The 115,343-nt window shown below is 34.4% G+C and carries 102 protein-coding genes, 6 pseudogenes and 1 riboswitch (2 of these 109 cut by a window edge); of the genes and pseudogenes, 86 read left to right on the forward strand and 22 right to left on the reverse strand.

From position 1 onward, the window contains the following. The 41 genes and pseudogenes from ribF to mutL form a co-directional block, all read left to right on the forward strand. On the forward strand, positions 1-564 hold the 3' portion of the coding sequence (gene ribF, locus ACK1U5_RS20590) for a bifunctional riboflavin kinase/FAD synthetase (RefSeq protein ID WP_000766704.1). The gene continues 408 nt to the left of window position 1, outside the view; 564 of the gene's 972 nt are visible here — the last part of the coding sequence; the start codon falls outside the window, past its left edge; the stop codon is at positions 562-564. Positions 565-664: 100 nt separating this feature from the next. Next, positions 665-934, forward strand: coding sequence for a 30S ribosomal protein S15 (gene rpsO / locus ACK1U5_RS20595; protein ID WP_001229392.1), 270 nt, complete (start codon positions 665-667; stop codon positions 932-934). A 160-nt stretch (positions 935-1,094) separates the two neighbouring features. Beyond that, positions 1,095-3,233, forward strand: coding sequence for a polyribonucleotide nucleotidyltransferase (gene pnp / locus ACK1U5_RS20600; protein WP_000076737.1), 2,139 nt, complete (start codon positions 1,095-1,097; stop codon positions 3,231-3,233). Between the two features lie 154 nt (positions 3,234-3,387). After that, positions 3,388-4,287, forward strand: a complete 900-nt coding sequence (locus ACK1U5_RS20605) for a polysaccharide deacetylase family protein (RefSeq protein ID WP_000868232.1) — start codon at positions 3,388-3,390, stop codon at positions 4,285-4,287. Positions 4,288-4,373: 86 nt separating this feature from the next. After that, positions 4,374-5,615 (forward strand): M16 family metallopeptidase, encoded by a 1,242-nt coding sequence (locus tag ACK1U5_RS20610; RefSeq protein ID WP_000592989.1) that lies wholly within the window; start codon positions 4,374-4,376, stop codon positions 5,613-5,615. A gap of 134 nt (positions 5,616-5,749) precedes the next feature. Beyond that, complete coding sequence (locus ACK1U5_RS20615; RefSeq protein ID WP_001239756.1) at positions 5,750-6,001, forward strand: YlmC/YmxH family sporulation protein; 252 nt, start codon at positions 5,750-5,752, stop codon at positions 5,999-6,001. A 170-nt stretch (positions 6,002-6,171) separates the two neighbouring features. Then, entirely contained in the window at positions 6,172-7,074 is a 903-nt protein-coding gene (dpaA, locus tag ACK1U5_RS20620; protein WP_000954735.1) for a dipicolinic acid synthetase subunit A, read from the forward strand. After that, positions 7,071-7,670, forward strand: a complete 600-nt coding sequence (dpaB, locus tag ACK1U5_RS20625) for a dipicolinate synthase subunit B (protein ID WP_000053596.1) — start codon at positions 7,071-7,073, stop codon at positions 7,668-7,670. The genes dpaA and dpaB overlap by 4 nt, the downstream gene beginning before the upstream one ends. A 150-nt stretch (positions 7,671-7,820) precedes the next feature. Further along, positions 7,821-8,867 (forward strand): aspartate-semialdehyde dehydrogenase, encoded by a 1,047-nt coding sequence (gene asd / locus ACK1U5_RS20630; RefSeq protein WP_016080543.1) that lies wholly within the window; start codon positions 7,821-7,823, stop codon positions 8,865-8,867. A 23-nt stretch (positions 8,868-8,890) separates the two neighbouring features. Then, positions 8,891-10,123, forward strand: a complete 1,233-nt coding sequence (dapG, locus tag ACK1U5_RS20635; RefSeq protein WP_000692453.1) for an aspartate kinase — start codon at positions 8,891-8,893, stop codon at positions 10,121-10,123. 11 nt (positions 10,124-10,134) lie between these two features. Beyond that, on the forward strand, positions 10,135-11,013 hold the full coding sequence (gene dapA, locus ACK1U5_RS20640) for a 4-hydroxy-tetrahydrodipicolinate synthase (RefSeq protein WP_000564764.1): 879 nt from the start codon (positions 10,135-10,137) through the stop codon (positions 11,011-11,013). A gap of 736 nt (positions 11,014-11,749) precedes the next feature. Beyond that, positions 11,750-13,420 carry a ribonuclease J gene (locus ACK1U5_RS20645; RefSeq protein WP_000823096.1) on the forward strand — a complete coding sequence of 557 codons (1,671 nt, stop codon included), beginning with the start codon at positions 11,750-11,752 and terminating at the stop codon, positions 13,418-13,420. Between the two features lie 102 nt (positions 13,421-13,522). Continuing rightward, the gene (gene tepA / locus ACK1U5_RS20650; RefSeq protein WP_000139806.1) at positions 13,523-14,272 is read left to right on the forward strand and encodes a translocation-enhancing protein TepA; all 750 of its coding nucleotides are present in this window, start codon (positions 13,523-13,525) and stop codon (positions 14,270-14,272) included. After that, positions 14,269-14,472 carry a YlzJ-like family protein gene (locus ACK1U5_RS20655; protein ID WP_000605020.1) on the forward strand — a complete coding sequence of 68 codons (204 nt, stop codon included), beginning with the start codon at positions 14,269-14,271 and terminating at the stop codon, positions 14,470-14,472. Before tepA ends, ACK1U5_RS20655 begins: the two co-directional genes overlap by 4 nt. 212 nt (positions 14,473-14,684) lie before the next feature. Next, positions 14,685-17,066 (forward strand): DNA translocase FtsK, encoded by a 2,382-nt coding sequence (locus tag ACK1U5_RS20660; RefSeq protein ID WP_001118776.1) that lies wholly within the window; start codon positions 14,685-14,687, stop codon positions 17,064-17,066. A gap of 203 nt (positions 17,067-17,269) precedes the next feature. Continuing rightward, a riboswitch (purine riboswitch) is annotated at positions 17,270-17,371 on the forward strand. A 232-nt stretch (positions 17,372-17,603) separates the two neighbouring features. After that, positions 17,604-18,329: a GntR family transcriptional regulator gene (locus ACK1U5_RS20665; RefSeq protein WP_000114182.1), complete on the forward strand. Its 726-nt coding sequence runs from the start codon at positions 17,604-17,606 to the stop codon at positions 18,327-18,329. Positions 18,330-18,421: 92 nt separating this feature from the next. Further along, positions 18,422-19,507 (forward strand): BMP family lipoprotein, encoded by a 1,086-nt coding sequence (locus ACK1U5_RS20670; RefSeq protein WP_000725771.1) that lies wholly within the window; start codon positions 18,422-18,424, stop codon positions 19,505-19,507. A gap of 117 nt (positions 19,508-19,624) precedes the next feature. Further along, entirely contained in the window at positions 19,625-21,157 is a 1,533-nt protein-coding gene (locus ACK1U5_RS20675) for an ABC transporter ATP-binding protein (protein ID WP_000456909.1), read from the forward strand. Continuing rightward, positions 21,150-22,208, forward strand: coding sequence for an ABC transporter permease (locus tag ACK1U5_RS20680; protein WP_001085254.1), 1,059 nt, complete (start codon positions 21,150-21,152; stop codon positions 22,206-22,208). Before ACK1U5_RS20675 ends, ACK1U5_RS20680 begins: the two co-directional genes overlap by 8 nt. Further along, positions 22,209-23,168: an ABC transporter permease gene (locus ACK1U5_RS20685; RefSeq protein WP_000008857.1), complete on the forward strand. Its 960-nt coding sequence runs from the start codon at positions 22,209-22,211 to the stop codon at positions 23,166-23,168. A gap of 209 nt (positions 23,169-23,377) precedes the next feature. Further along, positions 23,378-24,652 (forward strand): EF-P 5-aminopentanol modification-associated protein YfmF, encoded by a 1,275-nt coding sequence (gene yfmF, locus ACK1U5_RS20690; protein WP_000772405.1) that lies wholly within the window; start codon positions 23,378-23,380, stop codon positions 24,650-24,652. Then, positions 24,653-25,939: an EF-P 5-aminopentanol modification-associated protein YfmH gene (gene yfmH / locus ACK1U5_RS20695; protein ID WP_048567509.1), complete on the forward strand. Its 1,287-nt coding sequence runs from the start codon at positions 24,653-24,655 to the stop codon at positions 25,937-25,939. Between the two features lie 100 nt (positions 25,940-26,039). Then, positions 26,040-26,753 (forward strand): elongation factor P 5-aminopentanone reductase, encoded by a 714-nt coding sequence (ymfI, locus tag ACK1U5_RS20700; RefSeq protein ID WP_048567510.1) that lies wholly within the window; start codon positions 26,040-26,042, stop codon positions 26,751-26,753. A 75-nt stretch (positions 26,754-26,828) separates the two neighbouring features. Further along, a complete protein-coding gene (locus tag ACK1U5_RS20705; RefSeq protein ID WP_000114450.1) occupies positions 26,829-27,077 on the forward strand; it encodes a DUF3243 domain-containing protein in 249 nt (82 codons plus the stop codon). Positions 27,078-27,214: 137 nt separating this feature from the next. Next, complete coding sequence (locus tag ACK1U5_RS20710) at positions 27,215-28,000, forward strand: DUF3388 domain-containing protein (RefSeq protein WP_000574107.1); 786 nt, start codon at positions 27,215-27,217, stop codon at positions 27,998-28,000. 21 nt (positions 28,001-28,021) lie between these two features. Beyond that, complete coding sequence (locus ACK1U5_RS20715) at positions 28,022-28,933, forward strand: helix-turn-helix domain-containing protein (protein WP_048567511.1); 912 nt, start codon at positions 28,022-28,024, stop codon at positions 28,931-28,933. A gap of 64 nt (positions 28,934-28,997) precedes the next feature. Further along, on the forward strand, positions 28,998-29,576 hold the full coding sequence (gene pgsA, locus ACK1U5_RS20720; protein ID WP_001052967.1) for a CDP-diacylglycerol--glycerol-3-phosphate 3-phosphatidyltransferase: 579 nt from the start codon (positions 28,998-29,000) through the stop codon (positions 29,574-29,576). 20 nt (positions 29,577-29,596) lie between these two features. Then, complete coding sequence (locus ACK1U5_RS20725; RefSeq protein WP_048567512.1) at positions 29,597-30,835, forward strand: competence/damage-inducible protein A; 1,239 nt, start codon at positions 29,597-29,599, stop codon at positions 30,833-30,835. 144 nt (positions 30,836-30,979) lie between these two features. Next, positions 30,980-31,588 (forward strand): annotated as a pseudogene (gene recA, locus ACK1U5_RS20730) (recombinase RecA); the annotation flags it as partial. A 327-nt stretch (positions 31,589-31,915) separates the two neighbouring features. Further along, positions 31,916-32,338, forward strand: a pseudogene (locus tag ACK1U5_RS20735) (recombinase RecA); the annotation flags it as partial. A gap of 480 nt (positions 32,339-32,818) precedes the next feature. Beyond that, entirely contained in the window at positions 32,819-34,384 is a 1,566-nt protein-coding gene (rny, locus tag ACK1U5_RS20740) for a ribonuclease Y (protein WP_048567513.1), read from the forward strand. Positions 34,385-34,546: 162 nt separating this feature from the next. Continuing rightward, a complete protein-coding gene (locus ACK1U5_RS20745) occupies positions 34,547-35,341 on the forward strand; it encodes a TIGR00282 family metallophosphoesterase (RefSeq protein WP_001221095.1) in 795 nt (264 codons plus the stop codon). Positions 35,342-35,490: 149 nt separating this feature from the next. Then, a complete protein-coding gene (gene spoVS / locus ACK1U5_RS20750) occupies positions 35,491-35,751 on the forward strand; it encodes a stage V sporulation protein SpoVS (RefSeq protein WP_000404341.1) in 261 nt (86 codons plus the stop codon). A 58-nt stretch (positions 35,752-35,809) separates the two neighbouring features. After that, positions 35,810-36,733, forward strand: coding sequence for a dipeptidase (locus tag ACK1U5_RS20755; protein WP_048567514.1), 924 nt, complete (start codon positions 35,810-35,812; stop codon positions 36,731-36,733). A 217-nt stretch (positions 36,734-36,950) separates the two neighbouring features. Beyond that, positions 36,951-38,708 carry a 2-oxoacid:acceptor oxidoreductase subunit alpha gene (locus ACK1U5_RS20760; RefSeq protein WP_000625417.1) on the forward strand — a complete coding sequence of 586 codons (1,758 nt, stop codon included), beginning with the start codon at positions 36,951-36,953 and terminating at the stop codon, positions 38,706-38,708. Continuing rightward, positions 38,695-39,561, forward strand: a complete 867-nt coding sequence (locus tag ACK1U5_RS20765; RefSeq protein ID WP_000190155.1) for a 2-oxoacid:ferredoxin oxidoreductase subunit beta — start codon at positions 38,695-38,697, stop codon at positions 39,559-39,561. The genes ACK1U5_RS20760 and ACK1U5_RS20765 overlap by 14 nt, the downstream gene beginning before the upstream one ends. A gap of 429 nt (positions 39,562-39,990) precedes the next feature. Next, positions 39,991-41,520, forward strand: a complete 1,530-nt coding sequence (gene miaB, locus ACK1U5_RS20770) for a tRNA (N6-isopentenyl adenosine(37)-C2)-methylthiotransferase MiaB (RefSeq protein WP_001005375.1) — start codon at positions 39,991-39,993, stop codon at positions 41,518-41,520. 3 nt (positions 41,521-41,523) lie between these two features. Further along, the gene (locus ACK1U5_RS20775) at positions 41,524-41,955 is read left to right on the forward strand and encodes a RicAFT regulatory complex protein RicA family protein (protein WP_000870461.1); all 432 of its coding nucleotides are present in this window, start codon (positions 41,524-41,526) and stop codon (positions 41,953-41,955) included. Positions 41,956-42,081: 126 nt separating this feature from the next. Continuing rightward, on the forward strand, positions 42,082-42,624 hold the full coding sequence (gene cotE, locus ACK1U5_RS20780) for an outer spore coat protein CotE (RefSeq protein ID WP_001288799.1): 543 nt from the start codon (positions 42,082-42,084) through the stop codon (positions 42,622-42,624). A 180-nt stretch (positions 42,625-42,804) separates the two neighbouring features. Continuing rightward, positions 42,805-45,477, forward strand: a complete 2,673-nt coding sequence (mutS, locus tag ACK1U5_RS20785) for a DNA mismatch repair protein MutS (protein WP_000196029.1) — start codon at positions 42,805-42,807, stop codon at positions 45,475-45,477. A gap of 8 nt (positions 45,478-45,485) precedes the next feature. Continuing rightward, positions 45,486-47,429, forward strand: coding sequence for a DNA mismatch repair endonuclease MutL (mutL, locus tag ACK1U5_RS20790; protein WP_000516463.1), 1,944 nt, complete (start codon positions 45,486-45,488; stop codon positions 47,427-47,429). Positions 47,430-47,691: 262 nt separating this feature from the next. Here mutL and ACK1U5_RS20795 read toward each other — a convergent pair whose 3' ends face one another. After that, positions 47,692-47,877, reverse strand: coding sequence for a hypothetical protein (locus ACK1U5_RS20795; protein WP_000461138.1), 186 nt, complete (start codon positions 47,875-47,877; stop codon positions 47,692-47,694). A 504-nt stretch (positions 47,878-48,381) separates the two neighbouring features. On the opposite strand from ACK1U5_RS20795, the gene ACK1U5_RS20800 reads away from it, so the two are divergent. Further along, a complete protein-coding gene (locus ACK1U5_RS20800; protein ID WP_048567517.1) occupies positions 48,382-51,165 on the forward strand; it encodes a dynamin family protein in 2,784 nt (927 codons plus the stop codon). A gap of 46 nt (positions 51,166-51,211) precedes the next feature. Here ACK1U5_RS20800 and ACK1U5_RS20805 read toward each other — a convergent pair whose 3' ends face one another. The 3 genes from ACK1U5_RS20805 to ACK1U5_RS20815 all read right to left on the reverse strand — a co-directional run bounded on the left by ACK1U5_RS20805 (position 51,212) and on the right by ACK1U5_RS20815 (position 56,035). After that, positions 51,212-53,131, reverse strand: a complete 1,920-nt coding sequence (locus tag ACK1U5_RS20805) for an LTA synthase family protein (protein ID WP_000791028.1) — start codon at positions 53,129-53,131, stop codon at positions 51,212-51,214. Between the two features lie 503 nt (positions 53,132-53,634). Further along, on the reverse strand, positions 53,635-54,972 hold the full coding sequence (locus tag ACK1U5_RS20810; protein WP_113710625.1) for an NAD(P)/FAD-dependent oxidoreductase: 1,338 nt from the start codon (positions 54,970-54,972) through the stop codon (positions 53,635-53,637). A 265-nt stretch (positions 54,973-55,237) separates the two neighbouring features. Beyond that, positions 55,238-56,035, reverse strand: a complete 798-nt coding sequence (locus ACK1U5_RS20815) for a cell wall hydrolase (RefSeq protein WP_000771177.1) — start codon at positions 56,033-56,035, stop codon at positions 55,238-55,240. A 291-nt stretch (positions 56,036-56,326) separates the two neighbouring features. Here ACK1U5_RS20815 and ACK1U5_RS20820 point away from each other — a divergent pair, with 291 nt between their 5' ends. The 7 genes from ACK1U5_RS20820 to ACK1U5_RS20850 all read left to right on the forward strand — a co-directional run bounded on the left by ACK1U5_RS20820 (position 56,327) and on the right by ACK1U5_RS20850 (position 62,891). Then, a complete protein-coding gene (locus ACK1U5_RS20820; protein ID WP_000689191.1) occupies positions 56,327-58,168 on the forward strand; it encodes a S8 family peptidase in 1,842 nt (613 codons plus the stop codon). 179 nt (positions 58,169-58,347) lie between these two features. Beyond that, positions 58,348-59,337 (forward strand): phosphatidylinositol diacylglycerol-lyase, encoded by a 990-nt coding sequence (plcA, locus tag ACK1U5_RS20825; RefSeq protein ID WP_000066292.1) that lies wholly within the window; start codon positions 58,348-58,350, stop codon positions 59,335-59,337. A 211-nt stretch (positions 59,338-59,548) separates the two neighbouring features. Beyond that, a complete protein-coding gene (locus ACK1U5_RS20830) occupies positions 59,549-59,740 on the forward strand; it encodes a hypothetical protein (RefSeq protein WP_000006458.1) in 192 nt (63 codons plus the stop codon). Positions 59,741-59,926: 186 nt separating this feature from the next. Next, positions 59,927-61,360: a MocR-like pyridoxine biosynthesis transcription factor PdxR gene (gene pdxR / locus ACK1U5_RS20835; RefSeq protein ID WP_113710626.1), complete on the forward strand. Its 1,434-nt coding sequence runs from the start codon at positions 59,927-59,929 to the stop codon at positions 61,358-61,360. A gap of 33 nt (positions 61,361-61,393) precedes the next feature. After that, positions 61,394-61,750 (forward strand): CidA/LrgA family holin-like protein, encoded by a 357-nt coding sequence (locus ACK1U5_RS20840; RefSeq protein ID WP_000878485.1) that lies wholly within the window; start codon positions 61,394-61,396, stop codon positions 61,748-61,750. 23 nt (positions 61,751-61,773) lie between these two features. After that, positions 61,774-62,445, forward strand: coding sequence for an LrgB family protein (locus ACK1U5_RS20845; protein WP_000242946.1), 672 nt, complete (start codon positions 61,774-61,776; stop codon positions 62,443-62,445). Positions 62,446-62,465: 20 nt separating this feature from the next. Continuing rightward, positions 62,466-62,891 (forward strand): YfmQ family protein, encoded by a 426-nt coding sequence (locus tag ACK1U5_RS20850; protein WP_000214645.1) that lies wholly within the window; start codon positions 62,466-62,468, stop codon positions 62,889-62,891. Between the two features lie 22 nt (positions 62,892-62,913). On the opposite strand, the gene ACK1U5_RS20855 is transcribed toward ACK1U5_RS20850, so the two are convergent. Together ACK1U5_RS20855 and ACK1U5_RS20860 are read right to left on the reverse strand one after the other, a co-directional pair. Further along, a complete protein-coding gene (locus ACK1U5_RS20855; protein ID WP_033667178.1) occupies positions 62,914-63,315 on the reverse strand; it encodes a CBO0543 family protein in 402 nt (133 codons plus the stop codon). Then, positions 63,290-64,468: a DUF2515 domain-containing protein gene (locus ACK1U5_RS20860; RefSeq protein ID WP_048567521.1), complete on the reverse strand. Its 1,179-nt coding sequence runs from the start codon at positions 64,466-64,468 to the stop codon at positions 63,290-63,292. The genes ACK1U5_RS20855 and ACK1U5_RS20860 overlap by 26 nt, the downstream gene beginning before the upstream one ends. Positions 64,469-64,770: 302 nt before the next feature. Here ACK1U5_RS20860 and ACK1U5_RS20865 point away from each other — a divergent pair, with 302 nt between their 5' ends. From ACK1U5_RS20865 to ACK1U5_RS20880, 4 genes are read left to right on the forward strand one after another with little or no spacing between them, the layout of a single operon-like run. Beyond that, entirely contained in the window at positions 64,771-65,757 is a 987-nt protein-coding gene (locus ACK1U5_RS20865; RefSeq protein WP_000932591.1) for a UDP-N-acetylglucosamine 4,6-dehydratase family protein, read from the forward strand. Then, positions 65,754-66,665, forward strand: coding sequence for an NAD-dependent epimerase/dehydratase family protein (locus ACK1U5_RS20870; RefSeq protein ID WP_000739083.1), 912 nt, complete (start codon positions 65,754-65,756; stop codon positions 66,663-66,665). Before ACK1U5_RS20865 ends, ACK1U5_RS20870 begins: the two co-directional genes overlap by 4 nt. Continuing rightward, the gene (locus tag ACK1U5_RS20875) at positions 66,662-67,012 is read left to right on the forward strand and encodes a DUF6572 domain-containing protein (protein ID WP_002101267.1); all 351 of its coding nucleotides are present in this window, start codon (positions 66,662-66,664) and stop codon (positions 67,010-67,012) included. The genes ACK1U5_RS20870 and ACK1U5_RS20875 overlap by 4 nt, the downstream gene beginning before the upstream one ends. 48 nt (positions 67,013-67,060) lie before the next feature. Continuing rightward, positions 67,061-68,125, forward strand: coding sequence for an undecaprenyldiphospho-muramoylpentapeptide beta-N-acetylglucosaminyltransferase (locus ACK1U5_RS20880; RefSeq protein ID WP_016111208.1), 1,065 nt, complete (start codon positions 67,061-67,063; stop codon positions 68,123-68,125). A gap of 99 nt (positions 68,126-68,224) precedes the next feature. On the opposite strand, the gene ACK1U5_RS20885 is transcribed toward ACK1U5_RS20880, so the two are convergent. After that, positions 68,225-70,945 (reverse strand): putative bifunctional diguanylate cyclase/phosphodiesterase, encoded by a 2,721-nt coding sequence (locus ACK1U5_RS20885; protein ID WP_069605184.1) that lies wholly within the window; start codon positions 70,943-70,945, stop codon positions 68,225-68,227. 406 nt (positions 70,946-71,351) lie between these two features. Here ACK1U5_RS20885 and ACK1U5_RS20890 point away from each other — a divergent pair, with 406 nt between their 5' ends. The 4 genes from ACK1U5_RS20890 (at position 71,352) to pepT (ending at position 75,063) form a co-directional block, all read left to right on the forward strand. Further along, positions 71,352-72,167 carry an alpha/beta fold hydrolase gene (locus tag ACK1U5_RS20890; protein ID WP_069605185.1) on the forward strand — a complete coding sequence of 272 codons (816 nt, stop codon included), beginning with the start codon at positions 71,352-71,354 and terminating at the stop codon, positions 72,165-72,167. A 204-nt stretch (positions 72,168-72,371) separates the two neighbouring features. After that, positions 72,372-72,947 carry a histidine phosphatase family protein gene (locus ACK1U5_RS20895; protein ID WP_069605186.1) on the forward strand — a complete coding sequence of 192 codons (576 nt, stop codon included), beginning with the start codon at positions 72,372-72,374 and terminating at the stop codon, positions 72,945-72,947. A gap of 320 nt (positions 72,948-73,267) precedes the next feature. After that, the gene (locus ACK1U5_RS20900; RefSeq protein WP_113710627.1) at positions 73,268-73,585 is read left to right on the forward strand and encodes a hypothetical protein; all 318 of its coding nucleotides are present in this window, start codon (positions 73,268-73,270) and stop codon (positions 73,583-73,585) included. Between the two features lie 245 nt (positions 73,586-73,830). Then, positions 73,831-75,063 (forward strand): peptidase T, encoded by a 1,233-nt coding sequence (pepT, locus tag ACK1U5_RS20905; RefSeq protein ID WP_000807014.1) that lies wholly within the window; start codon positions 73,831-73,833, stop codon positions 75,061-75,063. Positions 75,064-75,101: 38 nt separating this feature from the next. Here the strand turns inward: pepT and ACK1U5_RS20910 are convergent, their stop codons facing one another. Genes ACK1U5_RS20910 through ACK1U5_RS20920 form a run of 3 tightly spaced genes read right to left on the reverse strand, consistent with a single transcriptional unit; the run spans position 75,102 to position 77,117 of the window. Next, entirely contained in the window at positions 75,102-76,013 is a 912-nt protein-coding gene (locus tag ACK1U5_RS20910) for a DNA-3-methyladenine glycosylase 2 (RefSeq protein ID WP_000123500.1), read from the reverse strand. Then, complete coding sequence (locus tag ACK1U5_RS20915; RefSeq protein WP_001089845.1) at positions 76,010-76,540, reverse strand: methylated-DNA--[protein]-cysteine S-methyltransferase; 531 nt, start codon at positions 76,538-76,540, stop codon at positions 76,010-76,012. The genes ACK1U5_RS20910 and ACK1U5_RS20915 overlap by 4 nt, the downstream gene beginning before the upstream one ends. Then, on the reverse strand, positions 76,521-77,117 hold the full coding sequence (locus ACK1U5_RS20920; RefSeq protein ID WP_000551301.1) for a bifunctional transcriptional activator/DNA repair enzyme AdaA: 597 nt from the start codon (positions 77,115-77,117) through the stop codon (positions 76,521-76,523). The genes ACK1U5_RS20915 and ACK1U5_RS20920 overlap by 20 nt, the downstream gene beginning before the upstream one ends. A 77-nt stretch (positions 77,118-77,194) precedes the next feature. Between ACK1U5_RS20920 and ACK1U5_RS20925 the strand changes: the two are divergent. From ACK1U5_RS20925 to ACK1U5_RS20975, 11 genes and pseudogenes are all read left to right on the forward strand, one after another. Then, a pseudogene (locus ACK1U5_RS20925) lies at positions 77,195-77,332 on the forward strand (exodeoxyribonuclease III); the annotation flags it as partial. A 301-nt stretch (positions 77,333-77,633) separates the two neighbouring features. Next, positions 77,634-78,599 carry an iron-hydroxamate ABC transporter substrate-binding protein gene (locus ACK1U5_RS20930; protein WP_001035506.1) on the forward strand — a complete coding sequence of 322 codons (966 nt, stop codon included), beginning with the start codon at positions 77,634-77,636 and terminating at the stop codon, positions 78,597-78,599. A gap of 27 nt (positions 78,600-78,626) precedes the next feature. After that, on the forward strand, positions 78,627-79,634 hold the full coding sequence (locus ACK1U5_RS20935) for a FecCD family ABC transporter permease (protein WP_001173058.1): 1,008 nt from the start codon (positions 78,627-78,629) through the stop codon (positions 79,632-79,634). After that, the gene (locus ACK1U5_RS20940) at positions 79,627-80,649 is read left to right on the forward strand and encodes a FecCD family ABC transporter permease (protein ID WP_000920436.1); all 1,023 of its coding nucleotides are present in this window, start codon (positions 79,627-79,629) and stop codon (positions 80,647-80,649) included. Before ACK1U5_RS20935 ends, ACK1U5_RS20940 begins: the two co-directional genes overlap by 8 nt. Before the next feature lie 14 nt (positions 80,650-80,663). Next, entirely contained in the window at positions 80,664-81,485 is an 822-nt protein-coding gene (locus tag ACK1U5_RS20945) for an ABC transporter ATP-binding protein (protein WP_000025773.1), read from the forward strand. Between the two features lie 15 nt (positions 81,486-81,500). Then, positions 81,501-82,319: an alpha/beta hydrolase gene (locus ACK1U5_RS20950; protein WP_001098697.1), complete on the forward strand. Its 819-nt coding sequence runs from the start codon at positions 81,501-81,503 to the stop codon at positions 82,317-82,319. A 248-nt stretch (positions 82,320-82,567) separates the two neighbouring features. Further along, the gene (locus ACK1U5_RS20955) at positions 82,568-82,795 is read left to right on the forward strand and encodes a hypothetical protein (RefSeq protein ID WP_000849103.1); all 228 of its coding nucleotides are present in this window, start codon (positions 82,568-82,570) and stop codon (positions 82,793-82,795) included. Between the two features lie 327 nt (positions 82,796-83,122). Beyond that, a complete protein-coding gene (locus ACK1U5_RS20960; RefSeq protein WP_000509876.1) occupies positions 83,123-83,425 on the forward strand; it encodes a metal-sensing transcriptional repressor in 303 nt (100 codons plus the stop codon). Positions 83,426-83,631: 206 nt separating this feature from the next. Continuing rightward, the gene (copZ, locus tag ACK1U5_RS20965) at positions 83,632-83,838 is read left to right on the forward strand and encodes a copper chaperone CopZ (protein WP_000436973.1); all 207 of its coding nucleotides are present in this window, start codon (positions 83,632-83,634) and stop codon (positions 83,836-83,838) included. Positions 83,839-83,933: 95 nt separating this feature from the next. Continuing rightward, positions 83,934-86,354 carry a heavy metal translocating P-type ATPase gene (locus ACK1U5_RS20970; RefSeq protein WP_069605131.1) on the forward strand — a complete coding sequence of 807 codons (2,421 nt, stop codon included), beginning with the start codon at positions 83,934-83,936 and terminating at the stop codon, positions 86,352-86,354. Between the two features lie 157 nt (positions 86,355-86,511). Next, positions 86,512-86,991, forward strand: a complete 480-nt coding sequence (locus ACK1U5_RS20975; RefSeq protein WP_048567528.1) for a GNAT family N-acetyltransferase — start codon at positions 86,512-86,514, stop codon at positions 86,989-86,991. A 19-nt stretch (positions 86,992-87,010) separates the two neighbouring features. Here ACK1U5_RS20975 and ACK1U5_RS20980 read toward each other — a convergent pair whose 3' ends face one another. Both ACK1U5_RS20980 and ACK1U5_RS20985 read right to left on the reverse strand, forming a co-directional pair. Further along, entirely contained in the window at positions 87,011-87,283 is a 273-nt protein-coding gene (locus tag ACK1U5_RS20980; RefSeq protein WP_001043904.1) for an HU family DNA-binding protein, read from the reverse strand. Positions 87,284-87,423: 140 nt separating this feature from the next. Further along, positions 87,424-88,239: a formate/nitrite transporter family protein gene (locus ACK1U5_RS20985; protein WP_000110530.1), complete on the reverse strand. Its 816-nt coding sequence runs from the start codon at positions 88,237-88,239 to the stop codon at positions 87,424-87,426. A 193-nt stretch (positions 88,240-88,432) separates the two neighbouring features. Here ACK1U5_RS20985 and ACK1U5_RS20990 point away from each other — a divergent pair, with 193 nt between their 5' ends. Further along, entirely contained in the window at positions 88,433-89,326 is an 894-nt protein-coding gene (locus ACK1U5_RS20990; protein ID WP_001095345.1) for a metallophosphoesterase, read from the forward strand. A gap of 199 nt (positions 89,327-89,525) precedes the next feature. On the opposite strand, the gene ACK1U5_RS20995 is transcribed toward ACK1U5_RS20990, so the two are convergent. Continuing rightward, positions 89,526-90,608: a chitinase gene (locus tag ACK1U5_RS20995; protein ID WP_069605130.1), complete on the reverse strand. Its 1,083-nt coding sequence runs from the start codon at positions 90,606-90,608 to the stop codon at positions 89,526-89,528. A 270-nt stretch (positions 90,609-90,878) separates the two neighbouring features. Here ACK1U5_RS20995 and gabP point away from each other — a divergent pair, with 270 nt between their 5' ends. The 8 genes from gabP to entD all read left to right on the forward strand — a co-directional run bounded on the left by gabP (position 90,879) and on the right by entD (position 99,874). Then, positions 90,879-92,273: a GABA permease gene (gene gabP / locus ACK1U5_RS21000; protein WP_048567529.1), complete on the forward strand. Its 1,395-nt coding sequence runs from the start codon at positions 90,879-90,881 to the stop codon at positions 92,271-92,273. A gap of 134 nt (positions 92,274-92,407) precedes the next feature. Then, the gene (locus ACK1U5_RS21005) at positions 92,408-92,746 is read left to right on the forward strand and encodes a hypothetical protein (RefSeq protein WP_002005644.1); all 339 of its coding nucleotides are present in this window, start codon (positions 92,408-92,410) and stop codon (positions 92,744-92,746) included. 317 nt (positions 92,747-93,063) lie between these two features. Continuing rightward, complete coding sequence (locus ACK1U5_RS21010; RefSeq protein WP_000228314.1) at positions 93,064-93,606, forward strand: DUF420 domain-containing protein; 543 nt, start codon at positions 93,064-93,066, stop codon at positions 93,604-93,606. Between the two features lie 116 nt (positions 93,607-93,722). Further along, on the forward strand, positions 93,723-94,886 hold the full coding sequence (locus tag ACK1U5_RS21015; protein ID WP_001179092.1) for an iron-containing alcohol dehydrogenase: 1,164 nt from the start codon (positions 93,723-93,725) through the stop codon (positions 94,884-94,886). 157 nt (positions 94,887-95,043) lie between these two features. Further along, positions 95,044-95,796, forward strand: coding sequence for a DeoR/GlpR family DNA-binding transcription regulator (locus ACK1U5_RS21020; protein WP_000957286.1), 753 nt, complete (start codon positions 95,044-95,046; stop codon positions 95,794-95,796). After that, the gene (gene pfkB, locus ACK1U5_RS21025) at positions 95,793-96,704 is read left to right on the forward strand and encodes a 1-phosphofructokinase (protein WP_000640830.1); all 912 of its coding nucleotides are present in this window, start codon (positions 95,793-95,795) and stop codon (positions 96,702-96,704) included. Before ACK1U5_RS21020 ends, pfkB begins: the two co-directional genes overlap by 4 nt. Positions 96,705-96,717: 13 nt before the next feature. Then, positions 96,718-98,574: a PTS fructose transporter subunit IIABC gene (locus ACK1U5_RS21030; RefSeq protein ID WP_000704599.1), complete on the forward strand. Its 1,857-nt coding sequence runs from the start codon at positions 96,718-96,720 to the stop codon at positions 98,572-98,574. 349 nt (positions 98,575-98,923) lie between these two features. Beyond that, positions 98,924-99,874 carry a cell wall-binding protein EntD gene (gene entD / locus ACK1U5_RS21035; protein WP_000734613.1) on the forward strand — a complete coding sequence of 317 codons (951 nt, stop codon included), beginning with the start codon at positions 98,924-98,926 and terminating at the stop codon, positions 99,872-99,874. A 62-nt stretch (positions 99,875-99,936) separates the two neighbouring features. Here entD and ACK1U5_RS21040 read toward each other — a convergent pair whose 3' ends face one another. Continuing rightward, entirely contained in the window at positions 99,937-100,182 is a 246-nt protein-coding gene (locus tag ACK1U5_RS21040) for a hypothetical protein (protein WP_000814426.1), read from the reverse strand. A gap of 180 nt (positions 100,183-100,362) precedes the next feature. On the opposite strand from ACK1U5_RS21040, the gene miaA reads away from it, so the two are divergent. Further along, positions 100,363-101,316 (forward strand): tRNA (adenosine(37)-N6)-dimethylallyltransferase MiaA, encoded by a 954-nt coding sequence (gene miaA / locus ACK1U5_RS21045; RefSeq protein ID WP_000504957.1) that lies wholly within the window; start codon positions 100,363-100,365, stop codon positions 101,314-101,316. A gap of 21 nt (positions 101,317-101,337) precedes the next feature. Next, positions 101,338-101,562 (forward strand): RNA chaperone Hfq, encoded by a 225-nt coding sequence (gene hfq / locus ACK1U5_RS21050; RefSeq protein ID WP_000813896.1) that lies wholly within the window; start codon positions 101,338-101,340, stop codon positions 101,560-101,562. 73 nt (positions 101,563-101,635) lie between these two features. Here the strand turns inward: hfq and ACK1U5_RS21055 are convergent. Beyond that, positions 101,636-102,990, reverse strand: a protein-coding gene (locus ACK1U5_RS21055; protein ID WP_113710628.1) for an IS3 family transposase whose coding sequence is annotated in 2 segments (ribosomal slippage) — positions 101,636-102,537 and positions 102,537-102,990 — 1,356 coding nt in all. Because the reading frame shifts where the segments join, the coding sequence is not laid out codon by codon here. Positions 102,991-103,039: 49 nt separating this feature from the next. Here ACK1U5_RS21055 and ACK1U5_RS21060 point away from each other — a divergent pair. After that, positions 103,040-103,708, forward strand: a pseudogene (locus ACK1U5_RS21060) (NlpC/P60 family protein); the annotation flags it as partial. 16 nt (positions 103,709-103,724) lie between these two features. After that, a pseudogene (locus tag ACK1U5_RS21065) lies at positions 103,725-104,301 on the forward strand (hypothetical protein). 333 nt (positions 104,302-104,634) lie between these two features. Here ACK1U5_RS21065 and ACK1U5_RS21070 read toward each other — a convergent pair. Then, on the reverse strand, positions 104,635-105,243 hold the full coding sequence (locus tag ACK1U5_RS21070; RefSeq protein ID WP_048568733.1) for a DUF998 domain-containing protein: 609 nt from the start codon (positions 105,241-105,243) through the stop codon (positions 104,635-104,637). A 212-nt stretch (positions 105,244-105,455) separates the two neighbouring features. Here ACK1U5_RS21070 and ACK1U5_RS21075 point away from each other — a divergent pair, with 212 nt between their 5' ends. Next, entirely contained in the window at positions 105,456-106,139 is a 684-nt protein-coding gene (locus ACK1U5_RS21075; protein ID WP_113710629.1) for a CPBP family intramembrane glutamic endopeptidase, read from the forward strand. Positions 106,140-106,191: 52 nt separating this feature from the next. On the opposite strand, the gene ACK1U5_RS21080 is transcribed toward ACK1U5_RS21075, so the two are convergent. The 5 genes and pseudogenes from ACK1U5_RS21080 to ACK1U5_RS21100 all read right to left on the reverse strand — a co-directional run. Then, the gene (locus tag ACK1U5_RS21080) at positions 106,192-106,320 is read right to left on the reverse strand and encodes a hypothetical protein (protein ID WP_255448474.1); all 129 of its coding nucleotides are present in this window, start codon (positions 106,318-106,320) and stop codon (positions 106,192-106,194) included. 89 nt (positions 106,321-106,409) lie between these two features. Beyond that, positions 106,410-106,604, reverse strand: coding sequence for a hypothetical protein (locus ACK1U5_RS21085; RefSeq protein WP_048568735.1), 195 nt, complete (start codon positions 106,602-106,604; stop codon positions 106,410-106,412). Between the two features lie 315 nt (positions 106,605-106,919). After that, positions 106,920-108,065: a DUF418 domain-containing protein gene (locus ACK1U5_RS21090; protein WP_048568736.1), complete on the reverse strand. Its 1,146-nt coding sequence runs from the start codon at positions 108,063-108,065 to the stop codon at positions 106,920-106,922. Positions 108,066-108,104: 39 nt separating this feature from the next. Beyond that, positions 108,105-108,587, reverse strand: a complete 483-nt coding sequence (locus ACK1U5_RS21095) for a thioredoxin family protein (RefSeq protein WP_069604779.1) — start codon at positions 108,585-108,587, stop codon at positions 108,105-108,107. Positions 108,588-108,947: 360 nt separating this feature from the next. Then, positions 108,948-109,478 (reverse strand): annotated as a pseudogene (locus ACK1U5_RS21100) (IS4 family transposase); the annotation flags it as partial. A gap of 962 nt (positions 109,479-110,440) precedes the next feature. Here ACK1U5_RS21100 and ACK1U5_RS21105 point away from each other — a divergent pair. Next, complete coding sequence (locus ACK1U5_RS21105) at positions 110,441-111,250, forward strand: 4'-phosphopantetheinyl transferase family protein (RefSeq protein ID WP_048568738.1); 810 nt, start codon at positions 110,441-110,443, stop codon at positions 111,248-111,250. Positions 111,251-111,421: 171 nt separating this feature from the next. On the opposite strand, the gene ACK1U5_RS21110 is transcribed toward ACK1U5_RS21105, so the two are convergent. Further along, entirely contained in the window at positions 111,422-112,027 is a 606-nt protein-coding gene (locus ACK1U5_RS21110) for an NUDIX hydrolase (RefSeq protein ID WP_048568739.1), read from the reverse strand. 576 nt (positions 112,028-112,603) lie between these two features. Between ACK1U5_RS21110 and ACK1U5_RS21115 the strand changes: the two genes are divergently transcribed. The 3 genes from ACK1U5_RS21115 to ACK1U5_RS21125 all read left to right on the forward strand — a co-directional run. After that, positions 112,604-114,442: an aminotransferase class V-fold PLP-dependent enzyme gene (locus ACK1U5_RS21115; RefSeq protein ID WP_048568740.1), complete on the forward strand. Its 1,839-nt coding sequence runs from the start codon at positions 112,604-112,606 to the stop codon at positions 114,440-114,442. Positions 114,443-114,444: 2 nt separating this feature from the next. Continuing rightward, on the forward strand, positions 114,445-115,191 hold the full coding sequence (locus ACK1U5_RS21120; RefSeq protein ID WP_048568741.1) for a phosphocholine cytidylyltransferase family protein: 747 nt from the start codon (positions 114,445-114,447) through the stop codon (positions 115,189-115,191). A 116-nt stretch (positions 115,192-115,307) separates the two neighbouring features. Further along, positions 115,308-115,343, forward strand: the 5' end (the start) of a protein-coding gene (locus ACK1U5_RS21125) for a non-ribosomal peptide synthetase (RefSeq protein WP_053078844.1). The gene runs 4,023 nt beyond the window's last position; only the first 36 of its 4,059 coding nucleotides appear in the window; the start codon lies at positions 115,308-115,310; its stop codon lies beyond the right edge, outside the window.

Consider the following 115,343-nt stretch of genomic DNA (forward strand, 5'->3'; position numbering starts at 1 on the left):
GGAAAGATGGAGACTTTACCATTTCATGCAAGAGGGGAGTTTACACAGACTGTGATTGAAAAAGTTGAATTTCAAGAAGAGAAAGTAAGTTCTACAGCATTACGAAAGTTAATTCGAAATGGCGAAATGGAGCAAATTCCATCTATTTTAGGTAGAGCCTATACTGTAGCGGGAACAGTTATACACGGCGACAAACGTGGACGTCAAATTGGTTTTCCAACAGCTAATGTAGGTTTAAGTGATGAGTATTTATTGCCACCTGTAGGTGTTTATGCAGTGAGATTAAAAGTTCACGGTGAATGGTACGATGGTGTATGTAATATTGGATATAAACCGACTTTTAAAGAAGATGAGCGTCAATTATCAATTGAAGTGCATTTATTTGAATTTAACAAAGATATATACGATCAAAATGTTACAGTAGAGTGGCATATGCGTATAAGAGCAGAAAAGAAATTCAACGGTATTGATGAGTTAGTTGAACAAATCGCAAAAGATAAGAAAACAGCCCAAGAATATTTTGTGAGCGAAAAGAATATACTTGCTTTTTCAAATGAAAAGTAGTATTCTATGTTATGTACTTTATGACAACCATTGCTTGGCATTGCGACTCACCGACGCTTGCTAGGTAATTGGGGGTTTAATTAATAGGAGGTGAAATAGGATGGCTTTAACACAAGAGCGTAAAAATGAAATCATTGCACAATTTAGAACTCATGAGACTGATACTGGTTCTCCAGAGGTTCAAATTGCTGTCCTAACGGAGCAAATTAACACTCTAAACGAGCACTTACGTACTCACAAGAAAGATCATCATTCACGTCGTGGTCTATTAAAGATGGTTGGTAAACGTCGTAACTTACTAACTTACCTTCGTAATAGCGATATCACACGTTACCGTGAATTAATCACAAAGCTTGGCTTACGTCGATAGTCAAAGAAGCGGGAATATTCCCGCTTTTTTGTTAGGTAAAAATATATCTTCTACGCTTTATAGCTTACTTAATTTTAGGCAATACTAGAGGTAGAATATTGTGATATACTATCCATTTACATAGAAGAATTGAATACTTTAAATTGAGAGGGGTACTTAAATGAGTCAAGAAAAGCAAGTCTTCTCGATAGATTTAGCTGGTCGCCAGCTAACAGTTGAAACTGGTCAGCTTGCAAAACAAGCGAACGGAGCAGTATTAGTAAGATATGGCGATACAGCGGTTCTATCTACAGCAACTGCATCAAAAGAAGCAAAAAATGTAGATTTCTTCCCACTTACAGTAAACTATGAAGAGCGTTTATATGCAGTCGGAAAAATTCCTGGCGGTTTCATTAAACGTGAAGGTCGTCCAAGTGAAAAAGCAATTTTGGCAAGTCGTTTAATCGACCGTCCAATCCGTCCACTTTTCGCAGATGGTTTCCGTAACGAAGTACAAGTTGTCAGCATCGTAATGAGTGTTGATCAAGATTGTTCTTCTGAAATGGCAGCTATGCTTGGTTCTTCATTAGCGTTATCGATTTCAGATATTCCATTTGAAGGTCCAATCGCGGGTGCAACAGTTGGTCGTATTAACGGCGAATTCGTTATCAACCCAACAGTAGAACAGCAAGAACAAAGTGATATTCACCTTGTTGTAGCTGGTACGAAAGATGCAATTAACATGGTTGAAGCAGGAGCAGATCAAGTGCCTGAGGAAACAATGTTAGAAGCAATTATGTTTGGTCATGACGAAATTAAACGTCTAATTGCATTCCAAGAAGAGATTGTACAAGCTGTAGGTAAAGAGAAATCAGAAGTGAAACTTTATGAAGTTGACGCTGATCTTAACCAAGCTGTACGTGAAATGGCTGAAGAAGATATGCATTCAGCAATTCAAGTACATGAGAAACATGCACGTGAAGATGCAATTAACGAAGTGAAAAAGCGTGTTATTGAGCATTACGAAGCGCAGGAAGCTGACGCTGATACATTAGGACAAGTAAATGAGATTTTATATAAAATTGTAAAAGAAGAAGTACGTCGTCTTATTACAGTTGAAAAAATCCGCCCAGATGGCCGTAAAGGTGACGAAATCCGTCCATTAGCATCAGAGGTTGGCATTTTATCTCGTACACACGGTTCTGGTTTGTTCACTCGTGGACAAACACAAGCATTAAGTATTTGTACATTAGGTGCATTAGGCGATGTGCAAATTTTAGATGGTCTTGGTGTAGAAGAATCAAAACGCTTTATGCACCATTACAATTTCCCATCATTTAGTGTTGGTGAAACTAGACCAATGCGTGGACCAGGTCGTCGTGAAATCGGTCACGGTGCACTAGGAGAACGCGCACTTGAGCCTGTAATTCCATCTGAAAAAGATTTCCCATACACAGTACGTCTTGTATCTGAAGTTTTAGAATCAAATGGTTCTACTTCACAAGCAAGTATTTGTGGTAGTACTTTAGCAATGATGGATGCTGGTGTTCCACTTAAAGCTCCAGTTGCAGGTATTGCAATGGGTCTAGTTAAAACTGGTGAGCATTACACAATTTTATCTGATATTCAAGGTATGGAAGATCATTTAGGTGATATGGACTTTAAAGTAGCAGGTACAGCACAAGGTGTAACTGCACTACAAATGGACATTAAAATCGATGGTCTATCTCGTGAAATTTTAGAAGAGGCATTACAACAAGCGAAAGTTGGTCGTGTGCACATTCTAAATCATATGTTATCTGTTATTCCAGAGCCACGCACTGAATTATCAGCGTACGCTCCAAAGATTATTACAATGACAATTAATCCAGATAAAATCCGTGACGTTATCGGACCGAGCGGTAAACAAATCAATAAAATTATTGAAGAAACTGGCGTTAAAATTGACATCGAGCAAGATGGCACAGTATTCATTTCTTCAATAAACCAAGAAATGAACGACAAAGCTAAGAAAATTATCGAAGATATCGTTCGCGAAGTACAAGTAGGTGAAATCTACGAAGGAAAAGTGAAACGTGTTGAGAAATTCGGTGCTTTCGTTGAATTATTCAGCGGTAAAGATGGATTAGTTCACATTTCTGAACTTGCACTTGAGCGTGTAGGTAAAGTAGAAGACGTTGTAAAAATCGGTGACGTAATTACGGTTAAAGTTATCGAGATTGACAAGCAAGGTCGTGTTAATCTATCTAGAAAAGTATTGCTAAAAGAAGAGCAAGAAAAAGAAGCTGCTAAAGAAGAAAACAAACAAGAGCAGCAATAAGCGAAAGCCAGTTTAACTGGCTTTTTTTGTTATGTAAAAATATGATTTATATATATTTTTATGTCAGTATAGGTATAGTTTTCATTATAACGCTCAAATTAACAAAGATAAGAAGAAAAATGTTTTTTTATATAGTTAATTTGGGAGGGTTTATATGAAAGTTCGTATATTGGCATACATATGTATATTTTCTTTATATGTCAGTTTAGGCTCTTATTCTGTTTTTGCACAGGATAACTTATATGAAGAAATTCAAAAGCATGCAAAACAATATGAGATTGCACCTCAAAATGCGATGATTGATAAGATATGGAAAGCAACACCAGGATATAATGGAAGACAAGTTGATATGGAAGCATCCTATAACAATATGAAGAAGCTAAAGGAATTTGATCAAAAACACCTTGAATTTAAGGAAGTATCACCGAGTGTCCACTTAGAAGATTTATCACCTGCTCCAATTTATAGGGGGCATCCGAATAAAAAGATGGTGGGATTAACAATAAATGTGGCATGGGGAAACGAGTATTTGCCTCGTATATTAGAAATATTGAAAAAGCATGATGTGAAGGCGACTTTCTTTTTAGAAGGACGTTGGGTGAAAGAAAATTTACGATTTGCAAAAATGATTGTCGATGCAAATCAAGAAGTCGGAAATCATTCTTATACGCACCCTAATATGAAAACGCTATCGTCTGATGAAATACGAGAGCAGTTACAAAAAACAAATCGAATGATTGAAGCTGCTACGAATCAAAAGGTGAGATGGTTTGCCCCGCCGAGTGGAAGTTTTCGGGATGAAGTCGTGAAAATCGCTGATGATTTCCAAATGGGAACGATTATGTGGACTGTCGATACAATCGATTGGAAGCGACCTGAGCCAGATGTACTATTGCAGAGAGTAATGAGAAAAATACACCCAGGTGCTATCGTATTAATGCATCCTACTTCGTCAACGGCAGAAGCATTAGATACAATGATTAAAAAATTGAAGGAACAAGGATATAAAGTAGGGAATATAACAGAATTACTGGATGAAAAACGTGTGGATTAAATACATTTGCATGACATTCATCCTTAAACTTGTTATCATTAAATAATAGCACTTATTTAGAGAAACTGGCAGTAGGAGGAAAGTTTTTGATTAAAAAATATACTTGTAAAAATGGTGTAAGAATAGTTATGGAGAATATACCAACTGTAAGGTCGGTTGCGATTGGTATTTGGATCCATGCGGGATCAAGAAATGAAAATGAAAAAAATAACGGGATTTCTCACTTTTTAGAGCATATGTTCTTTAAAGGGACAGAAACACGTAGTGCACGCGAAATTGCAGAATCATTTGATAGTATTGGTGGGCAAGTGAATGCTTTTACTTCAAAAGAGTACACTTGTTACTATGCAAAAGTGCTAGATGAACATGCTAAATATGCTTTAGATGTATTAGCTGACATGTTCTTTAATTCAACATTTGATGAAGAAGAATTGAAAAAAGAGAAGAATGTCGTATGTGAAGAAATTAAAATGTACGAAGATGCTCCAGACGATATTGTGCATGATATGTTAACGAAAGCAACATATGAAACGCATCCGCTTGGATATCCTATTTTAGGAACAGAAGAAACACTTGATACGTTTACAGGAGATACGCTACGCCAATATATTAAGGATCATTATACACCTGAAAATGTAGTTGTTTCAGTTGCAGGAAATATTGATGAAGCCTTCTTACAAACGGTAGAGCAATATTTCGGTAGTTATGAAGGAACAACAAACCGTGAACAAGTACATAGCCCAATTTTCCATTTTAATAAAGTAGCACGTAAAAAGGAAACAGAACAAGCTCATTTATGTTTAGGATATAAAGGCTTACAAATGGGACACGAAGATATTTATAACTTAATTGTATTAAATAACGTTTTAGGCGGTAGTATGAGTAGCCGTTTATTCCAAGAAGTACGTGAGCAACGTGGGTTAGCTTACTCAGTATTTTCTTACCATTCTTCTTATGAAGATACAGGTATGTTAACACTGTATGGTGGAACAGGTAGTCAACAATTAGATACACTGTATGAAACAATGCAAGAAACATTAGAAACATTGAAAAATACAGGTATTACAGAAAAAGAGCTTATTAATAGTAAAGAGCAATTAAAAGGAAACTTAATGTTAAGTTTAGAAAGTACGAATAGTCGTATGAGCCGTAATGGTAAAAATGAATTGCTACTTCGTAAGCATCGTTCACTTGATGAGATTATCGAAAGTGTAAACACTGTAACAAAAGAAAATGTAGATGGGTTAATTCGTAACATGTTTACAGATGAATTCTCTGCAGCATTAATTAGTCCAGATGGAAAACTTCCAAAAGGAATAAAACTATAATCAACTTTTACGATGTATCTGAAAATAACCTTCTCTCTTTTTAAATGAGAGAAGGTTATTTTTTTTATACATATAGAATAGGTACTAATTATAGACAATGCAAATGAAAAATTTAGTAGGGGAGTGGAGTGAGTATGCGATTAAGTGAATTAAGCGGTAAAGAGGTTGTAGATATAGAAAAAGCGGAAAAAATGGGAGCCTTAGGTTATATGGATTTAGAGATTAATGAGAAAGACGGACAAATACAAACACTTATAATACCTGTAGGGAAGTGGGGAGGTTTTAAAAAGGAACCACAAGAAGTAAGGGTGGCATGGAGTCAAATAAAGAAAGTCGGACACGATATGCTTCTTTGTGATAGTATAGATCGTTCAAATTCGGAGTGAAGGATGGCCATTTTGGTCATCTTTTTTTGTATCTACATAGAAACCTGATAAATCATGTGTGCATTTGGATTTTCAATCACCATAAACTCGTACATTACATATGATGTGGAGGAAAAAGAAAAAGTAGGCACTTTTCTTATAAATGACAGAAAAAGAAGGTGAATTAGGGAATGTTGACTGAGATGCATATTGCTGTCATAGGAGGAGATGCAAGGCAGCTAGAAGTAATTCGTAAGCTAGTTGAATTGGATGCGAAACTTTCTTTGATAGGTTTTGATCAGTTAGATCATGGTTTCACAGGGGCAGCAAAAGAAAGTATACAAAATTTAGATTTCACTTCTGTAGACGCAATTATTTTGCCGGTTGCCGGTACAAATGCCAAAGGAGAAGTAGATACTATTTTTTCAAATGAAAAAGTTTCAATAACGAAAGAACAAATTGAAAATACACCAGAACACTTTACTATATATTCAGGTATTGGTACACCTTACTTGGAAAATCTCGTATCTACTACGAATCGAAAACTTGTTAAATTATTTGATCGTGATGATGTAGCAATATACAATTCTATTCCAACGGTAGAAGGTACATTAATGATGGTAATTCAACATACCGACTATACAATTCATGGGTCCAATGTAATGGTTCTAGGATTTGGGAGAACAGGAATGAGTGTTGCGAGAGCATTTCAATCATTAGGAGCCCATGTCAAAGTTGGAGCAAGACGATCTGAACATATTGCACGTATTACAGAAATGATGTTTTCTCCTTTTCATATGCAAGACATAGAGAAAGAAGTAGGAAATATCGATATTGTAATTAATACGATTCCGCATCTCGTTGTAACAGCGAATGTTATTGCAAAAATGCCAGCTCATACGTTAGTGATTGATTTAGCTTCTAAACCAGGCGGTACTGACTTTAGATATGCGGAAAAAAGAGGAGTCAAAGCATTGCTAGCACCTGGATTACCAGGTATTGTTGCCCCAAAAACGGCTGGGCAAATTTTAGCAAATGTTCTTTCTCAGTTATTAGCAGCAGATGCAATTGCAAAGGAGGAGGAAAAGAAATGAGTTTGAAGGGGAAACGAATTGGTTTCGGATTTACAGGTTCACATTGTACGTATGAGGAAGTTATGCCGCACTTAGAAAAATTAATTGCTGAAGGAGCAGAAGTACGTCCTGTTGTTTCATACACTGTTCAATCAACAAATACTAGATTTGGAGAAGGAGCAGAGTGGATTAAGAAGATTGAAGAAATAACAGGTTTTAAAGCAATTAATTCAATTGTTGGAGCAGAGCCACTTGGACCTAAAATTCCATTAGACTGCATGGTAATCGCTCCTTTAACAGGAAATTCTATGAGTAAATTTGCAAATGCAATGACAGACTCTCCAGTACTAATGGCAGCAAAAGCGACGCTAAGAAATGGCAAGCCTGTCGTATTGGCTGTTTCGACGAATGATGCTTTAGGGTTAAATGGGGTAAATCTCATGCGCCTAATGGCAACAAAAAACATCTACTTCGTCCCATTCGGCCAAGATGCACCGGAGAAAAAACCGAACTCAATGGTAGCTCGCATGGAGCTGCTGGAAGATACAGTGTTAGAAGCGCTGCAAGGGAAGCAATTGCAACCGGTGGTCGTAGAAAAATTCAGATATATGAATTAAAAAACGAAAAAAAACGGACAATTTTTGATGAAACCATCATTCTTACTGTAGAATATGATAAAATTAACGTTATTAAGATCAGAAGGGGTATTGTATACTCCTTCTGATTCTAAGTTATAGAAGGATTGGTATCTAGAAAGGGGCATAGTGATGGAAAAGCAAAAAACTTTTCATGTCGCTGTAGTTGGAGCAACCGGCGCAGTTGGTGAACAAATGTTAAATACTTTAGAGAAACGAGAATTTCCAATCGGGAAATTAACGTTACTTTCATCTAAACGATCTGCAGGTAAGAAACTTGTATTTAAAGGCGAAGAATTTACAGTTCAAGAGGCAACTCCTGAAAGCTTTGAAGGAGTAGATATCGCACTATTTAGTGCTGGTGGATCTGTATCGAAACAATTAGCGCCAGAAGCAGCAAAACGCGGTGCGATTGTTGTTGATAATACAAGTGCATTCCGTATGACAGAAAACGTGCCACTTGTTGTACCTGAAGTAAATGAAAACGACTTAAAAGAACATAATGGTATTATTGCAAATCCAAACTGTTCTACAATTCAAATGGTAGTAGCTCTTGAGCCAGTTCGTCAGCAATATGGTTTAAAACGAGTAATCGTTTCCACATATCAAGCTGTATCAGGTGCTGGTGCGGCAGCTATTGAAGAACTGCATGAACAATCACAAGCAATCTTAAATGGCGAAGAAGTTAAGGCAAATGTTCTTCCTGTATCAGGTGATAAGAAGCATTTCCAAATTGCTTTTAATGCGATTCCACAGATTGATAAATTCCAAGATAATGGATTTACGTTTGAAGAAATGAAAATGATTAACGAAACGAAAAAAATTATGCATATGCCTGAATTAGAAGTAGCGGCAACATGTGTACGTTTACCAGTTGTATCAGGACACTCTGAGTCTGTTTACATCGAAGTAGAAAAAGAAGGCGTAACAGTAGCAGAATTAAAGAGCTTACTTGCAAATGCGGAAGGTATTGTTCTGCAAGATAATCCAGAAGAGCAGTTATATCCAATGCCAGCTACTGCAGTAGGTAAAAACGAAGTATTCGTTGGAAGAATCCGTAAAGATTTAAATAACGATAAAGGATTCCATCTTTGGGTCGTATCTGATAACTTATTAAAAGGCGCTGCATGGAATTCTGTTCAAATTGCAGAGCGCTTAGTAAAATTACAATTAGTGTAAACGGCTAAGAGAAGGTGCAAAATATGAAAATAATTGTTCAAAAATTTGGTGGCACATCAGTACGTGATGATAATGGACGTAAGCATGCGCTTCATCATATAAAAAAATCATTAGCTGCTGGTTATAAAGTGGTTACTGTCGTATCTGCTATGGGCCGTAAAGGTGAACCATATGCAACGGATACGTTATTAAGTCTTGTAAATCAAGAGGAATCTACTATTTCTAAACGTGAGCAAGATTTATTATTATCATGCGGAGAGTTAATCTCTGCAATTGTTTTCTCTAATATGTTGAATGAGAACGGTATAAAAGCAGCAGCATTAAATGGTGCACAAGCTGGTTTTGTAACGAATGATGACTTTACGAATGCAAAGATTATTGAAATGAATTGCGATCGTATACATGAAGAGTTAGAAAATGTAGATGTAATCGTCGTTACAGGATTTCAAGGGCAAACGAAAAAAGGTGATACGACAACACTTGGACGCGGAGGTAGTGATACTTCAGCTTCAGCATTAGGTGTTGCACTTCATGCTGAATATATCGATATATTCACTGATGTAGAAGGTGTTATGACTGCGGATCCTCGTATTGTAAAAGATGCACGTCATCTTCAAACTGTAACGTATAACGAAATTTGTAACATGGCTTATCAAGGTGCGAAAGTCGTTCATCCACGTGCAGTTGAAATTGCGATGCATGCAAAAGTTCCACTTCGTGTACGTTCTACGTATTCTGAAAGTGAAGGTACTCTTATTGCAGCATACGATGGTGCTACAAAAGGGCAGGATGTAGAAGAACGTCCTGTTACAGGTATTGCCCACGTATCGAACGTAACGCAAATTAAAGTACTTGCAAAAGAAACGGCATACGACATACAGCAGCATGTATTTAAAGAAATGGCAAACGAAGGCATTAGTGTTGATTTAATTAACATTTCTCCTACTGGTGTAGCTTACACAGTAAATGATAATGTATCAGCTCGTGCTGTCGAAGTGCTAAAACAACTTGGATATGAGCCAATTGTGACAGAACATTGTGCGAAAGTATCTATCGTTGGAGCTGGAATGGCAGGCATCCCAGGGGTTACTGCAAAAATCGTTACAGCTTTAGCAGAAAAAGGTATTCAAATCCTGCAATCGGCAGATAGTCATACAACAATTTGGGTTCTTGTAAAAGAAATTGATTTAGTGGAGGCTGTAAATGCATTACATAGTGCGTTTGAGCTTTCAAAAGAAAAGCAACTGGAACAATAAGGAGTGAGACCATGATAGATTTTGGGACAATTGCAACCGCGATGGTAACACCGTTTGATATAAACGGGAATATCGATTTTGCAAAGACAACGAAATTGGTAAATTATTTAATTGATAACGGTACAACAGCAATCGTGGTAGGAGGAACGACAGGAGAATCTCCTACATTAACTTCAGAAGAGAAAGTAGCGTTATATCGCCATGTCGTATCTGTTGTCGATAAAAGAGTGCCCGTAATCGCTGGAACAGGTAGCAATAATACGCATGCTTCTATTGACTTAACTAAAAAGGCAACAGAAGTTGGTGTGGATGCAGTAATGCTAGTAGCACCGTATTATAACAAACCGAGTCAAGAAGGAATGTATCAGCATTTTAAAGCAATTGCTGAAAGCACGCCGCTTCCGGTTATGCTATATAACGTTCCGGGACGATCTATTGTACAAATCTCCGTTGATACAGTTGTTCGTTTATCAGAAATAGAAAACATTGTTGCTATTAAAGATGCCGGCGGCGATGTGTTAACAATGACAGAAATCATTGAAAAAACAGCGGACGACTTTGCGGTATACAGCGGTGATGATGGTTTAACGTTACCAGCTATGGCAGTTGGAGCGAAAGGTATCGTTTCGGTAGCATCTCATGTTATCGGAAACGAAATGCAAGAAATGATTACAGCATTTCAATCAGGAGAATTTAAGAAGGCACAAAAATTACATCAATTACTTGTAAGAGTAACTGATTCATTATTTATGGCGCCAAGTCCAACTCCAGTAAAAACAGCGTTACAAATGGTTGGATTAGATGTAGGTTCTGTACGTTTACCACTTCTTCCATTAACAGAAGAAGAAAGAGTAACGTTACAATCTGTAATGCAATCTATCCCTCGTTAATAAAAAATGACCTAGTGTAGAACTAGGTCATTTTTTATTATATGCAAATCTTTTTCTCGTTTTCTCACCTATATGTGTTCTTATAAGAATATTAATCGCTTCTTCATTATGTGTATAAGAAAATAATCGTACTCCTTTAACCGAGTCAAAAAATGATAGATATTATGGAATAAACGTAATAAACTACGGTGTTTGTTTTTAGAGAAATCCCCTCAAATTTGACGTAATTCATAAAAAAACTCCATTTTGTAAGTGTTTTTGTTGGATTCTAGAAAAATAAATCTTGAAACTCCCTATTATGAAATGAATTTAGCGTATGTATGGCTAGTTCTTCAAAATAATATGGAGTATAAAATCGAAGTAAATATAAAGGAAATACCTTCGATACTTTTGTTGTCATTCCGTTCTTTTACTCTTTCTTTCGCACGATTTAACTTGTGTTCTATTTCTTGTATCAGGTATAATATGGCTAAGTAGCTTAGTACGGGTATGCTTAGCAAAATTGGGAAAAATTATAATTTAATTAAATTTTCATATCATATCGAATAAGATATTTGATTTATATAATGAAAGAGAGGTGAAACCTGGTTTAAAAAATAAACAAGGACATGATATCGCATAACGGTAAGGACATTCGTCTTGGACGGTGAAAATATGGTGGTTGTAGAGTTTCCCCTGGTGTCTCTGCAATTTTAGTGAAATCAGTGTTTGCAAGATTTTTAAACCAGGCAACAACATGAAGAGAAAAGAGAATGAGTCTGTTAAAGTATTTGCTCTTGGTGGAGTAGGTGAAATCGGGAAAAACATGTACTGTGTTGAAATTGATTCTGAAATCTTTATCGTAGATGCAGGGTTAATGTTCCCGGGAGATGAAATGTTTGGAATTGATATCGTTATTCCTGATATTACATATTTAGTGGAAAATCAAGAGCGAGTAAAAGGTTTATTTATTACTCACGGTCATGAAGATCATATTGGTGGAATTGTGTATGTACTTCGTAAATTATCTATTCCAGTCTATGCAACGAAATTAACAGTAGGACTTATACAAGAAAAACTTGGTGAAGCGGGCATGTTAGGCCGTGTAGACCTAAAAACAATCGATTCAAATTCAACAGTAGAATTTAACACTACAACGGTGTCATTCTTCGGAACAACACATAGTATTCCAGATTCTGTTGGCGTTTGTTTCCATACATCAAAAGGTGCAGTCGTATATACGGGAGACTTTAAATTCGATCAAACTCCAATTGGAAATAGTGGAGCAGACCTTGGGAAAATGGCGCAAATCGGAAATGAAGGCGTACTTTGCTTATTATCTGATAGTACAAACGCAGAGCGCCCAGGTTATACAGGTTCAGAAAAAGAAGTTGGTGTAGAAATCTCTAAAGTGTTCTATGGCGCAGAAGGTCGTATTATCGTTGCTTCATTTGCATCAAATGTACATCGTATTCAACAAGTATTTGATGCAGCTGCTGAAACAGGGCGAAAAGTAGCGGTAGTAGGACGTAGTATGGTGAAAGTAGTAGACATTGCAAGACGTCTTGGTTATTTAGATGTTCCAGAAGGTATGGTTATTTCATTACAAGAAGTAGACAACTTCCCAGAGAAAAAGGTAGCTATTTTAACGACAGGTAGTCAAGGTGAACCGATGGCTGCTCTATCTAGAATGGCAAAACAAGCACATAAACAAATTTCAATTCGTAAAGGTGATACTGTTATCATTGCTGCTTCGCCAATTCCGGGTAATGAAATATCTGTATCAAAAATTATTGATTTGTTATTTAGAGCTGGAGCTGAAGTTGTTTATTACGGCGAAAGAAAAGTTCACGTGTCAGGTCACGGTAGCCAAGAAGAATTAAAATTAATGTTAAATTTAATGAAACCAAAGTACTTTGTACCCGTACATGGTGAGTTCCGTATGCAAAAAGCGCATGCATATTTAGCTGAAGATGTAGGTATTACAAGAGAAAATATCTTTATCGTAGAAAAAGGCGATGTAATTGCTTTTGGTGACGATGAAGCGAACTTAGTCGGTAAAGTACAAGCTGGTAATGTTTTAATTGATGGATTAGGTGTAGGTGACGTTGGTAATATCGTTCTTCGAGATAGAAAGATGTTATCTCAAGATGGAATACTAGTAGTTGTTGTAACGCTTGGTAAAGATGAAAAGAAAATTATCTCTGGTCCAGAAATCATTTCACGTGGTTTCGTATATGTTCGTGAATCAGAAGCATTAATTGAACGTTCTACAGAGATTGTACGTATGATTGTTGAGCAGTCAATTAAAGAATATTCAATTGAATGGTCAATGTTAAAACAAAATATTCGTGAATTATTAGGACAGTTCTTGTACGAAGAGACAAAGAGAAAACCTATGATTTTACCGATTATTATGGAAGTATAAAAAAGATCACCCTTATGGGTGATCTTTTTTCTTTTTAACCCTATCGAATGAAATTTATAACTTAAGAAATAATAGTTATATACGAGTGAAAGGGGATGCGAAATGACAGAACGTGATCGATATACAAATGAAGAAAAAGAAGCTGAGCCAAAAGAAGCTGGAAAAGAGGCTTCAATAGTCGAAAAAATTCAACAGCTTGGACAGACAAATGTACCACAGATGAATGAATCACGTATTCATTGTTTAACGATTATCGGACAAGTGGAAGGTCATGTTCAATTACCACCGCAAAATAAAACAACAAAATACGAGCATATCATTCCGCAAATTGTTGCGATTGAACAAAATCCGAAAATTGAAGGTTTGCTTTTAATATTAAATACGGTTGGAGGTGACGTTGAAGCTGGGCTAGCAATTTCTGAAATGGTAGCTTCACTTTCAAAACCAACAGTATCTCTAGTTTTAGGTGGGGGACATTCCATCGGTGTACCGATTGCTGTTTCTACTGACTATTCGTTTATTGCGGAAACTGCGACGATGACAATTCATCCAATTCGTTTAACAGGTCTTGTCATAGGTGTGCCACAAACATTTGAGTATTTGGATAAGATGCAAGAAAGAGTCATTCGTTTTGTGACGAAGCACTCAAAAGTAACAGAAGATCGTTTTAAAGAGCTTATGTTTGCGAAAGGGAATTTAACGCGAGATATTGGGACGAATGTAATTGGTGGGGATGCAGTAAAGTACGGTCTTATAGATGATGTTGGCGGTATTGGAAATGCGATTCGAAAATTAAACGAATTAATAGATGTTCGCGCGGAAGATAGTACAGAAGGGACAATGCTACAATGATTTTATATACAATTATGCCAGAGCAACTTGTGTATCCGGCCGATTATTCACAATGTGAAAGTCAAAAAGTTGTAAATATAAATGGTGTGGAATTAATGGTTTCTGAAGAGGAACATGGATGTTATTCTATTGTACGTGTGCTAAGTACGGACCCACTTCACTATTTAGAGTTTGAGCCCGGTCAGAAAATAACCTTTTAGCAAAAAGAAGGATTTTGTTTAGAAGCTATGGTATAATATAAAAAACAAGACGGTTGAGCAGCCATGAGTAGGCTGCTTTCTTCTGTTTATTTAGCATTTTACAAGAAGTGTAAAAATAGAAGATATAAAGACCTGAAAAATAGAGAAAACAGACATATAAATAGAGCGTTTTGAGGGGAGCTTTATTTATATGTAGAACGCGAGGTGAAGAAATGGCAAAACAAAAGCAAAGAGGGACGAAGGCAAAGGCAAGACGTACGATAAAGCCAACTTTGTATTATGAAATCGTCGGTTTAACTCTTTTTGCACTTTCAATCATTACGATTTTACAGCTAGGCGTTGTAGGAAAATCGTTTGTGTTATTTTTTCGCTTCTTCTTTGGTGAGTGGTACATAATTGGTGTGTTAGGTGTAATAGCTTTATCGGTTTCCTTTGTTATAAAACGCGGATGGCCGAACCTTTTAAATAAACGATTAATTGGATTTTATTTAATTGTATTGGCGATATTAATGTTTAGTCATATTACATTATTTAACCTTCTTACAAAAGATGGAGCAGTGCAAAATACTTCTGTTATTGTGAGTACGAAAGATAACTTCTTTCTTGAAATGAAAAAGGGGCCAGATAGCGTTCATTTAGGTGGTGGTATGTTTGGTGCGCTTATGTTCGCAACATGTTACTTCTTATTTGACGAAGTAGGAGCTTATATCATTGGTATTATTCTAGTTATTCTCGGTATACTTTGTATAACAAATAAGCATATTGGAGAAGTGTTAGCGCCAGTTGGTAGAATTCTTAGAAGTCAATTTCAAGTGATGCAAGGGGATTATAAAGATTGGAGAGCTAAAAGAACGGCTGAACAAACAGAAAAGAAAAAAACAACAAGAAGCACAAGAAGCAAACGTGCTGCAGAACAAGAAGAAATTATTGAGCCGATGGAAGAAATTTCAATTGATCCTCCGATTATTTCGAATTTCACTGAGAATTATCCTGTAAATGAAGAAGAGGATAAACGAATCGAAGTAGAGGAAGAAGATTTGATCACTTCACCGTTTATTGAAGAGACTCCGCCAATTGAAGAACCAAAGAAAAAGCGTGGAGAAAAAATTGTTGAATCGTTAGAGAGTGAAGCGCAAGCACCTCCTATGCAATTTTCAAATGTAGAAAATAAAGATTACAAGCTTCCTTCACTTGATATATTAAAATTTCCAAAGAATAAGCAAGTTACAAATGAAAATGCGGAAATTTATGAGAATGCTCGTAAATTAGAACGTACATTCCAAAGTTTCGGAGTGAAAGCGAAAGTAACAAAAGTACATAGAGGTCCTGCAGTTACAAAATATGAAGTGTATCCTGATATGGGGGTAAAAGTAAGCAAAATTGTCAGTTTAAGTGATGATTTAGCCCTTGCTTTAGCTGCAAAGGACATTCGTATTGAAGCGCCAATTCCCGGGAAATCAGCTGTAGGGATCGAAGTTCCGAACTCAGAAGTTTCGATGGTAACACTGAGGGAAGTGCTTGATTCTAAGGCTAATAACCATCCGGAAGAGAAGTTGTTAATTGGTCTTGGCCGAGATATTACAGGTGAAGCTGTATTAGCCCGTCTAAATAAAATGCCCCATTTACTCGTAGCTGGTGCGACAGGTAGCGGGAAAAGTGTATGTATTAACGGTATTATTGTTAGTATTTTAATGCGTGCAAAACCACATGAAGTAAAATTAATGATGATTGACCCGAAAATGGTAGAGTTAAATGTATATAACGGTGTGCCTCATTTGTTAACGCCAGTTGTAACTGATCCGAAAAAAGCATCGCAAGCATTGAAAAAAGTTGTGAGTGAAATGGAACGTCGTTATGAATTGTTTGCTCATAGTGGTACACGTAACATTGAAGGATACAACGATTATATAAAAGAGCATAATAGTCAATCAGAAGCGAAACAACCCGAATTACCTTATATTGTAGTAATTGTGGACGAGTTAGCAGATTTAATGATGGTTGCTTCGTCTGATGTAGAGGATGCGATTATGCGTCTAGCGCAAATGGCTCGTGCTGCTGGTATTCATTTAATTATTGCAACGCAACGTCCGTCAGTTGATGTTATTACGGGTGTTATTAAAGCAAATATTCCATCACGTATTGCATTCGCTGTATCTTCTCAAACAGATTCTCGTACAATTCTTGACGGTGGTGGTGCAGAGAAGCTACTAGGTCGTGGAGACATGCTGTTTATACCAATTGGTGCATCGAAACCTGTACGTGTACAAGGCGCATTTTTATCAGATGATGAAGTTGAGAGAGTTGTAGAATATGTCATTGGACAGCAAAAAGCACAATATCAAGAAGATATGATTCCGCAAGATGTTCCTGATACGAAGCAGGAAGTAGAAGATGAATTATATGATGAAGCGGTTCAACTTGTAGTGGAAATGCAAACAGCATCTGTTTCTATGTTACAACGTAGGTTTAGAGTAGGTTATACGCGAGCTGCTCGCCTAATTGATGCAATGGAAATGAATGGTGTAGTAGGTCCATATGAAGGTAGTAAACCGAGAGAAGTGCTCATTAATGATGTACAAGAAAAAAGTTCTTAAAAAAAGCCTAATTGTTTTTACAATTAGGCTTTTTTATATAGTGTTTTTGTTATATACTATACTCAGTAATAAAGAAAGGGCTTACATTCAGGAGCGCTCTTTAGAATACGAATACTTTGAGTATGTTTTATGTAAATGTTCGATATTTAATGCAGAAAAATGTTAGATTTTGTTGACACGTATGAGAGCAAGTGGTAAGATTACTTCGAAAAGAATCACTGCCTCATATAATCTTGGAGATAAGGTCCATAAGTTTCTACCTGGCAACCATGAATTGCTAGACTATGAGGGGAAAAGTGTGTAACAAAGGATGTAAAGGATCTTTGTGCCGAACTTTTTCTCGAAATGAGGAATGTTTATGGTGCAAAGTTTTTTTTATGCAATAAAGAGTGAAAATTTCATTAAAAAAAATTATTATTATTTATTCGACAATTACGCTTATTTTGGTGTTTAGTCATTTGTACTATGTTGTAAGTTGAAAAAAGAGAAAAGAAGTCTTACATCAGAGGTCGAATAATTGAAATGCGGGGGAGTCTTATGTCAGTAAAATCCGATAGTCGTCACCTATATCTACGGGTGATTGATCACATCAAAGAAAAAATTAAAGATGGGGCTTATAAAGAACGACAAAAGTTACCATCAGAGTTTGATTTAGCGAAAGAACTTGGCGTAAGTAGAGCGACTTTAAGGGAAGCGTTGCGTATTTTAGAAGAAGAAAATGTTGTCATTCGTAGACATGGTGTAGGGACATTTGTAAATGCAAAGCCATTATTTTCTTCTGGAATAGAACAACTTTCTAGTATTACAGATATGATTTCTAGTGTGGGGAAAACACCAGGAACAATCTTTTTATCATCATCTACTACAACTTTAACAGAAGAGGAAAAAGAGAAGTTTAATAGTGAAGATGGTTTTAATGCAGTGATGATTGAACGCGTACGTACAGCAGATGGGGAACCTGTGGTGTATTGTATCGATAAACTTGCAAAAGAAATATTGCCAGATTTATCGGGTTACAATGAGGAATCATTATTAACGGTGATACATAATAACACACATAAGCGCATAACATATGCGGTTGCCCACATTGAGCCAATTGGCTATCACCCTAAAATCTCACCGATTTTAGAATGTGAGCCTGAAACAGCACTGCTTGTATTAAAACAAATGCACTATGATCAAAATGATGAGCCAATCTTATATTCTATCAATTACTTTAGAGCTGATAAATTTAGCTTCCACGTATTAAGAAAGCGTATGTAGGTAAATTCCTTTTTAGGGAGGTGACAGCAAGAAGTAAGGAACAGCAGCGTAAGAATAAATAAATATATATCATTTTTGGAGGGGTTTCTAGTATGAAGAAAAAAGCAGGCCTTTTATTATCATTAACATTAGCAGCAAGTACAGTTTTAGGTGCATGTGGTAACTCGGATAAGGCGAGCAGTGACAAGAAAGACACGAAAGACAATAAAGACTTCAAGGTTGGTCTCGTAACGGATGTTGGGGGCGTTGATGATAAGTCATTCAACCAATCTTCTTGGGAAGGGTTACAAAAGTTTGGTAAAGATAATGGTTTAAAAGAAAAGACAAATTATCGTTACCTTCAGTCTGAAAAAGAGGCTGATTATATTCCGAATTTAAAAAAATTCTCGAAAGATAAATATGATTTAACATTCGGAATTGGTTATAAATTAGAGGGTGCAATTAAAGAAGTAGCAAAAGAATCGTCAAAACAACAATTTGCAATCGTAGATACTGTTGTAGATGCACCGAACGTAACGAGCATTACGTTTAAAGATCATGAAGGATCATTCCTTGTAGGTGCGGTAGCAGCTATGTCAACAAAATCGAATAAAGTAGGATTTGTTGGTGGAATGAAAAGTGATTTAATTAGTAAATTTGAAAATGGATTTAAAGCTGGTGCAAAGGCAGTAAATCCAAACATTGAAATCGTATCTGAATATGCAGAAGCATTCGATAAGCCTGAAAAAGGTACAGTTCTTGCTTCAGCAATGTATGGTCAAGGCGTAGACGTAATTTATCATGCTGCTGGTGGTACAGGTAACGGTGTGTTCACAGAAGCGAAAAACCGTAAGAAAAAAGGTGAAAATGTTTGGGTAATCGGTGTTGACCGTGACCAACATCAAGAAGGCATGCCTGAAAATGTAACATTAACTTCAATGATTAAACGTGTTGATGTAGCTGTAGAAAAAGTAGCTAAAGAAGCAAAAGATGGGAATTTAAAAGGTGGGAAAATTGAAGAGTTTGGCTTAAAAGATGACGGTATTGGTATTTCAAAAACAACTGATAACGTGAAAAAAGTTAACCCTGAAATTTTAACAAAAGTAGAAGAGCTTGAAAAGAAAATTACAGCCGGTGAAATTAAAGTGCCAGCTACAGATAAAGAGTATAAAGAATACGAAGCTTCTCTAAAAAAATAAATAGAGAAATAGCAAAGGTTAGTTCATAGAACTAACCTTTGTATGTATAAAACTTCCGAATTGCTTAATAAGTTAATAGTGTAATAGGGAATGTTCCCTGTTAAAAGGAGGAACACAATGGAATACGTAATTGAGATGAATAACATTACGAAAGTATTCCCAGGCATTGTAGCGAATGATGATATTACGCTGCAAGTAAAGCAGGGTGAGATACATGCTTTACTTGGAGAAAATGGTGCAGGGAAATCCACATTGATGAATGTACTATTTGGTTTGTACCAACCAGAGCAGGGTGAAATTAAAATTAAAGGTAAACCTGTAAAAATCACAAATCCGAATATAGCAAATGACCTTGGTATTGGAATGGTCCATCAACACTTTATGCTTGTTCATAATTTTACAGTTACAGAGAATATTATTCTCGGAAATGAACCGAAGAAAAAAGGGAAAATTGCTGTTGAGGATGCTGCTAAAGAAATTCAAAAACTGTCTGAACAATACGGTTTGGCTGTAGATCCATATGCGAAAATACAGGATATTTCAGTTGGTATGCAACAGCGTGTTGAGATTTTGAAAACTCTTTACCGCGGTGCAGAAATTTTAATATTTGATGAACCGACAGCTGTGTTAACACCACAAGAAATTCATGAGCTAATTCAAATTATGAAAAAGCTTGTACAAGAAGGAAAATCTATTGTTCTTATTACACATAAGTTGAAAGAAATTATGGAAGTTTGCGATCGTTGTACGATTATTCGTAAAGGAAAAGGGATTGGAACGGTTGACGTTGCAAATACGGATGAAAATAAACTTGCAGAATTAATGGTCGGACGTCAAGTGAATTTTAAAACAGAAAAAATAGACGCGAAGCCAAAAGAAGAGGTACTTTCAATTGAAAACCTTGTTGTTCACGATGCACGTCAACTACCTGCTGTAAAAGGCCTTGACTTAACTGTTCGTGCGGGGGAAATTGTTGGGATTGCAGGGATTGATGGAAACGGACAAAGTGAATTAATAGAAGCGATTACTGGTTTACGAAAAGTTGAGTCAGGTTCTATTGCAATTAAAGGAAAAGAAATAACAAATTGGCCTGTTAGAAGAATAACAGAAGAAGGAATTGGTCATATTCCAGAAGATCGTCATAAACACGGACTCGTTCTTGATTTTTCTGTTAGAGATAATATAGTTCTTCAAACGTACTATAAAAATCCGTTTTCAAAGAAAGGGATTTTAAATTTCAGCAAAATTACAGAAAAAGCAAAGTCTCTTATTGAACAGTTTGATGTACGTACACCTAGTGAGCAAACGTTAGCACGCGCCCTATCTGGGGGCAATCAACAAAAAGCAATTATTGCACGTGAAGTAGACCGAAATCCAGATTTATTAATTGCGGCACAGCCAACACGTGGTTTAGATGTAGGAGCAATTGAATTTATTCATAAGAGATTAATAGAGCAAAGGGATAAAGGAAAAGGTGTATTACTTTTATCATTAGAGTTAGATGAAATCTTAAATGTTAGCGATCGAATTGCTGTTATTTATGAAGGGGAAATTGTAGCAATAGTTGATGCGAAAGAAACGAATGAACAACAGCTTGGATTGTTAATGGCTGGAGGAACAAAGAAGGAGCAGGTGGGTACAAATGGCTAAAAAACTTTTAACAGAACGAACGATAAATATTTTAGTCCCAGTACTATCCGTTATTTTCGGCTTACTTGTAGGAGCGATTGTAATGCTAGTTAGTGGCTATGATCCAATTGTTGGTTATAGTGCACTTTGGACAGGAATGTTCGGCAGCGCAAGTGCGATTGGTGAAACGCTCCGTACAATGATACCGCTTATTCTTGCTGGCTTATCGGTGGCGTTTGCATTTCGTACAGGTTTATTTAATATCGGGGTAGAGGGTCAATTGTTAGTTGGTTGGCTTGCGGCGGTTTGGTTCGGTTATGCAGTCTCACTACCAGCGTTCCTTCATATTCCATTATCGATTTTATTTGCCGCATTGGTGGGCGGAATTTGGGGCTTCATTCCGGGATATTTAAAAGGGAAGTTTCAAGTGAATGAAGTTATTGTAACTATTATGATGAACTATATTGCGTTGTATGTAACGTATGACATCATTAAGCGTTTCTTACATGCGGGTAATGACAAAACGTATGATATTAAAGAGAGTGCGTCACTATCTTCAGACTGGCTTGCTTCTATTACTGACGGTTCACGTCTACACTGGGGAATTATTGTAGCAATTTTAATCGCTATTTTAATGTGGTTCTTATTAGATCGAACAACTTTAGGTTACGAATTAAAGTCTGTAGGATTTAATCAGCATGCTTCTCAATATGCAGGTATGAAAGTTTCTCGTAATGTAGTATTCTCTATGACAATTGCTGGTGCATTTGCGGGGATTGGTGGAGCGATGGAAGGATTAGGGACATTCCAGAGTATGACAGCGATGTCTTCGTTTACAGGAGTAGGATTTGATGGGATTGCCGTAGCATTACTTGGAGGGAATAATCCGTTTGGTATAATCCTTTCAGCTTTATTATTTGGTGGTTTGAAAAGTGCTTCCCCTCAAATGAACTTTGAGGCAGATGTACCGTCAGAGCTTATTAATGTAATTATTGCATGTATCATCTTCTTTGTTGCATGTAGTTATGTGTTAAGATGGGCGCTTACACGCATGAGCAAGGAGGGGAAATAAATGAGCTTTTTAGATATATTAGCCATTCTTGTGACGGGTACGTTATATACATCGGCACCTATCATTTTCACAGCACTAGGTGGTGTATTTAGTGAACGATCGGGTGTTGTAAATATCGGATTAGAAGGACTAATGCTATTTGGTGCATTTATTGGAGTTGTTACAAACTTATTAATGGGTGATACTTGGGGAACGATGACTCCATGGATTGCGTTATTATTTGCGGCAATTGGTAGTGGATTATTTGCATTACTTCATGCGGTAGCTTCTATTACATTCCGAGCAGATCAAGTTGTAAGTGGTGTAGCCATTAACTTCTTATCTCTTGGTTTAACAGTATTTGCAATTAAGAAGATTTTTGATAAAGGGCAGACTGACTTTATTCAGTATCGTATTGAAAAGATTGATATTCCAGGCCTTTCGGATATTCCGGTTTTAGGGAAAATATTTTTCTCGAACGTACCAATAACGTCGTATATTGCCATTATTTTAGCATTCGTTGTTTGGTATGTTATTTATAAAACACCGTTCGGTCTTCGTCTACGTGCTGTTGGTGAACACCCAATGGCAGCGGATACGATGGGGATTAATGTATATAAAATGCGTTATATTGGAGTCTGTATTTCAGGAGTGTTTGCTGGAATCGGTGGAGCGATTTTTGCAATGTCAATTTCTAATAACTTCTCAGGGGCAACTATTACAGGACAAGGTTTCTTAGCTTTAGCTGCTATGATTTTTGGGAAGTGGAATCCACTAGGCGCATTAGGTGCAGCTCTATTCTTTGGTTTTGCGCAATCTCTAAGTGTAACGGGCGGAACAATTCCTGTACTAGATCAAATTCCAAGTGTTTTATTAACGATATTACCATATGTATTCACAATATTAGCGCTTGTTGGTTTTGTAGGTCGTTCTGAAGCTCCGAAAGCATTAGGAACTCCTTATGAAAAAGGAAAACGATAAGTATTTTATAAGTATAAAAAAGCTCGCACATTAGTGTGGGCTTTTTTACATAGAATATATTTAATACGGAATTTTACTATGTTCCTTACATATTAAAGTTTTTAGAAAGAATCATATGTAAGCATAATAAGGGAGAAAAGTTGATTTTTTATTTCTAAAAACTGTATATTGAAGAGGAATATTCCTATATACGTAAAGGAGGGCTATAAATGAAACTAATGGAACAACAACTACATGAGTTAGATGGTTTGCGCGTACATATTATTCCGACTGATAAATATAAAACGAATACCTTTGTATTTCGTTTTAAAGCGCCTTTAAATGAGGAGACGGTGACAGAGCGTGCCTTATTGCCATACGTATTGCAAAGTGCGACAGAAAAATTACCTTCTGTAATTCGTCTTCGTCAATATTTAGAAGAATTATACGGATCTTCTTTAGCGGTAGATGTAAGTAAAAAAGGGGAAGACCATATTATCTCCATTTATGTAGACATTGCAAATGAAGTTTACTTACATGATGCACCACCGTTATTTGAAAAAGCGCTTTCTATGTTGTCAGATATTGTGTTACATCCAGCAACGGAGGGCAACGGTTTCCTATCTTCTATCGTAGAAAGTGAAAAAAGAGCACTGTTACAGAGAATTGAAGCTACTTATGACGATAAAATGCGTTATGCAAACGAGCGTTTAATTGAAGAAATGTGCAAAGTAGAACCGTATCGTTTAAGTGCAAATGGAAAAAAAGAGAGTGTTATGTCTATTACAAATGAAAGTCTGTATCAATATTATCAAAAGGTGTTAGCGGAAGATGAAATGGATCTATATATTATTGGTGATATTTCAGAAAACGCCGTTGATCTTGTAAGTAAGTATTTTTCTATTTCAGCTCGTCCAGTGAGAGAAAGAAATGTACTCCTTCATAGACGAAATAATGAAGAAAAAGAAGTTGTTGAAAAACAAGAATTAAAACAAAGTAAATTACACATCGGTTATCGTACATTTGTCACATATAAAGATGAAGATTATTTTGCATTGCAATTGTTCAATGGATTGTTTGGTGGCTTTTCTCATTCGAAGTTATTCGTAAATGTGCGTGAAAAAAATAGTTTAGCGTACTATGCAGCATCGCGCTTTGAAAGTCATAAAGGTTTATTATTTGTTATGTCAGGAATTGAAGCGAAAAATTATGAAAAAGCAGTTGAGATTATTAAAGAACAAATGCTTGCGATGCAAAACGGAGAGTTTTCTGAAGAAGAAATACATCAAACAAAAAGTGTCATCCAAAATCAAATATTAGAGGCAATTGATACACCACGTGGCTTTGTAGAAATGCTATATCATGGTATTATTTCAGATCGTACACGTCCAGTTGAAGAATGGCTTACAGGTATAGAAAGTGTGACAAAAGAAGAAATTGTAAAAGTTGCTAAAAATATTGAACTAGATACAATTTACTTTTTACAAGGAACGGAGGGAGAGTAAGTGGAGAAAATTGTTTATGAGCAATTAAAAGAAACACTCTATTATGAAAAACTTCCTAATGGATTAGATGTATATGTTTTACCGAAACAAGGATTTAATAAAACATTTGCAACGTTTACGACGAAATATGGTTCTGTAGATAATACATTTGTACCATTAGGGAAAGAAGAAATGATTCGTGTGCCAGATGGGATTGCACATTTTCTTGAGCATAAATTATTTGAAAAAGAAGATCATGATGCTTTCCAATTGTTTAGTAAACAAGGAGCATCGGCAAATGCTTTTACATCCTTCACACGAACAGCTTACCTTTTTTCAGGTACTTCAAACGTAGAACAAAATTTAAATACATTGCTAAACTTCGTACAAGAGCCCTATTTCTCTGAAAAAACGGTTGAAAAAGAGAAGGGGATTATTGGGCAAGAAATTCAAATGTATCAAGATAACCCAGATTGGCGTTTGTACTTTGGGTTAATTGATAGCTTATTTGTAAAACACCCAATTAAAATTGATATTGCGGGGACAATCGAATCTATTAGTAAAATTACGAAAGATTTATTATATGAATGTTATGAAACATTTTATCATCCGAGCAATATGTTATTATTTGTTGTGGGTGCAATTGATCCAGAGAAAACAATGGATTTAGTACGTGAAAATCAAGCGAAAAAAGATTATAAAAACCAGCCAGAAATTGTGCGTTCATTTGAAGAAGAACCAAATGAGGTAAATGAAAAGAAAAAAATTATTTCAATGCCTGTGCAAACACCGAAATGTTTAGTTGGTATTAAAGCGACTAATTTAAAAGAAAAGGGGCAAGCGCTTTTAAAACAAGAAATTGCGCTTACGTTACTTTTAGATTATTTATTTGGAAAAAGTTCTGTTCATTACGAAGCTTTATATAATGAAGGACTTATTGATGATTCATTCTCGTATGACTATACAGAAGAAAATAACTTCGGTTTTGCAATGGTTGGTGGTGATACGAAACAACCTGATGAATTGGCAGATCGTTTAAAAGATATTTTATTAAAAACAGATTATGATCAATTAGATGCGGCGGCATTAGAACGAGTGAAGAAAAAGAAAATTGGTGGTTTTTTACGCTCGTTAAATTCACCAGAATATATTGCAAATCAATTTACACGATACGCGTTTAATGAATCTAGCCTATTTGATGCATTGACTGTATTAGAAGGACTAACCGTTCAAGACTTACAAGAAGTAGCGGGATTATTGTTATCAGAAGAAAAAATGAGTATTTGTCAGGTGTTACCGAAAAAATAAAATTAAAAAGATACCCTCATCTTATCATTGAAAAATTGTAAGATGAGGGTATTATTTAGTTGTGTGAAAATTGAACTTGTAGAGATAAGAGAGGGAATTTATGAAAAAGTATGCGTTAGTAACTGGAGGGAGCGGAGGGATTGGCTCTGCTATTTCGAAACAATTAATTCAAGATGGATATACAGTTTATGTTCATTACAATAACAGTGAAGAAAAGGTATTGGAATTGCAGAAGGCATGGGGAGAAGTTATCCCTGTTCAAGCTAATTTAGCTTCTAGTGATGGAGCAGAGCAATTGTGGGGACAAATTGAACATCCTATTGATGTTATTGTATACGCAGCTGGGAAGAGTATTTTTGGACTAGTAACAGATGTAACAAACGATGAATTAGATTATATGGTAGAACTTCAAGTGAAGAACGTATATAAATTACTTTCAATGGCACTTCCGCCTATGATTGAGAGAAGAAGTGGTAATATTGTAATTGTTTCATCTATATGGGGACAAATAGGGGCTTCTTGTGAAGTACTTTATTCAATGGTAAAAGGGGCGCAAAATTCATATGTGAAAGCTTTAGCGAAAGAAGTTTCTTTAAGTGGATTACGTGTGAATGCAGTAGCACCAGGAGCAATTGAAACGGAAATGTTAAGTGTTTTTTCTGAAGAAGATAAAATGGGAATTGCTGAAGATATACCATTAGGTAGAATAGGATTACCAGAAGAAGTAGCGAAAACAGTTTCATTTCTCGTATCACCAGGAGCGTCTTACATAACTGGACAAATTATCGGAGTGAATGGCGGTTGGCACTGCTAAAAAATTCTTACATAAAAAATGAATAGTTGCACAAATTAAGGATGATTTTATTACTCAATAGTGAGGTGCTTAATTATGTCAGTATTAGATAATTTTGATCAGTGGAAGAGCTTTTTAGGAGAACGTTTAGAGCAAGCGCAAGACAAAGGTTTAGATGGCGGTGCGGTATCAGATATGGCATTTCGTGTTGGCGACTATCTTGCTAATGAAGTAGAAGGACGCAATGACCAAGAGAAATTATTAGCTGAGCTTTGGAAAGTTGCTGATGAACAGGAGCAACATACAATTGCAAATTTAATGGTTAAGTTCGTACAACATAAGTAAAAGTAGAGAGGAGATTCTCCTCTCTACTTTTTTGTATAATAATTACACAGGATAGATTATACATTTAGCTTCCCTATTAGGGTGAAATCATATAATATAGTACGTAGGTGTAAAGTAAGCAAGGGGAGTGATCTTGGATGATTGAATGGTATTTTGAATATGAAATACATAAAAACCGACCTGGCTTGCTTGGTGACGTTTCTTCGTTAATCGGTATGCTCGGCATTAATATTGTCACAATTAATGGTGTAGATAATGCACGACGTGGGTTACTTCTTATGTGTGATAATCAAGAGCAAATCTCTAGACTTGAATCAATTTTAAATACGATGGATAACATAACGGTAACGAAATATCGTCCGCCCAAGCTAAGAGATAAGCTAGCGGTTAGGCATGGTAGGTACATACAACGAGATGCAGATGATAAGAAAACATTTCGATTTGTGCGTGATGAATTAGGCTTACTTGTAGACTTTATGGCAGAAATCATGAAAAAAGAAGGCCATAAACTAATTGGGATACGCGGAATGCCTCGTGTCGGAAAAACAGAATCCATTGTTGCTGCAAGTGTTTGTGCAAATAAAAGGTGGTTATTTGTATCATCTACTCTTATTAAGCAAACTGTTCGCAGTCAATTAATTGAAGATGAGTATAGCGATGACAATATTTTCATCCTAGATGGAATTGTGTCAACGAAGCGTGCTAACGAAAGACATTGGCAGCTCGTTCGTGAAATTATGAGATTGCCTGCAACGAAAGTTGTGGAACATCCTGATGTATTTGTGAGTCAGTCAGAATACACATTGGATGATTTTGATTATATTATCGAGTTGCGTAACGATTATGATGAAGAAATACAATATAATTTAGTAGATGAAATTGAGCAAGGTACGCAAAATAATTTCTCTATGTTTGACTTTTAAAGAAATATTGAGGTGTTAGTAGTGACGGAATTGGGACAAAAGCTGAAAGAAGCAAGAGAAGCGAAAGGCTTGTCTATTGATCAGCTGCATGAGATTACAAAAATTCAAAAACGCCATTTAGTGGCAATTGAAGAAGGCAATTATGATGTATTGCCAGGAGCTTTTTATGCGCGTGCATTCATTAAACAATACGCAGATGCGGTTGGATTAAATGGAGAGGAACTGCTTGTAGAACATCAGAGTACGATACCACAATCTGAAAAGCGTGAAGTTCCGCAAGTATCAACGGGACAAAAAACACAAGAAACAATGCAAAAATCTTCATCATGGCCAATTGCAGATCACATGCCGAAAATCTTAGTTGCGCTGTTAGTCATCGCAGTTGGAGTGGTAATCTGGTTTGTGTTTCAAGCGTTAACTGGAAAAGATGATGAAAAAGTTCCAAGCGCTCAAAGTGAGAAAATTGAAGTTCAAAAAGCGAAAGATTCTCCGTTAGATACGAAGAAAGATGAAGTGAAAGCGGAAGAGCCAAAAAAAGAGGAACCAAAGAAAGAAGAACCAAAGAAAGAGGAGCAACCAGCACAACCAACTGGACAGCAAGAAGTGAAAGTAGTTGGAACAACTGGAAAGGTATCTACTTTGGAAATTCATAATAATAAAACATTAGAACTGGAAATTTCAGCTAAGGGTACAAGTTATGTAGATGTTAAGGATGATGCGGGTAACGAAATTCTAAATACTACAGTACAAAGCGGTCAAACAGAGAAACGCGATGTATCAACATTAAAAGAAGTACGACTTAATATTGGAAGTGCACCGAATGTTGAAATTAAACTGAATGGCCAAGTGCTTGCTTTCCCGTTAGATCCACAAAAAGAATATCACCAAAGATTGGTGATTAAAAACCAAGGGATAGAGCAACCAGCACAATAACAGTCATCGCTTCGATGACTTTTTTTCGATGAACAAATGTTTTTGATATGATGGAGGAATAGCTGTGAATTTACCAAATAAAATTACAATATCTAGAATCTTCTTAATTCCAATTTTTATGGTAATTATGTTAGCGCCCTTTGATTGGGGTTCATACAAAATTGGTGATGTTGATTTGCCAATTCAACATTTAGTGGGGGCACTTATCTTTATCATTGCTTCAGCTACAGATTGGATTGATGGACATTACGCAAGAAAGTATAATCTTGTAACGAATTTAGGGAAGTTTCTTGACCCGTTAGCTGATAAATTGCTTGTTTCGGCAGCACTTATTACATTGGTAGAGATGCAATATGTACCGGCTTGGATTGTTATTGTAATTATCAGTCGTGAGTTTGCGGTAACTGGTTTACGTCTTGTACTTGCTGGAACAGGGGAAGTAGTTGCAGCAAATCAGCTAGGGAAAATTAAGACATGGACACAAATTATTGCGATTGCAGCATATTTATTACACGATGTACCTTTAAATTTAATCCATATTCCAGTTGCGGATATCTTCATATGGATTGCATTAATCTTTACTGTTATTTCAGGATGGGATTATTTCTGGAAAAATAGAGCTGCTTTTGTAAACTCAAAATAGAAGTTTATGGGGGAATTGGGATGAATGCTGAGATTATTGCGGTTGGAACTGAATTATTACTTGGACAAATTGCAAATACAAATGCCCAGTTTTTATCTGAAAAGTTAGCTTCAATCGGAATTAACGTGTACTATCATACTGTTGTTGGTGATAATAATAAGCGACTGCAAAAGGCGATTGAAGCTGCGGAAGAACGTGCTGATATACTTATTTTTACAGGTGGCTTAGGACCGACAAAAGATGATTTAACGAAAGAAACGATAGCTGCTAGTTTAGATGAAGAGCTTGTGTATGATGAAAAGGCATTAGCCTTAATAAGTAATTACTTTAAGCGTACAGGCCGTGAATTTACGGAGAATAATAAAAAGCAAGCGCTCGTTTTAAATGGAGCAACAGTATTTGCAAATAACCACGGTATGGCGCCTGGTATGGGGGTAAATAAGAACGGAAAAGTTTATGTTTTATTACCAGGGCCGCCAAAAGAAATGAAACCAATGTATGTAAGTTACGTAGAGCCTTTTTTACGTAATTTTACAACAGGAGAAAACATTTATTCTCGTGTGCTTCGTTTTTTTGGTATTGGGGAGTCCCAATTAGAGGTGAAAGTGCAAGATTTAATTGATGGACAAACAAACCCAACAATTGCCCCGTTAGCAAATGATGGAGAAGTGACATTACGTTTAACCGCTAAGCATCAAAATGTTAGCGAAGCGGAGAAACTAATTCAACATGTGGAAGATTTGATTTTAGAAAGAGTAGGAGAATTTTTCTACGGATATGACCAAGAATTTTTGCATTATAAGGCAATCGAGTTATTGAAGAGAAAAGGGTTAACTTTAGCGTGTGCAGAAAGTTTAACAGGTGGTCTTTTTGGAAATCAAGTAACTGAAAACGCTGGTGTTTCTTCTGTGTTTAAAGGCGGTGTCATTTGTTATCATAATGATGTGAAGCAACATGTTTTACGTGTGCCTGAAGAAGTATTGCATACTGATGGTGCAGTTAGTAAAGAATGTGCTCGTTATCTTGCTGAAAATGTTAAGGATGTATTAAAAGCGGATATCGGAATTAGTTTCACTGGGGTAGCAGGGCCAGATGCTTCAGAACAGAAAGAACCAGGAACAGTATTTGTTGGGCTTTCGGTTAAGGATGAGCCAACTGTAGTCTTTCCTCTTAATTTAAGCGGAAGTCGTCAACAAATTAGAGAACGAACAGTAAAATATGGATTTTATCATTTATATAAAAAGCTAGAAGAGATATAAGTTTCTTCTAGTTTTTTTTACGGTTAAATTTAGATATTATTTGATAGAAAATAAAAAAATCGAATAAATGTTCGATTTTTATTGGCAAATTGAATTGAAAATAGGTATAATAAGATTAGCAATTCAGTTAAGGAGGAATTTTGAATGAGTGATCGTCAAGCAGCGTTAGATATGGCGTTAAAACAAATAGAGAAGCAATTCGGTAAAGGTTCAATTATGAAATTAGGAGAACAAGCGGAGCGTAGAGTTTCTACGGTTTCTAGTGGTTCTTTAGCACTTGATGTGGCACTAGGAGTAGGCGGATATCCACGTGGCCGTATTATCGAAATTTACGGACCTGAAAGTTCAGGTAAAACGACAGTTTCATTACATGCAATTGCAGAAGTACAACGTCAAGGTGGACAAGCAGCATTCATCGATGCGGAGCACGCAATGGATCCTGTATATGCACAAAAATTAGGCGTTAACATAGATGAATTACTATTATCACAGCCTGATACAGGGGAGCAAGGATTGGAAATCGCGGAAGCACTTGTACGAAGTGGTGCGGTTGACATTATCGTAATTGACTCTGTAGCAGCTCTTGTACCGAAAGCAGAGATTGAAGGCGACATGGGTGACTCACACGTAGGTTTACAAGCGCGTTTAATGTCACAAGCACTTCGTAAGCTTTCAGGAGCAATCAACAAATCAAAAACAATTGCAATCTTTATTAACCAAATTCGTGAAAAAGTTGGGGTTATGTTCGGAAATCAACTACAAGTTGCTTAATCGAAAAGATTAAGGAGTTTACCATGGGTTTCCCTTGCTAGTGATAGCATGTTAAAAAACCTTGTGAACCTTATTGCCTAAGGGTGTAACTATCCATATAGTTGCTAACGGTGAAGCCCACCATTATTTAGGGTAATACCGTGCCAAGCTCCATAGTGATATGGGGAAGGTGTAGAGACTACCGAAAAGGACTTTTAGTTAACTGAGTAGGGTACGGCAGATGATAGGCTACTGCTGGAAGTGCAAGGCTCTCTGTAAAGAGATGAAGAGATAGTCCAGACTATAGAGATGGAAAATCTATAGATAGTGCCAGAAACAACTCCAGGTGGTCGTGCGTTGAAATTCTATTCAACTGTTCGTCTTGAAGTGCGTCGTGCGGAGCAATTAAAGCAAGGTAACGACATCGTTGGTAATAAAACAAAAGTAAAAGTAGTGAAAAATAAAGTAGCACCACCATTCCGTGTTGCGGAAGTTGATATTATGTACGGAGAAGGTATTTCAAGAGAAGGTGAAATCTTGGATATGGCTTCTGAGCTTGATATTGTTCAAAAGAGCGGTGCTTGGTATTCTTATAATGAAGAACGCCTAGGACAAGGTCGTGAAAATTCGAAGCAGTTCTTAAAAGAAAATACAGATTTAAGAGAAGAAATTGCCTTCTTTATTCGTGAGCATCACGGAATTAGTGAAGATTCTGGTGCTGAGGGCGCAGAAGATTCAACTCTTCTTGATTAAAAAAATAAAAGACACGGTCTCGTGTCTTTTATTTTTTTATCTACTATTAAGGAGCATAATACTATAGATAAAAATATTTTTTGACTTCAAATGGGTTGTGTAAAGAAGGATATGTAAATATTTTAAGTAAAGAAATGGGAATTACTAAGGTTTTCCAGTATAATAGGCTCCTTACTTTTCAAATTTAGGTCACATTCAAGGCTGAAGGTAAAGAAAGTAAAAGTAGACAACGCTTGACAATGAAAATTACGATAGATACAATGAGAATGTATATTTTTTCTTATATACGATATACTCTTCTCAAGAAGAGAAGTAATATTCGGAGTAAGGTTTAAATCTTACCGAAATAATAATATGACATTTTAATTGTGAAATGAAGAAAGTCCCTTAAAAAAGCGGGACGACGGTCTTTGCTGTATGTTGTAATTCAATGTACATGCCGACAGTCTTTTTTCATTCATAGCAAGGGGAGGTGAAATCATGAGTAGTACAGTTTGGATACTCATCTCCATTTTGCTTGCAACAACAGTCGGTGCAGTTGTTGGCTTTTTTGTTCGAAAGTCTATTGCTGAAGCGAAGATTAATGGTGCGGCTAATGAAGCAAAACGTATTCTAGACGAAGCGAATCGTGAGGCTGAAGCACTTAAGAAAGAAGCGCTTTTAGAAGCAAAGGATGAAATTCATACACTTCGTACAGAAGCTGAATTAGAAATTCGTGACCGTAGAAGCGAATTACAAAAACAAGAAAATCGTTTAATGCAAAAAGAAGAGAACCTTGATCGTAAAGACGAAACGCTCGATAAACGCGAGCAACAGTTAGAGAAGAAAGAGGAATCTCTTGTAGCGAGACAACAACAGATTGAAGAGTTGGAAAGCAAAGTGGGAGAGTTAGTTCAAAAGCAACAAACAGAATTAGAGCGCATTTCCAATCTGACACGCGAACAAGCGAAAGCAATTATTCTTGGTAAAGTAGAAAGTGAAGTTTCTCATGAAATCGCTGTTATGGTAAAAGAAAGTGAAGTTCGCGCGAAAGAAGAAGCGGATAAGAAAGCAAAAGAGATTTTATCTCTTGCAATGCAAAGATGTGCAGCTGATCATGTTGCTGAAACAACCGTTTCGGTTGTAAATCTTCCAAATGACGAAATGAAGGGACGTATTATCGGGCGTGAAGGTCGTAATATTCGTACGTTAGAAACGTTAACGGGTATTGACTTAATTATCGATGATACACCAGAGGCGGTAATCCTTTCTGGATTCGACCCAATTCGTCGTGAAACAGCTCGTATCGCTCTTGATAAACTAGTACAGGACGGACGTATTCACCCAGCGCGTATTGAAGAGATGGTCGAAAAATCAAGACGTGAAGTGGACGAGTATATTCGCGAAGTCGGAGAGCAAACAACGTTTGAAGTAGGTGTTCACGGATTACATCCAGATTTAATTAAAATTTTAGGTCGTTTAAAATACCGTACAAGTTATGGTCAAAACGTCTTAAAACACTCTATGGAAGTTGCATATTTAACTGGACTTATGGCGGCAGAGCTTGGCGAGGATGAAAAACTAGCAAGACGTGCAGGTCTATTACATGATATCGGAAAAGCGATTGACCATGAAGTAGAAGGAAGCCACGTTGAAATTGGTGTTGAACTTGCAACGAAATATAAAGAGCATCCTGTAGTTATAAACAGTATCGCATCTCACCATGGTGACACAGAACCAACTTCTATCATTGCAGTTTTAGTTGCAGCAGCAGATGCTTTATCAGCTGCAAGACCGGGAGCTCGTAGTGAAACACTTGAAAACTATATTCGTCGTCTTGAAAAGTTAGAAGAGATTTCAGAGTCTTATGAAGGCGTTGAAAAATCATTTGCAATTCAAGCAGGACGTGAAGTTCGTATTTTGGTAAAACCAGATACAATCGATGACTTAGAAGCTCATCGTTTAGCTCGTGATATCCGAAAACGTATTGAAAATGAACTGGATTACCCAGGACATATTAAAGTAACTGTTATTCGTGAAACACGTGCAGTGGAATACGCAAAATAAAGTGGTGAAACACCACTTTATTTTTTTGTGTTGGAATTGGATAAAATAAAGACAGTTAGTTATATAGCATAAAAGTGAAGCAAACTTATAATAAAGATATTATAAGGAATTTACTTGATGCTATAGCAATAAAAAATGCAGTACATAGAAAGGGTAAGACATATGAGAATATTATTTGTTGGGGATGTAGTAGGATCTCCTGGTAGAGGTATGATTCAACAATACGTACCGGCATTAAAGAAAAAATATACACCTACAGTAACAATCATTAATGGAGAAAATGCAGCAGGTGGCCGTGGGATTACAGAAAAAATATATCGAAACTTTTTAGAGTGTGGGGCGCAGGCAGTTACACTTGGAAACCACGCTTGGGATAATCGTGAAGTATTTGAATTCATCGATGATGCAAAATATCTTGCAAGACCAGCTAACTTCCCAGAAGGAACTCCAGGAAAAGGACTTATCTTTGTGAACTGTAATGGAACAGAAGTTGCAGTTATTAATTTACAGGGACGTACTTTCCTTCCTCCAATTGATTGTCCATTCCGTAAAGTGGATGAATTAATTAATATTGCGAAAAAACGTACGAATATTATATTTGTTGATTTCCATGCGGAGACTACAAGTGAAAAACAAGCGCTAGGTTGGTATGTAGATGGACGTGCTACAGCAGTAGTAGGTACGCATACGCATGTCCCTACAGCGGATAACCGTATTTTACCAAGCGGAACGGCATACATTACAGATGTTGGGATGACAGGGCCGTATGACGGAATATTAGGTATGGACAGAGAAGCAGTATTGAAGAAGTTTTTAACAAACTTACCAGTACGATTTGAAGTAACAAATGGTAGAACGCAATTAAGCGCAGTGTTAATTGATGTGGATCCAAATACAGGAAAAGCAAAGAAAATTGAACGTATTTTAATTAATGACGATCAACCGTTTTTTGAGTAAATTTCCGTTAAATTTTAGATAAGTTATTATATTTTAATTTTTTAGAAAAATTACAGAAATTTAGCAGGAATACGCGCCATTCCTCGTGAATATAAGTTAAAGTGAAATAATTGCTAATACTTTTTAAAGAAACGAGGAGGAAACGCGGAATGGAAATATTAAAAGTTAAAGCAACGTCGGTCCCTAATTCTGTAGCTGGTGCACTTGCAGGTGTTATTCGCGAACGCGGAACAGCAGAAATTCAAGCTATTGGTGCAGGTGCATTGAACCAAGCTGTAAAGGCAGTAGCAATCGCAAGAGGATTTGTAGCGCCTAGTGGTTTGGACCTGATTTGTATCCCAGCGTTTACAGATATTATGATTGATGGCGAAGAGCGTACAGCAATAAAATTAATTGTAGAACCTCGTTAAGTTTAAACAACCTGTTTGCAGTATGCAAACAGGTTGTTTTTATAATGGAGGAATGAAAATGAAAATTTTTGATGCTCATTGTGACGTGCTTCTTCAGTTATGGAGTGCACAAGGGAAAAGGAATTTTAAAGATGATTCACAATTACATATTACATTTGAACAGTTAAAGAGAAGAAAAGGAAGTATACAATGTTTTGCTATATATGTACCAGAAACAGTGGCATATGAAAACCGATTTGAAGTAGCATTACAAATGGTAGATATTTTTTATAATGAAATTTTATCCTTACCAGGTGTGAAGTTTATTCAGACAAAAGATGATATTAACATATTAAAACAGGACGAGATTGGAGCGATATTAACAATAGAAGGATGCGAAACAATTGGAAAAGATGCAATGAAATTACGGTTGTTGTATCGCCTAGGAGTACGTTCTTTTGGACTAACATGGAATTATGCCAATCTCTTAGCTGATGGTGCGCTAGAGACACGTGGGGCGGGTTTAACGACTTTTGGTAAACATGTTGTACAAGAACTGAATACGTTATATGTATGGACTGATGTGTCTCATTTGAATGAAAGAAGTTTTTGGGATGTTATAGAGATTGCAAAAAATCCTATTGCTTCCCACTCAAATTGTATGAAACTTTGCGAGCACCCACGTAATTTGAATGATGAACAACTTAAAGCTCTTATAAAGAAAAATGGCATGATCGGTGTCACTTTTGTACCGCAATTTCTAACAAGCGAAGGGCAAGCAAATATAACAGATATAATAAAACATATCGAATATATTTGCTCGCTAGGTGGAGAAAACAATATAGGGTTTGGTTCAGATTTTGATGGGATTGTAGATACAGTTGTAAATGTATCAGCTTATCGAGATTATGAAAATGTAATGAATGAGCTTTGTAAACACTATGCTGCATCAACTGCAGAACGATTTTTATATAATAATTTTGTTGAACATATAAGTTTTTGATTTAAAATTCAGAAAAATAAAAATTAATTCATTTGATTTTATTGCTTTTTTTAAGACCTAATACTAGAATGAAAAACAAAATAGCTTTATACTAAAGATTCAGGGAAATCAGAAGAGGCATAATTTGCGTCCGTTGTAGTTTATTTGCATAAAAAATGCTAAACTATTACTGTAAAAAAATACACTACAATGAATGCAGCCAAAAGGGGTGTAGGAGATGATTAGTCAACTTTCATGGAAAGTTGGAGGCCAACAAGGTGAAGGAATTGAAAGTACAGGAGAAATCTTCTGTATTGCATTAAACCGATTAGGATATTACCTATACGGTTACCGCCACTTCTCATCACGTATAAAAGGCGGCCATACAAATAATAAAATTCGTGTAAGTACAACAGAAGTACGAGCGATCTCAGATGATTTAGATATTTTAATTGCTTTTGACCAAGAAACAATTGATTTTAATTTCCACGAACTACGTCCAGGTGGAATTGTAGTTGCGGATGCGAAATTTAATCCAACAATACCTGACAATACAGATGTAAATCTATATGTGATACCGTTTACAGATATTGCTTCAGAATTAGGCACATCATTAATGAAAAACATGGTTGCTGTAGGAGCATCAAGTGCAGTATTAGGATTAGATGAAACAGCTTATTTAGATGTTGTTGAAGAAATCTTTGGTCGTAAAGGAGAGCAAGTCGTTCAAAAGAATATGGACGCAATTAAACGCGGCTCTCAATATATGAAAGAATTACTAGGTGAGAAAGTAAACATGATGCAGCTTGAAAAAGCTGATGGTAAAAAACGCATGTTTATGATTGGAAACGATGCAATCGCATTTGGTGCGGTAGCTGGTGGTGCTCGTTTTATGTCAGCATACCCAATCACACCTGCATCAGAAATTATGGAATACTTAATTAAAAAATTACCGAAAGTCGGTGGAACAGTAATCCAAACTGAGGATGAAATCGCAGCTTGTACAATGGCAATCGGTGCAAACTATGCTGGTGTTCGTACATTAACGGCATCTGCTGGTCCTGGTCTTTCATTAATGATGGAAGCAATCGGTTTAGCAGGTATTACAGAAACCCCATTAGTAATTGTTGATACACAACGTGGCGGCCCAAGTACAGGATTACCAACGAAACAAGAACAGTCTGACTTAATGGCGATGATTTACGGTACGCATGGTGAAATTCCAAAAATCGTAATGGCGCCAAGTACAGTTGAAGAAGCTTTCTATGACATTGTAGAAGCATTTAACTTATCTGAAGAATATCAAGTTCCTGTTATTTTCTTAACAGATTTACAGCTTTCGTTAGGAAAACAAACAGTAGAACCACTTAAATTAGATAAAGTGGAAATTCGTCGTGGTAAGCTTGATTTAGAAGCAGAATTACCAGAACGTGAAAATAAAGCATACTTCAAGCGTTATGAAGTAACAGAAGACGGGGTTTCACCACGTGTTTTACCTGGTATGAAAAATGGTGTTCACCATGTTACAGGTGTAGAACATGATGAAACTGGAAAACCATCGGAATCAGCAATAAACCGTAAAGATCAAATGGACAAACGTTTCCGTAAAATGGAGAACTTGAAGTTTAATACCCCTGTTTATAAAAATGTTAAGCATGAAGAAGCAGACGTATTGCTTGTTGGATTTAACTCAACTCGTGGTGCGATCGAAGAGGCAATGACGCGTTTAGAACAAGAGGGTATGAAAGTAAACCATGCTCATGTGCGTTTAATTCACCCGTTCCCAACAGCTGAAATCGATCCACTTGTGAAAAAGGCGAAGCGTGTTGTAGTAGTAGAAAACAATGCAACAGGTCAGCTTGCTAACATTATGAAAATGAATCTTGGTAATGGTGAGAAAATTTCTAGTCTTTTAAAATATGATGGAAACCCATTCTTGCCGAAAGAGATTTACAACGAATGCAAAAAAGGGGTTGTATTAAATGGCAACATTTAAGGACTTTCGTAACAGTGTAAAGCCAAACTGGTGCCCAGGTTGCGGAGACTTCTCAGTGCAAGCTGCAATTCAACGTGCGGCAGCTAACGTTGGCCTAAATCCAGATGAACTTGCTGTTATTTCTGGTATCGGCTGTTCAGGCCGTATTTCAGGTTATATTAATTCATATGGTGTGCATAGTATTCATGGTCGTGCCCTTCCGATTGCACAAGGTGTGAAAATGGCAAATCGTGATTTAACAGTTATCGCTTCAGGTGGTGACGGTGATGGATTTGCGATTGGTATGGGACATACAATCCATTCTATTCGTCGTAATATCGACATTACGTACATCGTAATGGATAACCAAATTTATGGATTAACAAAAGGGCAAACTTCACCACGTAGTGAAGCTGGATTTAAAACGAAAAGCACACCACAAGGTTCAATTGAACCATCACTAAATGTAATGGAAATGGCCTTAACAGCTGGTGCGACATTTGTGGCGCAAAGCTTTTCGAGTGATTTAAAAGAATTAACACAAATTATTGAAGCTGGTATTAACCATAAAGGATTTTCATTAATTAACGTATTTAGCCCATGTGTTACTTACAATAAAGTAAATACTTACGATTGGTTTAAAGAGAACTTAACGAAACTAAGCACAGTAGAGGGATATGATCCATCTAATCGCATGATGGCTATGCAAACTTTAATGGAAAATAACGGTTTAGTAACAGGGTTAATTTATCAAAATACTAAGCAACCATCATATCAAGAACTTGTTAAAGGCTATAGTGAAGAGCCTTTAGTGAAATCTGATTTAAATATGGATCAGAAAATGTTTGATGAGCTTGTTGCTGAATTTATGTAATGTAAGAAAAAAAGGTTGCCGATTTGGCAACCTTTTTTTATGTACAAAATATAGGGTAGCCTTATTTACTTAGAAAATTCAGAATGATAAAATAATATATAAATCGTTGTATGAAAATGGCAAGTTCATTGCTTATGAAATGTAAGGTAATAAAAGGCCTTTGTATTGTTAAGATTGGCGAAACACGTCATACTATGGTAATGTTTATAGGGATAAAGCAATATGCTTTTGGGTAGGACAACAAGAAATGATAAAAAGGGAATGTCTATTTGCGTGGGGAAGACTTCATTCTTATGAATGATTAGATTGATTACTCAAGTTTCAAAGGACAAGTTATCTCTCCAGCTATCTAACCATTTTTGAGGTGAGTCTAAGCGCATTAAAATGGACTATAGAGTGTGTATAGTTAAGGGTGAAAGGAGATTACCGATGAACGAGCAACAACGATTAGCAAGTCAACAAGCAAATTCCTCTATGAAAAAAGAAGAGAAAGATTATAGTAAATACTTTGAAAGTGTATATCAACCACCTTCCTTAAAGGATGCGAAAAAGCGTGGGAAAGAAGAAGTTAAAATTGAACGGGATTTTGGCTTACCTGAAGAGTTTCGCAATTTTGGTACAGGAAGAAAGTTCTATATTCGTACATATGGTTGTCAAATGAATGAGCATGATACGGAAGTAATGGCAGGTATTTTCACAGCACTTGGATATGAACCAACTTTTTCAACTGAGGATGCAGATGTAGTTTTATTAAACACTTGTGCAATTCGTGAAAATGCTGAAAATAAGGTGTTTGGTGAGCTAGGCCATTTAAAGTCACTCAAACGAAGAAATCCAGACCTTTTAATTGGTGTATGTGGTTGTATGTCTCAAGAGGAATCTGTTGTAAATAAAATTATGCAAAAAAATCAGCATGTAGATATGGTATTTGGAACGCATAATATTCATAGACTACCGTACATTCTAAAAGATGCGATGTTCTCGAAAGAGACGGTAGTTGAAGTATGGTCAAAAGAAGGTGACGTAATTGAAAACCTTCCGAAAGTACGTCGTGGTGATATTAAAGCTTGGGTAAATATTATGTATGGCTGTGATAAATTCTGTACGTATTGTATTGTACCGTATACACGCGGAAAAGAGCGAAGTAGACGTCCAGAAGATATTATCCAAGAGATTCGTCATTTAGCTGCAAATGGTTATAAAGAAATTACGTTACTTGGACAAAACGTAAATGCATATGGTAAAGACTTTGAAGATATAGAATACGGTCTTGGCGATTTAATGGACGAACTTCGTAAAGTTGATATTGCCCGTATTCGTTTTACAACGAGCCATCCACGTGATTTCGATGATCACTTAATTGAAGTGCTTGGAAAAGGTGGCAACCTAGTAGAACATATCCATTTACCAGTTCAATCTGGAAGTACAGATATGCTGAAAATTATGGCACGTAAATATTCGCGTGAGCATTATTTAGAACTTGTAAGAAAAATTAAAGAAGCAATTCCAGATGTAGTATTAACAACAGATATTATCGTTGGTTTTCCAAATGAAACAGACGAGCAATTTGAAGAAACGATGTCGTTATATCGTGAAGTAGGGTTTGATACTGCCTTTACATTCATTTATTCTCCTCGCGAAGGTACACCAGCTGCAAAAATGAAAGATAATGTACCGATGGAAGTAAAGAAAGAACGTCTTCAGCGCTTAAATACACTAGTAAATACGTTGGCAATTGAAAAGAATAGTCGTTACAAAGGTCAAATTGTAGAAGTGTTAGTTGATGGGGAAAGTAAAAATAATCCGGAAGTACTTGCAGGTTATACTCGTACGAATAAACTTGTAAACTTCGTCGCTTCAAAATCTTTAATTGGTCAGCTTGTGAAAGTGAAAATAACGGAAGCAAAAACTTGGTCTCTTAACGGGGAATTAGTTGAAGAGCCGATTGAGGTGAAATAATAGATGAAAGTATATTCGAAAGATGACATTGTTGAACAAGCGAAAGAATTAGCAAAAATGATTTCTGAAACAGAAGAAGTTGATTTTTTTAAGAAAGCAGAGGCGCAAATTCATAAAAATGAAAATGTAAAGCGCGCAATCGATGAAATTAAAGCACTGCAAAAACAAGCAGTAAACTTGCAACATTACGGGAAATGGGAAGCTTTAAAAAAGGTAGAAGCTGAAATTGATGCATTGCAAGATAAGTTAGACAGTATTCCAGTCGTACAACAATTTAAATCTTCACAAACATACGTAAATGACTTATTACAGTTAGTTGCTAGTACAATTTCTAACAACGTAACAGATGAAATATTAATTTCAACTGGTGGCGATGTACTAAAGGGTGAAACTGGCGCAGCGGTAGAAAGTAAAAAAGGAAATTGTGGTTGTTAAAGAGATGTCATATTGACATCTCTTTTTTTTTGTGGATTAAACGTAAGTTCTTCTCAAAAAAAGAATGACACATTCCGCTATTGTCACGCATATGATTAAGTGAATAGTGATTGAGGAGGGTTACGAATGTCCGAATTTAGAGAGATTATTACAAAAGCAGTGGTTGGAAAAGGACGTAAGTATACAAAGTCAACGCATACATGTGAATCGAATAATGAGCCAACAAGTATTTTAGGGTGCTGGGTAATTAACCACTCGTACGAAGCAAGAAAGAATGGAAAACATGTGGAAATTGAAGGTTTCTATGATGTGAACACTTGGTATTCATTTGATGGAAATACAAAGACTGAAGTTGTAACAGAACGTGTGAACTACACGGACGAAGTAAGTATTGGTTATCGTGATAAAAACTTTTCTGGTGACGATTTAGAAATTATTGCTCGTGTTATTCAGCCGCCAAATTGTTTAGAAGCACTTGTATCACCAAATGGTAATAAAATTGTTGTAACTGTAGAACGTGAATTTGTAACAGAAGTAGTTGGAGAAACGAAAATTTGTGTAAGTGTAAATCCTGAAGGCTGCGTAGAATCAGATGATGATTTCCAAATTGCTGATGATGAATTTGAAGAATTAGATCCGAACTTTATAGTTGATGCAGAAGAAGAGTAATAGAAAGCTAGGGAGAAGTTCTTCCTAGCTTTTTACTTTACATAAGTGGGGCTGAATGAACATGATTCTTTATGAAATATGTTATAATGAAGAAAGACTCCTGAAATAGGAGATAAGAGTGTCCGTGAAATGCGACATATATGAAAATAGATTATCATGTAAGAATTATGGAGGAAAAGTATGACTCAATATACGCCTATGATACAGCAATATTTAAAGGTTAAGGCAGATTATCAAGATGCCTTTTTATTTTTTCGCTTAGGCGATTTTTATGAAATGTTCTTTGAGGATGCTGTAAAAGCAGCTCATGAACTTGAAATTACATTAACGAGCCGAGATGGCGGTAGTAGTGAACGTATACCAATGTGCGGTGTACCGTATCATGCGGCTAAAAACTATATTGAACAACTTGTTGAAAAAGGATATAAAGTAGCTGTTTGTGAGCAAGTAGAAGATCCGAAAACAGCTAAAGGTGTAGTACGTCGTGAAGTAGTACAATTAATTACGCCAGGAACGATGATGGAAGGGCGTACAATTGATGAGAAAGAAAATAACTTCTTAGCCGCATTAACACATTTTGAAGATGGATCATATGCATTAGCTTGTAACGACTTAACGACTGGACAAAATACAGTAACGTTATTGACTGGTTCAGTAGAAGATATTTTATTAGAAGTGTATGCAACTGGTTCGAAAGAAATTGTTGTTGATTCTTCATTTTCTAAAGATGAACTAAACAAGTTAACTGAAACATTGAAAATGACGATTTCGTATGAAGATGCAACGGCAATTCCGGAAGGATTAGAACATCTTGTGAAAAATGTTTCACAAGCAAAATTAATTAAAGCAGTTGGACGTTTATTTAACTATGTAATAAGAACGCAAAAACGTTCTTTAGATCATTTGCAACCAGTAGAAATTTATTATACGAATCAATTTATGAAAATTGATGTACATTCAAAGCGAAATTTAGAACTGACAGAAACACTTCGAACGAAAGAAAAAACAGGATCACTATTATGGTTATTGGACAAGACGAAAACAGCTATGGGTGGTCGTATGTTAAAACAGTGGATGGAACGTCCACTTATACAGAAAGAAAGAATTGAAGAGCGTTTAGAAATGGTTGAAACGTTTGTAAATGATTACTTCTTACGTGAAGATTTAAAGGAAAAGTTAAAAGAAGTATATGATTTAGAACGCTTAGCAGGAAAAGTTGCATTTGGTAACGTAAATGCAAGAGACTTATTACAATTAAGACGTTCATTGCTTCAAGTACCAGCTATTTTAGAAGCAATTAGTTTGTTAGATAACGCTTATGCATCGAGATTAATTCAAGGTGCAGATCCATGTGAAAGCTTAACAGAATTACTAGGAAGAAGTATTCAAGAAAACCCACCGCTTTCGATTAAAGATGGAGATATTATTAAAGATGGTTATAATGACAAGCTTGATCAATATCGTTACGTTAGTAAAAACGGGAAAACGTGGATTGCTGAGCTTGAAAAAAGAGAACGTGATATTACCGGAATTAAATCATTAAAAATCGGATACAACCGTATTTTCGGTTACTACATTGAAGTAACGAAAGCGAATCTTGCAGCACTTCCAGAAGGTCGCTATGAGCGTAAACAGACGCTTGCTAATGCTGAACGTTTCATTACAGATGAACTGAAAGAAAAAGAAACGTTAATCTTAGAAGCTGAAGAAAAAATTGTACAGCTAGAATACGATTTATTTACAGCACTTCGTGAAGAAGTAAAAGTATTTATTCCGAAATTACAACATTTAGCGAAAGTAATTAGTGAATTAGACGTACTGCAAAGTTTTGCAACAGTTAGTGAAGAAGAACAGTTTGTAAAACCTGTACTGACAACGAAGCGCGAAATCTTTATTAAAGATGGTCGTCATCCTGTTGTTGAAAAAGTATTGAACGGGAAATTGTATGTACCGAATGATTGTATTATGCCAGAGAATATGGATGTCTTTTTAATTACAGGGCCGAACATGTCTGGTAAAAGTACGTATATGAGACAATTAGCACTTGTAACGGTTATGTCGCAAATCGGTTGTTTCGTACCAGCAACAGAAGCAGTATTACCTGTATTTGACCAAATCTTTACGAGAATTGGTGCAGCGGATGATTTAATTTCAGGTCAAAGTACATTTATGGTCGAAATGTTAGAAGCGAAAAATGCAATTGCAAACGCATCAGAAAGAAGTTTAATTTTATTCGATGAAATTGGACGCGGTACATCTACGTATGATGGTATGGCACTTGCACAAGCGATTATTGAACATATTCATGACCAAATTGGTGCAAAAACGTTATTCTCTACGCATTATCACGAATTGACGGTGTTAGAAGAGAGTTTAAATCAACTGAAAAATGTACACGTTTCAGCAATTGAAGAGAATGGAAAAGTAGTATTCCTTCATAAAATTCAAGATGGAGCAGCTGATAAAAGTTACGGAATTCACGTTGCGCAACTTGCGGAGCTTCCAGATAGCCTAATCGCTCGTGCGAAAGAAGTGTTAGCACAGCTAGAAGGACAGGAAGAAATTATTATTCCAAAGCGAGTAGAAGTGAAAGTACAAGAAGCTACTCCAGAACCTGTAGTTGTAAAAGAAGAAATAGCAGAAATACAGGAAACGAAAGTAGAGACTGAAGAAGAATCGCAACTATCTTTCTTTGGAGGAGAACAGTCTTCGAAGAAACAAGAAAAGCCTCTGCTAGATCAAAAAGAAACAGCAGTACTGGCGCAAATTAAAAAAATCGATTTACTTGATATGACACCTTTAGAAGCGATGAACGAATTGTATCGCTTACAGAAAAAGTTAAAGAAAGGATGAGTAAGTAGATGGGGAAAATTCGCAAACTCGATGACCAACTCTCTAACTTAATTGCGGCAGGGGAAGTAGTAGAGCGCCCTGCTTCAGTCGTAAAAGAACTTGTGGAAAATTCTATCGATGCGAATAGTACATCTATTGAAATCCACTTAGAAGAAGCTGGGTTATCGAAAATTCGTATCATTGATAATGGTGATGGTATTGCAGAAGAAGACTGTATCGTCGCTTTTGAACGCCATGCAACGAGTAAAATTAAAGATGAAAACGATCTGTTCCGCATAAGAACACTCGGTTTCCGCGGTGAGGCATTGCCAAGTATTGCCTCAGTTAGTGAATTAGAATTAATTACTAGCACAGGTGATGCGCCTGGTACACACCTTATTATTAAAGGTGGAGACATTATAAAGCAAGAGAAGACTGCGAGCCGAAAAGGAACAGATATTACAGTACAAAATTTATTCTTTAATACACCAGCACGTCTTAAATATATGAAAACCATTCATACAGAGCTCGGAAATATTACAGATATCGTGTATCGTATTGCAATGTCACATCCAGAAGTATCGTTAAAACTATTTCATAATGAAAAGAAATTGCTTCATACGTCAGGTAACGGTGATGTAAGACAAGTACTTGCATCGATTTACAGTATTCAAGTTGCGAAGAAGCTTGTTCCAATTGAAGCTGAATCTTTAGACTTTACAATTAAAGGTTATGTAACATTACCAGAAGTAACGAGAGCATCTCGTAATTATATGTCAACGATTGTAAATGGTCGTTACGTTCGAAACTTTGTATTAATGAAAGCAATTCAGCAAGGATACCATACATTACTGCCAGTTGGCCGGTATCCAATTGGTTTCTTATCGATTGAAATGGATCCAATGCTAGTTGACGTTAACGTACATCCAGCGAAATTAGAAGTTCGTTTTAGTAAAGAACAAGAATTGCTAAAGCTGATCGAAGAAACATTGCAAGCTGCATTTAAAAAAATACAGCTTATTCCAGATGCAGGTGTAACAACGAAGAAAAAAGAAAAAGACGAAAGTGTGCAAGAACAGTTCCAGTTTGAGCATGCGAAGCCGAAAGAACCATCTATGCCGGACATCGTTTTACCGACTGGCATGGATGCAAAACAAGAAGAACCGCAGGCTGTGAAACAGCCTGCGCAGCTTTGGCAACCACCGAAGCAAGAATGGCAACCACCACAGTCGCTCGTGAGAGAAGAACAAAGTTGGCAACCATCCACTAAACCGATAATCGAAGAGCCAATTCAAGAAGAGAAATCGTGGGACAGTAATGAAGAGGACTTTGAACTAGAGGAATTAGAAGAAGAAGTTCGGGAAATAAAAGAGATTGAGATGAACGGGAATGACTTACCACCGCTTTATCCAATTGGACAAATGCATGGAACATATATTTTCGCTCAAAATGATAAAGGATTATATATGATTGACCAGCATGCCGCGCAGGAACGTATTAATTATGAATACTTCCGTGATAAAGTAGGAAGAGTAGCGCAAGAAGTACAAGAGTTACTTGTACCGTACCGTATTGATCTATCTCTTACTGAATTTTTACGTGTCGAAGAGCAGTTAGAAGAACTAAAAAAAGTCGGGCTATTTTTAGAACAATTCGGCCATCAATCCTTTATCGTCCGCTCGCATCCAACATGGTTCCCGAAAGGACAAGAAACAGAAATCATCGATGAAATGATGGAGCAAGTTGTTAAACTAAAAAAAGTTGATATTAAAAAGTTACGTGAAGAAGCAGCCATCATGATGAGCTGTAAAGCATCTATTAAAGCGAATCAATATTTAACGAACGATCAAATATTTGCTTTACTGGAAGAACTACGTACAACAACAAACCCGTACACATGCCCGCACGGAAGACCAATTCTTGTGCATCATTCTACTTATGAGTTGGAGAAGATGTTTAAGAGGGTTATGTAGAGTGAATAGATTACATTTCAAAAGGGAGCAACATTTACTGTTGCTCCCTTTTAATATGTAGATTTAATTGTAAACGAGAATATGGTGGAGTAATTTTGTAGTGTATTTCTTGGTTGCGTTAACTTAAATTTATCTATGTATAAAAAAGCGCTGTATACAGCACTTTTTAAAAGGTGCATGAATTGTATCATTACTAACTAAATAACTATGCATGGCCAAATGTTGCTTCTTATTTAGCCAATTGTCATAAGGATCTATACAATTACTTATTTTTATTATTATTAATTTTTTCAGTGTATAGAACTTGCTCTTTATAGTGCTTCTTAATTGGGAAGTTATGTGTACCTGTGCCGTTCTTGAATTTTTTGTCAATGGGGTTCTTTAGAGGAACTGTTGTAGTTTCAGTAAATTCATATGGGTAATTTATTTTAGATTTATCTTCAAACATGAAAATGCCTCCTTTTAGGATCTCCTAAATTCTTTACTATAACATGATATGCATATAGATATTTTTTGGACTAGTTATTTATATAGGTTAATGGAATTTAATTACATAACTAATGAAACATTTTAAAGGAAAACAATTTGAGAAAGAAATGGTATGAATAGATGTTGGCTCCTATTGTTATTTTTTTGTTTAACAGCACAGTGAATTATGCATATAAATTCATTATAGATTGTTTTTATAATATGGTTTATATGGGGTTTTCCTGATAATATAATGTGGAATATTATAGTGTTATTAGGTTATTAGGAACATCTAATGCTGTTTCATAACTGAAAGGGAATTGAAAAAAAACTGAAACTTTTCTCATAAAAATTCAATCTAACTTGAAAAATGAAAGGAAAATGAAATTTTCCAAAAGATATTCTTTGTTAAGATAAAAAGCATACATACAAAAAGCATTGACATATCTTAAAAATTTATTTTCAAGATATAGTGGGGGAAAAGATGAGATTAGAAAAACAATTAATAAAAAAGATGTATTATGAAACGTTCCTAATGGAGAATGAAACAAAACCAACTCTTGACGTACTTGGACAAGCTTATGTAAACGAAGAAAAAAATGAGATTTCTGATGGGTCTTATATTCGTTTTGCACAAGGTGAATTTTATTATCGTCATCAAGATTTTGAAGCAGCTATTTTTAAATGGGAGAAGGTTAGTAATGAATTAGCACCATGGGCACAAAAAAATATTGCGGATGCTTATTTCGAACTTAATCAATTACCATATGCTGAAAACATTTATACTTCCATTACTACTGATAATAAAATATTGATGACCGAAATTAGATTACAATTACTTTCTCTTTACATTGAGCAAAATAATTTTGATTCAGCTTTCGGTGTTATTAAAGAAGCAGTTTCTTTAAATCCTGATTATCCGAACGTCACAAAAATTGCCCGTTCCTTTTATGAGGAACAGCAAGATTTTGATAGTGCAGTAGAGCTTGCTGTGAATGAGTTAATTCGAATAGAGTCGTATCCGTGGTTTGAGGTGTTAAAAGGATATATCGATAAAGGGTTTACTAAACATATTTCACCAGACTATTTTTATGATGCATTAGCTACATTAAATAATGTAGATCAAGTACAATTTACACAAATGGTTTCAGCACTTTGGAACAGTTATAAAGATGAACCAAATTATTTATTATGGCTTAATACAATAAATGAATTTTTCTTACATATTGAAATACATTCGTCCGATATATGGAACAAAGTTTCTGCTCTTTACGAAGAAACGTACTTTACATTAATTCAAGGTCAATATACGCTTAGACAATTAGACGATATCATACCAAATCTGTTAGCAAACTGGTTAAAGGTAGTCAATCCATCTTATGCTGTATTTCCATCTGCAGCTGTATTGGCATGGGATGAGATTTTCCCTTCCAAAATAGATTCAGCAAATATAGAACATGCGGAAAACTTACTGTCACATTCTATTAATCATGTAAATGGCTTAGAGTACAGCTTACACCTTTTTGAATCTATTACACAGTGGGCACAAAAGCAGAATATAGAAATAGGTCACCGATTTAAATGGTTAGTTGACGAGCTCGCAGATTTAAGAACAAATCGTATTTTAGTAACGGGAACTTCAGGGAACGGAAAAACTACATTTATTAACTCTATATTAGGAGAAAATATATTAGAAAAATCAATTTCAAATGTAGTAGTTTTAAAAAATGATGCTCATATAGAAATAAACGCTATAACAGACTCAGCAATTACAACAACGGAAGATGTCTCTGATTACCATAATATGATGTCTCAGCACCATCAAACATATAGAGATAGAGCGTGTGTTGAATTTAAATTACCATGCAGATTTTTAAATGAAAATAAACTTACATTTGTAGTGACACCTGGCTTTAATAGAAATAACGACACTAGAGATGAAATATTTGAATATTTAAATTCTGTAGACGAATTACTATTCGTATTGAATGCGGATTCACCTTTTACTGATAAAGAACGTGATATTTTATTAAGTATTCAAGAACATACGCCAAATTTACAAATTCATTTTTTATTAAATAAAATCGATAACATTTACAGTGAAGCAGAAGTGAAAAGGGTATTACATGATACGGCAACGAGAATAAACACATATTTCCCGTATGCGAGAATTTTCCCTTATTCCTCGTTATATACAAGTAGTCAACAATTAAATGGTTTAACTGAGTTTATTCATTTTAACTTTAATCATAAAAATATCGATGCAGAACGTACTGAAAAGTTATTATTTTTCATTCGAAAAACAATTATATATCTTTTGGATAAACGTGTTGAGAAAGAAAATAACCTGGTGGATGCTATTAATTGGAATGAAGATATGCTAGTGAAACTAAACGGTAGCATTAATAACCTTACTGCATTTGAAAGGGAAAAAATTCATTTCATTACACAATCATATCGTTCAATGAAGACTGAAATTACAAATGATCTTACCGAAAATATTCCGAAGATATTAAAGAGCTGTTCTAATTTAATTAGTGAAGAAAGTGATTTCGGGCACATGGATACGGAACTAAATAAAGCAATGAATGAAAGAGTGCATAAATATTTAGAACAAACTGTATTACCTAATCTTGCTCTTTCTATGCAAAATTGGATTGCAACTTCTAATAATGAGCTTCTTCAAAGTCAAACGTATTTAGAAGAACTTAGTGAAGGGCTTAATTCACTATTTGGAGAAAATAAAATACAGTTAGAATGTGACTTTAAAGTGCTTGATGACTGGCGCAGAGATACTGACAGGATGACGACTAGAATACAAATGGATGAAGTAAATATTTTACGTCGATTTACGCCAGCACAATTTTTACTAAAAAGTGCCGGTAAATTATTTGGAGTTCTTCCTAAAAATAAATCTATGCTATATAACAAATATAAACAGTATGTAGAAAATGAAGATTATACTGAAGTAACGGCTTCTATTATGAAGAAATTTTTCTTGCAATTTGAGCTGTTTGAAAACACACAAGAGAGGGATATTCATATATTCTTTAGGAATCCATTTAACTCCTTAAAGCAAGCTGTAGAAAATACGCAATTAGAAATACAAGAAAAACAAGAGATGTTACATAAAATGAAATCAAATCCTGAAGTTTATCATGATTCTATCATGCTCTTTGAATTGAGATTGCGTCAATGTGAAGTAATTTTAAATATAGGTGATGATAATACCTATACAGATGTAGCTTTAGAAACAAGTGTAGAATAAAAGTAAAAGGGAGCAACTGTAATAAGTTGCTCCTTTTTCATATAGATTATTTTTCTGTTTCTTTAATTTTAGTTTGTACTTCGCCAGTTTTAATTTTATTGCTTTCTGAGAAACGTAATAAATCGCCTTCAATAATTTTGTCAGACATTCGTAATTCATTTTGTGCACGTTTAATGAGGGCTTGAGCTTCTTTTTTTGGTAAATCTACAATTTCACCTGTTATACGGTCGTAGAAAGTGTTGTTTTTGTATGCATACTTATCTGTAACGAAGCTACCATCACGTAAAACAACAAAGCCAGTATATTCATCTGAAAACATATCATGGCCAAAACGGATATCATTCGTAGAATCAACACCTAATAAATTTAGAATCGTAGGTTTCATATCGATTTGTCCCGTAGGCTTTGAAATAGTTTGACCTTCTGTTTGTCCAGGAATATGAATATATAAAGGTGTACGTTGTAAATTTAAAGTATCAAATTCTGTTATTTGATCTTTTTCTAAAAACTGTGCCATTGCACGATTATGTTTTTCGGAAATTCCATAATGATCACCGTATAACACAATAATAGAATTATCGTAAAGCCCCTCGGCCTTTAGACGTTCAATAAATTTTTTAATGGATTCGTCTAAGTAACGTGCTGTTACGATGTAACGATCAAATACGCCATTACCAGAGTTGTATGGTTCAATGAATTTTGTATCTTCATCATACGTAAATGGATAATGGTTTGTTAAAGTAAGGAAACGAGCATAGAATGGTTGATTAACAGTTTTTAATATATCTACTGATTGATCAAAGTATTCGATATCTTTTAATCCCCAATTTAAATTTGTTTCTGGTGTAATTTTGTAATCAAGCTCATTATAGTAACGATCATAACCAAGAGCAGAGTACATGATATTACGATTCCAAAATGTTGCGTTATTCGCATGGAATACAGAAGTGAAATAACCTTGCTGACGTAAAATTTCTGGAGTTGCAGTATAATCATTGTTACCGTGTGTGAAGAATACAGCTCCTCGATTTAATGGATACAACGACGTATCGATTAGAAATTCTGAATCGGATGTTTTCCCTTGACCAGTTTGATGGAAAAAGTTATCAAAGTAATAACTTTCATTTATGAATTCATTTAGGAATGGTGTAACTTCTTGCCCGTTCACTGATGCGCCTATTAAGAAGGTCTGCAAGGATTCAAGAGTGACGACAATTACGTTTTTTCCTTTCGCTGCACCAAACATATTAGGGTTTGGCTCGCTTTGATTTGCTTTTACGTAGTTTTCAGTTTCTTGTAATTTACTACTATCAGCAAGTGCTTTTTGTGACCCAGCTTTTACTTGCAGTGTTAAGTCATATACTTGGTGAGTATATAAGCCTAAATTTTTGACAAGCATGACTCGGTCGAATGATCTTGTTAATAATTCAGGGCGCTCTTTTTCTGCAAGATGTAGATTCGCAAAGAATACACCAATCGTTAAAAGAAAGTATAACAAGCGCGTAGAATGAGTTACACGTTCTGTTTTAAAGACCAATGATTTCTTTTTTAATAAAATAAAGAAGAAAACAATGTCTACGAATGCGAGTATAATTTTGTAGTTTAATATTTCTATAATACTGCCGCCTAATTGGCCAAAGTTTGAGGTTTGTCCAAGTACTGGTAATGTAACGAAATCACTATAAAAATCATAGAACATTACATTTCCAACAAGCACGATTGTTAATAAGAAATTAATACAGAGCGCTATATAATTTCGCTTTTCACCAGTTGCAAATAATGCTAATCCAACAAATGCTAATGATGCGGCTAGAGGGCTAATAAACAAAATGAGCTCTTGCGTTGAAGACTCGATTTTTAAATCAAAACTGAATCGCGTAATAAGATATGTTTTTAACCATACTGCTAAAGCCATTATTATAACAAAACTTATATTTTGCATTTGTAAATTTATTTTGTTCTTCATTTTTACACCTTCTTTATATAATTTATTTAACTAAAGTTATATATTATGTTTTTATAACTATTAGACTGTAATGAACCATTTAGACTTTGTTTTCTAAAGGGAATAATTTGAAGTATTCATATATATACAATGGGGATTTTTAAAGCGTAGTAGCATAAATATAACTCTTTTTTGAGAAACAGGCAGAAAAAGTCATAGTTGTAGTGAAATTGACTTATAGACATCCTACCATATTAAACACTATGATGATGTTACAAAATATCGAACAAATAAAAGTGAAAATGGATAGAGACTTTTAAAACTGTTGACATTCAATTTATTAGAATTGAATGCCAATCGTTTTAAATATACAGTTATATTACATATGTATTTTGTAAAATCCCGATTTTTTGTCGGTTAATCATTAGCAGGGAAGGATAGGGGTCTTATTAATATACTTTTACTATATATAAGTAAAGTGTTTTGAAATTGAAAATATTTGACTGATATTTTAATGATAGAAATTAAATGTCAGATAAGTACTTTCCAACATACAGACCACTTGCAGCTGCTTGAGATAATGAATGCGTAACGCCTGAACAATCTCCAATTAAAAATAGCCCATGTATACTAGTTTCAAAATGATTATTAATTTTTATCGTAGGAGCATAGAACTTTCCATCAATTCCATATAGTAAAGTATGTTGATCGATAGGCTCCTGTATAAATTGTTCTAAGCGTAATAAAAATTCTGTTAGCCCTTCAATATATGATTGAGGAATTTCTTGATTCAAATCTCCATAATCCCCCTGTAGTGTAGGCTGTATACGATTATGCTCCATGCTGTTTTCCACCGTAGGTTGTTTCTTTAGTAAGTCCTCTAAGCGCTGTATAACAATCCGATCTCGTCCTTGGTTAATGCCTTCAATAATTGAACTTGCGTATGCATTTGCTTCTTTGAGAGTTGGAAAATAGCGAGGAATAAATAAAGTGAAATTTAAGTTAGAAGTGCCAGTTCCTTGTTCCCGAAAATTTTGACCGTCAGGCATAACTAAACCTTCTTCGTACTTTCGAATGATGCGGCCTTGTGGATTCATACAGTAAGTAGTTGCTGTGAAATGCTCACCTTGATAAGAAAGTTTTGTTTCAAAAGTATCTTTTAATATAGAACGTAATTGATGTTCTTTCATTTCTACTCTAATTCCTAAATCTACACGTGTTTGCTCCTGAGAAATATTTAGGGAACTGCATATTTCTTTTAACCAATCGGCCCCAGAGCGCCCAGTTGCAAATACAAGTTGCTTAGTTTGAACTGTTCCTTGATTTGTCTCTATTGTAAAATGATCTTCCTGTTTCAGAATATGTTGTACATCTATATGAAATTGGATCTTTATTTTCGTCAGTAAAAATTCATAGAGCTGCTGAAAAATGTTACTGGAAAGTGTAGTACCAAGATGTCTTACTTCTGTTGTTAGCATTTGTAAACCACACGCTTCAGCTCTCTTAGTGAGACTTGAATTTTCAGTAGAATATTTTGAAACCGAACTTCCACCAAACTTACATAGAATTTCATCTACTTCAGCCATGAGTTGTATAAAACCCTCTTTACCGACTTTTTTCTCAAGTTCTCCGCCAAATCCGTTTGTATAATTAAATTTCCCTTCAGATTTTCCTAAACCACCAAACCCGAAATATTTATCACATGTAGTACAATTACACACTTTTCCTTCGTCTAAAGGACAATGGCGATCTTCTAGCGCTTTACCTTTATCAAGAATTAAAACTTTTTTGTTACTTTTAGCTAGTGAATAAGCCATAAAAATGCTACTTACTCCAGCGCCGATAATTGTAACATCATACATATTCTTCCACCTGCTAACGAATAGTTTGTTTTTTATTTTTCTAGTGTATAACAATTTTATGAAGTTAAGAAATAGCTTTTATTAATAAAGTGGGAGTTTTTGAACTTGATGCTTTATTAATTTCTACGAGTGGTGGAGTAAATACAAAAATTTTTATTTGAAAGAAGAAACAGTTTAAAAAATAACTATGTCATATGATTAATAACATCTTACATAGAAAAAAACAGACCTTTTAAGTGAAGAGGTCTGTTAATGATTTTAAATCTTATTTAGCAAATACATGGTTACCAATTACTGCTACTGTTTGACGTGTCGTAATCCACTTGTCTGTTGATGTTTTTGGATTGTAGAAATAAAGCCAGTCAGAATGTACTCCATTTGTGGAGATAGCCTCTTCTACAGCCATTTTTGCTTCTGCGCTTGCAGGCTGATTAATTCTTCCATCTGTAACAGGAGTAAATGCATATCCGTATTTAATAGGTTCATAAATAACGCCTGTTATTGTATTTGGAAAACCTTTTGCATTTACACGATTTAGTATAACTTTCGCTACTGCTACTTTTCCTTTATAGGATTCGCCACCTGCTTCAGCGGTAACTAAGCGTGCCATTAAGTCTTTTTCTTTTTGTGAAATGCTTGAGTTGATTTTTAAATGTTGTCCTGTATAAAGCTTGTTTCCGACTGTATTGTTCATTTGTTTTATAGATTGGACAGTGACATTGTAACGCCTTGCTATCGTTTCTAATGAATCTCCCGGTTGTACTTGATAAATAATTTGTCCAGAAATGTTGGCTGGCTTGGTGTTTTGAGGAACAGTGATTTCATTTGATTTCACGGACCCTGGAATATGTAACTGTTCGCCAATAAAGGTTTGATCGTTTCCTTTATTATTAGCCTGTTTAATGGATTGTATTGAAACTCCGTATTGTTTACTAATGCCCCAAAGTGTATCGTTCTTTTTTACTGTATGAATGGTAGAAGCTTCAGCTGTGCTTTGACTACATACGAATGTAATTGCAGCTGCAGATAAAGGGATTATATGTTTTAGTTTTAGTAATTTCATTGTAAATCCTCCTAAGAAAAAATTAAGGTGAAACTATTAAGTAATGTAGTTTGAAATGTATATATGCGTAATATATTAATGTAAGTATATTAGCACATATAAAATAAATAATCACTATAAGTTTCATCTTCGTGTAGTGTAGAGTCCGAATATGAAATATTGCATATGAAAATACATTGAAGTTCATATTTCTGATTACTATAATCTATTTAGTAGAAAGGGAATACGTTATAGAAATAAAATCATTATAGATTAATATAATGATTAATTATTAATAGGAGGATTAATGTAATGAAAATATTTCAAAAAATGTGTGCGTCAACTGTAATCATTACAACACTTTTAGGAACAGGAGGTACTATCAATAGTGTACATGCTGATTCTATAGAACAGCAGATTAAATCAGGGATAGAACAAGAAACAGATAAGCAAATCATTGTAAAATTTAAAGCGGATTTGGATTTGCCATATGAAGATGGTATTGAAAAACAAATACAATCTCAAACGAATGATAAAGTAATAAAAGATCTTTTGACAGAATATCCAGATGTAACATTTACTCGTTTATTCACATCTGTAAGCCCGGAACAAATACAAAACCTTGAAGTGAAAGCACCTAATCATGTATCTACAAGTTTATTAAACTACTATATTCTGCAAAATCAAAATAGTGGGTATGAAGAAGAAATAGTAGATAAGTTAAAGGCATCTTCTTTAATAGAAGATGCGTATATGAAGAAACAAGAGAAAATAATGCCACCTGAAGTGCAATCATCAAGTGTAGCTCTTAATCCTAGTAACAATCCTAGATTTAAAAAACAAGGTTATCTTGAAGCGGCCCCATACGGTATTAATGCGCCTTTCGCCTGGGGAATTCAAGGCGGTAATGGAAATGGTATCACTTTTGTTGATATGGAATACGGATGGTTATTAAATCATGAGGATTTATTACATCAAAAAATTGAGTTAATGTCTGGAAGAAATATAGATCAGCATGTCGGTCATGGGACGTCTGTACTAGGAATTGTATCCTCTGAGGACAATGAAGTTGGGAATATTGGGATTGCGCCAAAAGCGAAAGCAAAGGTTATCTCTCAAATAAGAGATAATGGACAGTATAATACGGCTGATGCAATATTAAGCGCTGTAAATCAGTTAGAAGCTGGGGATGTTTTATTGTTAGAGGCACAAGCATCTTTCGATGGATATGGTGATAAATATTTACCTGTTGAAGTACAACCAGATATCTTTGATGCAATTCGTGCTGGTACAGATAAAGGGATTGTAATTATAGAGGCCGGAGCAAATGGGTGGAATGATTTAGACCAGTTCAAAGATAGAAAAGGTAAGCAAGTCTTAAATCGTAATAGTAAAGATTTTAAAGATTCGGGTGCAATTATGGTAGGAGCTGGCTCTTCATCTTTCCCTCATGAACGTATGTGGTTTTCGAATTATGGAAGCCGTATTGATGTGTACGGATGGGGAGAAAATGTAGATACAACTACAGCCGAGCAAAGTAGAAGTGCTGTAAATCTTTATACTTCAAGCTTTAGCGGAACATCTAGTGCTTCGCCAATTATTGCTGGGGCAGCGACTTTAGTACAAAGCATTGCTAAAGAAAATTTAGGACAACCATATAGACCAAGTGAACTAAGAGCAATATTAAGTAACCAGAGCACAGGAACAAAATCTAAAGATCCATATGCAGATAAAATTGGTGTTTTACCAGATTTGAAGTCTATACTAGCAAACTTAGGCTATGAACAAAGAAAACCAAACGGTGGGAATGAATTACAAGTAACAGAAAATGAACCAAATAATGAGCCTAGACAGGCAAATAAAGTTAACTTTCATACACCGGTGAAAGGAACGCTACATAATAGTGATAGAGTAGATGTATTTACTTTCCAAATTGATTCGCCGGAAAATATTAATATTTCTTTACTAAATGAACAAAATATTGGAATGACATGGGTACTTCATCATGAATCAGATTTAAATAACTATGTAGCATATGGTGAAAATGAAGGCAATGTAGTTAAAGGAACTTATAATGCAAAGCCAGGTAAATATTATTTATACGTCTATAAATATGAGAATAAAAATGGTTCATACGTATTGAACATAAAATAAGTAAAAGGAACTTCAGATGAAGTTCCTTTAAATTTTTCTAATTTAGTATATGTGAATGATTTTTTAACTTTACTTCTATGCAATATTTCATATTGATGAAATGTTATTTATTTTTTCTGAGCTAGCTTATATTATATTCAATAAGTTTGATATAAAAACAGAAAGAGAGAGGGATAATAATGAGCAATAAGAAGTTAATTTTGAAATTATTCATATGTAGTACAATATTTATCACATTTGTATTTGCTTTACATGATAAGAGAGTAGTTGCAGCTAGCTCTGTTAATGAGCTTGAAAATTTGTCAAAATGGATGCAACCTATACCTGATAATATCCCGTTAGCACGAATTTCAATTCCAGGAACACACGATAGTGGGACGTTCAAGTTGCAAAATCCGATTAAGCAAGTATGGGGAATGACGCAAGAATATGATTTTCGCTATCAAATGGACCATGGAGCTCGCATTTTTGATATAAGAGGACGTTTAACAGATGATAATACGATAGTTCTTCATCATGGGCCATTATATCTTTACGTAACACTGCATGAATTCATAAATGAAGCGAAACAATTTTTAAAAGATAACCCGAGTGAAACAATTATTATGTCTTTAAAAAAAGAGTATGAGGATATGAAAGGGGCAGAAGATTCATTTAGTAGCACGTTTGAAAAAAAATATTTTGTTGATCCTATTTTTTTAAAAACAGAAGGAAATATAAAGCTTGGAGATGCTCGTGGGAAAATTGTACTACTAAAAAGATATAGTGGTAGTAATGAACCTGGAGGATATAATAATTTTTATTGGCCAGATAATGAGACGTTTACCACAACTGTAAACCAAAATGCAAATGTAACAGTACAAGATAAATATAAAGTGAGCTATGATGAGAAAGTAAAATCTATTAAAGATACGATGGATGAAACGATGAACAATAGCGAGGATTTAAATCATCTATATATTAATTTTACAAGCTTGTCTTCTGGTGGTACAGCATGGAATAGTCCATATTACTATGCCTCTTATATAAATCCTGAAATTGCAAACTATATAAAACAAAAGAATCCTTTGAGAGTGGGCTGGGTAATTCAAGACTACATAAATGAAAAGTGGTCACCATTATTGTATCAAGAAGTTATAAGAGCGAATAAGTCATTAATAAAAGAATAAAGATGATGAGAGTAAGAAGCGATAAAATATATCGCTTCTTTTTATTTTTAAAGTGGATGAGCAAAAAAACACGAAAGTGGTTGGTCCGCTTTTTGCAAACATCTATTATGATAAGAGAAGAAAGGTAGTATGTTATCAACGTTTTAAAGAGGAAGGTTTTTATGTAAGTTCTTTAATTAAAATAGATGGGTCTTAGAGAGGTGAAAAGACAATGAGTTTTGCAATTTCACTAGTCGTTATTATTGTAATTGTATCGCTATTTGGGACTGTACTAGTTGCAAGAAACGTGGAGGAGAATTACGGTAAGTCTACAAAAAGAAATGTGAAAAACTTATCTGCAATCTATATTCTTCTTCTTTTTGTTCTACTGGCCGGGGTAACATGGTATGCGGTAATGATTTAATAGTTTGTAAAAGAACTGAAATGAGAGTATGAAGTTGGAATTTCAGAAGCTATTGAGTAATCAGAAAGAGAACCATTTTGGATATATCCATTTACGGATAAGAAAATGTGACTAATTAATACTATTTTTACGGTGAATACTGTTAGTAAAAAATGAGGATAGTTCGTTTTGAAAGGAGGGAACTATATGGAATGGAAACCAAATCGTGCAGATAAGACACCTGTATATAAACAAATTGCAGATTATATTGAAAGAGGCATTTCTTCAGGCGAATTTCCTTCTGATAGTAAGTTACCTTCTGAGCGTATGTTAGCAAAGGAATTACAGGTGAACCGGAGTACAATAGTAGCTGCGTATGAAGAATTAAAATCACTTGGAGTAGTAGAACGACAAAAGGGAAGCGGAACACGGGTCAATACGGACATATGGGGTGTCTCACATAAACGAATACCGAACTGGGGTAGGTACGTGGAGGATGGATCGTTCTTACCTAACGTACCACTCGTTCAACAAATTCGAACGGAAACACAAAAAGATGATTTAATTAATTTAGCAAGCGGTGAACTGTCACCAGAATTAATTCCAAGTGATAGATTTCGAACAATTTTGTCGGAGAAAACATTTATGGAAAACCTCGGTTATGACCATCCACTTGGAAATGAGATGTTGAGAAAAACAATTGCAGCACATGTTCAGCAATATAAACAAATTGAAGCAGATTCAAGCTCTATTCTTATTACATCTGGAGCACAACAGGCGCTTAATCTTATCGTTCAATGTTTATTAAAACCTGGCGATGCGATTGCGATTGAAGATCCTTCGTATTGTTTTTCGCTTCCAATGTTTAAATCGGCCGGTTTAAACATATTTCATTTACCTGTTGATGAGCATGGAATGAATCCAGATGACTTAATCAATTTGCACAAAAAGCATCGCATTCGTATGGTGTTTTTGAATCCAGATTATCAGAATCCGACGGGTACTGTGCTTTCATTAGCGAGACGTAAAAAAATTTTAGAACTGTCTTCTGAGTTCGGTATACCAATTGTAGAAGATGATCCGTATAGTTTAATTTCTTTTAATGGAGAAGTGAACCCGACATTAAAATCAATGGACCAAAATGGAAATGTTCTTTATATAAGTTCACTATCAAAAATTGTTGCATCAGGATTACGTATTGGATGGATAATTGGTCCTACACGCGTAATTGAGCGTTTAGCAGATGCAAAGCAACAAGTTGATTTTGGCCATAGTGTATTTACGCAGTGGGTAGCAAATCAATTTTTAGAATCAAAGGATTTCCATACACATATTACGATACTTCGTGGACAATTGAAGCAAAGAAGAGATGAATTAATTGCAGAGCTTGAAGGAACATTGGGAGAACGAGTTGAATGTTTCGTGCCAGAGGGTGGAATACATGTATGGTGTAAAGTAACAGGAAAGTTTGATGAATATCACTTATTAGGTGAATCTATACGGAATGGTGTCGCATTTGTTCCGGGCAGTGTTTTAGGTTCGAAAAATGAATATATACGATTTACGTTTGGTAGAGCGAATATAGAACAAATTCAACTTGGAATTAAACGGTTTGCCGACACGCTAAATGAGATTTCATAATATGGATGTGTGATAGTGAAATGAGGGAAAGAAATGAAGTACGTGACGCTTTTACTTCAAGTAGGCGTGCTATATGTATTTAGCCTAGTGGGTACGTGGATTCAGGAAATATTCCATCTATCAATACCGGGGAATTTAATAGGGATGTTAATACTGTTCCTGCTCCTTTCCACTCGCGTTTTACCGTTAAAATGGTTTGAGTTAGGTTCGGAAAAGTTAATCGTATTTTTACCGTTATTTTTAATCCCTTCGACAACAGGGCTCATGGAATACGGGTCTTTTCTTTTCAGTAAGGGAAGTATTATATTCCTTTTAGTAGTTGCAAGCACTGTAGTAACTTTGATTGTTTCAGGGTATATAAGTCAATTATTAGTCACATCAAAAAAATAAAATCGACAAGGTGCACGATTCAAATGGTCTTAATTATTATTACTGTAGCAATTTATTTCTTGGCGACAAAGCTATATAAAAAATTTACGTTTGCATTTACGTTACCAGTGTTAACAGTTACGGCAATTATGATTTGTTTATTTTTGATTTTTGGTATTTCTCATCATGAGTATAGGGAAAATGGGGGAAACATTCTTTCAAGCTTATTGAGCCCTGCAATTGTAGCATTGGCCATACCTCTATTTAAAGAGCGAAAGATACTGATGAAAAATTTTTCATCGATACTAATCGGAGTAGTGATAGGTATAGTGGCTGTAACGAGCATGAATGTAGTGATTGGCGGAATTTTAAATATAGATAAGGAACTTATATTAACTACTTTACCACAGGTAGCGACAATGCCAATTGCCCTTTCAATAGCGGATCAAATTGGTGGTATTCCATCTATGACTTCTAGTTTTGTAGTTGTTGCAGGAATAACAGGTGCTATGATCGGACCAACAGTACTTAAGTTTTTCCGTATAACAAGTACGATTGGAAAAGGAGTTGGAATGGGCTGTGCATCACATATTATCGGTGTGAGTCGTTTAGTGAAAGAAGGCGAGAAAGAAGCGACTATCGGTTCGGTAACGATGATTGTAACTGGAATACTTATTAGTATACTAATACCGTATGGAACGAAATTTATTTTTTAAATGTAATGGAGATGATAACAATGACAACATGGTTTATAGTTACATTATTTGTTTTTGGAGCTATTAAAGTATTAGTTTCTAGCATGCCCACTTCTGTTGTAGAATCAATTATTAGTAGATTTGAATTGCATCAAAAGCTTGAGGCGGAAAATACTTCTATATCGATAGATGGAAAAAATATAGAGGGAGAAATGAAACTACAAGTTATTCATGAATTTAATGAGGCGTTGTTTTTAGATAAACATTATTTCCCGCCGCACGGAGAAGGGACACCAATAGTCATTGATACGAAGAAAGGGAGTAAAGAGATTAGATTTTCGCTATATAGCTATGAGGAACATGTTGATGTCATTAAGCAATATAAGAAGAAAGTCGTTGCCTATCGTTTACGCTCTAAAAGCCTTCAAACATTGACACCATTAGTAATAACGGAAGAGTATGCTTAAGAAGAGACCTATAATGGTCTCTTTATTTTTTTATCCAATTATATACGTTCCAAATAAAAGAATGAAAAATTATATAACCAAATAAAGAATATGTATGGTTCCAATTCGCACTATGTACAAATAAACCTAAACTTTCAGCAATCTGTTCAAAAAGGCTAGCACAAATACCGATTGAAATAATAAATGAAATTCTAGAAACTTTAGATAATTTTTTTGAAATGTGTATAAAGATAACTGTTAAAATCGGCAGTACGAACAATGTAAAAGCTATATTAACCGAAAATGTGGATGAGAAGGGCCTAGCCGGAAAGGAATATATTTGTTTATGAACAAAAAAGGCATCTAAGCAAGTTGCAATAATAGAAGAGAGAAAGATTGTAACTACTAATGCTAGAAACTCATTCTTCTTCTCGGAGGAGGACATTTTTCTTTGCGAGAATGGCGATTTCAATTTTTTCGAGTGTTTTGCAGTAGTCTTCTGTAATTTGTCCATTTATATTTTCCTCCTTATCAACTAAGTAATTTACAACTTGCCAATCGGTAAACCAATCTTCACTGTCAACTTCTTCATGCTTCATATCTCGCCATGCATAGATGAGTGCAGGGCTGTATATACGATAAGCGCCATTTCGTAACTGGCATTTTTTAATTCGGCGCTTATAAAACTCACGGGAAAAAGATTCATTTACACTTGAAAATAAATGGGGCCAGTAATCTTTCCTAGATCCTGTATGTGGATGGTGTTGAGCCCAGCTTATTATTTGAGATAAAACATGTGTATCTCGAAATAATAATGAGTACAATCTTTTTCCAATTAATATCCGTTCATGTAAGGAAGTGAAATGTTTCATTGTATTACCAAATAGTAATACTTTTTGTTTCTTATCATTTTCGTAGAATGGGAAAAGGATATGATTAAACTGAAAGAAATCAAAGAGTTTAAATCCAATACTATTTAGTACAGTCTTTTTAAATTGTACATTTTGAATTACTCTTTTTTCTAAGTAGTTTTGTTCATTAATAATAGTTGCAATTGCTAAAGTTTTTTTGTTACCTGTTTTCCAAAAATGGTTCCACATCGTTTCCATAAATGTAGAAACATTTAGGTGAGGGAGAAGGTGAAATAACTTTTGTGATCTCTTTACACTTTGTTCGTAAAGTAAAAATTGAGGGTATACATCTTGGAAAATAAGCCAATTCCCTCTTTCTAAAAAAGAAAAAAATATGAATTGATCTTTCTCTGATAAAATTCTCGTATATAAATCGCCCTTTAAATCAGTCATATTCCAACCGCCGTTACGTGATACCATATGCCCAAGCAGTGCCCAATGTATTTCTGGATATTGAATGTAAAATTGGTAGTATGCGCGTGTTCTTGTAACATTATTTTTATTTAGTTGTTCTGTTTGTATTTTTATTTTGTTGATGATGAGTTGTTCTTCTTTCGTTAATTTATACATGGTGTCAGAAGGAATAAGTTTGCTTTTTTGTTTCAATTCATTTTTTACGTCGAATAGGGAGAGAGGCAGTGCTTTGGAAGGTCCGTTATATGTATGATTTGAATTGCTTCGGTCCATTCCGTTACCTCCCTTTTTTATAAATTTAAACATGATTATTGGCTATGAATCATTCTATTTATTTTATTACGAGTATAAGAAATAAATGAGCGGTGTTTTTTTACAAGGAATTTATTTATCATGCAAACAGTATAAAAAATCTTACTGTTGTGAGATGAAATGAAAAACAGAAACTACGTTTAATAGTTTCTGTTTTTTTATTTTGTCAATTAAATGTAACAAACGACGATTATGATTTGAATCAATTGAAAATAATTCAATAAATATTATTTAAATTGAGATGTTTCGTAGGAGGAAGAAGAATGTTAAATAAAATAATTTTAATTACTGGTGGTACAGGTTCGTGGGGGCATGAACTTATAAAACAACTATTAGAAAAATCACCGAAAGAAATTAGAATTTTTTCAAGAAATGAAACGGTTCAGTTTGAAATGCAGCAACAGTTTATAAATGATGATAGGTTAAAATTTATTATTGGAGATATTCGTGATAAAGATCAACTAGTCTATGCTTGCCAAGGTGTACATTATGTGTTCCATCTTGCAGCTTTAAAACATGTTCCAGTATGTGAGTATTATCCTTATGAAGCTATAAAAACCAATATACATGGTACGCAAAATGTAATTGAAGCCTCTATACAGATGCAAGTTGAAAAAGTTATATATGTTTCAACGGATAAAGCAGCTGATCCATCAAATACGTATGGGATGACAAAAGCAATTGGTGAAAAATTAATGGTTCATGCGAATATACAAACGAAGAAAACAAAATTCATTTGTGTTCGTGGTGGAAATGTTTTAGGAACGAGTGGAAGTGTAGTACCACTTTTTAAACAACAAATTAAAAAATCTTCACAAGTAGGGATTACCGATGCGAATATGACTAGATTTTTCTTAACAGTTGAAGATGCTGTTGGGTTGTTATTTAAAGCCGTATCTCAAGGTAGAGGCGGGGAAATCTTTGTTATGAAAATGCCGGCATGTAAAATAACAGATTTAGCAGAAGTATTAATTGAAGATTCCGGAAAAGAAAATGTTAAGGTAAAAGAGGTAGGGATAAGACCGGGTGAAAAATTAAGTGAAATGCTTCTATCTGAGGTAGAGAGTAAAACAAGTATAAGTTTTGATCAAAATTATTTTGTGGTACTACCGACTATTCCTATACAAGGACTTCAACAATATTATTCAAGCTATCCTCTAGTGGATGTGAAGAGTTTTAGTTCTCAACAAGATTTACTTGCAAAACATGAGGTGAAACAAATGCTATTAAAAGGAGGGTTTTTGCGATGAAAAAAAATGCGAGCCTTTTAATAACTGGTGCAAATGGTTTCACAGGACGCCATGCTTGCCACTATTTTTTACAGCAGGGCTTTCATGTAATTCCTATGTTTCAAAATCGTGCATATGGAGAAAAAATTAGAAATGGTATTACTTGTAATTTAACTAATAAGAGCGAAGTAATGAAGGTAATGAAACAAATAAAGCCAGACTACGTATTGCATTTAGCAGGAAGGAATTCGGTTATAGAATCTTGGACAGCTGCCCTTGAATATATAGAGGTTAATGTAATAGGAACATTATATTTATTAGAAGCAATTAAGCAAGAAGCCTCGCATTGTAGAACATTAGTTATAGGATCTGCTTTGCAAGCAGATAGTATGAACGAAATAAAAATTTCAAATCCATATAGTTTAAGTAAAACGATGCAAGTTATTATTGCAGAGGCTTGGGGAGGATTAATGGATTCAAATATTATCATTGCAAAGCCCTCAAACTTAATTGGTCCAGGGGAATCGAATGGCATTTGTTCGATTCTCGCAAAGAAAATGATAGATATAGAATCAGGTAGAAGTAAAGCCATTATTGAAGTAAACAGTTTGAAAGATAGTAGAGATTTTCTAGATGTACGTGATGCGATTAAAGCGTATCATGTGTTATTACGAGATGGAATAAATGGAAAACAATATAATATCGGATCAGGAGTAAAACGATCTTTGTTAAATGTACTAGAACAATATAAAGAATTAACACAGCTAAATTTTTTTATAGAGGAAACAGAGAAAAGTGGGAGCGACTCAAATGAGAGTTTAGCAATAGAGGAAATAAAAAGGTTAGGTTGGATCCCAGAAATTGAATTTCATCAATCATTAAAAGATGTACTTGAGTATGCGAAGTGTAGTGACATCTGCATGCAATGAAAAACAAAAAAGGGTGTAAGAAATATATGAATGATTATGAAATAATAGATAATCAAAATACGCTATTTCTTTCAATTGTTGATGCGTTGGATTGGAGAGATGAAGAAGCGCATGTATTGCGTCTTTATGAGGCAATACATAAATATCAAGCGTATGTAGAAGAAAAAAGGGTTAATCAAATAAAGTCAGCATTAGAGACGGAAACTAGATATGTGATTCAAATCTTTGCTCAATACGAGTGTAGTGAGTATGGAAATGATTTTTATGAACTCATTAAAGATCTTTTACAAGATATAGAGGTGGAGTTAAAGATTTATATAAAAAATAATAATTTTATTTACATTTAAAAGGTAAATATAAAGCTAGATTTTTAATAATAAAGGTGGGTATAAGTTATGAGCAAAACGATTCTTTTTACTGGGGGCGGTACAGCCGGACACGTTATGATTAATATTGTATTAATTCCTAAATTTATAGAGAAAGGCTGGAGAGTCGAGTATATTGGATCCAAAAATGGAATTGAAAAATCATTAGTGCAAAATGTTAAATACAATAGTGTTTCAACGGGCAAGCTTAGGAGATATTGGGATTGGGAAAATTTTAAAGATCCTTTTAAAATTATACGAGGTTGTTTACAAAGTTATAAATTAATTAAGAAAACAAAGCCTGACGTTATCTTTTCAGCAGGAGGATTTGTTTCAGTTCCTGTAGCTATAGGAGCATGGTTAAATCGTGTGCCTATAATTATACGTGAACCAGATAGCACATTAGGACTTGCCAATAAAATAGCATTACCTTTTGCTACAAAGCTATGCACAACATTTCCTCAGACAGGAGAAAATGTAAGTAATGAGAAGAAGGTTTATGTAGGACCAATTGTAAGGGAAGAAATTGAGAAGGGTAACGTATTACGAGGAAGAAGATATTGTGAATTTCAGCAAGATAAACCAGTATTATTAATTATGGGTGGGAGTCAAGGTGCTAAGTGGATAAATGATATGGTAAGGGAATGTTTAGATACAATACTATTAAACTTTAATATTATTCATATATGTGGTAAAGGGAAGGTAGACCCATCTATTGGCATGGAGGGGTATATGCAATTTGAATATATAGGCGACGAGTTGCCGCATATACTAAATATGGCAAGTGTTGTAGTTTCCAGAGCGGGTTCTACTGCTATTTCTGAATTGTTATTTTTGAAGAAACCGATGTTGCTTATCCCGTTAACTAACAGTTCCAGCAGGGGAGATCAAGTTTTAAATGCTGAATATTTTTCACGGCAAGGATATGCGGAAGTTATACTCCAAGACAGAGTAAGTACGAATACATTTATACATGCAGTAAATAAGTTGTATACAAATAAGGAGAAATATATTCAAAACATGAATGGATATAAGAAAACAAATGATGAGGGAATTCATCAAATAATAGATATAATAAATGAAGTGGTGGAGTAATAGAAATGTAAATAGAAAAACAAAAGGAAAGAAGGTATCTTCTTTCCTTTTTACTATATTTGTTCAAATTCATTATTATTTATTCTAATTAGTTATGTACTATCGGTGAATGCCGTTTTCTAATAGCTCAGTAAATGCATGAATATGAATAGGTTTACTGTAATAATAACCTTGAATAAACTGACATTTATTTTTTTGAAGGAAATTTACGTGCTCTTTCGTTTCTACACCTTCAGCAATGACAGACATTCCTAATGTATTTGCTAATGTGATGATCGTTTTAATAATTTCCATTCCATCATCACATGTTTCAGACATTGTAATAAATTCTCTCGGGATTTTTAACGTATCAATTGGATACAAAGGTAAGTAGGCTAGCGAAGAATAACCTGTACCAAAATCGTCGATAGAAATGTGAATCCCTAAACTTTTTAGTGTACGCAGTTTTATCAATGTTTCTCGCTCATCCATCATTGCAATTCGCTCTGTTAATTCAAGATCAAGAGAGCTTGCTGGTAAACCTGTATTTGTTAAAGTAGAAGAAATAGATTTTACAAAATCTTCTTGTTCAAATTCTTTAGCAGATAAATTTACACCTATTTTTAAATGTGAATATCCGAGTGCGTGCCAACGTTTCATTTGCTTGCAAGCCTGCTCTAATGTCCATTTTCCTATTGAAATAATTTGTAGTGTTTCTTCTGCAATCGGAATAAACTCGTATGGAGAAATAATACCTAATTCAGGATGATTCCACCTAATTAAAGCTTCTGCACCGATAATTTTATTAGATTCACTATCAACTTGAGGTTGATACAAAAGGAACAATTCTTCATTTTGTAGTGCGTTTGGTAAATCTTTTTCTAATCGTAATCGTCTTTCAATTTTTTTAGCGATTACATCGTCATAAATAGAGACAGAGTTAAGCTCTTTTGCTTTTGCATCATACATTGCAACATTAGCGTTTTTCAGAAGTGTAGCGGTATCGATTCCGGAATGTGGATAAATAGCGATGCCGATACTCAGTGATAAAGTTAATTTATGCTCATGTATGATAAATGACTTTTTCATGCATTCAAATAATTGGTTACATAATTGGAATAAGTAATCTTCGTCAGTATAGTTTTCAATTATAATTGTAAATTCATCGCCACCGATTCTTGAAAGATGAGTATGTGATGGAAGACATGATTGGAATCGCTTTGCTACTTCTTCTAATATGTAATCTCCTGATGAATGTCCAAGTGTATCGTTAATTGCTTTAAAGCGATCTAAATCTAAATATAATAATGCAAACTCGCTTTCTGTTATTTTAGCATTTTTTATAACTCTCTTTAATTTCTTATGGAAAAAGGCACGGTTCCCAATTTTCGTTACAGTGTCATGGAATGCTAAATATTTTATTTCTTCTTGCTGTTTTTTTAGTGCAGTAATATCTTTCACCATAATATAGCTTCCTGAAATTTGTCCGTCTATTATAATAGGAATGATTGTAACGTATAAAAAATAAGTAAAGCCATCTTTATATTGAGAACTAAGTTGTAAGAATGCCGATTCTTGTTGTTTCACTTTTTCTAATGCCAATGCTAGCTTATGCTTATCTTCATCTAAAATGATCGAAAAACAAGTTTCACCTAGTAACTCATCCGTTGGTGCCCCAAGTAGTACACTCCCAGCCTTATTTACATTTAAGAATATTCCATTTAAATCAATGGTGAAGATAGGGTCAGGATGATATTCATATAATGATTTAAACTTTTGCTGTTTTTGAGAAAGAGCCTCTGATTTATGAACTAAATCAGACGTCCGTAAAGTAACTTTTTCTTCTAGTTGGGCATTAAATGCCTGCAAACGTTTTGTTAAGGAATTGTTTTGCATACGTACGATAGAATGACGAATGAGTACGAAAATAAAAGTAATACAATTTCCTGTAATGAGAGTTGAAGAGGATGTTTGTTCTTTTAATGTAAACACGATTAGTATTGCAACAGCAAGATAGGGAAATACAACTAAAGCTTTTTTTCCTATTATAGGGTTTACAAGGAAATAATTTTTATGGCTATTATGATCTTCTGAAATAGAGCCAGCTATTGCAATAAGTAATATAGGTATTCTATATAAAAGACGTAATAATATTATAGTTTCAGTTGATAAGTGGTTATTTAAGTAAAAATAAATATAGTTAAAAGTTGCAGAACTTATTAATACAAAAATAAAGATATAAATTTTCCGTTTGGAATTAAAAATTGTTGGACGGAAAAAGAGACTAACACCTAGCAGTAGAAATAATAAATCTGCAATTGGGTATAAAAATGAAAGGAAAACATCTCCTAGTGAAAGAGCGAATATATTTAAATTTGGTTGATTAAATAAATACCATTCTAATGTGAATATGGAAGTAAGCACTATGCATATATCACAAATAAAGAACGCTTTTTCCCATTTATTGCATTCCTTTAAGATTTTATAGCAGAAAGCGATAAGACAGAAAAATAGAAAAAACATGTAAAATACATCAGAAACCGTAAAACGATGTATTGGAATTTCGAAGAAGCTATCTTGATATGTATATACTATTTTTCCTAATAAAAAACTACCAATTGCTATTGTAATACATATCCAAAACGGATTTGAACTGACTTTCTTAGAATATATAGAGTAAATCAGTGATACAAATGTAATGGCTTCAACGACAAGTGAAGCGAAGCGTACATCTGAATTTGAAAAATGAGTAGGGAACAGATAGAAAAACATAAAATAGATTGAATAGCATATCAATGTTCCGATTAATATACATAATTGTAAATTTTTATTTAATTTCAATGAAATCACCTTCTTTAATTATGCACTATGTTCGTTATATCTATACATAATAATATTATTTAAGAATTGTATCAGATTTCCTTATAAAAATCATGTTTATAAGAAAGTGTTAAAGAGTGTAAGTATTCTTAAGGTTGAAAAAATATTGCGGTTGATAGTATAGACTGTATCAAGACTTTAAATAGAAATTGTATATTTAGTCATCCTTTGAATTGTAAAGTTTTTTTAGTGATTTGTAAGTGGAGATGCAAAATTGCATATAAAATGATGTGTATCTTTTTTTGGTGAGATTTTTATTTTTAATCTGAAAATTAACATTTGTGAAAATGTTGAGAAAGGATATAAAATAAGAACGTGTATTCTTACAGAGTGGAATAGTATTGCCACTAAATAGGGAGGCTTTTTTATGATATATCGAATTAAAGATGCAGAAATATACTATGAAATTGTGGGAGAGGGTAAACCGGTCATTATCATACATGGCTGCTCCCCTGACCATAGGTTAATGATGAAATGTATGGAATCAGTATTTCAGAAGTATGAAGGTTATAAGCGAATATATATTGATTTACCTGGAATGGGAAAATCGAATGCTCCAAATTGGATAAATAGTTCAGATCGTATAGTAGAAGTGCTTATCACATTTATTGAGGAAATCATTTCTACTGAAAAATTTTTATTGGTAGGAGAATCATATGGAGGCTATTTAGCCAAAGGTATACTTGCAAAGATGTTTGAGAGAGTTAGCGGATTACTATTAGTATGTCCTGTTGTTGTAGCGGAGCCAGAAAAAAGGATTCTTCCAGATAAACAGGTAATTGTACAAGATGAGGAATTTTTAAATACGCTCACTTCCACAGAAAGAGAGGAATTTTGTGAGTTAGCTGTAATAGCAAATGAATATACATATAAGCGATTTAAAGAAGAAATTAAGCCTGGGTTAGATGTTGCTAATGATGAATTTATTGAAAGGTTGCAAAAGAATTACTCTCTTACTATGGATTTTCAGCGTGAAAAATATGAAAATCCCGTTCTTTTACTGACTGGAAGACAAGATATATCAGTAGGTTATCAAAATATTATAGAAATTATTGAAGAATATCCAAGGGCAACATTAGCAGTGTTAGATATGGCAGGGCATAATTTGCAAATTGAGCAGCCTGGATTATTTGAGAGTTTAGTAGGAGAATGGATTAGACGAACAAATCAGCACAGTTTATAAAGTATTTTAGTATTACGCCTAAGTGTTGAAATGGGATAAATGAACGTGATTTATTAACTTATCTCGCTATTTGCCGGGCAGTAAGACCCCCACCTCAAAATTTAGCGGAAGCAAAGAAATTAGGTGGGGGCGGGCTGCCTGTAAAAGCCCGATTAGTGAGGGCTAATTAAAGTTTCACTTTATAAAAAATTTTAAGGAGAAATTATGAGCACATATATTTATATGGTTAGACATGGTGAATCACCAAAACTAGAAGGAAATGAAAGAATGCGCGGGTTAACTGAGAGGGGACATATGGATGCCCGTAGAGTAACTGACATGTTAAAAGCGGAGAGGATTGATACTTTTATTTCAAGTCCTTATAATCGGGCTATGCTAACGATAGAGGAGTCAGCTAATTTCCATGAAAAAGAAATAGTAGTATATGAAAATCTTAAAGAGTGTATGTTTTCAAGTGAGGATCAGGTTATATCAGACAAAGAGGTGTATCCACTTGTACAGAAGATGTTCTCTAATCCGGACTTTGCACGAACGGAAGGAGAGTCATATGCAGATTGCCAGAGAAGAGTAGTGAAAGTATTAAAAGAAATCTTATTGGATTTTCAAGGACGCAAAATTGTAATTGGTACACATGGGCTTGTCATGACATTAATGATAAATTATTTTGATAAACAATATGGTTTTGAATTTTTAATGAATACGTCAAAACCGGATATATATAAGATAGAGTTTAAAGAAGAACAATTAATGAATGTGGAGAGATTATGGAAAGAGGAATAAAATTAGTTACATGGATTTTGTTGTAAAAGTTACTTTATAGCAAAATCTTTTTTTTGAATAGAAAGTATCTTTATCAACTATTTTTAGAATGTTGAATCAATAAGTAATTATTCAGTATTTGAATAAAGTATGAGGAAATTGGTTTAGGGAAACAATTTTAAATGTGTCAAAACTCTAAACGTTGGATTTATATTCAATATGAGAAAAAGATGTAGAATTTTGTCTTACAGTCCCCGTTTACTTTTCATTTCATTACATATAGGCTTTGTGGTGTAAGGGGGACATTGCCTTTACACAAAATCTATAAGGAGGTCATTGTAATGAAACAGATTAAAAAGTTTGCGGGAGTTGCTTTAGCGGGGACGATTGGATTAAGTGGACTACTGTTTTTAGAACCAAGTGTAAGCGTTGCGGAAGCACAGCAAGTGAGAGTGGAAAATTTCAATACAATTGATGTAACGATGAATCTAAATGAATTGTATGTATTAAGTGGCAGAAGTATTGATATTCTTTCTGGAGATAAAGAAGCAATTCAGTTAAATAAATACACAATTAGTTTTAATAAATCTGGGAAGTATGTGATTAAAGTAAATGGCTGTATTTATGATGATGTATATACTTTTATTGTAAATGAGTAGTATATATTCTTAAATTGCGAGATAAAAACAGAAACACCCTATTTGCGATGAGAGTCGTAAATAGGGTGAATTTATTTGTATTAAGCTGTACTTTAAATATGTTCACTAATTTTCTTTTTGTTATGTAAAATATGTAAAAGTGTTAACAATGTAAATGAAATATACATCTTCACATTCAAAAAAGTTAAAATATTTCGTTTTAAGGATTATAATGGAGGGAGAAACATAAAAGGGAGTGAATGAACTTGAAACAAGAACTTATTGAAAGATTTACGAGATATGTAAAAATTGATACGCAATCAAATGAAGAAAGCCATACAGTACCAACAACACCAGGACAAATTGAGTTTGGTAAGTTATTAGTGGAAGAGCTAAAAGAAATTGGTTTAACAGAAGTAACGATGGATGATAATGGTTATGTAATGGCAACACTTCCAGCTAATACGGACAAGGATGTTCCTGTAATTGGATTTTTAGCCCATTTAGATACAGCAACAGACTTTACAGGGAAAAACGTCAAACCACAAATTCATGAAAATTTTGATGGTAATGCAATTACGTTAAATGAAGAGCTAAATGTTGTGTTAACACCAGAGCAGTTCCCGGAATTACCATCATATAAAGGACATACCATTATTACAACTGATGGTACAACACTTCTAGGAGCAGATGATAAAGCTGGTCTTACAGAAATTATGGTTGCAATGAACCATTTAATACATAATCCGCAAATTAAGCACGGGAAAATAAGAGTAGCATTTACACCGGATGAAGAAATTGGTCGTGGGCCAGCGCATTTTGATGTAGAAGCGTTTGGTGCATCATTCGCTTATACGATGGATGGAGGTCCATTAGGTGGTTTAGAGTATGAAAGTTTTAATGCTGCAGGTGCTAAGTTAACGTTTAACGGAACGAATACACATCCTGGAACAGCGAAAAATAAAATGCGCAATGCTACTAAACTGGCTATGGAGTTTAACGGGTATTTACCAGTAGAAGAGGCGCCAGAATATACAGAAGGCTATGAAGGATTCTATCATTTACTTTCTTTAAATGGTGATGTTGAGCAAAGTAAAGCGTATTATATTATTCGAGACTTTGATCGTGAAAATTTTGAGGCACGTAAAAATAACGTTAAAAATATTGTGAAGACTATGCAAGAAAAATATGGCGAAGATGCAGTCGTTTTAGAAATGAATGATCAATACTATAACATGCTTGAAAAAATTGAACCGGTAAGAGAAATTGTTGATATTGCATATGAAGCAATGAAAAGTTTAGACATTGAACCAAATATTCATCCGATTCGTGGAGGCACAGATGGATCACAATTATCATATATGGGATTACCGACGCCGAATATTTTCACTGGTGGTGAAAACTATCACGGTAAATTTGAGTATGTTTCGGTAGATACTATGGAAAAAGCTGTTCAAGTTATTGTGGAAATTGCAAGACGTTTTGAGGAGCAAGCTTAAAAAAGAACCAAGTAGTACGAATGTGCTACTTGGTTCTTTTAATATAGTACTCGCCACAAATAAAAAGTCGCATAAGACTCCCAATTAGCCCAGTTTGCCGCGAAATCTTTTATTTCATTTTTAGTCGGTTTATTTTTGGAACCTGTTATAAATTTAATTGCATTATGCAGACCAACATCATCAATTGGAAAAGCTGAAGGAAATCTTAAACAACGCATTAAAACATAGTTGGCAGTCCATGGCCCTATACCATGGATAGCAGTTAATTGTTTCTCAGCAACCTTTACATCTTGTGTTTGCAGTAAATCCTCTTTTGATAGTTTTCTCTCTGTAATAAGCTTCGCAATACCGATTAAATATTCACATTTTCTAGTCGTCATTTTTAATTGTTGGAGATCTTCTACATGTAGATTTGCAATTGTTTCAGGTGATGGGAATATCCAATGCTTTCTACCGTCCCGTTCTACATAACTGCCAAATTGCTCAACTAATCTTCTTTTTAGCGTATAAGCATATGTTAAGTTAATTTGTTGACCGATAATTCCCCAGGAAAGTGCCTCAAATAAGTCTGGAATACCTAAAGTACGAAGGCCATAATATTGTTCAATTGGTCCTTGAAGGAGTAAATCATGTTTAGCTAATGTATAAAAGGGAGCTAAATCAGTAGTTAAATCAAACCATTCTTTTACATAGTTAGCTACAGCTTCACGTATCGATTTTTCAGATGTATATGATTCTTCTAAACAATGTATTTGAATATTGCCATCTATATTCACACTAATTTCAACTAAAGGATTTACATCTTGAACAGGGATAACTTTATAAATTTTGTTATCTTCAATATGAAACATACATTCATTGTTAGAACGTGATAGATAACGTAAATTTTCTTGGAAACAAAATTCTTTTGGAACTGCTATAGATAATGCGCTATTATATTCTGCTGTCATATGAATTCCACCTGTAACTTTTCTAATGTAAGCAATTTTTTCTTCATTTCTAATCCACCCCTAAATCCGGTTAGTTTTCCATTCTTCCCAATAACACGGTGACAAGGAATAGTAATAAGGAGAGGGTTAGCAGCAATAGCAGAAGCAACGGCGCGCACAGCTTTAGGTTTTTGAATTCTTTCAGCAATTTCTGTATAAGAATATGTCTTTCCATAAGGAATTTCACGTACCGTATTCCAAACAGATAATTGAAAATTAGTTCCATAAGCATCGATAGGAAATGTAAAAGTTTCTCGCTTGTTTTCTAAATACTCGATAACTTCTTGCGTATATATTTGCAAGTAATCTGGACTATGAATCAATATATGTTGGGGCAGTTTTTTGCTAGCCCATATATTTAATTCTTCAAAATTTTCGTCTTGTGATCCAATGAAACATAGTCCATTTTCAGTTGCAGCAATATGAAATCGCCAATTTTTATGTGTAAGTAGCGTCCAATATATATAATTATTTTTGTAGGAATTCATTATCGTATCCCTCTTTCATTTCGTTCTTTTTTCGATATTCAGTAGGAGTAAATCCGGTTTTCTTTTTAAATAAAGTTGCGAAATACTCTGGGTTTTCTATCCCGACAGCAGTACTAATTTCTTTAATAGATTGATTTGTGTGTAAAAGGTATTTGGTTGCTTTAAGAACCCTGAATTGTTGTATATATTCTATAGGAGTTAGCCCTATTATTCTTTTGAAAGTACGCTGTAAATGAAAAGGGCTACCGTGACACATTTCTGCAAGCATGTCGAGAGTTAAGGATTCGTTATAATGCTTTTCGATATAGTCTTTAATTTGTTCTACCCACTCTTCATTAGGTAAAGTGATCCCATTTGGCTTACAACGTTTGCACGGGCGAAAGTTTTCGCTTAATGCTTGCTCTGCATGATGAAAAATTCGTACATTGTTTCTATTCGGTATTCTTGATTTGCATGATGGCCTGCAAAAAATTCCAGTTGATTTCACAGCATAAAAGAATTTGCTATCATAGGAAGAATCATTATGAATAATTGCTTGCCAATACTCATTTGTTAATATAACTCCTTCATTGTGCAAAGAACATCACCTCTGAAATTAGTATAACCTGAATAAAGTGCGTATGTATGTATTCATAAATGTAAGAGCAAGATTACAAAGGTGAAAATATCGGATGGCGTTTAGATTATTTTGTTGTTTCGGAAAGAATGAAAGACCAAATAACAGAAGCAAAAATTAATAGTGAAGTGATGGGATCAGACCATTGTCCAGTTGAATTACATATAAATTTCTAAAAAAAGAAGTATCTCCCTAATATTAGGGAGATACTTCTTTTTTTAATTCAGTTTGTTAAAATTTTTCAAATCATTCTTGAAATAATTTCATATTAAATATATACTTAGTAACGATAATCATTATCAGTGAAAATGATTATCAAGTGATGAAGACGTAAAAGAATTATAGTCTAGGGGAAGTGAACGTGAATGAGTTCTGGATAAAATTATTAATCTAATGAAATATATATATGGAATAAGATTCATATAGTTAAATTCTATTGAGAATATAGTTTGAAAATTTGAGAGGAGACATATAAAGATGAACAAGAAATTATTTACTTTAGGGATGGTTACCGTTTTAAGTGTAGGTTTAGCGGCATGTAATAGTGCGGATAAAACTTCAGGCGAGCAAAAACAACAGACAAAAGCTACGGAAACGAAAAAAGATGAAAAACGAAAAATTACATATTTAGGTAAAGAATATACAGTGCCAGCAAAAGTAGATAAAATTGCGACAGCTAGTTTAGAGTCAATGGAAGATGCGGCAGTACTTGGAATTAAACCAGTTGGTGCCATTACTGTAGGTGGTAAACTACCAAAATACCTGGAAAAAGAGTTAGAAGGTGCGAAATCTGTTGGTGAGAAAATGCAACCCAATTTCGAAACATTACTACAATTAAAACCAGATGTGATTACATCAAGTACGAAATTCCCAGCAGAAACAGCTGAAAAGTTTACGAAAGTAGCTCCTACATTCCCGGTATCACACGTTTCAACAAATTGGGAAGATAACTTAAAGTTAATGGGAGAATTAACTGGTAAAAAAGATAAAGCAGAAAAAATTATTAAAGACTACAATTCAGACGCTGAAAAAGCAAAAGCAAAACTAGGAGATAAGTTAAAAGATAAAAAAGTACTTGTCATTAGACTAAGAGCAAACGAATTATTCCTATATCCAGAAGGAGTATACTTCAACCCTGTAATTTATAAAGATCTTGGACTAACTGCTCCAGAACAATTGAAAACTGTAAAAGCACAAGAGAAAATTTCATTTGAAAAACTTGCTGAACTTAACCCAGATTATATTTTCTTACAATATGAGGCAAGTGAAAATAAAAATCCAAAAGTGTTAGAAGAAATTGAAAGTAATCCAATTTGGCAAAGTATGAATGCTGCGAAGGAAAAGAAAGTATTTGTAAACGTTGTAGATCCAATGGCGCAAGGTGGTACTGCTTGGAGTAAAACTGCCTTCTTAAAAGAAGCAGTGAAAAATTTATCTAAATAATACAATAAGTAAGGTGCGTTGAATGATATGCAGAAAACAAATGCAGTACCAGTAACTATATTATGTATAGCACCCATACTCATCTTATTTACAGTTATACTTTCGATTTTGTATGGGGCGAAAAGTATTGACGCTGAAACAGTGTGGAACGCATTATTTCATTTTGATTCAAGCGATGTAAATCATAATATTATTATTACTTCACGTTTACCAAGAGTAGTTGCAGCTCTTTTAGTCGGAGCATTTCTAGCCATATCAGGAGCACTTATGCAGGGGATGACAAGAAACTATCTTGCATCCCCTTCTATTATGGGTGTGACGGATGGTGCTGCCTTTGTTATTACACTTTGTATGATTTTTCTTCCGGGAATGTCATCAATTGGTATGGTGGTATGTTCAATGATTGGTTCTGCACTCGGAGCCGGTATCGTGTTTGGTTTTGGTTCGCTCCTTCAAAATGGCTTATCACCAGTTAGGTTAGCGATTATAGGAACAGTTATTGGAACATTTTTAAGCAGTGTATCGGCTGCAATGGCTTCGTATTTCCAAATTTCTCAAAATGTTAGTTTTTGGTTTAATGCAAAGTTAGATCAAGTAGATCCTAATATAATTAAAATCACGATACCGTTTGGGATAATTGGAATAATTTTAGCATTGTTAATATCAAAATCTATTACCATTCTTTCATTAGGCGAAGAGGTTTCTATTAATTTAGGACAGCGTACAAAACTAGTTAAAGCGATGGCAATTTTATCGGTAATTTTTTTAACAGGAACAGCAGTTGCTTTAGTGGGGAAAGTTGGTTTTGTAGGTTTAATTATTCCGCACATTACCCGCTTTATAATTGGGGTAGATTATAAGTGGATTTTGCCATGTGCAGGTGTTATTGGTGGCGTTTTCTTAGCGTTATGTGACGTTTTGAGTAGATTTGTAAACTATCCATTTGAAACACCTATTGGAGTCGTTACCTCCTTAATTGGAATTCCTTTCTTCCTTTATTTAATCCGTACTAGAGGAGGAGAGAGACATGCTTAAAAGTTCAAGTCAACGTTTCGGAATGACGATGGGGATTATTATATTTTTCATACTATGTGCTATCTATATTAGTTTAACAAATGGTACGTTCGACATTACGATTACAGATGTATTTAAAACACTTTTTAGAATTGATCCAGTACCAGAACATGATTTAGTTATTTTTGAGTTTCGTCTTCCGCGTATCGTAATTGCTGGATTAGTAGGATTAGGCCTTGGTGTTGCAGGTGCTGTTATTCAAGGGATTACGAGAAATGGATTGGCGGACCCAGGTATTTTAGGAGTAAATGCCGGAGCGGGAACAGCGATTGTCATTTTTATGTTTTTCTTTCAAGGACAATTAAAAAGCACAGACTGGGTTTCTATTATGATGATGCCAATGTTTGGTTTAGTAGGTGGATTAGGTGCAGCTATCATCATTTATCTGTTTTCTTGGAAAAACGGTAAATTAGATTCGCAGCGACTTTTATTAACAGGGATTGCAATTGGATCGGGATTTGGAGCTTTTTCTATGTACTTATCACTCAAAATGAAGTCAACTGATTTCGAGATGGCTGCAGTGTGGGTGTCTGGAAGCATATATAGTGCGAACTGGAAGTATATTGTGGCTATGTTACCATGGCTTATTATCTTAATTCCACTTATACAAAAGAAAGCTTATTTATTAGATTTATTCCAATTGGAAGAAACAAGTATTACAAGTTTAGGTGTTTCAGTAGAAAGAGAGAAATCGATTTTATTATTAAGCAGTATCGGGCTTGTGAGTGCATGTGTTGCTGTTTCAGGGAGTATCGGTTTTATTGGCTTAATGGCACCGCATATAGCGAAAAGACTTGTCGGTATTCAACATAAGTATATAATTCCTACGTGCGGCGTAATCGGAATGTTTCTTGTAATTGCCTCAGACTTTATTGCAAAAACAGTTTTCACACCTGTAGAGTTACCAGTTGGAATCGTTATTTCTATTGTCGGTGTACCGTATTTCTTATATTTACTTTATAAGGCGAAAGCGTAAGAGGAGGAATAAAAGTGAGTATTTTAAGTGCAAAAAATTTAGAAACAAGTTATGAAAAGCTTACAGTGTTTCGCGATTTAAATGTGGAAATACAAGAAGGAAAAGTAACGACAATTATAGGTCCAAACGGTTGCGGTAAATCGACATTGTTAAAAACAATGGGAAGAATTTTAAAACAAAAAAGCGGAAAAGTATATTTGCAAGGGCAAGATTTACATACAATTTCAACGAAAGAAATTGCGAAGCAGTTAGCTTTACTCCCGCAAACTCCAATTGCACCAGGTGAACTTAAAGTGGAAGAATTAATTTCTTATGGACGCTATCCACATCGAAATAACGTAAATAAGTTAACGACAAAAGATAAAGAAATGATTGATTGGGCATTAAATATAACGAAAACTTCTGAATTTCGAACGAGACAAATTGCAAATTTATCAGGTGGTCAAAGACAAAAGGTATGGCTAGCGATGGCATTAGCACAAGAGACAGAAGTGTTGCTATTAGATGAGCCAACTACATACCTTGATATGTCTCATCAATTAGATGTATTACAAATTGTGGAGAAGTTAAATAAAGAACATAATTGTACGGTTGTTATGGTATTACATGATATTAACCATGCAGCAAGATTTTCAGATGAAATTATTGCAATGAAGGAAGGAGAAATTGTTACAACTGGTAGCCCAGAAGAAATCATTACAAATGAAGTATTAAAAGAAGTATTTCATATTGATGCACGTGTCATGATTGATCCGTATAACGGGGCTCCTGTTTGTTTCGGTTATGATAGCGTTGTATCTCAAGAAGAAAAAATCGAAATATATGTAACAAGTTAAAAAGGGGGGGATAGGGTGAATACTACAGTTGAAAAACAGCAGATTATAATATCTAATACAGAACAATGGAAAATGTATTCAAAATTAGAAGGTAAGGAATATCAAATTCATATTTCAAAGCCGAGGCAACCAGCACCGGATTCAGGATATCCTGTCATTTACGTATTAGATGGCAATGCCTTTTTTCAAACATTTCATGAAGCAGTTAAAATACAATCAGTAAGAGCGGAAAAAACTGGTGTTTCACCAGCTGTTATAGTAGGAGTGGGTTATCCAATTGAAGGCGCATTTTCAGGGGAAGAAAGATGTTATGATTTTACGCCTAGCGTAATTTCAAAAGATGCCCCTTTAAAACCAGACGGTAAACCGTGGCCTAAAACAGGAGGAGCACATAATTTCTTTACTTTTATTGAAGAAGAACTGAAACCACAAATTGAAAAGAATTTTGAGATTGATAAAGGTAAGCAAACGTTATTTGGGCATTCTTTAGGTGGATTATTTGCTCTCCATATACTATTTACAAACTTAAATGCTTTTCAAAATTATTTTATTAGTAGTCCATCTATATGGTGGAATAATAAATCCGTACTTGAAAAAGAAGAGAACCTTATAAATGAATTAAACAATGCTAAGTTTGAAACAGGAGTGTTCCTTACAGTTGGGTCACTAGAACGAGAGCATATGGTTGTAGGTGCAAATGAATTATCAGAGCGCCTTCTCCAAGTAAACCACGATAAACTTAAATTTAAGTTTTATGAAGCTGAAGGGGAGAATCATGCATCTGTTGTGCCGACGTCTTTAAGTAAAGGGTTGAGATTTATTAGTTACATATAGGAAAAAAGGTTATGGATGAAACATTCCATAACCTTTTTTGATATGTAGAATTGTCCTTTTTGAAAGTTTTGTTTCAACTTTTCGTCTAAAGAGACAAAAAGTTGTCACAAAACGGTCACAATTAGCATAAACATAAAATAGACGAAATGAACTTATTTCCAAAAAGGCTCGGTTTATTCCGATCATGATTTGTAGAGCTGAAAAAGTATGGATTAAAAGTTCACTATATTCCCAAGGAGGTAGATCGTATGAAAACTATTCTTGCTATCGCTGGACTTATTTGGGTTCTATCGCATGGCATCCCAATTTATGAAGGAGAACAAATTCGCAGTGCTCTGAATAAAAATTTTAATGAATATCATATCATTGACCGGCAAGATAATGTTGTAACAGTTCGAGTAAATGACTGTTTTCATACGGTAACCGTTGAAGGAACTTCAGTAGTGAATGATACAAAAGTATGCGATCAGCAATAATCATATATGGAAAGAAAAAACTCTTGGATTAAATAGCTGAAAATTAAGTTTTTAATATTATAGACAAAGAATAAGCGGGGGCGGGTAATCCCCGCTTATTCTTGTTTCATTTTATTGAACTTTAATGAGAGATATAATGATTTTTTTGAAAAAAAGAAAGGGTATACTGAAAATTGAGATTAAGAAGCTAATGCGTTGTTAAGAATAATCATAAAGCGGAAATATACTCATATGGGGTATCATACATAGATAATTAATGCTATAATTGGTATACTCGTAAAAGCAATTGTTTTATTGGATGAAGAGAAACTTTAAGAAGGTGATAATATGGGTCATAAAGAGCATGAAGCGGTAACACATAGATCAGAAAAAGAAAAAGAACAAATTATAAATAGATTAAAGAGAATTGAAGGACAGGTCCGCGGTATTCAAAATATGATTGAAAATGATCGTTATTGCGTGGATATTTTAGTGCAAATTTCAGCGATTAATGCAGCGATGAAAAAAGTAGGAATGGGTGTATTAAAAAACCATACAAGTCATTGTGTTTCAGGTGCTATTAAAGATGGCAATGGTGACGAAGCAATTGAAGAATTAATGACTGTATTTGAACGTTTTTCAAAAGCGTAAAAACAAGCTAGTATGTCACTGGCTTGTTTTTTTTTGTTTACCTTCATAATAAGGTTTCGGGGTATTGATGTGAAAAAGTGTGTGTAAAATAAACTTTTAGAAAATAATTGAAAAATCATGATACAAAACCATTGATTACCTTAGGGGGGTATGGTAAGATGTAATTGTGATTAACAAAGAATGAAGAAACAAGAGGAGGATTTTAAATGGAACAGTTAACATTACAAGTTGAAGGTATGTCTTGTGGACATTGTGTAAATGCTATCGAAAGCAGTGTGAAAGAGCTAAACGGTGTTGAACAAGTGAAGGTTCAATTAGCAGAAGGAACTGTTGAAGTTACTATCGACTCGTCTGCCGTAACATTAAAAGATATCGTTGCTGTAATCGAAGACCAAGGATACGATGTTCAATAATTATTTTTAGATATGGAAATAAATCGTACTTTAAATGAAGTACGATTTATTTTGCTAATAATTATACCTCATAAGGGTATATAGAGGTGAGAGACATGAATGAAAAAAAAGAGGCCAATCTTCAAATATCAGGAATGACATGTGCGGCATGTGCAAATAGAATTGAAAAAGGTCTAAAAAAAGTAGAAGGTGTTCATGAGGCGAATGTAAATTTTGCACTTGAAAAAACAAAAATAATGTACGATCCAACTAAAACAAATCCGCAACAGTTTAAAGAAAAAGTTGAATCGTTAGGATATGGAATTGTAAGTGATAAAGCTGAATTTACTGTTTCAGGAATGACATGTGCAGCATGTGCAAATAGAGTTGAAAAGCGTTTAAATAAGTTAGATGGTGTGAACAAAGCGACAGTAAATTTTGCTTTAGAAGCAGCTACAGTAGACTTTAATCCTGATGAAGTTAATGTAAATGAAATGAAGAGTGCGATTACGAAGCTAGGATATAAATTAGAAGTGAAACCAGATGATCAAGATGCATCAACTGATCATCGATTACAAGAAATTGAAAGACAAAAGAAGAAGTTTATTATTTCGTTTATTTTATCTTTCCCATTATTGTGGGCAATGGTTAGTCATTTCTCATTTACGTCGTTTATTTATTTACCGGATATGTTAATGAACCCTTGGGTGCAACTAGCACTTGCAACCCCTGTTCAATTTATCATTGGTGGACAGTTTTATGTTGGAGCTTATAAAGCGTTACGTAATAAAAGTGCGAATATGGATGTTCTCGTGGCGCTTGGAACGTCGGCCGCGTATTTCTATAGTGTATATTTAAGTATTCAATCTATTGGTTCTTCGAAACATATGACAGATTTATATTTTGAAACGAGTGCGGTACTTATTACATTAATTATTTTAGGTAAATTATTTGAAGCGAAAGCAAAAGGGCGCTCATCAGAAGCAATTAAAAAATTGATGGGTTTACAAGCGAAGACAGCTATAGTTGTGCGAGATGGAACAGAAATAAAAATTTTGATTGAAGAAGTAGTAGCTGGTGATATCGTCTATGTAAAGCCTGGTGAAAAAATACCAGTAGATGGTGAGATTGTAGAAGGAAAGTCAGCAATTGATGAATCGATGTTAACGGGTGAAAGTATTCCTGTTGATAAGTCAATTGGGGATGTAGTAATAGGTTCGACAATAAATAAAAATGGATTTTTAAAAGTGAAAGCAACTAAAGTAGGAAGAGATACTGCATTAGCTCAAATTATTAAAGTAGTAGAAGAGGCACAAGGTTCAAAAGCTCCTATTCAAAGGGTAGCAGATCAAATTTCAGGTATTTTCGTACCGGTTGTAGTTGTGATTGCGATTATCACATTTGCAGTATGGATGATATTTGTTACACCTGGTGATTTTGGCGGAGCACTTGAGAAAATGATAGCAGTACTTGTTATCGCTTGTCCATGTGCATTAGGTCTTGCAACGCCTACATCTATTATGGCAGGCTCAGGAAGATCAGCAGAGTATGGTATTTTATTTAAAGGTGGAGAGCATTTAGAAGCAACGCACCGATTAGATACGGTTATTTTAGATAAAACGGGTACAGTGACAAATGGGAAGCCGGTGTTAACAGATGTAATTGTAGCAGATGGATTCAATGAAAATGAACTGCTTAGATTAGTAGGGGCAGCAGAAAGAAATTCTGAACATCCACTTGCAGAAGCGATTGTAGAAGGAATTAAAGAAAAGAAAATTGATATCCCAAGTTCAGAAACGTTTGAAGCGATTCCGGGATTTGGTATCGAATCAGTTGTAGAAGGAAAACACTTATTAATTGGTACACGTCGATTAATGAAGAAATTCAATATTGATATTGAAGAAGTTTCTAAATCAATGGAAGCGCTAGAACGAGAAGGAAAAACAGCAATGCTTATTGCAATCGATAAAGAATATGCTGGTATAGTTGCCGTTGCAGATACTGTAAAAGATACTTCAAAAGCAGCTATCGCAAGACTGAAAAAAATGGGTCTAGACGTTGTGATGATTACAGGAGATAATACACAAACTGCTCAGGCAATTGCGGGGCAAGTTGGTATTGATCACGTAATTGCAGAAGTATTGCCAGAAGGAAAAGCAGAAGAAGTGAAAAAACTGCAAGCAAATGGTAAGAAAGTAGCGATGGTTGGAGACGGGATAAATGATGCTCCTGCTCTTGCTACAGCGAACATTGGTATGGCAATTGGAACGGGAACGGATGTAGCGATGGAAGCAGCGGATATAACGTTAATCCGCGGTGACTTAAATAGTATTGCTGATGCGATCTTTATGAGTAAAATGACGATAAGAAATATTAAACAAAATTTATTCTGGGCATTAGCTTATAACGCGTTAGGAATTCCAATTGCGGCATTAGGTTTCTTAGCCCCTTGGGTTGCTGGAGCAGCGATGGCATTTAGTTCTGTATCCGTTGTATTAAATGCATTACGATTACAAAGAGTTAAATTAAAATCTTAAAGAGCTACATTAAGTAATTGAATAGAATTAAAAAACAATACTTTGAATAAGTATTGTTTTTTTGTTCGTATAGAAATTAAAACGATATAATAAAGCAGAAATATAGAATCGTATGTAGTAGAAAAGTTAAGAGGTAGTTTCGTAAGGAGACTTATATATGTTAAAAGATATTATAATTAGAACATTCCAGAAAGAAGATTTAGATCAAGTATTACAATTGTTCTATGAAACAGTTCATACGGTTAATGCAAAAGATTATAATGAGTTACAGCTACAGGCGTGGGCACCGGAGCGACTAGATAGAGAAAATTGGTTACAGTCTTTAGAAAAGAATATTAGCTATGTAGCGGATCATAAAGGTGTGATTGTGGGGTTTGGGGATTATAACGATAATCGTTACGTAGATCGTTTATTTACGCATAAAGATTATCAAGGGAAAAGAGTCGCTTCATACATACTACAGAAGTTAGAAAAAGAAGCAGTGAACCTAGGGCATAGGGAGATATATACAGAGGCAAGCATTACCGCAAAACCTTTTTTTGAAAGTAAAGGTTTTATTTGCATAAAAGAACAAAAGAAACAACATAATGGTCAGATTTTTATTAATTATGTTATGAAAAAAATATCCTTCTCATAAATGAGAAGGATATTTTTCATTATTTTACAGCTTCTTTTAGTTCTTTACCAGCTTTGAAAGCAGGTACTTTAGAAGCTGCGATTTGCATTTCTTCACCAGTTTGTGGGTTACGGCCTGTACGAGCAGCTCTTTCACGAACTTCGAATGTACCGAATCCGATAAGTTGTACTTTTTCACCAGCAGCTAAAGTGTTAGTGATTGATTCTACTACAGTTTGTACAACTACAGTAGCTTCTTTTTGAGAAATCTCAGCATTTTGTGCTACGTTTTTAATTAATTCTGTTTTGTTCATGTTTTTCACCTCATATGTAAATAATGCTATTTAAGTTGTTATTATAACGTATAAAACATTCGAGAACAAGTGTACGTACATATATTCGCAAAAAAAATGAAATTTGTAATATTTTTTAGGGCACTTTATAGACATTCCATTTAAGCGGACAGAGATTTGTTCTTCATTTCAGTCTTCTCTTGATGAGCAGGTAGTTTCTTATTATAAGATATGAAGTAAGGTAGTGCTACAAATAACATACCTCCTACTAAATTTCCAAAGAAAACAAAAATAAAGTTTGGAAAATATTCAGCCCAAGTGAAATGACCGGCAAAAATGGCGGCTGGGATGACAAACATATTGGCTACAACGTGTTGAAATCCAATCGCAACAAAAGTCATAACCGGGAACCAAATACCGATAATCTTTCCGATAAATTCTTTACTTCCCATACTGAGCCAAACAGCTAAACAAACGAGCCAATTACATCCGATTGCAGAAATAAATGCTTGCAATGGTGTATCTTGTAGTTTCGCTTGAGCGATAGAAATAGTTTTTGCTAAAAAAGCTCCTTCAGTTAAGCCAACGATATGACCGAAAAAGTAGGCTACAAATACAGCCCCTATGAAATTGCTAAATGTAACAATAACTAAATTTCGTATGAAATAAAATAAAGTAATTTTCTTTTGAAGCCAGGCCATAGAAACTGTCATCATGTTACCAGTTACTAGTTCACCGCCTGCAAGAATAACGAGAATAAGGCCAATAGGGAATACAGCAGCGCCTAGAAAACTAGTAAATGATCCCCAAGCCTTTGGCATTGTTCCAATAACATGAATATCGAGTAAATACCCTAATGCTATAAAAGCACCGCCAAAAAAACCGAGAATTAACATAGGGAGTAATGATAAATGAGCTTTTTTTCTTCCGGAATTCGCAGCAAGTTCCGTAATTTCTTCTGGTGTAAATACAGACATGAATAACCCCTCCGTAATAAAATGATGGAATGAATAGAAAAAATTTCGAAAATCTATGTATTATAAAAATATGTTATGACTTCTGTATAAAATTGTCAAAGTGAATAGAGAGGGAATTACATATTGATAACATTGTTCATGTTGTCACATGAATGTAACAATAAGGATTTAAAGTGTTTCTAGAGGTGAAAACATGAATACGAATCATGTAAAAAAAGAACGAAAAAAATCAATCGTAAAGATATTTATTATTAGTTTTATAAGTATATTAATGATACCAGTAAGTTTGTATTATTATGCGACAGAAATAGAACGAAAACTAGTAACAGTTACGTGGAATGAAATAGAAGCTTCTACAATTCCTAAAGAGTTTAATAATAAAAAAATATTGCAGTTTTCAGATGTACATTTAGGACCAGAGTTTACACTGAAACAACTTGAACATTTAGTGGAGAAGATGAATGAATTACATCCAGATATAGTAGTTTTTACCGGAGATTTAATAGATAAATTTGGGTCTTATAGTGCGGAAAGAGAAGAAGCGAAGGTTATTTTGCAGAAAATTTACGCTCCCTTAGGGAAATATGCTGTGTTTGGGAATCATGATAGGGGCGGGGGCGGTAGTTTATTTTACAAAAAATATATGGAAGAAGCTGGTTTTTCTGTATTAGTAAATGAAGTGCAGAAAATTAAAGTGGAAAACGGCAAATATATTATAATATCAGGTTTGGATGATTTTCTATTAGGGAAGCCGCAAATAGATTCAACTTTAAAAAACTTGAAACAAAATGATTTCAACATGTTATTAGTACATGAGCCGGATGTTGTAACCAAAATAAATCGTTACCCAGTTGATCTTCAACTGTCAGGACATAGTCACGGAGGACAAGTCCAAATTCCTTTTGTAGGTCCGTTAATTACTACCAAACTAGCTGAGCACTACGTTGAAGGTATGTATGAAGTAGAGGGGAAGAGTAAGCCGTTATATTTATATGTAAATCGTGGCATTGGGACTACTAGGATGCCTGTTAGATTTTGTAGTGTACCTGAACTTTCAATTTTTGTGTTGAAGCAAAATAGTAACTAGAATATTTAACAATATGATTCCAAGGAACGTGCGATGTTGGTCGATGGAAAAGAGTTTCTTAAAACTTTAGATGTGACAAAGTAATTTTCATAAGTAAAAAACAACAATAGGACCTATAAAGGGACCTATTGTTGTTTTTATCCTGCATTGATTGCCCATAAATGTCCGATTGATGAGGGCTAATTATAGTTTTACTTTGTTATTTTTGCAAGGAAAGACCATCAAAATATGTTCTATAGTTACTAGAGAATTCAAAGTTGTTTTTTGCATCCCAATTAATAGACCAAGACATTAGGCCGCGGAATGCAGGATAGCCACTCTGGTTAGAAAGTTTATACTTTCCTCCGAATGGAACTCCTTTAATGATATAATTTAAAGCTTTTTTCATTTCAGTTGGCGAAATATATCCACCACTTGGAGCTGCCGCTGGTGCTGCAGGAAGTCCAATCATGACTTGATCTGAACGAAGAGCTGGGAAAATGTTATTTGTATTACCACCTACAGGAAAACCATGTAAGAGCATATCTGCCATAGCGACCTCGTAGTCTGCAGTACCTTGATTGTAGTTATTACCGTCCATTCCAATCCCGCTACCAGCGTTGTAGTGTTGAACGTGAATGTATGTTAGTTTATCTTTCACTCCGTAAATAATTGGTAAATATGCACCCCATATGCTTCCATATGCGCTATATCCGCCTTGAACATAAGCTGTTTCAGGGGCCATGCTTAATAGAAAATCTGGACCATAATGATCTGAGATTGTTCGAATAGCTGAAATAAGATTTACGATTTGAGGGGTAGTTGGGTTTTTGAAGTTAGTGTCATTTCCGTTTAAGTAAATACCTGATTCAAGGTCAATATCTATTCCGTCAAAACCGTATTTATCGATCAGAGATTGTATGGAATTAATAAAACGATCCTTAGCGGCATTGTCAGGAAGTAAAACGACCCCATTTTGTCCACCTATTGAAAGAACTACTTTCTTTCCTTTACTTTTTAAATAAGAAATATCTGATTTGAATTCTGCATCTGTACCATACACAGGAGAAAATTCAACAGTGGAACGATCACCACCAGTTTCACCAAAAGATACATTGATTACATCCCATTTTGGTGAAACGTCTTTTAATTTAATAATGCCAGTACCGTTATCAAAATTATGCCAGTATCCAACGAGTAATTTTGAACCTAAATTGTTTGCTGCTTGTGCTTGGAAAGGGGATAACGGTAGAAGTAAGAACATTACTAAAATACAACAAAAAAATTTGAACTTGTTTAACATATCAACACTCCTATACAAAAAGTTGTCTAGATGTATAATCTTGTTTATTTAATAATATCTGAAAATTCTTTTTTTTGTAAAGGGACTATAATTTTCTCAACAATTGTGTATGGGAAAGTATTAAACCTAATGTAATAATTTTTGAAGGAGGTTGAATTTTAATTGTTGAATTCAGAATATTTTGATATATTTTAAAGTATAGGACAAAATCTTTCGCACAGTACTCTTACATAAATTTCAAAATTTAGTTTGGAAGGGGATGTACAAGATTTGGATAAAAATCTAAAGAAAGACCTCAAAATACGCCACATTACAATGATTTCAATTGGCGGTGTAATAGGGGCTGGTTTGTTTGTTGGAAGTGGTGCAGTTGTACATTCGGCAGGACCAGGTTCTATCGTTTCATATGCATTAGCAGGACTTCTAGTCATTTTCGTCATGAGAATGCTAGGAGAAATGGCAGCTGTTAATCCGACAAGTGGTTCATTTGCAACGTATGCAAGAGAAGCGATTGGTCCTTGGGCGGGTTATACAATAGGCTGGTTATACTGGTTTTTTTGGGTAATTGTTATTGCAATAGAAGCCACAGCAGGTGCTGGTATTATCCAATATTGGATTCCACAAATACCGCTTTGGTTATTAAGTTTAATATTAACAATTTTATTAACGCTGACGAACGTTTTTTCGGTGAAATCATTTGGAGAGTTTGAATATTGGTTTTCTTTTATTAAAGTAATAAGTATTATTTTGTTCCTTTGTCTAGGTCTTGCTGTTATTTTAGGATTTGTTCCAGGAACAGAAGCACCCGGCACTTCGAATTTAATTGGACAAGGTGGATTTATGCCAAACGGTATAAGTTCGGTACTGCTTGGAATTACTGTCGTTATATTTTCATTTATGGGATCAGAAATTGTAGCGGTAGCCGCAGGTGAATCTGCAGAACCTGTAAAAGCAGTAAAAACAGCAACAAACAGTGTGATTTGGCGTATTCTTGTATTTTTTATTGGGTCTATAGCGGTAGTTGTTACGCTACTGCCATGGAATTCAGCAAACATATTAAAAAGTCCATTTGTAGCTGTATTGGAACATATAGGAATACCAGCTGCGGCACAAATTATGAATTTTATCGTTTTAACAGCTGTACTCTCTTGTTTAAATTCGGGTTTATATACAAACTCAAGAATGCTTTTTTCGATGGCAGAAAGAGGAGATGCTCCAAAGGCGTTTTTGAAATTGAACAGTAGTGGTGTTCCAGTTCGGGCCGTTTTATTTGGAACTTTCTTCGCTTATATTGGCGTTGTGTTTAGTTACATTTCTCCAGATAAAGTCTTTTTGTTTTTAGTGAATGCATCTGGCGGGATTGCGTTACTAGTTTATCTCGTTATTGCAGTTTCGCATTTAAAGATGCGTAAAAAAATGGGGAAAGTGGAACAACAAAATTTGAAAGTGAAAATGTGGCTTTTTCCGTATGTAACGTATGTTACAATTGTTGCTATTATAGCAGTTTTAGTTGCGATGTTCGCAATTGATACTTTACGTTCACAAGCACTTTTAACAATGTTTGTTACTGTTCTTATCATACTTTCTTATTTTATTTTTAATAGAAATAAAAATAGCACAGTTTTGAATCCTAAAAGTAAGAATGAGGAATCTGTTCGATTCTAATTTTCTAATTTTCGAAGAGAGTTACACCCAGTCATTGCTATAAAAGAATCATATATAATCATAGAAACAAGTAATTACTATTGTCATAGTGGATATAAACTTTTTTCTTGACTTTTTATACGAAGGCGAGCAAAATGGTAAAAAAGGAAGGGGGGATGATAATGGAAGAGTACGTATTAGAGCTGTATAACCTGTTATATACGACAGAATGGCAAGATATTGTTTCGTTTCTAGGAATCGTATTTTGCATGAAAATTGTAATTGTATATATGGAAGAGCAAGGTATGTTCTATTCCTTCTCATCCCCGTTCGATATGCAGCGCGAGCCGTTGCTAAACTATGCCAATGTGAATTACGAACAAATTCCTTTTGTTATTTTCTTTATGATTCGATTTATTACAGCAATTGTAAGGAAAAAGGAAAGTGACGATGAAGAGTGCCACTCAACTTGTAATATAGCGAATGTTTTTTAAGCTAAATACAAGGAGGAGATTTATATGTGGTTTCGATTTCTTATGATTGGTTTCTTTTCATTAACAGCAATTTCTTTAATGGGATATCAAGTGTCTGAAATTTTTCAAGCATATAGCGATACATTTTTTAACAAAAACTAATCGCGTTGCTATTTGAATAATAAAGCGATAAAATCCTTCTTAAGAAGTTTTATTAAGAAGGATTTTTTCTTTGTCTTATCTTGCTGTGTCAAACTATTGTCACATTTACACTGTGAATAGTATGTTAAAATAGTGAGGTTACGTATACATATTTGAAGGAAGAGGGAGTGACCATTTTGGTGGATCAATCAACAAATCAGAAAAGCTATGCTCCTATTGTGATAACGCTTTCTGTAATTGTAAATGCGATTATTTTATTTTTGTTCTTTGGACCTGTTGGCTATGAAGGAGAATTACATTTTGATGTAACAATTTTACCAATGTTAAATGCAATTTTTAATAGCTTTACGTTCGTATTCTTATTAGCAGCTCTATACTCTATTATTAAGAAGAATGTGAAAATGCACCGTGGTTTCATCCTGGCAGCATTTACAACGACGTTGCTATTTTGTGTTTCTTATTTATCTTATCATTACTTAGCGCCAGCAACACATTTTGGCGGAGAAGGATTCATTAAATATGTGTATTTCATCATTTTAATTACACATATTATCCTGGCGGCAATTATTGTACCGCTTGCATTGTTTGCACTTGTATTTGGTTTTACAAATCAATTAACACGTCATCGTAAAATTGTACGTTGGACGATGCCGATTTGGTTATATGTAAGTTTATCTGGTGTTATTGTTTACTTAATGATCTCACCTTATTACCAATAAAAAATCTCAGCCTGTAGGCTGGGATTTTTTTATTAAGCAAATATTTTTGTGAAATGAAAAAAATATGGTATACAAAAGTATAGTTGCTTTTCATATAGAAGGGATGGTAAAGGAATATGCAAAATTTTGTATTTCGTAATCCAACGAAACTTATTTTCGGTAAAGGTCAATTAGAGCAGTTAAAAACGGAAATTCCACAGTTCGGTAAAAAAGTTCTTCTCGTATACGGGGGAGGCAGCATTAAAAGAAACGGTATTTATGATAATGTAATTTCTATTTTAAAGGATATAAATGCAGAAGTATTTGAATTGACAGGTGTTGAACCGAATCCACGTGTATCAACTGTAAAGAAAGGGATTCAAATTTGTAAAGAAAATGGTGTTGAATTTATTTTAGCAGTTGGTGGAGGAAGTGTGATCGACTGTACGAAGGCAATTGCAGCTGGTAGTAAGTACGATGGAGATGTATGGGATATTGTAACGAAAAAAACATTTGCTAATGAGGCATTACCATTTGGTACTGTACTTACTCTTGCAGCAACAGGATCTGAAATGAATGCAGGCTCGGTAATTACAAACTGGGAAACGAATGAAAAGTATGGATGGGGTAGCCCAGTTACTTTCCCGCAGTTTTCAATTTTAGATCCAGTTCATACTACTTCTGTACCGAAAGATCAAACAATTTACGGTATGGTAGATATTATGTCGCACGTATTAGAACAATATTTCCATCATGGAACGAATACAGAACTACAAGATCGTTATTGTGAAGCTGTTTTAAAAACAGTAATTGAGACAGCACCTAAGCTTTTAAGTGATTTAGAAAATTATGAGCATAGAGAAACTATTTTATATTGTGGTACTATGGCGTTAAACGGTATTTTAGCGATGGGAGTAAAAGGAGATTGGGCGACTCATAATATTGAGCATGCAGTTTCTGCTGTTCATGATATACCACACGGGGGTGGCCTTGCGATTTTATTCCCGAACTGGATGAAACATGTTGTAGAGGAAAATGTAAGTCGTTTTAAACAGTTCGCTATTCGTGTATTTGATATAGAAACAGATGGCAAAACAGATAAAGAAGTGGCTTTAGAAGGAATTAAGGCACTGCGTCAATTTTGGACTTCAATTGAAGCGCCAGCAACATTAGCTGATTACGGTATTGGAGAAAATGAAATTGATATAATGGCTAATAAAGCGATGGCGTATGGTGAATTTGGTAACTTTAAAAAATTAAATAAAGATGATGTTTTAAGTATATATAAAGCTTCTTTATAAGTGAATTTAGAAAAGAAACCTATTTGATTGTTTAATCGAATAGGTTTCTTTTTGCTGTTTATAAATGTTTATGGGTGTTTTTGATTATTTTTGGTTGTTTGTGGTTGATTTTTGTGACCGTTTTCATTATACTGTAATCAAAGAAGAGGTGAATAAAATGTTAACTCCTGAACGTCATCAAATGATATTGCAACTTGTAAAAGAACAGAAAGTTGTAAAATTACAGCAATTAGTTGAAAGAACAGAAAGCTCTGAGTCGACAATTCGCCGTGATTTAGCACAATTGGAAAAGCAAAGGTTATTAAAAAGAGTTCATGGTGGTGCCGCTGTTTTAACAGGAAAAGGGCAAGAACCAACGATGGTTGAAAAATCATCCAAAAACATTCAAATAAAACAACAAATTGCTAATTATGCGGCTAGCGTTATTGAACAAGGTGATTGTATTTATTTAGATGCAGGAAGTACAACATTTGAAATGATTCCATTTTTAATAAATAAAGATGTGACTGTCGTTACGAATGGACTTATGCATATTGAAGCTTTAGTTGAAAATAATATTCGTGCGTATTTACTAGGTGGAATGATGAAGAGTAGGACGAAAGCTTTAATCGGTGCTATGGCACAGGAAAGTATGCAGAAGTATCGTTTTGATAAATGTTTTTTAGGTGCAAATGGTGTACATGAACAGCTTGGCTTTACAACGCCAGATCCAGAAGAAGCGCTCTTAAAACAAATGGCATTAACATTAGCAAACGAAGGATATTTCTTAATTGATGAAAGTAAGTTTTCAGAAGTTGCATTTGCGAAAATTGCAAATGTTGAAGAAGCAAATATTATTACAAACCATTTAGAAATTGATTTAGAAAAATATAAAAGACAAACCAATGTAATTGAGGCTGATAAACAATGATCTATACAGTTACTTTAAACCCATCTATTGATTATGTAGTACAAGTTAATTCCTTTGATTTAGGCGCAGTCAATCGAGCAGAGAAAGATATGAAGTTTCCTGGAGGAAAAGGGATTAATGTTTCTCGCGTTCTCCATCGTTTAGGTGTGGAAAATATAGCACTTGGATTTACTGGTGGATTCACCGGTCAATTTATTAAAGGTGTATTACAGGCGGAAGGCGTAATGACAAACTTCATCCAAGTAGACGGAGATTCCCGAATTAATGTGAAAATAAAAGGGCAAGAAGAGACAGAATTAAATGGGCAAGGTCCTAATGTGACAAATGAGCAATTTGAACAATTAATGAAACAAATCGAAAGTATGAAGCAGGGAGATTGCGTTGTGCTAGCTGGAAGTGTACCTGCATCTATCCCAACTACCTTTTATGAATCAATCGCAGCGCTCGGAGCTGAAAAAGGTATTCGAGTAGTAGTCGATGCGAGTGGAAGTGCACTGCAGCATGTAATTAAAAATAAGCCATTTTTAATTAAGCCAAACCATCATGAACTTGGTGAGTTGTTTGGAGTGGAGCTTTCAACAGTAGAGGACGTTTTACCTTATGGAAGAAAATTAATTGAACAAGGTATAAAACACGTTATCGTATCGATGGCTGGAGAGGGAGCTTTATTATTTACGGCAGAAGGTATATATGAAGCGACTGTTCCAAAAGGTGTTGTAATTAATTCAGTTGGGGCCGGAGATTCTCTTGTTGCAGGGTTTGTAGGCAAATATGAACAGACAAAAGATATTGAAAAGGCATTTCAATACGGCGTTGCAACAGGGAGTGCAACAGCATTTTCAGCTGATTTATGTAAGAAGGAAAAAGTAGAAGAATTATTGTCGCAAGTAATTGTAGCTAAGCGATAGGGGGAAGCAACATATGAAAATTACAGAACTATTAAAAAGAGATACAGTCATTATGGATTTGACAGCTTCAAATAAAGAAGCTGTCATAGATGAATTAGTTGAGAAATTAAATGGGGCAAATCGTTTAAATAGTAAAATGGAATTTAAAGAAGCTATTTTAAAGCGGGAGTCCCAAAGTACGACTGGAATAGGGGAAGGTATTGCAATACCTCATGCGAAGACAAAGGCTGTTAAACAACCATCGATTTGTTTTGGTAGAAGTGTAAGCGGTATCAATTATGAGTCGCTTGACGGACAGCCAGCACACTTATTCTTTATGATTGCTGCAAGTGAAGGAGCGAATAATACTCATTTAGAAACGTTGTCTCGTTTATCGACATTATTAATGGATGAAGGATTTCGCAAGCAACTATTAGAAGCAAAGGATGAAAGTGAGCTTCTTCAACTATTTGATGAAAAAGAGAATGAAAAAGAAGAAGAGATTGAAGTCGCAAAACCAGAAGTAAATGAACCGTACGTACTTGCTGTTACAGCTTGTCCAACTGGAATCGCTCACACGTATATGGCCGCAGATAGCTTGAAAGCAAAAGCGACAGAGTTAGGAATAGCGATTAAAGTTGAAACAAACGGATCGACAGGTATTAAAAACGGTTTAACGAAAGAGGATATTGAACGTGCAACAGCTATTATTGTTGCGGCGGATAAACAAGTAGAAATGAATCGTTTTGCTGGTAAACATGTCATTCAAGTACCAGTCGCTGATGGGATTAGAAAAACGGAAACACTTCTTAATCGAGCTGTAAAGCAAGATGCACCAATCTTTAAAGGTGTAAAAGAAGATGGAAAGGCAGAAAGTACGGAAAAAGAAAAAGGATTAGGAATTTATAAGCATTTAATGAATGGCGTAAGTAATATGCTTCCGTTCGTTGTTGGCGGCGGGATTTTAATAGCGCTAGCGTTTTCGTTTGGTGGTATAAAGGCGGAAGGTCCTTTAGCTGAATTGTTCATGTCAATTGGTGGAGGAAAAACAGGTGCGTTTTTATTCCTTGTACCAATTTTAGCTGGATTTATTGCAAGTTCTATTGCTGATCGTCCTGGTTTTATGCCTGGTGTTGTAGGTGGATTTTTAGCGGCGAATGCGAATGCTGGCTTTTTAGGTGGATTAATTGCTGGTTTCTTAGCTGGATATGTTGTTTTAGGGTTGAAAAGATTATTTTCAGGACTACCAGTACAATTAGAAGGAATTAAACCTGTTTTGTTATATCCAGTCTTTGGATTATTGATTACAGGAGTTGTAATGCAAAAAGCAGTGATTCCGCCTGTAGTAGCATTAAATGAAATGTTGACAGGGTGGTTAAATGGTTTAAACGGTACGAATGCTATATTACTAGGTCTTATTTTAGGTGGTATGATGGCAATTGATATGGGTGGTCCAATTAATAAAGCGGCGTTTACGTTTGGTATTGCTGCAATAGAAGCACAGAATTTTGGAGTGCACTCAGCAGTTATGGCTGGTGGTATGGTACCGCCACTTGCGATTGCATTTGCAACTACATTCTTTAAATCAAAGTTTACAGAAGCGGAACGTAAATCTGGTTTAACAAATTATATTATGGGAGCATCGTTCATTACAGAAGGTGCGATTCCGTTTGCAGCTGCAGATCCGGTTCGAGTAATTGTAAGTTGTGTTGTTGGTTCAAGTATTGCAGGTGCGTTATCTATGTTATTCCAAATTACATTACCAGCACCGCATGGTGGATTATTTGTAATAGCGTTAGTAAATAAACCGTTACTATATATTTTCTCTATATTAATTGGAACGATTGTCTCGGCTATTATGCTAGGTGTTTGGAAAAAGAAAGTTCAATAACAAATAAAAAGAGAGCAGCTTTTAGTAGCTGCTCTCTTTTTATTACAAAAAAATAGGTTAACAATTAAATATTGATGTTTTTTGGTAAAAGATGTAACTAATTGTGAATTTTTTGTAACAAAAAAGTAACACTGTAATTTTTTCTGGAAAAAAGTTCTTGTGCTCGTATATGAAAAATATATGAAAACCACTGGAGATTGTATGAGAAATACATTTTATTAATATGGAAATTTATGTTACAACTCGTTAATCGTATATTACGAATGCTTTGTAATTGTGTGATTTCTAAAAATTCTAAAAATCTGTTGCTATAATGAAAATACGAAAACAAAGCAAATGGAGGCTATTCATGAAAAAATTATTAGGTATAGCAACAGCAGCAGTTTTTGGTCTTGGGATTTTTGCGGGTTCTGCTAAAGCGGAAACAATTGTAACAACAGACGTATTAAATGTTAGAGAAAACCCAAATGTAGAGTCAAAGCTTGTAGGTAAAGTGTTAAGTGGGAATACACTAGATGTTATAAATACAGAAAATGGATGGACAAAAATTAAGTTGAACGGTAAGGAAGCGTTTGTAAGTGCCGATTTTACAAAGAGCACATATTATGTAACGGCGGGCGTATTAAATGTTCGTGCTGGAGCGAATACTGATTCTGAAATTTTAGGTAAACTTAATAAAAATGATGTGATTGAAACGACGAATCAAGTTCAAAATGAATGGTTACAATTTGACTACAATGGAAAAGTTGGATATGTTCACGTGCCATTTTTAACAGGAACAGCACCTGTAATCGAAAAGAAAGAGGTTGTAGCTCAAGAAGAAGCGCCAGCTAGAACAAATACGCCGGTTAAAAATAATACAGTAGTTAAGAATAAAGAGTCTGTTAAGAGTAACGATTCTATTAAGAATGTAGAATCAAGTAAACCTGTGGTAAAAGAAAAACCGGCTGCAAAACCAGTTGCAAAATCTACTGAAACAAGTGCGCCTACTGGTGGTCGTGAAATTACAGTAGAAGCGACGGCATATACAGCAGATCCGAGTGAGAATGGTTCGTATGGTGGTCGTGTATTAACTGCAATGGGGCATGATTTAACAGCAAATCCAAATATGAAAGTAATTGCTGTTGATCCGAAAGTAATTCCGCTTGGATCAAAAGTATGGGTAGAAGGATATGGAGAAGCGATTGCTGGAGACACTGGTGGTGCGATTAAAGGAAATCGTATTGATGTATTAGTCGGTTCAGATGGTAGTGCTAATAGCTGGGGGCGCAAATCTGTAAAAGTGAAAGTTATACAATAGGTTATCGATATTAATATAAAAAGCGGTTGCTTGAAATTATGTAAGCAGCCGCTTTTTATGGATTATTGAAATGGATAAATAGTTTTACCTGTAATAATTTTATATGCACTGCAAAATTGCGTTTGTATATATTCTGTATTTTTATTTTCTGGATGTAATGTTGTTTCATGGAGGGTAGAATGAAAAGCCCGTAGTAAACAATTTAGGGCGAAGTATAATTCCTCTTGTGAACAATTTTGTTCTTTTATAGAAGTAGCTAAAATGAGGTCTTTTGTCAAAGATGAAAAATTGATGGTGGATTGTTTCATAGTTAACTCATCCTCTCGAAACTATTTTTATCATGTATATGCAGAATTGAACAAACTATGTTCTTTTTTCTGTATAATTTCATGTACCGAAATGAAAGAACTTGCAATCATGCCGTTAAAATTGGTAAGATTGGGTATAATCAATAGATGGAGTATATTACATAAAGAGAGTTGAATGATATGGGAGAAGTGCAACGTGAAAAAGTTGCTGTCATCATTGGACCAACTGCTGTTGGAAAGACGAAGTTAAGTATCAATCTTGCCAAAGCGTTGAACGGTGAAATTATTAGTGGTGATTCCATGCAGATCTATCGAACGATGGATATTGGAACTGCAAAGGTAACAAAAGCAGAGATGGACGGAATTCCACATTATATGATCGATATAAAAAATCCGGAAGATTCATTTTCTGTCGCGGAATTTCAAGAACGTGTTCGCAAGCATATTCGAGAAATTACAGAACGTGGTAAATTACCAATTATAGTTGGTGGGACCGGTCTTTATATACAATCTGTTTTATTCGATTATCAGTTTACAGATGATGCTGGTGATGTGATATACCGAGAGCAAATGGAAAAGTTAGCTTTAGAACGCGGTGTGGAATATGTACATAAAAAATTGCAAGAAGTAGATCCAGAAAGTGCGGAGCGTATTCACGCAAATAATGTACGACGTGTCATTCGGGCTTTAGAAATTTTCCACACGTCGGGTGAAAAAATGAGTGAACAAATTGAGAAACAAGAAAAAGAGTTACTCTATGATGTTTCATTAATTGGCTTGACAATGGATCGAGAAATGCTATACGATCGCATTAACTTACGAGTGGATTTGATGATGGAACAAGGCCTATTAGAGGAAGTAGAAGGGCTGTATAATAGAGGGATACGAGATTGTCAATCTATTCAAGCGATTGGATATAAAGAAATCTATGATTATTTTGAGAATCGAGTTTCTTTAGAAGATGCGGTATCACAATTAAAGACGAATTCGCGTCGTTATGCAAAGCGTCAATTAACGTGGTTCCGTAATAAAATGGATGTCACGTGGTTTGATGTTACAAACGGTGAAAAAACGTCAGAAATTTTACGATACATAGAAGGAAAGTTACAAGTAAAGTCGAATAATAGTAAGTAGAGAAAAAGAGGAGGATTCGACATGAAGCAATCAATCAATATTCAAGATCAGTTTTTAAATCAACTCCGTAAAGAAAATACGTTTGTTACGCTGTACTTATTAAATGGTTTCCAGCTTCGTGGACTAATTAAAGGATTTGATAATTTTACAGTCCTGCTGGAAACAGAAGGTAAGCAACAGCTTATTTATAAACATGCAATTTCTACATTTGTACCACAAAAAAATGTTTCAATTGAATTAGAATAGTAATGAATTATTGTACATAACAAAAAAAGAGCGAATTTGAAGTGACCCCTAAAAGTTAGACACGGTTATTTCATTAGGCAGCTTGATAAAAGTGAGTCCGGTATTGTACCGGACTCATTTTTAATTTTGCCTTAATCCGTTTCGTATTATAATAATCTATATATTTTTTTAATTCTATTTTAAAATGCTCTACACTTTCAAATTCTTTTATATAGAGGAACTCCGACTTCATAATCCCAAAGAAATTCTCTATTACTGCGTTGTCGTAACAGTTACCTTTTCGAGACATACTCTGGACAATCGCTCTGGATTCAAGTGTACGGACGTATTGTCTCATTTGATAATGCCACCCTTGATCCGAATGCATCAGTAGTTGATGGTTTTCAGGTAAACGTTCTAATGCATTCTCTAACATCTCTGAAACAAGTGAATACGTCGGTCTAGAACCAATTGTATAGGTAATAATTTCACCATTATACAAATCTAATACAGGTGATACATACAGTTTTTCTCCAAACAATTTAAACTCTGTGATGTCCGTTACCCATTTTTGATTCGGGGCATCTGTGCAGAAATTACGCTCTAAAATATTAGGTGCAATTTTACCGACTTTTCCTTTATAAGATTTATATTTCTTCATACGCACAACACACTTTAATCCAAGCTCTTTCATACTGCGTTGAACCTTCTTGTGATTCACTTTCTGACCACGATTCGTTAATTCATCACGAATGCGACGGTAGCCATAACGACCTTCATTTTCCTCATAAATCGCTTTAATTTCAGCTTTCAAATCGGCATCTTGATCCGGACGATTCATTTTTTTTACTAAATCATAATACGTACTCCGAGGAATGCCAGCTAGCTCCACGAGTGCCTTCACCGAATATTTATGCCTTAACTCATAGACTACTTGCGCTTTGTCTTGTTTTGTGATTTTTCCTTGTTTTGAACTAAGGCATTCAACTTTTTTAAGTACTCATTTTCCATTTCAAGCTGTTTAATACGTGCTTCAAGTGCTTCGACTGACCCTTCAGCTAAAGCTTGTTTTAATTGTTTATTTGAATCTTTTTTCATGGATGGACGCCCCTTTTTCTTAGATTGAAGGGCATCAATTCCTTGTGTTTCGAGTTGTTTTTTCCAAACAGAAATCGTTGAAGGGGCAGGAATGTTAAAGATAGCTGCCGTCTCAAATAAGGACATGCCGTTTTCAATCATAAAGTTTAGTACGTCTAGTTTAAATTGTTGTGTGTAATTTGTACATCGTTTTAGAAAAGCTTCCACACCATTTTGTTTATATTGGCTTACCCAATTCAAAATGATTGTTCTACTTATACCGATTGCTTTACCGATTTCTCGATAACTTTTATTTCCGTTCAAATAACGTAGAACGATTTGTATTTTTTCATCAGCTGTAAATTTAGCCATAGAAAAACTGCATCCCAATTGTTAGACTGTGTCTAACAATTGGGATGCAGTTCACTATGGTGGTTTAGGTGTTTATGTTGACCATGGTAATGGCGTTGTATCTCGTTACTTACATTTGAGTAAAATTTCGGTTACACCAGGAACTATGGTAACAAAAGGACAAATTATCGGGGAAATGGGTGGTTCTAACTACGTTAGTGGTGTTCTGAATATGCTTGGATACGCAGTCCACTTAGATTTCCAAATTCGTATAAATGACCAACCGACGGATCCAATGAAGTTCTTCAAGAAAAATGATGACCCAGGATTATCATCTGGTGGTTCTCCTACAATGACAAATGCTAAACGACAAAAGGTACTGGAAGAAGCGAAAAAATGGCTAGGGCAAGGAAAAGTCAGATATGTATTAGGAGACCGTAATCCACCAGGTGGTTCTTCAGATTGCTCAGGATTTACGCAGTATGTCTTTAGAACAAGCATAGGTGTACAACTTGGAGATTGGACAGGTGCTCAAGTCGGACAAGGTAAACAAGTACCAGATATCAATCATGCACAACCAGGGGATCTTATCTTCTATGAAAATCCAGGGCACGTTGCAATTTACATGGGGAATCAAAAAATGATTCATATTGGTGATAACAAAGGTGTACAAATAACAGGTCTAAACTATACGGCAAGAGGTCAACATATGACGCAAATTCGTAATGTTATAGACTGATAAGGGATGAGAGTAGATGAAGAAAATAATCAATATTTTATTCAATATGCCTCGTAAGTACTTGGTCATATTAGGGATTATCGTACTAGTGGCAGGTGTTGCTACTTATAATACTATTCATCGTTATATGATGAAATCACAAGTGCAAGAGGAAGAACAAGTAAACCAAGATGAAATAGAAATGCTCGGAGATAAGCCAAAGGGATTTGATACAAAAGAGGAGGAATATATCGCGAAAACAAAAACTGTAGAGGACTTACTACGAAAAATTTCTAATAGTAGTTATGATGTCCCGTATTTGTTTACAAAGGCTGGATTTGGTATTGAACCAATGAAAATGACAAGTAATGAGCGTATGCTGGCTACAGAAGCTGTACAACGATATTTCCTAAATGGGGATAAGTTTTACAATGCGCGAATTACCAAAATCGACCGTGGAAAAAAAAGTAGATACGTTTCATATTGAAGTTTTAATTCAACAGGTAAACTTTTTAGAACCACGACAATTTAAAGTGCAGGTAAACCAATATGCACAAATTGTAACTCCAATTGCACAAATTCCACATGGACAAGAAGAAGTACCTGTGGATTAAGAAGAAAATGAGGGTTGTGGAGAAAAACACAACCCTTTTAAAAAAATAATTAAATATTCGAAATTTTACAACGAATTAAAGCCATGGTTAAAAGAAATTTATATATATCGCTAAGGTAAGATATATATGGAGGGATACAAATGAGGATGTTAATTACACAAATGAGTTGTTACAAAACTAAAAAAATCCTTATTTGAATAGAGAAGCCCTAGAGTTAGGGGGTCTAGGGCTTCAAGTCTGAGTATATCTCACACGGCATTATAAAGAGAAAAGAACATATCGAAGATAACATATGAATGTTTCATAAATGTATCAAAAAAGTGAACAAATTTTTTATTTTATTAATTTGTAGGTTGATACAGTTCCCCAAACGAAAAGAACCAAATAGAAAAGTCTTTGTAGTAGACCTGCAGGTAAGGGGAAAAGAAAAACAAGTGAGATAAGTATTGTTATTACTATTAAACTTAGTAAACAGAAATATGTCCATTTTCCAGCTTTTTTAAGATTCTTAGCAAAAATATATAGTCCTGGAAATACAGTAAGCATACCTATCCAAACTAGAATAGAATGTCCAATTAGGTTTACATCTGCAGGAATTAATCCTGAAACTATAGTGGAGATTCCTATTATAAGTATAAAAAATGTTGCTATTGTATTAATTCTTGTTTTTTCTAGATGTTGTGAAATATACAGTACTCCAATAAAAAATGTTATTCCATTAATAATAAAGAGTAAATTCATCCAAAAATGATTAGGGGAGCATATTTCATAAGGAGCTATTTCGTAGGTGAATTCTCCACAGGTTGTTACACCTAGATCACTCATTGCGTGGCGATAATAGTTATAAGGTGCTGTAGAAGTGAAAATAAAGAAAGGTTCAAATAAAAAGTATAGGCAAGTTGCAATCCAGCTAATTAAGCCAACCCTGTTTGATATATACATTAGATTCCTCCTTTGGAAAAAGTATATTTTCATTATAGGTGGTTACATCTTCAAAAATAAAAAATTTCAAGTTGAGAGTCGATAAACCTGTTCAACAATATGAGGTTTTCTGGACAAATGTGTTTAGCGGAAAGACGTAGAAAAAATGGATGGAGCAAAAGTAAACCAAAATCGTTAATTAAATAAAAAAAGTGAAGGGTAAATACATAAACATGAATAATAGTAATTTACATAAATCAGGTTATATCATACTTATATATTTTATAATGACTCAATTTGTTGGGATTATAGGTTTCCAATTGCTTGCAAAGACAGGTTGGTATGATATTCAGGGAAATCAACAGCAAGCAATCCAACAACTTCTCGTACATTGGGAACTAATTGGGTTTTCAGTTACGTTGATAATCTTTTTATATATATATAGAAAAGAGTTAATGAAAGATACAAAGTTATCAATTAAATTATCAAGAAACTTATTTGTATGGATTTTAATTGGGATCATATTAGTATTTCTTGGGCAGATGGTTGGAAGTCTTTTAGATAAGAGTGTATTCCAGCTAACTACGCAATCAGTAAATACGTCTCGTACAGTTGCTGCTGCGGTAATATCTCCTGTGGCACTTATTTCAATTGTTCTTCTTGCACCTTTAGTAGAAGAGTTTGTTTTTCGTTATGCGGCCATAAATATTTTAACGCGAAGGTTTACACAAACTTGGAGTATATTAATAAGTTCATTGTTCTTTTCTATTATGCATTTTGACTTTCCATTTATATTCGGATATTTTTTAATTGGAATCGTGTTCGCTGTGGTATATGTGCGTACTAATAGGTTACTAGTATCATTTTTTGTTCATGCAATTATGAATTTAATAATTGTTATGTTTCAAGTTATATGATGAAAAATATATTGATAAGTGGTGTTATTTGTTATTAACACCACTTATTGTTTTATTGCATGAAATTTGTAACGAAATAGCCAAATTCATAACCTGTTCTTATTAATCCAGCTCCTAATATTATATATAGACAATATTTCATAAAACGATTCTCGTTTAAGTAGTTTTTTAGATTATTCATGTTGAATCCTCCATCTGCATTGAATTTACTTGACTGTGATGTGTCGATACTTCAAATAAGCTTAAATTTATTTTATCATTGTTATATACTTATTCTTTAATCTGTTTCATTAATGCTTTAGCTGCTACAAATAACATGAAACTGTTGAGGATTAAACCTGCTAAATTTACGTAAAAGAAATTTGATTTTATAACATTGTATATACCCGTTAATACAAAACTGAAAAAGATAAATGAAGCAATTATAAGGGATACTATTTTTTGCTTATTTGTGTATAAATTCATTATTATCACCCTTTAAATTAAATATATAGATATAATTATATCATGGATTGATGTATGTAATTAACTATAAGATAGATATCTATGGGATTTAAATTTTTTCTTTTATAGGATAATAAGGCGGCAGATTAACACGTACAATTTGTTATACATGTTAATACTAAATTCTATAAAGAAAGACACCCTAAGGTGCCGTCATTCGTCTTGAACCAATGTAATTTTAATAACATAATCTCAAAGCCACAAATATATCTTTAACATTTAATATAACATTTTATCGTTTTTCCAGTTAATTGCATGTAAATGGAGAAAAATAGGCTATTTTTTATAAATTCCTTTTCTCCATATCCACTCAATAGGACCATAGCGGAAATATTTACTCCAAATTGAGTTGAATATAATTTGGGCAAGGATAATTAAAATCCCGAAGGTACATAGTTGCCAGTAATATATGTGTGAGACATCTTTAAAGTACAACGAAAGAATGACAAGCGTTAGTATACTTTGGCTAATGTAATTCGTTAAAGCATACTTACCTACGTTCATAAAGGGGTACAGCCACTCTCTATAATTTTTATTCTCACAAATTCTAAGTAGGGTACAAATATAGAATATAGCTAGCATTTTCCCTCCAAATAGAATCCATAGTTGTATATCGTAAGAGTAATAGACATCCTTTTTTATAAAGTAGTAGATAATGGGACAAGAGAGAAGACATGAAATGCATAACGAGCTCCACTGTAAAAATATAATGTGCTTTAATAATTCCGGTACCCTTTTAAAAATATCTTTCTTACCAGCCCATAAACCGATTAAAAATAAGCCTATATATTCCGGAATCCCAATTAGTAGTTGTTGGGGTTCCTCTATCATCAGAAAAAGCAAACGTGCTTTTACTTGATATAAATAATGTGTAAATAGATTTACCGTGTGGTTGATAGTATTGCCTGTAAACATATATTGATAGTAAGTTGGCACTTCAGGAATAGAAGAACCTGCTCGTGAAAATACAATAATATGTAATACGTAACTAACCGTTAGGAAACTACAACCAGCTATAAAAATAAGCTTAGTAGATCGATTATAAAAGAACAATAGAATAAATCCAGCTATAGCATACGCATGTAGAATATCTCCATACCATAGAAAGGTGAAGTGGAGTAAACCGAAGACTAGTAAAATACACAGTCTCCGGGTAAATAGCCTATACATGGGATATCCTTTGGCTTTTGTACTCTTCATAAAGATATAAAATCCTACTCCAAATAAGAATGCGAAAATAGTGTAGAACTTTGCTTGTATAAACAAATCTACTAAAAAACGAATTACTTTATCTGTACCGGAGTACCCTACTTGATTAAAGGGATCAAGTCCCGTCATAGTAGGTAGATTAGCAAATAAGATACATAGTATGGCAATACCTCTTATTATGTCTAAAGAATGAATACGAGTGCTTTGTTGCATGTTAATTCTCCTTTCGTACAAAGAAAAACGAGCACTATACTAGATAGCGCTCGAATTACGTCTTGCAAAGAATCCATCATATGTAGCAGCTGACACGGCTCCTTCTAGACGTTCAACTTCTTCACCCCTGTTATAAGCTACAACAACTGGAGTACCTGGAATGTCGAACTCTTGAAAGGCACTTTGATTTTCTGGTGTAGAGATATCAATACGATAGATGGTTCTATCATGCTTTTTTGACATACCATTTATATCTGGTGCAGCTTTTTTACAAAAATGACAGGTAGGTTGATAGTAATACGCAATGAACTCTTCATCGGATTGTATCTTTTGCTTTAATTCATCTTTTGAAATATCTTTTATATTTTCAGGTGTTTCTTTTACATTGGCAGCAGATACAATTGTTTTTTCTGGTGTTATGGTTTCTGTTTTGACTGATTCATTTTTAGTTAAAGTAAAGATCGTTATACCAATAACACATAAAGTTGTTATAACTGCTCCAATTTTGTAGACTTTTTTCATAGTAAATTCCTCCTTAAAGTAAAAAAAAGACAAACCTAGCCCGAGTTAACTGGGCGTAAGGTTTGTCCTTCACGCTACGTACAATAGAGTATAAACAATGGAAACAAATTTTCTATCTCTATAATAACATAAGATTCATATAGAATGCTATATGAATTTTAGAAGAAAAGTAAAGGGATAACTTAGTTTTTATAATTTCATGTACCAGAATTTATTTAAAAAATTTATAAACACCACAATAGGGGGGCTTTGTGTTGTATCCCATTGTTAGGAAAAAAATACTCCGTCATTTTGCATGAAATTATGCAAAAAAACAACCTCTAAAAAAGTTGGTATATTTATGAAGTATGTCTTAATTACATTTTGTTTCCCTGGACCCGTATGAATATGAAGGAACTGTCCACTTAATAAATCATACTCAAGCTGAATCTTTACTCCCGCTGTATGGCTGCATCCCCCCGCACCTGGATAAACGGATGAAAAAGGATCTGGAAGTTGAAATGCAGTTGAATCTAAAATACGAATACGCTTGAAAACAGAAGTATATGGAGAAGAAATTGGCATAGATGAGGTCAATTTTTTGCTTAATAGTTCGGCTAGTAGGTGTTGTAAAAGTTGGACGGCCGCCTTATTAAATCGTTGATTCAGTCCCTCAGGACTGATAAGTACTGCTGTTGATGCTTCTAAACAGCTAGATAATTGAGTTAAAGAAGTCATAGCTACATTTTGGCTTACCCATACACATAAAATTATTAAATCTTTTGCTTGCTACTTATTGGTTTGTTGTACGCAACCAACATCTCTAGCAAGATTCCGTAAGGTATTTGGAGATAAAAAACTTTGAATCTCTTGGGCAAATAGTTGTAATTCATCAGACACAGAAACAAACATAAAAAACGCCATCCTTTCCTATGATTCTACAGAAAGAATAGCGTGTTTTTTCTTTTTATGGCTACATTTTTTAGCTCGATAGCGATGTGGTGTTACCTCAATTATAATTATTTTATTTGAAGGTCTCTTTTAAATTCGTTTCAAATCTTTTCATAGGTTGGTATACAAAAACGTGTAGTGATAAACCTATCACTGCAGTAATGTTTAAAATAATACTTATAATCATTAAAGACCATTCTATAACTGGAGAAAATTATCCATTCGTACTTTTTTAATCAATCTTTATTTTAAAACTACAACGAATCTTTAAGTTGATGGATGTGTGGCGATACCCCGTCGTTATCAAGTTTAAATTTTATAATGCTTTAAAACGAAAAAATTGTGTCATTTATAGAAAGAAGTTCATTTTTATCGCTTTGGGGATTCTTCAAAATAAGTTGATGGTGATGGGATACTTACATCAAAAGTAATATCTGGAGTGGAGTCTAGAGTGAGTTTTAAGAAGTCTTGGTCTAAGTGGCCGGAATCTAAATTGATTGGTTCTGATTCTCCATAGCAAAATTCTCGGATTGTACCATCATGTCCGTATAAAAAACAGTGGGAATCTTGTAGCAATTTTAGTCTTATATCATGAATGCCTAAAGCTGAAATTATTTGTTCTTGTACATCATTTATGCTTTCCAAAATAGAAATATTTGTAGAGGAGTGTAGATTGTCTCGCAAATGTACTTCGATACAACTGGAATATTTCACTTTAATTAAAACACGTGATTTTACAGGTTGGTTATTTTTTTGAGTTTTAATACTGTAGTTTCTCAACTTTTTATTGCAAACAAGAGACTGAACGGTTTCTTTTGGAAGGGAGAATTTCTTTGGTTATTAAGAAAACTATGATATAATCATGCGGAATTTGTTGTTGTGTGTATTTTGTTGGGAAAATTTGGGGTTAAAGGTGGCTTTGTATGATTGAAAGATCTTTTGAAGAGAAGAAAGAAAGCTTTGAAAACCGACTTCCTCAGTCATTTACGAGTGAATTAGTTTTAAAACAAAAAAATAAGCTGTATAAAACGAATGTGTGCATTTGTTATTCTTCATCAATTAATCAATACTTAGAAACAGTAAAATATTTGCATTTAAATGAAAGAGCATACTTTCTTACGCTTAAGTTTGAAAAAAGGGTGGAAAGCTATTTAGCAGGTAGATACGCGGCTAAAATGGCTATTTCAGCATCTATTAAAAATGAAAGATTGCATGAAATACAAATTACTTCAGGGATTTTCAATCAACCAATTGTAAAACATTCTAGTTTAATGAATGTGCAAGTAAGTATAAGTCATTGTGATAGTTTTGGAGTTGCAATTGCTTTCTCAGAAGAAGCACCTATGGGAATTGATATTGAAAGAATAAGCATTGATAACAAAGATACATTGGAAGCCCAAATGACAGTGGGAGAAAAGAGATTAACTACGCTACTATCATATCCTGATGAGGTTATATATACTCTTTTCTGGACTGCTAAGGAATCTTTATCGAAAATTCTAAAGACGGGTCTTACAACTTCTTTAGAAATCTATGAAATTAATAAAATTGAGATTAGTAATGGTATTGTATATAGTTATCATCAAAACTTTTCTCAATATTGTACAGCTTCCGTAATATTTGGTCAATATATATATTCAATTACATATCCTAAAGGAACAGACCTTAGTCTAGAAGGGTTCATTGCTACATTGAGAATGATGAGCAGGAAAATTGAAAATCATGAAATTTGAATCGCTACTTTCAGCATTTTTATAATAAAAAAGACACCTGTAAGAGTGTCTTTTTTTATTAATTCATGATTAACTCTTAGTAGAATGGGAGATAACTTTATAATTATTTAACATTGAAGAATCATTATTACTATATAAAAAATGCAATCTGCTTAATAACAACATCAATAGCTAAGCTTTTATTAAATCAATAGCTTGTCTTACAACAAAGTCATAATATGCAATATCATAAGGGTAAAAATCTTCTTTAGTTAAGACAATTGGTTCTTTTACTTTAGATAGTACTGAAATACCTGTAAGAGATGATTGCTCTCCCTTTAAAAGTTCTAACAAAGAAGTAGCCTCAATTTTTAGAATATCCTCAACCTCATCGCCAGGTGCAAAAGGAAGTGGTTCTGTGACAATATGAAAGTACATATGACACATTTCACGGTCAATAAGAGGGGGATGTTCATTATTTATTCTATAAATACCTGTATATACAAGGTCTGTTTCACAGAAACGAAGTCCTAATTCTTCCTCTACTTCTCGAAGACCAGCTGTTAATATATCTTCATTATGCATAATGTGGCCAGCCGCTGTAATATCCCATATACCAGGGAAATCCTTTTTGTCATATGCTCTTAATTGAAAGTACAGGTAAATGCTTTCTTTTTTTGGTTCTAGTAACCAGCAATGAAACGTTTCATGCAAATCTCCATCACGATGAATATCATCACGTAATTTCTTTCCAACTTTTTTTCCTTGTTGATCAAATACTGTTAGCCATTCACCCATTTATAATACCTCCCAAAATATTAATCACCTATATTTTAAATTATATGGAATTTTTAATTATTAAAATAACTTCAAATTATTATATTATAAATTTTTGAAAAAATATACAAATATGCAATTTTGCATATTTTTCAAATTATTTCCAATGCGTGTGTTTTTTTGCTACAATCAGGCTTGAAATTTTTAATTAATTTTAAATAGTGATAAATAGTGATTTTTGGAATTTTTTTGAATAAACGATTGACATTTCATTTTTTCCCTATAAAATTAATTCATGTAACATTTAGGGATTTTCTGGTAAGTTATGTAGAATGAATAATTGTTGCATTTAGGACCAATATCCTTTAAGCGTTATAAATCTTTGTTAGTTATATATTATGATAGGTTTAATTGTCTGATTATTTTATATATTCAAATCTAGGATTATTGAATGAGGAATTTTAGATGTATATATAATAATATTACTAACTAATTTAGAAATTTAAATTGATTTAGGTTTCTAAGAAAAAACGTAGCGTGTTTACATAACTGTCTAGTAGAGAGATAAGAGTATTAATCATTTTGGAGGATTAAATTGTGAAAGCGTTTATATTAACTGAGGGAAACGAGAGTCGATTATCTTCTATAACACATAGCGCCCAAAATTCTTCGGTTTCAATTGGTGCGCATACAGTGCTGGAAAGAATGTTAAAACAATTAGGACAATTAAAGGTTGAAGAAGTTATTTTAGCCGTAGGATACGAAGCTGATCAAATAATTAAACTCGTTCGCTCGATTAGCCAAATACCTAGAGTTAAATTTGTATTTAATCATAACTGTAATTACACGGGTAATGCAATGTCTGTATTAGCAGCAGTCAAACAATTAAGAGGAAAATCCTTTTTATTGATAGATGGAGAAACTATATTAAGTGATCAAGCTATGCAACAATTGATTAATACAAAAGGTCCAGCTTTGTTTTATAAGGATAAGTCTATTTTTTCAAAAGAAGAACTTAAATTGGGGATAGAAGGAAATAGAGTTATTCTGAATAAGTCACTTGAATTGAGTCAATCGATTGGCAAATATATAGGGATTACTAAATTTGATAGTCAGACCTCTAATGTATTTTTTGCTACACTTAAAGTTATTTTACAAAAAAAAACACAACTTCACTATCACTATCAAGATGCTATTTGCCGCATGAGTAATATTAGTTCATTTACTTTTAAAAAAATTGATATAGTAGACGAGGGTACGAATGATTTAGTTAATCATTATATCCAAGTAGCACCCCCTTTTGTCACAAATGGTGAGACATCAGGCATATCAGAGCAAATATTACTTTGCCCAGGTCCGGTAATGGTCTCAAAACGTGTTAAACAATCTTTAATGCATACTGATATTGGTCATCGTGAAAATGAATTTGTGGAACTTCTAACAAGAATTAGAAAGAAGTTAAATGTAGTTTTTGATGTGGATTCATTAAATTATACAAGTGTTGTCTTAACAGGTTCAGGTACAACTGCGAATGAAAGCCTCCTTTCTTCATATGGGCCAGATAAAAAGATAGCAATTTTAACAAATGGTGAATTTGGGGATAGACTTGTTGATATTGCAAAATGTCATAAGGTCAATGTGATCCCTGTAGATTTTGGATGGGGAAATCCAATTGATATTGAATATGTTAAAAATATTATCGAGAAAACGAAAATAGATGCAGTTATGATGGTACATCATGAAACCTCATCTGGTATGTTGAATCCTATTTATTTAATAGGTGAGCTTTTGAATGAATTAAAAGTTGATTTTCTGGTAGATGCAGTTTCCTCTATAGGAGCAGAAGAGTTGTCTGTGGAAAAAGCAAAAATTACATTTTGTACAGCATCTGCAAATAAGGCACTGGCATCTTTGCCCGGATTATCTTTTATATGTGGGAAAAAGGCTGCTTTTGAGGCATTAAAAGGTACTCCAGCTCGTACGCGATATTTGGATTTATATAATATTTATCAATTTGAAGAATTAAAGCAACAAACACCTAATACACCGGCAGTATCATTGTTTTTTGCATTAGAAACAGCATTAGATGAACTATTAAGTGATTCGATAGTAAAGCGGATTCAAAGGTATGGTAAATTTGCATCCATAATACGAGCCAGATTAAAAAATTTAGGGATGTCATTTGTAATACCTGAAAAGTATATGTCCCGTGTGTTAACAACAGTGTATTATCCAGAGGATTGGGATGTAGAAGGATTTCACAGGTATTTGAAAGAACAAAATTTTGTAGTTTACCGTGGAAAGGGTCCATATTTTGAAAAAGCTTTCCAAATTGCTAACATTGGACATATTACAGAACAACATTTAATAAGATTTTTAGATTTGTTAGAGGGTGTTATTCATTCACAAAACTTACAGATTACAGGGAGTAGGTAAAAATGCATTTTGTTGTTTTAGTAGCAGGATTGGGTTCAAGATTAGGAGACCTGACTAAGGAAAGGCCTAAATGCTTAATAGAGATTGATGGCAAGACTATTTTGGAAAGATTACTCGAACAAGCTGAAGAAACCGGAGAATTTACAGATATCATTGTTTTAACAGGATATATGAGTGAGACTATAAACGAATTTATAGATGGATGGAACCAAAGAGAAAACGGATTACGTATAAGAGCGGTTCATAATCCGAATTTTTATAAAACAAATAATGGATATTCTTTATGGTGTGCAAAAGATGTAATAAAAAATGCATTTGTTTTATGTGATGGTGATCTTGTATTGGATACAACTATATTAAAGAGAATTGTCTACGGAGATAATACTTCTAAAGAAACTAGTTTAGTAGCAGTTGATATGCAATCCAAATTAGATGCAGAGGCAATGAAGTTTACACGTAATGAAAATGGTTTTATAAATAAGCTTTCTAAAGAAATTAGTATTTTTGAGGGGGAAGGCGAGTCAATAGGTTTATGCAGGATTACAACAAAGGATGTAACTGAAATCTTTTATTATTTGGATAAAATGATTAAAGAAGGAATGCTAAATGACTATTATGAAAGGGCATTTCAAGAATATTTACTTCAAGGTTGGAAACCAAAAGTGATTGATATAGGAGATTTATCTTGGGTTGAAATTGATGATGAATTAGATTTTCAAAGAGCACAACTTAAATTCGAAATACAATAATTTAATCACAAAAAAAGTTATGTGTTTGTTCTTTTAAAGAAATAAGGTATAACAGTAAGTTTTACGGTCAGATAATTGATGCGGTTAACCTATTAATGTCAAGGAGTATAGATATGATGGAACATACAATGGATCAAAAACGAGAAAAATTA

It is taken from the genome of Bacillus sp. XB1, assembly GCF_053557995.1.

What these genes read in the sequence shown, in the direction of transcription:
- ACK1U5_RS20665 (WP_000114182.1), top strand. Translation starts at nt 17,604, where the DNA reads ATGTCAGTAAAATCCGATAGTCGTCACCTATATCTACGGGTGATTGAT.
- ACK1U5_RS20675 (WP_000456909.1), top strand. Translation starts at nt 19,625, where the DNA reads ATGGAATACGTAATTGAGATGAATAACATTACGAAAGTATTCCCAGGC.
- yfmF (WP_000772405.1), top strand. Translation starts at nt 23,378, where the DNA reads ATGAAACTAATGGAACAACAACTACATGAGTTAGATGGTTTGCGCGTA.
- ACK1U5_RS21020 (WP_000957286.1), top strand. Translation starts at nt 95,044, where the DNA reads ATGTTAACTCCTGAACGTCATCAAATGATATTGCAACTTGTAAAAGAA.
- asd (WP_016080543.1), top strand. Translation starts at nt 7,821, where the DNA reads ATGGAAAAGCAAAAAACTTTTCATGTCGCTGTAGTTGGAGCAACCGGC.
- ACK1U5_RS20970 (WP_069605131.1), top strand. Translation starts at nt 83,934, where the DNA reads ATGAATGAAAAAAAAGAGGCCAATCTTCAAATATCAGGAATGACATGT.
- miaA (WP_000504957.1), top strand. Translation starts at nt 100,363, where the DNA reads ATGGGAGAAGTGCAACGTGAAAAAGTTGCTGTCATCATTGGACCAACT.
- ACK1U5_RS20900 (WP_113710627.1), top strand. Translation starts at nt 73,268, where the DNA reads ATGAAACAGATTAAAAAGTTTGCGGGAGTTGCTTTAGCGGGGACGATT.
- ACK1U5_RS20815 (WP_000771177.1), bottom strand. Translation starts at nt 56,035, where the DNA reads ATGAAATTACTAAAACTAAAACATATAATCCCTTTATCTGCAGCTGCA.
- ACK1U5_RS21080 (WP_255448474.1), bottom strand. Translation starts at nt 106,320, where the DNA reads ATGAATAATCTAAAAAACTACTTAAACGAGAATCGTTTTATGAAATAT.
- ACK1U5_RS20940 (WP_000920436.1), top strand. Translation starts at nt 79,627, where the DNA reads ATGCTTAAAAGTTCAAGTCAACGTTTCGGAATGACGATGGGGATTATT.
- ACK1U5_RS20890 (WP_069605185.1), top strand. Translation starts at nt 71,352, where the DNA reads ATGATATATCGAATTAAAGATGCAGAAATATACTATGAAATTGTGGGA.
- mutS (WP_000196029.1), top strand. Translation starts at nt 42,805, where the DNA reads ATGACTCAATATACGCCTATGATACAGCAATATTTAAAGGTTAAGGCA.
- ACK1U5_RS20645 (WP_000823096.1), top strand. Translation starts at nt 11,750, where the DNA reads ATGAAGAGAAAAGAGAATGAGTCTGTTAAAGTATTTGCTCTTGGTGGA.
- ACK1U5_RS20670 (WP_000725771.1), top strand. Translation starts at nt 18,422, where the DNA reads ATGAAGAAAAAAGCAGGCCTTTTATTATCATTAACATTAGCAGCAAGT.
- ACK1U5_RS20660 (WP_001118776.1), top strand. Translation starts at nt 14,685, where the DNA reads ATGGCAAAACAAAAGCAAAGAGGGACGAAGGCAAAGGCAAGACGTACG.
- ACK1U5_RS21090 (WP_048568736.1), bottom strand. Translation starts at nt 108,065, where the DNA reads ATGCAACAAAGCACTCGTATTCATTCTTTAGACATAATAAGAGGTATT.
- ACK1U5_RS20880 (WP_016111208.1), top strand. Translation starts at nt 67,061, where the DNA reads ATGAGCAAAACGATTCTTTTTACTGGGGGCGGTACAGCCGGACACGTT.
- ACK1U5_RS21120 (WP_048568741.1), top strand. Translation starts at nt 114,445, where the DNA reads ATGCATTTTGTTGTTTTAGTAGCAGGATTGGGTTCAAGATTAGGAGAC.
- ACK1U5_RS20955 (WP_000849103.1), top strand. Translation starts at nt 82,568, where the DNA reads ATGAAAACTATTCTTGCTATCGCTGGACTTATTTGGGTTCTATCGCAT.
- hfq (WP_000813896.1), top strand. Translation starts at nt 101,338, where the DNA reads ATGAAGCAATCAATCAATATTCAAGATCAGTTTTTAAATCAACTCCGT.
- ACK1U5_RS20985 (WP_000110530.1), bottom strand. Translation starts at nt 88,239, where the DNA reads ATGTCTGTATTTACACCAGAAGAAATTACGGAACTTGCTGCGAATTCC.
- ACK1U5_RS20995 (WP_069605130.1), bottom strand. Translation starts at nt 90,608, where the DNA reads ATGTTAAACAAGTTCAAATTTTTTTGTTGTATTTTAGTAATGTTCTTA.
- pfkB (WP_000640830.1), top strand. Translation starts at nt 95,793, where the DNA reads ATGATCTATACAGTTACTTTAAACCCATCTATTGATTATGTAGTACAA.
- ACK1U5_RS20975 (WP_048567528.1), top strand. Translation starts at nt 86,512, where the DNA reads ATGTTAAAAGATATTATAATTAGAACATTCCAGAAAGAAGATTTAGAT.
- ACK1U5_RS21040 (WP_000814426.1), bottom strand. Translation starts at nt 100,182, where the DNA reads ATGAAACAATCCACCATCAATTTTTCATCTTTGACAAAAGACCTCATT.
- ACK1U5_RS20935 (WP_001173058.1), top strand. Translation starts at nt 78,627, where the DNA reads ATGCAGAAAACAAATGCAGTACCAGTAACTATATTATGTATAGCACCC.
- tepA (WP_000139806.1), top strand. Translation starts at nt 13,523, where the DNA reads ATGACAGAACGTGATCGATATACAAATGAAGAAAAAGAAGCTGAGCCA.
- ACK1U5_RS20865 (WP_000932591.1), top strand. Translation starts at nt 64,771, where the DNA reads ATGTTAAATAAAATAATTTTAATTACTGGTGGTACAGGTTCGTGGGGG.
- rny (WP_048567513.1), top strand. Translation starts at nt 32,819, where the DNA reads ATGAGTAGTACAGTTTGGATACTCATCTCCATTTTGCTTGCAACAACA.
- ACK1U5_RS20810 (WP_113710625.1), bottom strand. Translation starts at nt 54,972, where the DNA reads ATGTATGATGTTACAATTATCGGCGCTGGAGTAAGTAGCATTTTTATG.
- ACK1U5_RS20605 (WP_000868232.1), top strand. Translation starts at nt 3,388, where the DNA reads ATGAAAGTTCGTATATTGGCATACATATGTATATTTTCTTTATATGTC.
- ACK1U5_RS20775 (WP_000870461.1), top strand. Translation starts at nt 41,524, where the DNA reads ATGAAAGTATATTCGAAAGATGACATTGTTGAACAAGCGAAAGAATTA.
- ACK1U5_RS21030 (WP_000704599.1), top strand. Translation starts at nt 96,718, where the DNA reads ATGAAAATTACAGAACTATTAAAAAGAGATACAGTCATTATGGATTTG.
- ACK1U5_RS20655 (WP_000605020.1), top strand. Translation starts at nt 14,269, where the DNA reads ATGATTTTATATACAATTATGCCAGAGCAACTTGTGTATCCGGCCGAT.
- ACK1U5_RS20615 (WP_001239756.1), top strand. Translation starts at nt 5,750, where the DNA reads ATGCGATTAAGTGAATTAAGCGGTAAAGAGGTTGTAGATATAGAAAAA.
- cotE (WP_001288799.1), top strand. Translation starts at nt 42,082, where the DNA reads ATGTCCGAATTTAGAGAGATTATTACAAAAGCAGTGGTTGGAAAAGGA.
- rpsO (WP_001229392.1), top strand. Translation starts at nt 665, where the DNA reads ATGGCTTTAACACAAGAGCGTAAAAATGAAATCATTGCACAATTTAGA.
- ACK1U5_RS20990 (WP_001095345.1), top strand. Translation starts at nt 88,433, where the DNA reads ATGAATACGAATCATGTAAAAAAAGAACGAAAAAAATCAATCGTAAAG.
- ACK1U5_RS21075 (WP_113710629.1), top strand. Translation starts at nt 105,456, where the DNA reads ATGAATAATAGTAATTTACATAAATCAGGTTATATCATACTTATATAT.
- ACK1U5_RS20800 (WP_048567517.1), top strand. Translation starts at nt 48,382, where the DNA reads ATGAGATTAGAAAAACAATTAATAAAAAAGATGTATTATGAAACGTTC.
- ACK1U5_RS20725 (WP_048567512.1), top strand. Translation starts at nt 29,597, where the DNA reads ATGAATGCTGAGATTATTGCGGTTGGAACTGAATTATTACTTGGACAA.
- ACK1U5_RS20930 (WP_001035506.1), top strand. Translation starts at nt 77,634, where the DNA reads ATGAACAAGAAATTATTTACTTTAGGGATGGTTACCGTTTTAAGTGTA.
- ACK1U5_RS20895 (WP_069605186.1), top strand. Translation starts at nt 72,372, where the DNA reads ATGAGCACATATATTTATATGGTTAGACATGGTGAATCACCAAAACTA.
- ACK1U5_RS20760 (WP_000625417.1), top strand. Translation starts at nt 36,951, where the DNA reads ATGATTAGTCAACTTTCATGGAAAGTTGGAGGCCAACAAGGTGAAGGA.
- mutL (WP_000516463.1), top strand. Translation starts at nt 45,486, where the DNA reads ATGGGGAAAATTCGCAAACTCGATGACCAACTCTCTAACTTAATTGCG.
- ACK1U5_RS20805 (WP_000791028.1), bottom strand. Translation starts at nt 53,131, where the DNA reads ATGAAGAACAAAATAAATTTACAAATGCAAAATATAAGTTTTGTTATA.
- dapA (WP_000564764.1), top strand. Translation starts at nt 10,135, where the DNA reads ATGATAGATTTTGGGACAATTGCAACCGCGATGGTAACACCGTTTGAT.
- ACK1U5_RS20855 (WP_033667178.1), bottom strand. Translation starts at nt 63,315, where the DNA reads ATGTCCTCCTCCGAGAAGAAGAATGAGTTTCTAGCATTAGTAGTTACA.
- ACK1U5_RS20820 (WP_000689191.1), top strand. Translation starts at nt 56,327, where the DNA reads ATGAAAATATTTCAAAAAATGTGTGCGTCAACTGTAATCATTACAACA.
- ACK1U5_RS20860 (WP_048567521.1), bottom strand. Translation starts at nt 64,468, where the DNA reads ATGGACCGAAGCAATTCAAATCATACATATAACGGACCTTCCAAAGCA.
- ACK1U5_RS20870 (WP_000739083.1), top strand. Translation starts at nt 65,754, where the DNA reads ATGAAAAAAAATGCGAGCCTTTTAATAACTGGTGCAAATGGTTTCACA.
- ACK1U5_RS20915 (WP_001089845.1), bottom strand. Translation starts at nt 76,540, where the DNA reads ATGAATTCCTACAAAAATAATTATATATATTGGACGCTACTTACACAT.
- copZ (WP_000436973.1), top strand. Translation starts at nt 83,632, where the DNA reads ATGGAACAGTTAACATTACAAGTTGAAGGTATGTCTTGTGGACATTGT.
- ACK1U5_RS20960 (WP_000509876.1), top strand. Translation starts at nt 83,123, where the DNA reads ATGGGTCATAAAGAGCATGAAGCGGTAACACATAGATCAGAAAAAGAA.
- ACK1U5_RS20765 (WP_000190155.1), top strand. Translation starts at nt 38,695, where the DNA reads ATGGCAACATTTAAGGACTTTCGTAACAGTGTAAAGCCAAACTGGTGC.
- ACK1U5_RS20850 (WP_000214645.1), top strand. Translation starts at nt 62,466, where the DNA reads ATGACAACATGGTTTATAGTTACATTATTTGTTTTTGGAGCTATTAAA.
- ACK1U5_RS21105 (WP_048568738.1), top strand. Translation starts at nt 110,441, where the DNA reads ATGATTGAAAGATCTTTTGAAGAGAAGAAAGAAAGCTTTGAAAACCGA.
- ACK1U5_RS21110 (WP_048568739.1), bottom strand. Translation starts at nt 112,027, where the DNA reads ATGGGTGAATGGCTAACAGTATTTGATCAACAAGGAAAAAAAGTTGGA.
- ACK1U5_RS21015 (WP_001179092.1), top strand. Translation starts at nt 93,723, where the DNA reads ATGCAAAATTTTGTATTTCGTAATCCAACGAAACTTATTTTCGGTAAA.
- ACK1U5_RS20830 (WP_000006458.1), top strand. Translation starts at nt 59,549, where the DNA reads ATGAGTTTTGCAATTTCACTAGTCGTTATTATTGTAATTGTATCGCTA.
- miaB (WP_001005375.1), top strand. Translation starts at nt 39,991, where the DNA reads ATGAACGAGCAACAACGATTAGCAAGTCAACAAGCAAATTCCTCTATG.
- ACK1U5_RS20705 (WP_000114450.1), top strand. Translation starts at nt 26,829, where the DNA reads ATGTCAGTATTAGATAATTTTGATCAGTGGAAGAGCTTTTTAGGAGAA.
- ACK1U5_RS20910 (WP_000123500.1), bottom strand. Translation starts at nt 76,013, where the DNA reads ATGACAGCAGAATATAATAGCGCATTATCTATAGCAGTTCCAAAAGAA.
- ACK1U5_RS20710 (WP_000574107.1), top strand. Translation starts at nt 27,215, where the DNA reads ATGATTGAATGGTATTTTGAATATGAAATACATAAAAACCGACCTGGC.
- ACK1U5_RS20875 (WP_002101267.1), top strand. Translation starts at nt 66,662, where the DNA reads ATGAAAAACAAAAAAGGGTGTAAGAAATATATGAATGATTATGAAATA.
- ACK1U5_RS21085 (WP_048568735.1), bottom strand. Translation starts at nt 106,604, where the DNA reads ATGAATTTATACACAAATAAGCAAAAAATAGTATCCCTTATAATTGCT.
- ACK1U5_RS20795 (WP_000461138.1), bottom strand. Translation starts at nt 47,877, where the DNA reads ATGTTTGAAGATAAATCTAAAATAAATTACCCATATGAATTTACTGAA.
- ACK1U5_RS21070 (WP_048568733.1), bottom strand. Translation starts at nt 105,243, where the DNA reads ATGTATATATCAAACAGGGTTGGCTTAATTAGCTGGATTGCAACTTGC.
- ACK1U5_RS21005 (WP_002005644.1), top strand. Translation starts at nt 92,408, where the DNA reads ATGGTAAAAAAGGAAGGGGGGATGATAATGGAAGAGTACGTATTAGAG.
- ACK1U5_RS21095 (WP_069604779.1), bottom strand. Translation starts at nt 108,587, where the DNA reads ATGAAAAAAGTCTACAAAATTGGAGCAGTTATAACAACTTTATGTGTT.
- entD (WP_000734613.1), top strand. Translation starts at nt 98,924, where the DNA reads ATGAAAAAATTATTAGGTATAGCAACAGCAGCAGTTTTTGGTCTTGGG.
- ACK1U5_RS20980 (WP_001043904.1), bottom strand. Translation starts at nt 87,283, where the DNA reads ATGAACAAAACAGAATTAATTAAAAACGTAGCACAAAATGCTGAGATT.
- dpaB (WP_000053596.1), top strand. Translation starts at nt 7,071, where the DNA reads ATGAGTTTGAAGGGGAAACGAATTGGTTTCGGATTTACAGGTTCACAT.
- ACK1U5_RS20845 (WP_000242946.1), top strand. Translation starts at nt 61,774, where the DNA reads ATGGTCTTAATTATTATTACTGTAGCAATTTATTTCTTGGCGACAAAG.
- ACK1U5_RS20755 (WP_048567514.1), top strand. Translation starts at nt 35,810, where the DNA reads ATGAAAATTTTTGATGCTCATTGTGACGTGCTTCTTCAGTTATGGAGT.
- pdxR (WP_113710626.1), top strand. Translation starts at nt 59,927, where the DNA reads ATGGAATGGAAACCAAATCGTGCAGATAAGACACCTGTATATAAACAA.
- plcA (WP_000066292.1), top strand. Translation starts at nt 58,348, where the DNA reads ATGAGCAATAAGAAGTTAATTTTGAAATTATTCATATGTAGTACAATA.
- ymfI (WP_048567510.1), top strand. Translation starts at nt 26,040, where the DNA reads ATGAAAAAGTATGCGTTAGTAACTGGAGGGAGCGGAGGGATTGGCTCT.
- spoVS (WP_000404341.1), top strand. Translation starts at nt 35,491, where the DNA reads ATGGAAATATTAAAAGTTAAAGCAACGTCGGTCCCTAATTCTGTAGCT.
- ACK1U5_RS20680 (WP_001085254.1), top strand. Translation starts at nt 21,150, where the DNA reads ATGGCTAAAAAACTTTTAACAGAACGAACGATAAATATTTTAGTCCCA.
- dapG (WP_000692453.1), top strand. Translation starts at nt 8,891, where the DNA reads ATGAAAATAATTGTTCAAAAATTTGGTGGCACATCAGTACGTGATGAT.
- pnp (WP_000076737.1), top strand. Translation starts at nt 1,095, where the DNA reads ATGAGTCAAGAAAAGCAAGTCTTCTCGATAGATTTAGCTGGTCGCCAG.
- dpaA (WP_000954735.1), top strand. Translation starts at nt 6,172, where the DNA reads ATGTTGACTGAGATGCATATTGCTGTCATAGGAGGAGATGCAAGGCAG.
- ACK1U5_RS20685 (WP_000008857.1), top strand. Translation starts at nt 22,209, where the DNA reads ATGAGCTTTTTAGATATATTAGCCATTCTTGTGACGGGTACGTTATAT.
- ACK1U5_RS20840 (WP_000878485.1), top strand. Translation starts at nt 61,394, where the DNA reads ATGAAGTACGTGACGCTTTTACTTCAAGTAGGCGTGCTATATGTATTT.
- ACK1U5_RS20745 (WP_001221095.1), top strand. Translation starts at nt 34,547, where the DNA reads ATGAGAATATTATTTGTTGGGGATGTAGTAGGATCTCCTGGTAGAGGT.